Genomic DNA, 112,727 nt, shown 5'->3' with positions numbered 1-112,727 from the left:
GCAATCCGGCGCCGCTACATTCCGCTGATGGGAGAACACACGGTCCTCGCGGTCGACCACGTAGGCATCGCGGTGGCGGATCTCGACGCGGCGATCGAGTGGTACGCCTCCACCTTCGGGCTGGTGGCGACGCACACCGAGACCAACGAGGAGCAGGGCGTCCGCGAGGCGATGCTGTCCGCCCCGGGCGACGCGGGAGCCGCCGTCCAGCTGCTCGCCCCGTTGCGGAAGGACTCGGCGATCGCGAAGTTCCTCGACCGCAGCGGCCCGGGCATCCAGCAGCTCGCCTATCGCGTGGCCGATGTCGACGCCAGCTGCGCGGCCCTGCGGGAGAAGGGACTGCGGCTGCTCTACGACGAACCCCGCCGCGGCACCGCGGGCTCGCGCATCAACTTCGTGCACCCGAAGGACGCGGGCGGGGTGCTCGTGGAGCTGGTGGAGCCTGCTGACGGCCACTGACGTGGGCACCGTCACGGCGCGGATCTGCGCAGATCACGGTTACCCTACTGCCCAGTAACCGGGAGTCACGACTCGAGCCAATGGAGGCCAGCCGTGCAGGAGATCCGCGACGCCATCCTCGCCGAGCAGTACGACGCCATCGCCGGCCTGGACGTGCCCGACCACTACCGGGGCGTCACGGTCCACGCCGACGAGGCGGAGATGTTCGCAGGCATCCCGACGCGCGAGAAGGACCCGCGCAAGAGCCTGCACCTCGACGAGGTGGCCACGCCGGAGCTGGGCCCGGGCGAGGCGATCGTGGCCGTGATGGCGAGCGCCATCAACTACAACACGGTGTGGACCTCTATCTTCGAGCCGCTGTCGACCTTCGGTTTCCTGCGCCGCTACGGCCGGGTCTCGGAGCTGACCAAGCGCCACGACCTGCCCTACCACGTGGTCGGCTCCGACCTCGCGGGCGTCGTCCTGCGCACGGGCGCCGGTGTCACCCGCTGGAAGCCGGGTGACCGCGTGGTGGCGCACTGCCTGTCCGTCGAGCTGGAGAGCCCGGACGGGCACGACGACACCATGCTCGACCCCGAGCAGCGCATCTGGGGCTTCGAGACCAACTTCGGCGGGCTCGCCGAGCTGGCGCTGGTCAAGTCCAACCAGCTGATGCCCAAGCCGGCCCACCTCACCTGGGAGGAGGCGGCCTGCCCCGGGCTCGTCAACTCCACCGCATACCGGCAGCTCGTCTCCCGGCACGGTGCGGCCATGAAGCAGGGCGACACCGTCCTGATCTGGGGTGCGTCGGGCGGGCTCGGCTCCTACGCCACGCAGTACGCGCTGAACGGGGGTGCGATCCCGGTGTGCGTGGTGTCCTCGCCGCAGAAGGCCGAGATCTGCCGCCGGATGGGCGCCGAGCTGATCATCGACCGCACGGCGGAGGACTTCCGGTTCTGGAAGGACGAGCACACCCAGGACCAGTCGGAGTGGAAGCGCTTCGGCGCCCGGATCAGGGAGCTCACCGGAGGAGACGACCCGGACATCGTCTTCGAGCACCCGGGGCGCGAGACCTTTGGCGCGAGCGTCTACGTCACACGCAAGGGCGGCACGATCGTGACCTGCGCGTCCACGTCGGGTTACGAGCACAGCTACGACAACCGCTACCTCTGGATGAACCTCAAGCGGATCATCGGGTCGCACTTCGCCAACTACCGGGAGTCCTTCGAGGCCAACCGGTTGATCGACAAGGGTCTGATCCACCCGACGCTGTCGAAGGTCTACCCGCTCGACGAGACCGGGCAGGCGGCGCTCGACGTGCACACCAACAGCCACCAGGGCAAGGTCGGCGTGCTCGGGCTCGCCCCACGGGAAGGCCTGGGTGTCACCGATCCGGAGAAGCGTGCCCGCCATCTGGACGCGATAAACCGGTTCCGTGGGGTCTGATCCACTCGGGACCACCCACAGGGGTGAGGCTGTTCACCCTTGCCACGCGCAGCCGACCACCCTCTGACGCCTGCCCGGTACGGTGATTCCATGGCCGGGAACCCCTCACCTCCCCCGTCCGACGCCGGCTTCGAAGTCGTCCGAAGGGGCTACGACCAAGGGCAGGTCGACGCACACCTGCGTCGACTGGACGCCGAGGTGAGCATCCTCGTCACCGATCGCGACGCTGCGCTGGCGCAGGCCGTGCAGCTGGCGCGCGAGCTGGACGAGGCACGGGTGCGGGCGGAGAAGCTGCGCGCGCAGGTGCGCACGCTCGCCAGCCCGAGCCAGAGCCCGCAAGGCACCACCGAGCGGATCCGGGCGATGTTGCGCCTCGCCGAGGACGAGGTCGCCGAGATGCTCTCCCGCGCGGAGGCGGAGGCGAACCGGCGCACGAGGGAGGCCGAGGCGCAGGCGGCGCAGACCCTCGCCGCCGCGAAGGCCGATGCCGACACCATGCGCGAAGAGGGGCGCACGGACGCGGAGAAGTTGCGGCAGGAGATGGAGCAGGAACGCGCGGCGTTCGCGCTGGAGCTCCAGGAGCAGCGCGAGCGGCTCACCGCGGAGCGCATCTCCATCGAGGCCGACCTGGCCGCGCGGATCGAGGCGGCCGAGGAGGCGAGGGCCAGGGCGTGGGCGGAGTCGGAGGCCCGCCGCAAGCAGGTGGAGGAGGACTTCACGATCGCCATGGAGCAGCGACGGGCCGAGTCGCTCTCCGCGCTCGCGGCCAAGCAGGCCGCCGCGCTCCGCGAGGCCGAGAAGCTGCGTGAGTCGGCCGAGGCCAAGGCGCGCGAGGTGGCCGCGCGGGCCGAGGAGCAGGCCCGGGAGCGCCTCGCCGAGGCGGAGCGCCGGGTCGAGGAGCTGCTGGGCGTCCGCAACCGGATGGCCGAGCAGCTCACCCTCACCCGGGCGATGCTCGACGACACGCTCGGATCGCTGACCGTGCCGCCGGAGCAGCTCATCCCGGCGGCACGCACCGCCGACGAGGCCCCGGCGCTCCCCTCCCCCGACCCGGAACCCATCGCGCCGCCGGAGCCGGCTGACGAGGCCGAGCCCGCAGCCGCGGCGCCGCCCGGCCACGACGGCGCCGGCGACCTGACGGCCGAGGACTCCCCCGCGGCGACCGCGGCCGGCGCCCCGGCCCGCCACCCGTCCCGGCGGCAGCGCCGCCGCTCGAGGGCCGGGTCGACCCACCGCTGAGCCCTCGGCGGTCGCGCGAGTCGCGGCCTGGGTGTGCGCGAGTCGCGGGCTGGGTGTGCGCCGTCACGCCGCAGGTGCCGTGGTCTCCTGCGTCCGCCAGGTGGGGACCGTCTGCACGCTCGTGAGCCGCCAGCCCTCGTCGGTTCGGCGGGCCGAGAACCGGTACACCTCGCCCATCATGAGCTGCGGCCGCCCGTCGCGGTCGGCGAAGGTCACGAGGGCGTTCGCGCGGGCGGTGGCCGTGTGCTCCGCGAGCTCGACCAGGACGCCGGCGATGAGATGCTGGGTCGCCTTGTCCGGGGTGTGGTTGCGAGCGGCCTGCGCGACGAGGGCGTCGCGGCCCTCGGCGGTGCCGCCTGGCGTGCTGGCCGTCGCGTCGGCGGTGAAGAGGGACCTCATGTCGTCGAAGCGGCCGTCGTCCAGGCACGCGGCGAGGCGTTGCACCAGGTCCTCGACGTCCCGGCGGTCGTCCGTGGTTCCCATCTCGATCCTCCATATCGTTGGTGCAACCAACAATAACAGGAGACGTTGGCCGTCCCAACGGATTGCTAGGGTGCGCACGTGGACGTCCGCACCGCCCCGGCCCGGCTCCGCTCCATGCCCAGCTGGCTGCTGAACCAGGTCGCGCTGCCCGCGCAGCGGATCATCGCCGAGGCGCTGGCTTCGGTCGGAGCCCGGCGCCAGCACTACTCGGTCCTGTCGGCACTGGAGGAGTTCGGCCCGGCCAGCCAGGCGGCGCTCGGCAGGCGGTGCGGGATCGACCGGAGCGACATGGTGGCGCTCGTCAACGAGCTCGCAGCGGCCGGCCGGCTGGAGCGCACGCCCGACGTGGAGGACCGCCGCCGCAACGTCATCGCGATCACCGACGCTGGGCGGAAGTTCCTCTCGGAGCTCGACCGGCTGCTGCAGGACGCGCAGGACGACCTGCTCGCTCCGCTGTCGTCACAGGAGCGGGCCGAGCTGGTCCGGCTCCTCGGCGCCGTTCTCGCCCACCACTCCGGCTAGCCGGGCCGTCGCCGAGCTCGGGCCGACCAGCAGCTCGCGTGCCAGTGCCTGCGGTCGGCGACGGAGCCCAGGTCGTCGGCGGGCCAGGCCACGACGTGCCCGGTGCCGGCCCGGATCAGCTGCTGGCAGCCGGGGCAGCGGTAGTCCTTGCCCGCCGCAGAACCCGGCACGCTGCGCACGACCCAGTCGCCGTCGGACGCGGACTCGCGGCGCGTCACGGCAGCCGACCGCAGCGGCACGTGCTCGGACCGGCGGGGCCGGTTGGAACGGGGCACTAGCGCGGGTTGTAGTCCCGGAACCCGTGACCGGTCTTGCGGCCGAGCCGGCCGGCCGTCACGAGGTGCTCCAGCAGCGGTGCGGGCGCGAACCCGGAGAGCCGGAACTCCTGGTAGAGCGTGCGCTCGATGGCGAGCGACACGTCCAGCCCCACGACGTCGAGCAGCTCGAACGGGCCCATCGGCAGCGCGCAGCCGGTCTTCATCGCGGCGTCGATGTCGTCGGCAGTGGCGTAGTGCGCCTCCAGCATCTTCACCGCGTCGTTCAGGTACGGGAAGAGCAGCGCGTTGACGATGAACCCGGCCCGGTCCCCGCACGAGACGGCGACCTTGCCGAGCCGCTCGCACAGCGCGATGGCGGTGGCCGTGACGTCGGCGCTCGTGGTGATCGTGGAGACGACCTCCACCAGCTTCATCACCGGCGCCGGGTTGAAGAAGTGCAGGCCGAGCACGTCCTGCTGGCGGGTGGTTGCCGCAGCGCACTCGACGACGGGCAGCGACGACGTGGTGGTGGCGAGGATGGCGCCCGGCTTGCAGATCTCGTCCAGCGCTGCGAACACGGCCCGCTTGACGTCGAGCTCCTCTGCGACGGCCTCGATGACGAGGTCGGCGTCGGCGAGGTCCTCCAGCCGGGTGGTCGCGGTGATCCGGGCGAGTGTGGCATCCCGTTCGGACTCGTCGAGCTTGCCGCGCACCACGCCCTTGTCCAGGGACTTTCGGATGCCGGCGAGCGCGCCCTCGACCTTCGACTCGCTGCGCCCGCGCACCACCACGTCGAGACCGGCCTTCGCGAAGACCTCCACGATGCCCGAGGCCATCGTCCCCGTGCCGACCACGCCGACGCGCTGCACGTCGCGCACTCCCGCGTCGGCCGGGATCGACGAGGCGGGGGTGAGCGCGTCCGGCACCACCTCGGAGCTGTGCGGCTTGGCGTAGGTGTAGAAGCCGCGCCCGCTCTTGCGGCCGAGGAGGCCGGCGGTGGTCATCTGCTTCAGGATCGGGGCCGGCGCGTGCAGCGGGTTGCGCGACTGCCGGTACATCGTGTCGAGGATCTCGTAGGAGGTGTCGAGCCCGATGAGGTCGAGCAGCGCCAGCGGGCCCATCGGGTAGCCGCAGCCGTAGCGCATGGCGGCGTCGAGGTCCTCGCGGGTGGCGTAGCGCGCCTCGTACATCCGCGCGGCGTGGTTGAGGTAGCCGAAGAGCAGGGCGTTGGCGATGAACCCCGCACGGTCGCCGATGACGACCGGCACCTTGTCCAGGGACGCGGCGAACGCGCGGGCGTCCTCGATCACGTCCGGCTCGGTGACGACCGTGCGGACCAGCTCCACGAGCTTCTGCACCGGCGCCGGGTTGAAGAAGTGCATCCCCACGACCTTGCCCGGCCGCCCGGTGCGCACGGCCAGCTCGGTGACCGACAGGGAGGAGGTGTTGGACGCGAGGATCACGTCGGGCCGGCACACCCGGTCGAGCTCGCCGAGGACCTTCGCCTTCAGCTCCACCTGCTCGGGCACCGCCTCGACCACGAGGTCGGCCTCCGCGAGGTCGGCGAGCGACGTGGTGGTGGTGATGCGGCCGAGCAGCTCGTCGGCGGCCTCCTGGGTGAGCTTGCCGCGCCCGACGGCCCGCGCGGTGGACGTCTCCAGGTGCGCCCGCCCGCGCTCCACGGCCTCGGCGTCGACCTCGGCGGCGAGCACCCGCAGACCGTTGCGGGCGAACACCTCGACGATGCCCGCGCCCATCGTGCCCAGGCCGACGACACCGACCGTCCGGAACTCGCGCACGCTTGACCTCCCGCTACCCCGAGGGACGAACCGCCGCGATCCTCCCATCCGGGGAGCGACCGCGGAGTGTGACAGCTACCTCCCGTGGCGAGCACGCACGAGCCCGACCAGCGCCTTCATCGTGGCCGCCGTGCGGGAGAAGCTGGTGACGGGCACGGGCAGCGGGAAGCGCTGGCGCGCGACGGCCTGCGGGCGGGCGAACTCGCGCAGCCCGTCCTCGCCGTGGATGCGCCCGAAGCCCGAGTCGCCGACTCCCCCGAACGGGAGGCCGGGGATGCCGGCGAACGAGATCACCCCGTTCACGGCGACCATCCCGCAGCGCAGCCTGCCGGCGATCTCCTCCCCACGGGCGCGGGAGAACACCGAGGCGCCCAGGCCGTACGCGGTGGCGTTGGAGCGGCGCACGGCCTCGTCGACGTCCGGCACCCGGTTGACCACGAGCAGCGGCCCGAACGTCTCCTCGGTGACCGCGCTGCTGTCCTCGGGCACGTCAACGATCACGACGGGCTCCACGAACGGCGGCTGCACCGACTCGGCCCCGCCGACGACCGCGCGCCCGCCGCGGGCCAGCGCGTCCTCGACGTGGCGGCGGACGATGTCGACCTGCCCCGCCATCGTCATCGGGCCGTAGGCGCCCCCGGACCCGGCGCGCAGCCCGCGCGCCTTCGCCACCACCTTCGCGGTGAACTCCTCGGCCACCGCGTCGAGCACGTAGACCCGCTCCACGCCCGCGCACGTCTGGCCGGCGTTCGACATGCCGCCCCACACGGCCGCGTCCGCCGCGGCGTCGAGGTCCGCGTCGGCGTCGACGATCATCGGGTCCTTGCCCCCGCACTCGACGAGCACCGGTGTGAGGCTCTCCGCGCAGGCGGCCATCACGCGCTTGCCGGTGGCGGTCGAACCGGTGAACGCGATCTTCCCGATGCCGGGGGCCCGGCAGAGCGCAGCGCCCGTCTCGCCGAACCCGGTGACGACCTGCAGCACCGGCCGTCCGTCGACGATCTCGGCGAACGTGTCGGCGAGCGCCACCCCGACCCCGGGGGTGAGCTCGCTCGGCTTGAACACCACGGCGTTGCCGGCGGCCAGCGCGTAGGCGATCGAACCCATCGGCGTGAACACCGGGTAGTTCCACGGCCCGATCACACCGATCACCCCGTAGGGCCGGTAGGTCACGCTCGCCGCCTGGTTGCCCATCAGCAGGCCGGGTGCGACCTTGCGGCGACCGAGCACCTTCTCGGCGTGCTTGGCGGCCCAGTCGAGGTGGTCGATCGCGAGGACGAGCTCGAGGCGAGCATCGTCGATCGGCTTGCCGGTCTCCTCGACCACGACGCCGGCCAGGTCGTCGAGCTTGCGCACCAGAACCGCGCGCCAGGCCAGCAGCAACCCCCTGCGCTCGTCGGCGCCGAGCCCGTCCCACCACTGCGCGGCCGAGGCGGCCCTGGCGACCGCAGCGCGCACCGCGGCCTCGTCGTGCACCGGGTGCGTGCCCACGACGTCGCCGGTGCGGGGGTCGAGGGACTCGAAGGTCGCCGGAGCGGGCGCTTCCGTGGCGGTCATTACCCAAGAGTAGGGGGCAGCGGGCGGCCCGCACAGGCCGACGAGGGCCCGGCCGGGCCCATCCCTCCCGAGTGGCCCCCGAGGATCAGAACAAGAGCAGGTCGTCCCGCTTCATGCCGCGCAGGGCGTCGTAGTCGACGGTGACGCACCGGATGCCGCGGTCCTCCGCCAGCGTGCGGGCCTGCGGTTTGATCTGCTGCGCCGCGAACACGCCCGCGACGGGGGCGAGGAGCGGGTCGCGGTTCATGAGCTCCAGGTAGCGCGTGAGCTGCTCGACGCCGTCGATCTCGCCGCGGCGCTTCACCTCCACCGCGACGGAGCCGCCGCCGGCGTCGCGGCAGAGCAGGTCCACCGGCCCGATCGCGGTCATGTACTCCCGCCGCACCAGCGTGTAGCCCTCGCCCAGCACGCCCGGATGAGCGGCGAGCAGCTCCTGCAGGTGCGCCTCGACACCGTCCTTCACCAGACCGGGGTCGGTCCCGAGCTCGTGCTTCGAGTCGTGCAGCACCTCGTCGATGGTGATCACGAGCGACTCGTCGGCCTTGTTGCGCACGGTCCACACGCCGGGCTGCTCCTCGAGCCAGCAGGGCGGGCTCATCCAGTTCAGCGGCTTGTAGGCGCGGTCGTCCGCGTGGATGCTGACCGAGCCGTCGGCCTTGACGAGCAGGAGCCGCGGCGCCATGGGCAGGTGGGCGGTGAGCCGCCCCACGTAGTCGACCTGGCACCGGGCGATGACGAGACGCACGAGGGCGAGCGTAAGGGGTCAGCGCGGAGCGTTGCGGGCGGCCAACGCGAGGCCCGCGGCGGCCAGGCCGGCCCGCAGCTCCGGCGGGTCGAGCGCCTCGACCTCCCCGCCGAGCGCGGTGAGCTGTCCAGCGGCCACCTGCACGCTCTCGACGTCGAGCTCCAGCTCCCGCCAGCCCTCGTCGTCGGGCGGGCCCGCGTGCGCGATCGCGCGGAGGGCGGCGTCGTGGTCGACGGCACGCGGCAGGATCTTCAACCCGAAGCGGCTCACCCGCAGGCGGACGGTGGCGCGCAGCATCTGGCTCTCGAACCGCCCCGCCGCCCCGGCCCACCACTCGGCCAGGTCGAAGTCCGCCGGCCGCTCGAAGCGCTCGCCGGTGGCCTGGGCGTTGGCGATCCGGTCGACCCGGTAGGTGCGCACGGTGCCGTCGACCGCACCGGCGAGGTACCAGGTGCCTGCCTTGAGCACGAGCCCGAGCGGGTCGAGCGTCCGCTCGACGACCTGGTCGCGACCGCGCCGGTAGCCGATGCGGAGACGCTGCTGCTCCCACACGGCCTCGGCGACGGCCGCCAGCTGCGTCACCTGCTGCGGGGTGTGGAACCAGCCGGGAGCGTCGAGGTGGAACCGCTCCGCCACCGCCCTGGCGTGCTCCCGCAGGTCGCCGGGGAGCGTCGCGAGCAGCTTGGCCTGCGCCCCGGCCAGGGCGGCGCTCATCCCGAGCTCGGCGAGCACCTGCGGGGCACCCACCGCGAAGATCGCCGCCGCTTCCTGCGCCGTCAGCCCGTCGAGCCGCGTGCGCCAGCCCTCGAGCATCCGGATCCCGCCGCCTCGTCCGGGCTCGGTCCAGAGCGGCACGCCCGCCGCCGACAGCGCCGCGACGTCGCGGTAGATCGTGCGCTCCGACACCTCCAGCTCCCTGGCGAGCTCGGCCGCCGTGGCCCCGCGCAGGCGCTGGAGCGTGAACAGCAGGGTGACGAGCCGGGACGCGCGCACCCCGGAATCGTGCCCGATGCGGCCACGGGGCACGGTGTGCGGCGTGCAGAGGATCAGCAGCCGCCAGGTGTACGCCAACCCGTGGATGACGGTCCGGGAAGACTCCGTCCGGCGCGAGGACGGGTCCGAGGGCATCTACGGGGTCGTCGACAAGCCGACCGCCGCCATCGTCATCCCCCGCGACGGCGACCGGCTGCACCTGGTGGAGCAGTTCCGCTACCCGGTGGGGAAGCGGCGCTGGGAGTTCCCGATGGGGACCGCCCCGGACCGCGCGGAGGTCGACCCCGCGGAGCTGGCCGCCCGCGAGCTCGCCGAGGAGACCGGGCTGATCGCGGGCCGCATGGAGTTCCTCGGCGACCTCGACCTCGCGCCCGGCACGCTGAGCCAGCGCGAGCACGTGTTCCTCGCGACCGAGCTGCGCGAGGGCCCGGTCAGCCGCGAGCAGAGCGAGCAGGACATGCAGGCCCGCTGGTTCACCATCGCCGAGTTCGAGGAGATGGTGCGCGGCTCCGAGCTGGTCGACGCCCAGACGCTCGCGGCCTACCTGCTGATGCTGCTGCGGGAACGCGCGTGACTACTTCTCCGTGATCGTCACGCACAGCTCGCCGCCGCCTGGCCTGACCGTGATGGGCGTCTTCACCGTGTCGTCCGGCCCGAGCTCGTCCCGGTCCTGCAGGACGTAGTAGGTGCCGGGGCGCAGCCGGATCGAGCTGGACGGCTTGCCCGCTGCGCCGGGACAGGAGTCGGCGCCGAGGGCGTACGAGGCGGGACAGCCCGGGCACGCCGGCAGGGTGACCTCCTGCGCCGTCGGGCCGGCCACCAGCACGCGCACCTCGGTGCCCGCCGCGTTGTAGACCACCACCGGCTCGCTGGCGGGCGCATCGATAGGCGCGGGGAGCGGCAGCGGCATCTCGGCGGCCAACCCCACCTCGGCGGCGATGAGCGCGGACCGGGCCTGGGGGACACCGGGGTCGTTCGGGTAGTCGGTCGTCAACGACCGGAACCGGTCGGTGGCGCCGGTGTAGTCACCCGTGGAGAAGTTCGCCAGCCCGCACCCGGAGAGCGAGCGCGCGCGGTCGCCGTTGGCCACGGGAGCGACCCCCGCGGCCTCCGGCAACGTGATCGCGTAGTCGAGCACGGGGAGCGCGTCGCAGAACCGCCCCTCGGTGAACGCGGAGTTGGCCTGCGCGAACGTGTCGAGGACGGCCTGCGGCACGCCTGCCGCCGCCGGGGTGTCGCCGAGCTCCTGCCCGACCAGCAGCAGATCGTCCATCGCGGCGCGCATCGCGTCGACCCGCGCCGCGCCGGCGGCCGCCGCCATCGTCGCGCGGGCCGCCGCCGCCCGGTCGACGTGGGTGGCCGCGAGGTCCGCCCGCACCTGCGCCGCACCCGGCTCGCCGCCGAGCTCCCCGAGCAGGTCGCGGTAGCGGGCGATCGCGCCGTCGAGGTCACCGGCGCCCCGCAGCGCCACCGCCCACGCCAGCAGGACGCGCCGCGCGCCCTCGCGGGCGAACGGCTCGAGCAGGCTGCCGGCGTGGTCGCGCCGGAACGCCTGGTAGGCGCTCACCGCCCCCGCGAGGGCACCGGACCGCTCGGCCTCCTCGGCGCCGATGAAGTCGCTGCACTCGGCACGGCGCAGCGCCGCGGCCGGGACGTCGCGGCTCAAGGTGAGCTCGTACGGACCGGTGAGCGCGTCGAAGGAGCGGTTCGCCTGCGTGCAGTCGGCCCGCCCCTGGGCCTCCAGGCCTGCCGCGTACGTGGCCCGCGCGGCGCCGGCGTACCCGATGTGGGCACCGGCGACGACCAGCACGGCGACGAACCCGAGCGCGAGCGGCCGCAACCACTGCGCCCGCGTAACCGGCCGGGGGCGGCCACGCGCCACGCCCCACGCGTCGGCCGCCGTGGCGACGGCCCACGTCGCCGCGAGGACCCGCCAGAGCCACGGCGAGCCGGACGCGTCGTTGGCGAACGCGACCACGACCATCAGCGCCACGATGACGAGGCAGGCGGTGGCCCGCAGCCAGCACCGCAGGTAGAGGTATCCCAGCCCGAGCCCGGTGAGGTTCAGCAGTGCGGCGGCCGGCGCCGACCACGTCCGTTCCTCCGGAGCCCGCTCCGGTTCCGGGGCGGGCGACTCGCCCGGTTCGTCGGCCTGCGCCTCCCCCGGCTGCGTTCTCTCCGGCTCGTCCCGTGGCTGTGTGGCCACCCCCGAGACGTCCGCCGTCGCGTCGCCCGAGGCGTCGCCGGTGCCGTCGCCACCCATCGCCCTCACCCCTCTCCGACCCCCTCACCGGAGAGAGTTGACCACTGACGGCCGGTGAGCAATCCCCTACCGCAGGTTCGGGTGCGGGTGGCGACGGCACCAAGTCCACCAGGCGGCTACCGCAGCCGCACGGGAAGGCGGGCGAGGCGCCGCATTCCCGGCACCGCGACCCACTCCGGCTCGTCGGACGCGAGGGCCAGACCCGGGAAGCGCTCGACGAGCGCACGCAGCGCCACCTCGCCCTCCTGCCGGGCCAGTGCCGCTCCGAGGCAGTAGTGGAAGCCGTGGCCGAACCCGACGTGGCCCTCGCCGCGCCCGGCCGGCCGTCGCGTGACGTCCAGGCGCTCGACGTCGGCGTACTCGCGGGGGTCGTGGTTGGCCGAGACGAGCACGGGCTGCACGACCTCACCCCGGCGGATCGTGACGCCCCCGAGCTCCACGTCCTCCGCCGCGTACCGCATGCGGGCGATCTGCACGGGACCGCAGAAGCGCATCAGCTCGTGGACGGCGCCGGGCCACAGGCCCGGGTCGGACCGCAGCAGTTCGAGCTGGTCAGGATGGGTGAGCAGGGCGAACGTCGCATTGCCGAGGAGGTGTGCTGTGGTCTCGTGGCCCGCGATCACGAGCGTGATCACCATCGTGACGAGCTCGTCGAGGCCGAGCCGGTCGCCGTCCTCCTCCTGCACGTGGACCAGCGCCGTGAGCAGGTCGTCGGCCGGCTCGACGCGGCGCCGCTCGATCAGCTGGTGGACGTGGTCGATCATCTCGCGACCCGCGGACGGCATCGTCTCGCGCTGCATCCGCATGAACGCGCTGCTCCACCGGTGCCAGGCCGCCCGGTCCTCCTCTGCGACGCCGACCAGCTCGCAGATCACCGTGATCGGCAGCGGGTAGGCGTACTCGGCGACCAGGTCGACCGGCTCGGACAGTCCCGAGATGCGGTCCAGCAGGCCCGCCGTGATCTCCTCCACGCGCGGGCGCAGGGCGCTGACCCGGCGCACGGTGAACGCGCGGGACACGAGCTTGCGCAGGCGCGAGTGGTCGTCGCCGTCGTGGTCGAGGATCGAGTCGGTGAAGTAGTGGGCCAGGTCGGCCGGGATGCCGACCATCTCCACCAGCTTGTCGCGGACGCTGTCGACCTGCACCCCCGGTACGGAGCGCGCGCTGTTGACGAAACGCGGGTCCGACAGGACCGTCCGGACGTCGGCCTGCCTCGTGACGAACCAGGCGGGTGTGCCGTCCGGGGTGCGGCCGCGCACGACGGGCGCCTGCTCGCGCAGCCTGCCGTAGCCGCCGACGGGGTCGGCGATCAGCGCAGGGTCCATGATGTCCGGCATCGCGGCCATCGGTGGCTCCGTCTCCTGGCGCGGTACGGGTCCGGGTCAGCGGACGCGGCGGCGCCATTCCTCGTCGATGTGTACGAGCAGCGCCCGGTAGCGCTGCGAGATCACGGGTGCGATCCGCTCGAGCACGGCGGCGGGCGGATCGGTCGTCTCCAGCGCCGCCGCGAGCGTGCGTTCGAGCAGGTCTGCGCGCGCCTCGACCTCGAGCCGGGGGATCCCGCTCCCGAGGCCGTCGACGGCCACGAAGCCCGTGCCGACCGCCGAGAACGCGTACAGCGCCGACTCGGGGTCGAGCCCCGGACGCAGGCAGCCGCCGTCGGTGAGGAGGCGGAAGTGCTCGACCACGGCCTCCTGACGACGCTCGCTGATCTCGCCGAGGGTGCCGGCCGCCTCGTGTGCGAGCCTGCCGAGCACCTCCGCGTCGCCGAGGTAGAGGGAGCGCGCCACCGCGTCTGCCGCCATCTCGTCGTAGAGGTGGCGCATCATGCGGCTCGGCAGCACCTCGCGCGCGTCGGCGTCCATCCGGTCGACCATCCGCTCGACGAGGTCGCGGTGCACGCGCATCAGCACGGTGAGGAAGAGCGCGTCCTTGGACCGGAAGTGCAGGTAGACCGTGCCCTTCCCGATGCCGGCGTGCCGGGCGACGTCCTCGATCGTCACCCGCTGGTAGCCCCACCGCACCAGCAGCTCGGCCGCGCTGTCGAGCACCCGCTCGACCCGCGCTTCCGGTGCCGCCATGACATCCCCTCCAGAACCCGGTGACCAGATTTGCCTATCCGGTCAGGCGGTCACTGTACGACGGCTCGCCCGGCGGGGCAACGGCGGACTACCGTCGCGACATGGGCGACTACGAGCACCTGCTGGTGAAGCAGGACGGGCCGACCGTCCGCATCACGATGAACCGACCGGAGCGCCGCAACACGCTCACGGAGGCCCACCTGCGCGAGCTGCTGGACGCGTTCGAGACCGCGGGCCGATCCGATGCCACCGGCATCGTGCTGGCCGGCGAGGGCAAGGCCTTCTCGGCCGGGCACGACTTCGCCGACGTCGGTGCGCGCGACCTCGCGGGGGTGCGTGACCTGCTGCAGCTGTGCACGCAGGTGATGCGGACGATCGAGTCGGTGCCGCAGGTGGTGATCGCCCGCGTGCACGCGATCGCGACGGCGGCCGGCTGCCAGCTGGTGGCGTCCTGCGACCTCGCCGTCGCCGGGGAGTCCGCGGCCTTCGCCATCCCCGGCGGCAAGGGCGGCTGGTTCTGCCACACCCCGGCCGTGCCCGTCGCCCGCAACATCGGGCGGAAGCGGCTGATGGAGATGGCGCTCACCGGCGACCCGATCGACGCCGCGACGGCCGCCGAGTGGGGTCTGATCAACTACGCCGTCCCCGACGCGGAGCTCGACGCCCGCGTCGACGAGCTTCTCGCCCGCGCAACCAGGGGCAGCCGGTTCTCGAAGGGCGCCGGCAAGCAGACCCTGTACGCCCAGCTGGACCGGCCGGAGGCGGACGCCTACGCCATCGCGGTGGAGGTCATGGCGTCGATGTCGCAGTCTCCCGGCGCGAAGGAGGGCATGGCGTCGTTCCTGGAGAAGCGGCGGCCGGTCTGGCCGGACTGAGATCAGCTCCGGCCGGCCGGGCACCTACGCTGCTCGGGATGCTTTCCCGACGGCGGTTCCTCGCGCTCACGGTCCCGGCCGGCGCGCTCGTGGCGTGCGGGCGCCCGCCGGGCAGCACCCTGGAACGGGCCCGCGCCGACGGCGCGATCCGCATCGGGATCTCCGGCGAGCACCCCTACTCCTACGCCGACACCGACGGCCGCGTGACCGGCGCACAGCCGGAGGTGGCCCGCGTCGTGCTCGAACGCATCGGGGTGCCCGGGCTCGACGCGGTGCAGGTGCCGTTCAACGAGCTCGTCCCGCGACTGCGCGAGGGCCAGTTCGACCTGGTGGCCGCCGGGATGGCCGTCACCCCCGACCGCTGCCGCGAGGTCGCCTTCACCCGCCCGGACTTCGTGGCGTTCCCCGCGTTCCTGGTCCCCGAGGGCAACCCGCGCAGGATCCGGACCTTCCGGGACTTCGCCCGCTCCCGGGCGCGGCTGGCCGTGCTCGCCGGCGCCATCGAGATCGACTACGCCCGAGCAGCAGGCGTGCGGGACGACCAGCTGGAGATCGTCGCGAGCCAGTCGGAGCTGTTCCGCAGCGTGGCCGACGAGCGCGTGGCCGCGGGCGTCCTCACCCGGATCTCGCTGGTGGACGTGCTGCGCCGCAACCCGGGCTCGGGGCTCGCCGTCACCGACGCGGTCGACCCGGTGGCGGGCGGCCGCCGGGTCGTGCCGGGCGCGGCCTTCGCCGTCCGCACCGGCGAGGCCGACCTGCTCGCAGCCTTCGACCGGGAGCTCGCCGCGATGCAGGCCTCCGGCGAGTGGCTGCGGATCACGGAGCCGTTCGGCTTCACCGAGGAGAACCTGCCGCCGCCGGATCTGACGACCGAGGCCCTCTGCCGGCCCTAGCCGACCAGCAGGTTGGGCGTGCACATTATGCGGGGTCGGTGCACATGTCCGGCGGTGTGTGTCGTGCCGAGAAGGTGTGCACGGTGGCGCCGAGACCCCGCGCCCGGTCGACCGGCTGCGTCGCGGCACAGCAGTCGCGCCGGCCGACACGAGGTGCGCCGCCGCTCGAAAGAGCTGCTAACGCGCCAGTACCGCCTTGAGGAACTCCTGCGTCCGCACGTGGTCCGGTGCGGAGAACAGCTTCTCCGGCGGCGCGTCCTCGAGGACCCTCCCACCGTCGAACATCATCACGCGGTGGGAGAAGTCGCGGGCGAAGCCCATCTCGTGCGTGACGCACAGGATCGTGATGTCCGTGCTCTCGCCGATGTCGCGGAGCAGGGCGAGCACGCCGGCCACCAGCTCGGGGTCGAGCGCCGAGGTCACCTCGTCGAGCAGGAGTACGTCGGGCTGCATGGCGAGCGCCCGCGCGATCGCCACCCGTTGCTGCTGACCGCCGGAGAGCCGCGACGGGTGCTCGTCGATCTTCTCGCCCAGCCCGACCAGGTCGAGCAGCTCCTTCGCCCGCGCGTTCGCCTCGTCCTTGGAGAGCCCGAGCACGCGGGTGGGAGCCTCGACGAGGTTTCCGCGTACCGTCATGTTCGGGAACAGGTTGAACTGCTGGAACACCATCCCGATGCGCTTGCGCACCTCCCGGGAGTACTTCTCGTCGGCGGGAACGAGCTCGCCGCCCTTCTCCATGTGCGACAGGTACTTGCCCGCGACCTGGATCGTGCCGCCGGTGACGGACTCCAGGCACATCAGCAGCCGCAGGATCGTCGTCTTGCCCGATCCGGACGGCCCGATCAGCGTGACGTGCTCGCCGGGGGCGACGGTGAAGCTGAGGTCGGAGAGCACGACGTTGTCCCCGAACCGCTTCTCCACCCGGTCGAAGACGATCATCGGCTCAGATGGTTCCGACACGGCGTTCCAATCTCCGCACCAGCAGGGACGCGGGGTAGCTCAGCAGGAGGAAGAACAGTCCCGCCATGGTGTAGGGCTCGACGTAGCGGAAGTACGTGTCCCCCGCCTCCTGGGCGCGGCCGACGACGTCCAGGATGCCGACGCCGATCAGCAGCGGGACCTCCTTGAACATCGAGATCACGTAGTTGCCCAGCGCCGGGATCACCCGGGGGATCGCCTGGGGCAGCACCACGCCGGTCCAGACCCTCGACGGCGGCAGGCTCAGCGCCGTGGCGGCCTCCCACTGCCCGCGCGGCACCGCCTCGATGCCGGCGCGGTACACCTCCGACGTGTAGCAGGCGTAGTGCACGCCGAGGGCGATGACGCCGACGACCAGCGCGGGCAGCACGACGCCGAGCGTCGGGAGCCCGAAGTACAGGAAGAAGATCTGCACGAGCAGCGGCGTGCTGCGGACGAACTCGACGAACCAGCGCACGATGATCGCGACGACCCTCGGTCCACGCTGCAGCACCGCGAACACCAGGCCGAGCAGCATCGCGATGATCGACCCGAGCACCGTCGCGACGAGCGTGAGCCCGAGGCCCTGCACCAGTGCGGGCAGGATCGAGAACGCGTATTCCCAGTCCCAGACGGCCATCAGTGGGTCCCCGCCAACGCTCGTGCCGCCCCGCGGCTCAGGCGCCGCCCGAGGCGGACCGCGGCCATCCGCTCCAGCATCCGCATCACCGTGGTGATGGCCAGCGCCATGATCAGGTAGTAGAGCAGGAGCAGCAGGTAGATCTGGATCACCCACGGGTTGAAGTTCGGGACGAGGACGTCCTTGGCCTGCCGCGTGAGCTCGTGGATGAACACGAACGACAGGATCGCCGTGCTCTTGAGCAGCTGGATGAAGAGGTTGTTGAACGGCGGAATCATCTCCGCGACCGCCTGCGGGAGGATCACGCGCCGCATCCGCTGGGCGGGCGAGAGGCTGAGCGCGAGCGCACCCTCGTACTGGGCTCGCGGAACCGACTGCACCGCGCCCCGGACGATCTCCGCGCCGTACGCGCCGTGGTTGAGACCCAGCACGGCCACGCCACCCCAGATCGGGATGAACTCGAAGCCGACCAGCACCGGCAGCGCGAAGAAGATCCAGAACAGCTGCACGACCTCGGACGTGCCGCGCAGCCCCTCCACGTAGACCCGGCTGACCACGCGCACCCACCGCCGCGGCGACAGGAGCGCCAACCCGGCGACGAACGACAGCACGATCGTCAGCGCGATGCCGCCGACCGTCGCGATCAGCGTGTTGGCCAGGCCCGTGTTGAGGACCGACACCCAGATGCCGAAGTTCTCCACGGCCGGCTCAGGCGGCGCAGAGCTTCTCGGTGGTCAGCCCGGCGGCAGGCAGGTTGGCCTCGGAGAACCCGAAGGGGGTCGCGGCCGCGAGCCAGCGCCCGTCCTGGTGGGCCTTCTGCAGCTCCCCGTTGAACGCCTCCCGCAGGTCGGTGTCGGCCTGCCGGAACACGAAGCCGCCCGCGGACACGACCGGCTGCCCGTTCTCGGTGGGGGTGAAGCCCGCGGTGACCTCGACGCCGGCGTTCGGGTTCTTCCCGGCCAGCCACTTGAGCGAGATGTCGGTGAGCGCGGCGGCGTAGGCGCGCCCGGACGTGACGGCCTGCAGCAGCGCGTTCTGGTCGTCGTAGGCACTGATGTTGCCGCCCGGGACACCGGCCGCCTCGGCGTAGCCCTGCTCGACCGCGGCGCTGAGCACCGCGAGCGGGAGCCTCTTGGATGCGACGTCCTCGAACGTCTTGACCTGCTGCGGGTTGCCGGCCGGCACCAGGAACGCGGTGAGCGCCGAGTAGTCCGGGATCGAGAACGCCGCCTGGCCGCAGCGCTCCGGGGTGATGTTCATGCCCGCGCAGACCATGTCGTAGCGGTTGGCGTTGAGCGCCGGGATGAGGGAGCCGAAGTCGACCTGCTCGGCCTGGACGTCCCCGATGCCGATGGCCTGCAGCACGACGCGGGCGACGGAGGGCGCCTCTCCGGTGACGGCGCCGCCGACGTCGGTGAAGCCGTACGGCTCCTCGCCCGCGATCCCGATCTTGATCTGGCCTGCGCTCCGCGCGCGTTCCAGCGCGCCCGCGCCGCCTGCGCCGCCACCACCGCCACCGCCGGTGGCCTGGCACGCGCCCAGCACCGTCCCCCCGCCAAGGGCGACGGCCCCTGCGGTCGCGGTGCGGCGGAGGAAGTCCCGCCTGCTCCAGCCTCGCTGCGTCATGTGGTTCTCCTTCCCTCGACGTACGAACGTAGGTGAACGCCTGCGGGGAGCCTTCACCCGGACGCCCTGGACAAGGACTCGTAACCCGACCGCAATGACCAGCCCTTTTTGCCCTCTGAATCACCCGATCGGACGCCATGGACGGCGCTCGGTCGGGGTACTCCAACGGGCTTCGCGCACGGTGGCGGACCCGCGTCCCGCCGCGCCTGCGGTCGACGGATGCGACAGGATCTCCGACATGCTGCGCATCGCCGGGCTACCGGTCTGGGTGGGGCCGTCCGACGTCATCACGGGGGCCCGGGCCGTCGTCGGCTGGAGCGACGAGGCCGTGCAGGTGGTCTCCTCCCTGCCCGGGAGGGTGGCGGATCTGCTCGACGAGGCCGACGGGTTGGTCCGGCGCATCACCGCGGTCGCCGACCGCGCCGACGTCATCGTCGATCGCACCGACGGAATCATGCGGTCGGTCGACGAGCTGCTGGGCACGGTGCGCGCCGCGGTGGGACGGGTCGACGAGGTGCTCCGCGACGCCGACAACATGGTCCGCACGGTGGACGCGCTGCTGGCCGACGTCCGCACCGCCGCCGATGCCGCGACCACGCTGGTGGCACGCGCGGGCGGGGTCGCCGAGGACGCCGCGGGACTGGTCGGGCGGGCTGGCACCGTCGCCGACGACGCGGCCGGGCTCGTCGCGCGCGCGGGCGGGGTGGCCGACGACGCCGCCGGGCTCGTGGCCAGGGCGGACGGGGTCGCCGATGGCGCGGCCGTACTCGTCGAGAAGGCCGGCACGGTGGCGGAGGACGCGCGCACGATCGTGGCCACCGCGGGTGGGGTGGCCGATCGCGCGGAGCTGGTGATCGGCAAGGCGTCGGGCGCAGCCGACGGCGCGTCCGAGCTGCTCGCGGTCTACCAGCCGATCGCGCAGCGCGCCGCCCCGCTCGCAGAGCGGTTCGTGCAGGAGTTCTCCGAGGAGGAGGTGCGCGCCGCGATCCGGCTGGTCGACCAGCTGCCGCAGCTCACCGAGCACATGGAGACCGACATCATGCCGATCCTCGCCACGCTCGACCGCGTCGGCCCGGACGTCCACGAGCTCCTCGAGCAGCTCAAGGAGGTGCGTCAGGCGATCCAGGGCATCCCCGGCCTCGGGTTCTTCCGCCGACGCGGGGAGCGGGCCGACGCCGAGGAGAACGGTCCCGGCTGAGCGATCCGGCGACCGTCGGCGCGGTGGTGGCCCGGGGCCGCCGCGACAGCACCCGCCCCCTGATCGCCCAGGTTCGCCGCTGAGCCGTCGCCTCGCCCGGTTACCCTCCGCCCGGGGGGACACATGAACGTGGAGGAGGGCCCGGCCGCGGTCGCCGGGCGTTACCGGCTGCGCGAGGTCATCGGCTCGGGCGGCATGGGCACCGTCTGGCGCGCGGAGGACGAGGTGCTCGGCCGCGAGGTCGCCGTCAAACGCGTGCGCCTCGGCGCCCTGCCGCCCGCCGATGCGGCGCTCGCCCGCGAACGCACGATGCGGGAGGCCAGGATCGCCGCGGCACTGCACCACCCGCACGTCGTCTCGATCTTCGACGTCGTCCTCGAGGACGGCGAACCGTGGCTGATCCTGGAGTACGTTCCGTCCCGCAGCCTCGGCAGCATCCTCCAGCAGCGCGGCGCCCTTCATCCCCCGGACGTCGCCGCGATCGGCGCCCAGGTGGCCTCCGCCCTCGCCGCGGCGCACGAGGCCGGTGTGGTGCACCGGGACGTCAAGCCCGACAACATCCTGGTCGCCGACCGTCCTGCGCCCGGGGGCACCTGGCCCCTGGTCAAGCTCACCGACTTCGGCATCTCGCACGCCGCCACCGCACCCGTCCTCACCGCCACCGAGGTCCTCACGGGTACGCCCGCCTACTTCGCCCCCGAGACGGCGCGCGGCGAGGGCACGGACGCCCGGACCGACGTCTACTCCCTCGGTGCATCGCTGTACGCCGCCGTCGAGGGCCATCCCCCGTTCGGTACCGACCCCGGCAACGTCCTCGCTCTGCTCGCGCGGATCGCCAGGGGGCAGGCGCCGCCACCGCGCAAGGCCGGCCACCTCACCCACCTCCTGTGCGGGCTCATCGCCGGCGACCCGGGTCACCGGCCCACCGCGCTCCAGGCCCACCACGCCCTGCTGCACGCCGCGAGCCCACCTCGTCCTGGCACGCCGGCCTTCGTCGTCCCGGGGCCTGGCGGTGCGGTGCCCGTCGGGCGGCCGCGCCGCAGGCGCCGGCTCGTCGCCGCCGTCGCCGGCGTGCTGGCCGTGGTGGCGGCCGCGATCATCGCCGTCGAGGTCGCCGGCAACCGCACCGGCGACGGCACGCCGCTGCCCCGGTCCGAGCCGGTCGTGGCCGCGGACGCGGGGGCGCCTCCGGTCACGATCGACGACCCGCAGACGGCGGACCCGTGCTCAGTGGTGGACACCACCGCCCTGAGCGCCTACGGCTCGGCACAAGTCCACCGCAACAACACGCAGTTCGCCGGCTGCCGGGTCGACATCGTCCGACCGGACAGCTCCGTGTTCTTCGGTCTCGCGTTCCGGGGGCCTGCCGAGCTCGTGCGTCCGCCCGGGCTGCCGAGGGAGAAGCTGGACGGCCGGGACGTCTACCGCTCCCCCCTCACCGACAGCTGCTGGCGCCGGATCGTCCTGTCGCAGCTCAACGCCGTCGACATCTTCGTGAACGTCGATGACGGCGGGCCGGCGGACGACCTTTGCGAGATCGCCGAGGCCGGCTCGCGCGCCGCCGTCGCCGCGGTGGCGGACGGTGAGATCGGCACCCGCGCCCGCCTCGACGAGACCACCACGCTCGGCGGCACCAGCTCCTGCGGCCTGCTGCAACCCGCTGACCTGACGGCCGTCCCGGGCCTGAGGAGCCCCGTTCCCGGCGTCGGCGACTGGGAGTGCACCTGGGACGACGGCGCACCCACCCCGACGCTGGTCGACGTGACCTTCTTCCTCGGCCACCCGCTCGGCGAGCCCGACGGCACCCCGATCGAGGTCGCCGGTCACCCCGGTGCCGCACTGGCCACCGAGGACGGCTGTTCGGTGCGGTTCGTGCAACGCAACTACACCGATGGCTCGACCCCGTACGTCGAGTCGGTGGTGGTGAGGCTGGCGGGCCCGAACCGCGGCGCCAACCCGTGCGGCACCGTCACGGCGTTGGCCGCCGCCGCCGCGCGGAAGCTGCCGCCGCCGACCTGACGACCCGGCTCAGTCCGCGTCGTGCGCCGCGAGCACCAGCGAGACGATCTCGTCCATCATCGCCGTGAGCTGGTAGTCCTTCGGCGTGAAGACCGCGGCCACCCCGCGCTTGCCCAGCTCGGCGGCGTCCTCGGGCGGGATGATCCCCCCGACCACCACCGGCACGTCGTCGGCCCCCGCGGCGCGCAGCCCGTCCACGACGGCAGGGACGACCTCCAGGTGCGACCCGGACAGCACCGAGAGCCCGACCACGTGCACGCCCTCCTGCACGGCAGCGGCCACGATCTGGGCAGGTGTGAGCCGGATGCCCTGGTAGACCACCTCGAACCCGACGTCGCGGGCACGGACGGCCACCTGCTCCGCGCCGTTGGAGTGCCCGTCGAGGCCGGGCTTGCCCACCAGCATCCGCAGCCGCGAGCCGATCGCCTCGCTCGCGGCCCGCACGCGCTCGCGCACCTCGCCGATCTCGGCGGCCGCCGAACCGCCGACGACCGCGGCGGACACGCCGGTGGGGGCCCGGAACTCGCCGAAGACCTCGCGCAGCACCCCGGCCCACTCGCCGGTGGTGACGCCGACCTTCGCGCAGGCGATGGAGGCGTCCATCAGGTTCGTGTCCGTCTTCGCGGCGTCCCGCAGCGCGCCCAGCGCGGACTCGACGGCGGCGGCGTCCCGCCCTTCCCGCCACGCGCGGATCGCCTCGATCGCGGCCGCCTCCGTGGCCGGGTCGACCGTCTCGACGGCAGCGGCGCCCTCGGCCTGCAGCGGGCTCGGCTCCGTGGTCTGGAACCGGTTGACGCCGACGACAACGTCCTCGCCGGCCTCGATGCGCCTGCGCCGCTCGGCGAGCGCGCTGACCAGCTGCCCCTTCATGTAGCCGGACTCGACGGCGGCGACGGCCCCGCCCATCTCCTGCACCCGGTCGATCTCGGCGCGGGCCCCTTCGACCAGCTCGGCCACCTTCGCCTCGACCACCCGGCTGCCGTCGAAGAGGTCCTCGTACTCGAGGAGATCGGTCTCGTACGCGAGCACCTGCTGCATGCGCAGCGCCCACTGCTGGTCCCACGGCCGCGGCAGGCCGAGCGCCTCGTTCCACGCAGGCAGCTGGATCGCGCGGGCGCGGGCGTCGCGGGAGAGCGTGACGGCGAGCATCTCCAGCACGATGCGCTGCACGTTGTTCTCCGGCTGCGCCTCGGTGAGCCCGAGCGAGTTGACCTGCACGCCGTAGCGCAGCCGGCGCTGCTTCGGGTCCTGCACGCCGTAGCGCTCGCGCGTGATGTCGTCCCACAGCCGCGCGAGGGCGCGCAGCTTGCACATCTCCTCGACGAAACGCAGCCCCGCGTTCACGAAGAACGACATGCGCCCGACCACGTCGCCGAACCGCTCCTGCGGCACCTGCCCCGAGTCGCGCACCGCGTCCAGCACGGCGATGGCAGTGGACAGCGCGTACGCCAGCTCCTGCGGGGGCGTGGCCCCTGCCTCCTGCAGGTGGTAGCTGCAGATGTTGATCGGGTTCCACTTCGGGATGTTCTGCACCGACCAGGCGATCGTGTCCGAGATGAGGCGCATGCTCGGCGCGGGTGGGAACACGTAGGTGCCGCGGGACAGGTACTCCTTGACGATGTCGTTCTGCGTTGTGCCCGCGAGGCGCTCGCGCGGGACGCCGTGCTCGTCGGCCACCGCGACGTACAGCGTGAGCAGCCACATCGCCGGCGCGTTGATGGTCATCGACGTGTTCGCCTCGGCCATCGGGATGCCGTCGAACAGCGTGCGCATGTCACCGATGTGGCTCACCGGTACCCCGACCTTGCCGACCTCGCCCTTCGCGAGATCGTGGTCGGGGTCGTACCCGGTCTGCGTGGGCAGGTCGAAGGCGACCGAGAGGCCGGTCTGCCCCTTCGCGAGGTTGCGGCGGTAGAGCGCGTTCGACTTCTTCGCAGACGAGTGACCAGCGTAGGTCCTGATGACCCACGGCCGGTCGCGCTCGCGGTCGGTCGGGTACGGCACCGGGCACCTCCGCGTCGAGATGTACGAGGAAGCCGATGCTACTGGCGCGTAGCCTTTCCGACGTCGCTTCACGAGCGGGGTCACACCGACGGACAATCGACGGGTGCCCGACGCCCGGCTCACCATGATCTTCGGCGCTCTCCTGATGCTCGGGATCGTGCTGCTCGCACTGCGCTGGACGTTCGGCACCGGGCGGGACCAACCCGCGCCGCACCTGCCCGATCCGGACGACCCCACCGGCGACGGCCTGCTCGCCGAGGTATCGCGGGTGCCGACGGCGGCCGCGGCGCAGGTGCTGCGATCCCGCCTCGCCGATGCCGGGATCCGCTCGACCATCGGCCGTGCGGGACAGGCGTACCGGCTGCTGGTGTTCCCCGCCGATCTCGGGAACGCGCGGCTGGTCGTCCGTCAGACCCGGTGGTAGCGCGCGTCGAAGAAGCAGAAGACGCCGTAGGCCAGCAAGCCGAGCGCGACGGCTCCCAGCAGGTACTGCCCGAACGGCTGCGCGGCCAACGCGTGCAGCGCGGCGTCCAGCCCCGCCTCCTGGGGCTCGAACCGGATGGCCGCGATGACGACGAGCACCCCGACGATCCCGATCGCCACGCCCTTCCCGACGAAGCCGATCTGGCCGCTGCGCAGCGCCACCTGTCGCGCTCGCCGGTCCGAGGGGAGGCTCATGCCGCGGCGGAAGCTCGTCCGCACCCCGGATACGACGGTGCCGACGCCCGTGGCGACGATCCCGATCCCCACCGCGCCGACGACGAACTGCCCAGCGGGGAGCCCGAGCAGGCCGGCCGTGGCCTGCTGCTGGCCGCCGCCTCCGCCGCCGCCCGCTGCTGTCCGCGCGGCCAGCACGGCGAGCACCGCGAAGATCACGGCCTTGCCGGCGCTGGTGGCCCGCAGGCGCAGCTTCGTGGTGCGCCCCTCCTCGTAGGAGAAGCCCCAGATCGCCTCCTCCAACCGCCACAGCGCCACCGCGGCGAACGCCACCACCAGCGCCCAGAGGAGCAGGCGGCCGAACGGCTGCTGGATGATCGCCTGGAACGCCCCCGTCTGGTCCGCCCGCTCGCGGCTGCCGGTGAACGCGACCTGCAGAGCGAGCCATGCGACGAGGAGGTGCGTGAGGCCGTATGCGGCGATCCCGATGCGCGCTCCGACCCTCACGGGAGTGCTGCGGGCAGCCCGCCGCGCTGATCGTTCCGCTGCGCGTACTTCGCCGGTCATCGGGGCCTCCCACCGAGACCGACGTGGTCCCGTCGCCGCCGATTCTCCCCTTGCCGGCCAGGACCCGACGAGGTGGCCGTACTCCGCGTCGCCGGAGCACGACCACCTCTCCCCCCACTTCGGACCGGGCGCCGCCCCCACGGCGGCCCGTTCCGATCAGCGCCGCACCGGCGCTTCCCCCACTGCGACCGCCACGGTCGGCGCATCGTCGGCAACCGGCTCCCCAGTCGGCCGCCGACGCTTGCGCACCGCCCGCACGATCAGCGCGACCACCACCGCCGCGACCACCACGCTCGTGACCGTCGGTCCGAGCAGGTGCGCGAACTTCCGGATCGCGAGCGACGCGGCGCTGCCGAGCCCGACGTAGACCAGGCCCCACAGCACCGCGCCGACCGCGGTGTACCGCGCGAACCGCCCCCACGGCATGCGCAGCGTCCCGGCGATCACGGGCACCAGCGAGTGGGCGACGGCGAGGAACCGCGATGCGACGAGCGCACGGCCCGTCCCCCCGCGCAGCACGGCCTCGGCCCGCCCCCAGTTCGAGTCACCGATCTTGCGACCGGCCCAGCTCACCCGGATCCGGCCCCCGAACGTCCGGCCGAGCAGGTACCCCCCGTTCTGCCCGATGACGCTCGCCCCCGTCGCGATCGCGGCCAGCACCAGGTACTCCCCCGTGCTGCCGACGGTCGTCGCCGCGGCGAGCAGGACGACCTCCCCCGGTGTCACGAGCCCGACGAGCACGGTCGTCTCGAGCACCAGCAGCACGCCGACCACCGTGTAGAGCTGCCACGTCGGGATCGCGTCGATCATCGCGAAGAACGAGTCGAGCCATTCGGTGATCACTGGTACAGCCTGGCGTGGACCGGCGCCCGGGCCCATCGGGGCAGCCCCTGAACCGGGGTGGGGATCTCCCCCGTATCCGCTCGGGGGTGGCACCCCCCGGGGAGGCCGTGGACGAGGCGCCCAGCGGGTGACGGCCGACAACGCCGCACAGGTCCACGGGCAGCTGGGCGGCCAGGCCTGACCTCCGGCACCGATTCCTTTGCGCCCCGTTCCTGGTCTTCCTGTTCACGCGGCCGGACCGTCCGGCCCGAGAACGGAGACCTCCATGCGCAAGCTCACCGTGCAGACCTTCGTCACGCTCGACGGCGTGGCCCAGGACCCCGGCGGGTTCGGCGAGCTCGAGCGCGGCGGATGGGCACTGGGCTTCTTCGACGACACCTCCAGCCGGTCCGCCACCGAGAGCATCCTGGCGAACGACACCTTCCTGCTGGGGCGGCAGACCTTCGAGATGCTCGAGAAGTCCTGGTCGCAGAACACCGGGCCGTACGCCGACGCGCTGAACGGCATCGCCAAGGTCGTCGTGACGAACACGTTGCGCGGGTCGTTGCCGTGGAACGCCACCGCACTCCCCGGCGACCCCGCGCAGACCGTGGCGGAGCTCAAGGAGGCTCCCGGCGGCGGCATCCTGACCTACGGCAGCGTCACGCTCGTGCGCACCCTGCTGCAGCACGGTCTGGTCGACGAGCTCGTCCTCGGCGTCCACCCCCTCGTCCTCGGCACCGGGACGCGGCTCTTCGACGACGGCTTGGCGAACCCGCTGCGGCTCGTCGACGCGACACCCACGGCGACGGGGGTGGTCGCGCTCACCTACGCGCCCTAGTGCCCGGTGTCCGGCCGCAGGGCTAGCGCTGCGGCTCGGACCGAACCCGCGCGACGTCGGCGCCGAGGGCGCTGAGGTTCTCCACGAACCGCGGGTAGCCGCGGTCGATGTGCTCGACGTCCCACACCTCGGTCACGCCGTCTGCGCACAGCCCGGCCAGCACGAGGCCGGCTCCCGCGCGGATGTCGCTCGCCCACACCGGGGCGCTCGACAGGCGCTCAACCCCCCGGACCACCGCGTGGTGGCCGTCCGTGCGAGCGTCCGCGCCCAGGCGGACCATCTCGTCGACGAACCGGAACCGGGCCTCGAAGACGTTCTCGGTGATCATCGAGGTGCCGTCCGACACGGCGGACAGCGCGATCGCCATCGGCTGCAGGTCGGTGGCGAAGCCGGGGTACGGCAGCGTCACGAAGTCGACGGCCCGCGGCCTGCGCTCCATCCGCACCGTGAACTCCTGGATGCCGATCTCGGTCTCGGCTCCTGCACTGCGCAGCTTGTCGAGGACCAGGTCGATGTGGTGCGGGTCGACGCCGCGCACGGTGACCTCGCCGAGGGTCATCGCGGCGGCGAACGCCCAGGTGGCGCCGACGATCCGGTCGCCGATCACCCGGTGCCGCGTGGGCTGCAGCTGCGTGACGCCGTGCACGGTCAGCGTGGAGCTGCCCACGCCGTCGATCTTGGCGCCCATCTGCTGCAGCATCGTGCAGAGGTCGACGATCTCCGGCTCGCGCGCCGCGTTGTCGATCACGGTGGTGCCGTCGGCGAGCACCGCGGCCATCAGGATGTTCTCGGTGGCACCCACGCTGGGGAAGTCGAGCCAGATCTGCGCCCCGCGCAGCTCCTCGGCGTGCGCGACCACGCGTCCGTGCTCGATCTCGGTGGTCGCGCCGAGCTTGCGCAGGCCGGCCTGGTGCATGTCGAGCGGGCGCGAGCCGATCGCGTCGCCCCCTGGCAGCGGCACCACGGCGCGGCGGCAGCGCGCCACGAGCGGCCCGAGCACGCACACCGACGCGCGCAGCCGGGACACCGACGCGTAGTCGGCCTGCGCACCGGGGTGCGCGGGCACGTCGATCGTGACCGTGCCGTGCTCGACCTCGACGGTGCAGCCGAGGCTGCGCAGCACGTCGGCCATCAGCGGGACGTCCAGGATCTCCGGGCAGTTGGTGATCGTCGTCGTGCCCTCGGCCAGCAGCGCAGCCGCCATCAGCTTCAGCACGCTGTTCTTCGCCCCGACCACGTCGACGGCGCCGACGAGCCGCGCGCCACCGTTCACCGCGAAGTGCTCTGCCACGTGGCGACGCTATCCGGTGCCGGCCGCGGCCACGCGGGCGGCCACCGTGGCGTCCCATCCGGCGAGCACGCAGTCCACCACGGCGTCGAGCTGCTCGCGGGTGGCCCCGTCGCGCGCCTGCAGGGAGAGGCCGTACTGCACGGACATCACGTACGCGGCCAACGCACCGGTGTCGGCGCCGGGCGGCACGTCACCCTCGGCCTGCCCGCGCACGAGCCGCTCCTCCACAGCCGCGGTACCGGCCCTGCGCTGCTCGGCGAGGAAGTCGCGGATCCCCTCGGTGCTCGGCGTGTACGTGGTGGCGGCCAGCACGACCATGCAGCCGGTGGGCCGGCCGGGCAACGTGTACGAGCGCACGTTCGCCCGCAGCATCGCCTCGATGCCCGCGATGGCGGTGGGCGCGTCGTTGAGCGCCCGCAGCGGCGGCTCCCCCTCCATGCCCTCGTAGAGCATGACGGCCTCGCGGAACAGGGCCTCCTTGCTCCCGAAGGCCGCGTACAGGCTCGGCGGCCGGATGCCCATGCGCGCCGTCAGGTCGCCGATGGACGTGCCCTCGTAGCCGTGCTCCCAGAACGACTCCATCGCCAGTCGTAGCGCGGCGGCGCGGTCGAACCCGCGCGGGCGTCCTCGCACCACCATGAGCACTCCTTCTGTAGCGACCCCTCAAGATACTCCGTCGGAAGATGCTAGCCATGTACATAATGTCTATGTACTGTGAATCGCGTGCCATCAGGATCTCCAGGAGCAGCCACCGGGGCCATCGTGTGGCGACTCGCCACGAAGTGGCGAGTGGCGGTCGACCGCGCGCTGGCCCCGCTGGACCTGACCCACGCCCAGTACGTCCTGCTCGCCGCCCTGCACGGCGTGGAACAGGGCGGGCGGCAGCCGAGCCAGCGCGAGCTGGCCGACGACACGGGACTGGAGGCGCTGTACGTCTCCAAGCTGGCCCGCACGCTGGAGGCGAAGGGCCTGATCGCCCGCCGCCGCGATCCGCACGACACCCGCGCCGTCCGGCTCACCCTCACCGGCAAGGGACAGGAGAGCGTGCGCTCCGCCATGCGGACCGTCCAAGAGCTCCTCGAACGCCTCCTCGCACCGTTCGGCGGCCGCGACAGCGCCCGCACGGCCGCGCTCGTCCGCGAGCTCACCGAACTGCTCGACGCCCCGCTCGACCCACCGACCCCCTAGAGAGGAACCCCACGATGCCCGAGACCCGCGTCCTCGACTCGACGATCCACCACACGGAGACCGGATCCGGCCCGGCGTTCGTCTTCCTCCACGGCAACCCGGCCTCGTCCCACATGTGGCGGGACGTCCTGCCCCGCGTCGGCCGGGGCCGGCTGATCGCGCCCGACCTCATCGGGATGGGGCGGTCCGGCAAGCCGGACATCCCGTACCTGTTCGCCGACCACGCGCGCTACCTCGACGCCTGGTTCGACGCCCTCGACCTCGACGACGTCGTGCTGGTCGGCCACGACTGGGGCGGCGCCCTCGCCAGTGACTGGGCCTCCCGGCACCCGGAACGCGTGCGCGGCCTCGCGCTGTTCGAGGCGATCATCAAGCCGTTCGACAGCGCCACGCTCACCCCACCGGCCCGGGCCCGCGCCGAGATGATCCGCACCCGCGGCGAGGAGCTCCTGGAGACCGACGAGCTCATCCGCGCGGCCTACACCCGTGCCGTGGCGACCCCCGTCGCGGAGGCCGTGCTGGCCGAGTACCTCCGCCCGTTCCCGACCCCACAGGCCCGGCGACCGGTCCTCGCCTGGGCCCAGCAGATGCCCATCGACGGCGAGCCGGCCGATCTCATCGCCCGGATCGAGGCCTTCGACGCCTGGCTGGCGAAGAGCACGGACGTGCCGAAGCTGCAGCTGACGTTCGAGGGCTCGCCCACGGTGCAAGGCCCGGAGGTGGCCGCGTGGTGCGAGGAGAACATCGCATCGCTCGAGGTCGTGCCGTGCGGGGAAGCCGGGCACCACGCCGCGGAGGACCGGTCCACGGAGATCGGCGACGCCATCGCCGCATGGGTCGAGCGACACGTTTTATAGCGGTCGCTCAAAATAATCCTTGACGACCGCTGAGCCGGACCGCAGACTTCCTTAGCGCTCACTACAGAAAGGAAGTCGGAATGTACGACCTCAGTGGCCGGGTGGCCCTCGTGACCGGCGGCAGCCGGGGCATCGGCGCGGCGATCGCGGTCCGGCTGGCCGGCGAGGGCGCCGACGTGGCCCTCACCTACCGGGAGGGCCGCGACAGCGCCGAGAAGGTGGTCCGGGAGATCGAAGGGCTCGGCCGGCGGAGTCTCGCCCTGCAGGCCGACAGCGCCGACCCGGCCGCCGTGCGTACGGCCGTCGACCGGACCGCAGCCGAGCTCGGCCGGCTGGACGTGCTCGTCAACAACGCGGGTGTGTTCCCCTACGGCCCGTTCGAAGAGGTCGGCCTCGAGGAGCTGGACCGGACGGTCGCGATCCACGTGCGCGCCGCGTTCGTCGCCGCCCAGGCCGCGTCGCCGCACCTCGGCGAGGGCGGGCGGATCATCAGCATCGGCAGCAACCTCGCCGAGCGGGTCCCGCACGACGGGATCGCCCTCTACTCGATGACGAAGTCGGCGCTCACCGGCCTCACCCGGGCGCTGGCCCGCGAGCTCGGCCCCCGCGGCATCACCGTGAACGTCGTGCACCCGGGCTCGACCGACACGGACATGAACCCGGCCGACGGGCCGTCGGCCGACGACCAGCGCAGCCTCACGGCGCTGGGGCGCTTCCAGACCGCGGACGACGTGGCCGCGACCGTGGCGCACCTGGCCGGCCCGGGCGGCCGCACGATCACCGGTGCCGCGCTCCTCGTCGACTCGGGAGCGAACGCATGAGCACATAGGCTGATCCCATGGCCGTGCACCTGACCAGGATCTACACGCGGACCGGCGACGACGGCACCACGGCGCTGGGCGACTTCAGCCGCGTCAGCAAGACCGATCCGCGGCTCGCGGCGTACGCCGACACCGATGAGTGCAACGCCGCGCTGGGTGTCGCCGTCACCGTCGGCGGGCTGGCCGACCGCCTGCTCGGCCCGCTGAGGCAGGTGCAGAACGACCTCTTCGACGTCGGCGCCGACCTGTGCGCGCCGATCGTCGAGGATCCGCAGTACCCGCCGCTGCGGATCACCGAGGACTACGTCACCCGGCTCGAGGGCTGGTGCGACGAGTTCAACGAGGGCCTGCCCAAGCTCGACTCGTTCATCCTGCCGGGTGGCACGCCGGGGGCGGCCTACCTGCACGTGGCCCGCACCGTGGCGCGCCGGGCCGAGCGCTCGGTGTGGGCGCTGTTGGAGGTCGACGCGGAGCGCACCAACCCGCTTACGGCGAAGTACCTCAACCGCCTTTCGGACCTGCTGTTCATCGTCGGCCGGGTGGCGAACCCCGACGGCGACGTCCTCTGGCGGCCCGGCGGCGCCCAGACCCCCTGACGCGCGAGTCGCGGTCTCGGTGCACGCGAGTCGCGGTCTCGGTGCACGCGAGTCGCGGTCAGGAGGCCTGGCGGTAGCCGGTGCGGCCGGGCGGGGTGGCCTCCACCCAGGACAGGAAGCCGGTGAGGACTCCGGGCGCCATCGCGAGCTCCAGCTCCACACCGTTCAGGCGGCAGTGCAGCACGGATGCCCCCTGCGGGATGACGTAGGCCTCGGGGTTCACCGGCGTGCGCCGGTCGACGATCTCCAGCTCGGTGCGGTCGACGACGACCGTGGGCCCCGGCCGCAGCGAGGTGAGGCGGAACCAGGCCAGCTCGTCACCGCGGTAGCGGCCCACGCCGAAGTGCCACCCCGCGGTGCCGTCCCGGGAAAGACGAGCGGGGCGGCGGCGCAGACAGACGTCCACACCACCGCCCCGCATGAGTCGTACTCTGCGAAAGGCGAGGTACCCCAGACAGAGGCAGGCGAGCAGCAACAGGATGCTGACGAGCAGCGCTGTCGCTCCCACCTCCGGCCTCGGCTACTCGGCCGCGCCGGCGGCTTTGAGCCGCACGTTCGCCCTGGCCGCCGCGGCTACGCCCTCGGGCTCCGACGAGTCGGCGCGCTGGAGCGCGTTGCGGGCGCGCGCCACGTCGATCTCGTCGGCCAGCTCGGCGTACTCGGCCAGCACGGTCACGTTGTCCGGCGTGATCGAGAGGAACCCTCCATGCACGGCCAACGTGGTGGACGTACCGTCCGTTCCGTCGACGCGGACGACGGCCGTGTCCTCCAGCTGCGCGAGCGTGGGCTCGTGACCGGGCAACACCCCGATCTCGCCCACCGTGGTGCGGGCGAGGACGAAGTTGGCCGATCCCGACCAGATCCGCCGCTCGACCGCGACCAGCTCCACCGTCATCTCAGCCACGGTGATCAGCCCTCGAGCTTCTTGCGGTTCTTGTCCAGGTCGTCCAGGCCACCGCAGAGGAAGAACGCCTGCTCGGGCACCTCGTCGAACTCACCCTTGGCGATCTTGTCGAACGCCTCGATGGTCTCCTTGAGCGGAACCGTGGAGCCCGGCTGGCCGGTGAACTGCTCGGCCACCAGGAGGTTCTGCGACAGGAAGCGCTCGATGCGGCGGGCCCGCCCGACGAGCTGGCGGTCCTCCTCGGACAGCTCGTCGATGCCGAGGATCGCGATGATGTCCTGCAGGTCGTTGTAGCGCTGCAGGATCCGCTTCACCTCGTTGGCCACCCGGAAGTGGTCCTCGCCGATGTACTGCGGGTCGAGGATCCGGGAGGTCGACGTCAGCGGGTCCACCGCCGGGTAGATCCCCTTCTGGGAGATCGGGCGGGAGAGCTCCGTGGTGGCGTCGAGGTGCGCGAACGTGGTGGCGGGCGCCGGGTCGGTGTAGTCGTCCGCGGGCACGTAGATCGCCTGCATCGAGGTGATCGAGCGGCCACGGGTCGAGGTGATCCGCTCCTGCAGCTCGCCCATCTCGTCGGCCAGCGTGGGCTGGTAGCCCACCGCGGACGGCATGCGGCCGAGCAGCGTGGAGACCTCGGAACCGGCCTGGGTGAACCGGAAGATGTTGTCGATGAAGAGCAGCACGTCCTGGTTCTGCTCGTCGCGGAAGTACTCCGCCATCGTCAGCGCCGACAGGGCGACGCGCATACGCGTGCCGGGCGGCTCGTCCATCTGCCCGAAGACGAGCGCGGTGTCGTTGATGACGCCGGACTCGGTCATCTCCGTGATGAGGTCGTTGCCCTCGCGGGTGCGCTCGCCGACACCGGCGAACACCGACGTGCCACCGAAGTTCTTGGCGACACGGGTGATCATCTCCTGGATGAGCACCGTCTTGCCCACGCCGGCACCGCCGAACAGGCCGATCTTCCCACCCTGCACGTACGGGGTGAGCAGGTCGATGACCTTGATGCCGGTCTCCAGCATCTCGGTGCGGCCCTCGAGCTTGTCGAACGACGGAGCCTGGCGGTGGATGCCCCAGAGGTCGCCGGTCGGCTTGAACTCCGGGTCGTCCAGGCACTCGCCGAGGGCGTTGAACACGTGCCCCTTGACCTGGTCGCCCACCGGCACCGAGATCGGGCGCCCCAGCGAGGTGACCGTCTGGCCGCGGACCAGGCCGTCGGTGGGCTGCATCGAGATGGTGCGCACCAGGTTGTCGCCCAGGTGCTGCGCGATCTCGAGGGTGAGCTTCTTGGCGAGGTCGCCGAACTCGACGTCGACCGTGAGCGCCGTGTAGAGCTCCGGCACCGCGTTGCGGGGGAACTCGACGTCGACGACCGGGCCGGTGACGCGGACGACCCGGCCGGTCGTGGTCTGGGTATCTGCGGTGGCGGTCATCTCAGCTCTCACTCCCTGCGCTGACGAGAGCGTCGGCCCCACCGACGATCTCACTGATCTCCTGGGTGATCTGCGCCTGACGGGCCTGGTTGGCCTCCAGTGTCAGGGTACGGATCAGCTCGTTGGCGTTGTCGGTGGCGGCCTTCATCGCCCGCTGGCGGGCGGCCGACTCCGATGCAGCGGCCTCGAGCAGCGCGGCGAACAGCCGCGCCCCGATGTACTTGGGCAGCAGTGCGTCGAACAGCGTGTCGGGGCTCGGCTCGAACGTGTACAGCGGCTTGACCTCGCCCGCTGCCTGCTGCGCCGCCTCCCGCCGCTCCTCGATCTCGCCGCCGGGCGTGCCGACGGTGTCGGCCTCGTACTCGACCTCCAGCGGAGCCATCCGCCGGGCCTGCGGCACCTGGGTGACCATGTTCTTGAACTGCGTGTACACCAGGTGCAGCTCGTCGACACCCGTGGCGTCGTCCTCGGTGCCGGCGATGAACGCCTCGACGAGGGTGCGCGCCGCCTCCGCCGCGTGGGCATAGGTCGGCTGCTCCGAGAAGCCCGTCCAGGACTGCTCCACGTTGCGGCGCCGGAACTTGTAGTAGCTCACGCCCTTGCGGCCGATGACGTAGAGCACCGGGTCCTTGCCCTGCTCGCGCAGCAGCTGCTGCAGCTGCTCCGCCTCCTTCAGGACGTTCACGTTGTAGCCGCCGCACTGCCCGCGGTCACTGGTGACCACGAGCACCGCGGCGCGCTTGGCCTGCTCGCGCTCGACGAGCAGCGGGTGGTCCAGCGCCGAGTTGTTGGCCAGCTCGGTGAGCACGGCCGTGATCTGCTCGGCGTAGGGCCGCGCCGCGTCGACCCGGGCCCGCGCCTTCATGATCCGCGAAGTCGCGATGAGCTCCATCGCGCGCGTGATCTTCTTGATGGACTGCGTCGACCGGATCCGCCGCCGCAGCACGCGAATCTGTGCCGCCATCCGCTACTCCTCAGCTCCCGGTCGTTCAGCTCGACGCCGGAGCGGGCTTGTTGACCTTGACGGTGTCCTTGTCGACCTCGTCCTCGTCGAGCGCCTCCGCCGGGGCCTCCTTCGGCACCACCGACGAGCCGTCGGAGGCGGTGAACTCCTTCTTGAAGTCCTTCACGACCTCGGCGATCCGGTCGGCGAGCTCGTCGGAGAGCTTCCCGGTGTCCCGGATCTCCCCGAAGATCCCCTCGTGGTTGCGCCGGACGTGGTCGAGGAACTCCGTCTCGAAGCGCCGCACGTCGGCCACCGGCACCGAGTCGAGGTGCCCGCGGGTGCCGAGGAAGATCGAGACGACCTGCTCCTCGACGGGGAACGGCTGGTACTGGGCCTGCTTCAGCAGCTCCACCAGGCGCGCGCCGCGCCCGAGGGCCGCGGCCGACGCGGCGTCGAGGTCGGAGCCGAACGCGGCGAACGCCTCCAGCTCGCGGTACTGCGACAGGTCGAGCCGGAGCGAGCCGGAGACCGTGCGCATCGCGCGGACCTGCGCGGAACCACCCACGCGGGACACCGAGATACCGACGTTGATGGCCGGCCGGACGCCCTGGTTGAACAGGTCCGACTCGAGGAAGCACTGGCCGTCGGTGATGGAGATGACGTTGGTCGGGATGTACGCCGACACGTCGTTGGCCTTGGTCTCGATGAGCGGGAGACCGGTCATCGAGCCGCCGCCGAGGTCGTCGGACAGCTTCGCGCAGCGCTCCAGCAGGCGGGAGTGCAAGTAGAAGACGTCGCCGGGGTAGGCCTCGCGGCCCGGCGGGCGGCGCAGCAGCAGCGAGATCGCGCGGTACGCCTCGGCCTGCTTGGACAGGTCGTCGAAGACGATCAGGACGTGCTTGCCCTGGTACATCCAGTGCTGCCCGATCGCCGACCCGGTGTAGGGCGCGAGCCACTTGTAGCCGGCCGGGTCGGACGCGGGGGCGGCGACGATGGTGGTGTACTCCAGCGCACCCGCCTGCTCCAGCGACGACCGGATGCCGGCGATCGTGGAGCCCTTCTGCCCGATCGCGACGTAGATGCAGCGCACCTGCTGCTTCGGGTCGCCGGTGGCCCAGTTCTGCTTCTGGTTGATGATCGTGTCGACGCAGACCGCGGTCTTGCCGGTCTTGCGGTCACCGATGATCAGCTGGCGCTGGCCGCGGCCGATCGGGGTCATCGAGTCGATGGCCTTGATGCCGGTCTGCAGCGGCTCGCGGACCTCCTGCCGCTGCACCACGGACGCCGCCTGCAGCTCCAGCACGCGGTCCGCCTCGGCCTCGATGTCGCCCAGGCCGTCGATGGGCTTGCCCAGCGGGTCGACCACGCGACCGAGGAAGCCGTCGCCGACCGGCACCGAGAGGATCTTCCCGGTGCGCCGGACCTGCTGGCCCTCCTCGATGTGGGCGTAGTCGCCCAGGATGACCGCACCGATCTCGTGCACGTCCAGGTTCAGTGCGACACCCTGCACGCCACCGGGGAACTCGAGGAGCTCGTTGGTCATCGCCGAGGGCAGGCCCTCGACGTGGGCGATGCCGTCGCCGGTGTCGGTGACGAGACCCACCTCTTCACGGGAGGTGTCCGTCTCCAGCGACGAGACGTAGCTGGAGATCGCACTCCGGATCTCCTCGGAGGAGATCGTCAGCTCTGTCATGGCTGTCGTCTGTTCCTTCTGTTCGTCAACGTTCGATGGTCAGCTGGGGAGGGAGCGGCGGGCGGCCGCGAGCTTGCTCGCGACGCTGCCGTCGATGACCTCGCCGCCGACCTGCACGACCAGACCGCCCAGCAGGCTGGGGTCCAGCTCGATCTGCAGTGACATCCGGCGCCCGTAGAGGCGGGTCAGCGAGTCTGTGAGCTTCTGCTCCTGCTCCGGCGAGAGCGCCACCGGCGTGGTGACGCGGGCGACCGACCGGTCGCGGCGGGCCGCGGCCAGCTCGGCCAGCTCCTCGCTCACGACGTCCAGGTGGCGGTCGCGCGGGAGCTGGACGGTCTGGCGCAGCAGCGCTGCCGTGACCGGCGAGACCTTGCCGTCGGTCAGCCGGTCGAGGAGCGCGACGCGACCGTCGGCCGGACGGGCCGTCTCGGCGAGCAGGGAGCCGAGCTCCGGCTCGCGGTCGAGCACGCGGCCGAAGCGGAACAGCTCGTCCTCGACGTTGTCGAGCGAGCCGTCCTTCTCGGCGACGGCGAGCAGCGCCTGTCGCGCGAGCACCTCGAACGCGCTGACCAGGTCGCCCGGCCGCGACCAGCGCGCGGCCACGAGCCCGCGTGCAACGTCGAGCGTGGGCGCGGCGAGCTGCTTGCCGAGCAGCCGGTCCACGAGGCCGGTGCGGGCCTCCTCCGGCGACGACGGGTCGGCGAGCAGCCGGCGCAGCGACCGCTGCTCCACGAGCAGACGCGTGACCGCGAACAGCTCGTCGCCGAGCCGCTGCAGGTCGGCCGCCGACGCCGAGTCGGCGTAGGCGTCCAGCCGGTCCGTGGCCGATGCCAACGACTCCCGGCTGGCCGCCTGCAGGACCTCGGCCATCAGCTCGCTCCGCCGGCCGGAGCGGTCTCCCGACCCTCCGCCATGGCGTCCAGCTCGGCCAGGAACGCGTCGACGGTGGCCGAACGGCGCGCGTCGTCGGCGAGGGACTCACCGATGAGGCGCTCGGCCAGCTGCACGGACAGCCCGCCGACCTCGCCGCGGAGCTGGCGAACGGCCTGCTCACGGGCCGCAGCGAGCTGCTCCTCGCCGCGCTGCCGGATCCGCGCGGCCTCCTCCTCGGCCTGGGCCCGCAGCTCGGCTTTGATCTGCTGACCCTCGGCACGGGCGTCGTCGCGGATGCGCGCCGCCTCGGCCCGCAGGCCGGCGAGCTGCTCCTCGTACTGCCGCTTGAGCTCGGCCGCCTCCTGCTGGGCCTCCTCGGCCCGCTTCAGCCCACCTTCGATCTTGTCCGTGCGCTCGGCGTAGACCTTCTCGAACTGCGGGAACGCCGTCTTGCGGAGGACGAGGAACAGCAGGATGAACGCGATGGTGCCGACGATGATCTCGACGGGATGCGGTACGAGGGGGTTCAGCTCCTCGGCCGCGAGAAGGGTGGTCGTCATGGGGTTCTCCTCCGCCTACCCGGCGTTCGGCTGGGTCAGGCCTAGAGCGCGAAGGCGAGCACGAGGCCCAGGATCGCGAGCGCCTCGGAGAGCGCCATGCCGATGAACGCGATGCCCTGCAGCTGGCCGCGGGCCTCCGGCTGGCGGGCGACGCCGTTGATGAACGCGGCGAAGACGATGCCCACGCCGATGCCCGGGCCGATCGCGGCGAGACCGTAGCCGATGGCGTTCAGGTTGCCGGTGATCTCGATTGCGCCCTGAGCGAGGGGGGTCATTGCACTTTCCTTTCGTCCGGTCCGGGGCACGTCCCGCGGACCCGTCAGTTCTGGCGAGCCGCGACGATCTAGTGGTCGTCGGCGAGGACGGTGCCGATGTACGACGCCGTGAGGATCGTGAAGACGTAGGCCTGCACCACCTGGATGAAGGCCTCGAAGAACGTGAAGACGATGCCCATGCCGAACGCGAACGGCGACAGGACGCCGAGCAGGATCGACTCGGAGTGCAGCAGCATGTACTCGCCGCCGAGGATGAACACCAGCAGCAGCAGGTGGCCGGCGAACATGTTCCCGAAGAGCCGCAGCGACAGCGTGACCGGCCGCAGCAGGATGTTCGAGAGGAACTCGATCGGCGTGAGGATGATCCGCACCCACCACGGCACCCCGGGCGGCCAGGTGGACACCCTCATGTAGCCGACGAAGCCGTGCCTGCGGATCCCGACCACGTTGTAGATCAGCCAGGACATGATCGCGAGGGCGTACGCGACGCCCGGGTGCGAGAACGACGGGAACTGGATCAGCGGGATGATCCCGAACAGGTTGTTCACCAGGATGAAGGCGAACAGCGTGGTGAGGTACGGGACGTACTTGAGGTACTCCGGCCCGATGTTGTCGCGGGCGATCGAGTTCCGCACCATGCCGTGGAACGACTCGCCGAGGAACTGCGCCTTGCTCGGCACCAGCGCCGGCCGCCGCGCCGTGTACGCGAAGAACGCGTAAACGATGATCGCGGCCAGCACGAACTGCAGGACCGGCTTCGTGACCTCGCCGAAGAGCGGCGGCAGCTGGAAGTCCTCGACACCCGGGGCGTTGAAGCCCGGGGTGGGTGCGGTGGCCAGGATGGTCACCCAGTACTCCTTCCGGTTCCACCGTCCGGGTGATCCGGGACGGCAGAATCGTGACGATCAGGACTTAACGTACCTGATGTAGATCAAGTACAGCGAGGCAGCCCCACCGAACAGCAAGCCGACCGGCAGGAACACACCCGTGCCCAGCAGTGCGTCCAATCCCCAGCCGATCCCGCCGAACAGCAGGAACCCGGACAGGAGATAGGACAGAGCGGTCCACGCGTCACCCGGCGGTGGCGGCTTCGCACCGCCGCCATGCGACTGGTCCGGCTCCATCAGGACGGACCATATCAGGCGAGTAAGCCGCTCTTTACCAGGGATGACCTCGGCGGACGCCGAGGCGGCCCGCCAGCGGTGGCTCTTCGGGCCCCCGGCGGCGCCGACCTGGCTCTATCGGCCGTAGAACAACGCACGAACGTGACACGGATCCCAGGGAGAGCCCACTCACAGACGCAGGCTTCACCCGTTCGGACCACTCACAGGTCCACCGCCGGTATCCGGGTGCGCACGAATCCGACGACCTCGCCGACGATCCACGCCGCCGTGACGGCCAGCATGGTGAACGCGAACGAGCGACTGTCGAACAGCGTGGTGCCCTGGAAGAGCAGCAGGAACACCAGCATGAAGAGGATCTTCACGCCGAACGCGGTCATCGCGCCGATCATCACGCCGGCCGGGGTGGCCCGTGCCGTCCGCGCCATCACCCACGTGCCCAGCCAGCCGAGCCCGCCCGCGATCACGGCCCCGACCAGCGCCCCCACCAGCCCGGGCACCCCGCGCAGCAGGAACGCCACCACCAGCGCGATCACGGCGACGACCGCTGTGACGATCGCGGCGGAGCGCTGCATCCCCGAGGCCAACCGCAGCACGGAGGCGACGTGTGGCGCGTCCTTCATCGGTTCGGGTGCGGTCATCTGGGAGCCCTCACTCTCGGGATCGCGGAGGCGAGCACGGCCACGAGCAGGCCGATCCCCACCGCCCACAGCACGATGAACGGGTCGTCGATCAGCGCCAGCGCCACGGCGCCGAACGCCAGCACACCCGCCCACAGGTAGATGAGCAGCACCGCACGCCGCTGGCTGTGCCCGATCTCGAGCAGCCGGTGGTGCAGGTGCATCTTGTCGGGCGAGAACGGCGAAAGCCCCTTGCGGGTGCGCCGCACCACCGCCATGAGCAGGTCGAGCAGCGGCACGAACACCACGGCGGCCAGCACGATCAGCGGCGCGAACAGCGCCAGCACGTCCTTGCCGTCCGCACCGATGATCGAGATCTTGCCCGATGCGCTGGTGGTGGCCGCGGCCAGCAGCACGCCGATCAGCATCGAGCCGGAGTCGCCCATGAAGATGCGGGCCGGGTTGAAGTTGTGCGGCAGGAACCCCAGGCACGCGCCCGCCAGCACGGCCGCGATCAGAGCGGGCGAGTACACCGACGGGTCGTTGCCGACCCGCCCCACCAGCCCGATCGTGAAGAGGCCCACGGCGGCCGCCGCGATCATCCCGACGCCCGCGGCGAGCCCGTCCAGCCCGTCGACGAAGTTCATGGCGTTGACCAGCGCCACGGTGAGAAGCACCGTCAGCAGCACGCCCTGCTCCTGGCCGAGGACGAGTAGCGATCCCGACTCCGACGAGTCGGCGCCACCCCACGGCACGAAGAACACCGTCCACTGCACGCCGAAGATCACCAGGATGCCCGCGGCCGTGGTCTGGCCCGCGAACTTCGTGAGGGCGTCCAGGTCGTAGCGGTCGTCCAGGGCGCCGACGGCGGCGAGCAGCAGCGCGGCGAGCAGCACGCCGCCCACCTCGGAGGCGTTGTTGTCGAACGCCAGTCGCAGCGCGGGCAGCTGGTAGGCCATCCCGACGCCGGCGAGCACGCCGGCGAGCATCGCGAGCCCACCCCAGCGCGGGGTGGGCGTGACGTGCACGTCGCGCTTGCGCGGCCACGCCACCGCGCCGAGCCGCAGCGCGAGCACCCGGACCGGGCCGACCAGCAGGAACGTCACGACCGTCGCCGTCAGACCCGCGAGCAGGAACTCCCGGATCGGCAGGACGAGCGTGGGTACCACCACGGCGGTGCTGGCTCAGGGAGCCGGTTAGGCGCGCGGGTACGCGGGCGCACGCGCGACGAGCGTCGAGACGGCCTCCGCCACGTCGGCCAGCTCGGCGTCGCCGGCCGGCGTGCCGTGCTCGGCCCGCACCGCGCGGCCGAGCAGCGTGCCGATCTCGGCCATGTCCGTCTCGGTCATCCCCTGGGTCGTGACGCTCGGCGAGCCGACACGCAGGCCGGACGGCTTGAGCGGGGGCGCCGGGTCGTACGGGATCGAGTTCTTGTTGAGCGTGATCCGGGCGGCGTCGCAGCGGGTCTCCGCCTGGTCGCCGGTGACCCCGATCGGGCGCAGGTCGACGAGCGCGAGGTGGGTGTCGGTGCCGCCGGAGACGGCCCGCATGCCTTCGTTCTCGAGGGCCTTGGCCAGCGCCTGCGCGTTGGCGATCACCTGGTGGGCGTAGGCCTGGTACTCCGGCTGCGCCGCCTCGCGCATCGCCACCGCCTTCGCGGCGACGGAGTGCATGAGCGGACCGCCCTGCGAGAACGGGAACACGGCCTTGTCGACGGCCTTGGCGTGCTCGGCCTTGGCGAGGATCATGCCGCCGCGCGGACCGCGCAGCACCTTGTGCGTGGTGGCGGTGACGACGTCGGCGAACGGCACCGGCGACGGGATCGCCTTGCCGGCCACCAGGCCGATGAAGTGGGCCGCGTCGACCATGAGCTTGGCGCCCACCTCGTCGGCGATCTGCCGGAACGCGGCGAAGTCGATCAGCCGGGGGTACGCCGTGGCACCGGCGATGATGAGCTTCGGCCGGTGCTCGAGGGCCAGGTCGCGCACCTGGTCGTAGTCGATCAGCTCGCTGTCCTCGCGCACCGTGTAGGACACCGCGTTGAACCACTTGCCGGAGAAACTGACCTTGCTGCCGTGCGTCAGGTGCCCGCCCTGCTTGAGGTCCATCGCGAGCACCGTGTCGCCGGGCTGCGTGAACGCGGCGTAGACCGCGAAGTTGGCCGACGCGCCCGAGTGCGGCTGCAGGTTGACGTGGTCGGCCCCGAAGAGCTCCTTCGCCCGCTCGTTGCCGATCTCCTCGGCGCGGTCGACGACCTCGCAGCCGCCGTAGTAGCGCCGGCCGGGGTAGCCCTCCGCGTACTTGTTCGACAGCGTGGACCCGAGCGCGGCCAGCACGGCCGGGCTGGTGAGGTTCTCGCTGGCGATGAGCTGGAGTCCCCCGCGCAGCCGGGCCAGCTCGTCGAGCACCACTCCGGCGATCTCCGGGTCCTGGTGCTGCAGCGCGTCGAAGTCCGGGCCCCAGAACGGGGTGCTCTGCTCGCTCACGGTTGAACGGTACCCGCTGCCGCCCGGTACCCGTCCGGGCGTTCCCGGAGCAACGATCGCGTTTGTTGCCAGTGCTCTCGCTTCGTGCCACACTTCCCCGCGTGACCGCCGCCGGAGCCCGCGCCCGCGTACGCGCCGAACTCACCCGGGAGATCGTCGAGGCAGCCCGCAGGCACCTCGCCACCGACGGCGCCGCCGGCCTGTCGCTGCGGGCCGTCGCCCGCGAGCTGGGCATGGCGTCCTCGGCGGTGTACCGCTACTTCGCGAGCCGCGACGAGCTGCTCACTGCGCTCATCGTCGACGCGTACGACGCCATCGGCGGGGCCGCCGAGCAGGCCGAGTCCGCCGCGGCACGCGAGGACCTGCGCGGACGCTGGCGGGCGGCGTGCCGGGCCACGCGTGAGTGGGCGCTCGCGCACCCGCACGAGTACGCGCTGGTCTACGGCTCGCCGGTGCCCGGTTACGCCGCACCCGAGACGACGATCGAGCCGGCGTCGCGCGTCGGGGTGCTGCTGTGCCGGGTGGTGGCCGACGGGGTGGCCGCGGGCACCATCGCCCCCGAGCCGGACGGCCAGCGCGCAGCCGACCTGCTCACCCCCGGAGTCGCCGAGCGCCTCGGACTGCCCCCGGCGCTGGCCCCGCGCGTCGTGGCCGCGTGGAGCAGCCTCTACGGCGCGATCAGCTTCGAGGTGTTCGGCCAGACCCACGGCGTGGTGGCCGACCACACCGCGTACTTCGACGCGACCGTCGAGCGCCTGGCCGCGCTGATCCCGCTCCCCTGAGCCCTTCCGTTCCGACGAACGGCGCGTTCGTCGGATAGGTTCCGGCGAACGCGCCGTTCGTCGGTATCGGCTCAGGCCGGGAGCACCTCTCGGCCCAGCACCTCGGACACGTCGGCCGCCTTCACCGCGCCCTCGCGGAGCACGCGGGGGTCGTCGCCGGTCAGGTCGACGATCGTGGACGCCACCGGCTCGCCGGACGGCCCGCCGTCGAGGTAGACCGCCACCTTCTCCCCGAGCTGCTCCAGCGCCTCCGCGGCCGACGCAGCGGGCGGTTGCCCGGAGACGTTCGCGCTGGACACCGCCATCGGGCCGACGTCGCGCAGCAGCTCCAGCGCCACCGGGTGCAGCGGCATCCGCAGCATCACGGTGCCCTTCGTCGAGCCGAGGTCCCACTTGAGCGACGGCGCGTGCGGCAGCACCAGCGACAGCCCACCCGGCCAGAACGCCTCGATCAGGTCCCGCGCCGCCTTCGGCACGCCGAGCACCAGCCCGTCGATCGTCGACCACGAGCCGACGAGCACCGGGACGGGCATGTCCGGGCCGCGCTGCTTCGCGCCGAGCAGGTTGCGCACCGCGGGCGCGCTGAACGCGTCGCAGCCGATGCCGTAGACGGTGTCAGTGGGCAGCACCACGAGCCGCCCGGCCCGCACGGCCTTCGCGGCCTCGGCAAGCCCCTCGGTGCGCTGGTCGGGGACGGCGCAGTCGTACGTGGAAGCCACGGCGGGAGCCTATGACGCCCGCTCATGCACCTCTTCACGGCCCACGCAACCGGTCGACGGGGGGCGTCGGCAGGGTCGGGGTGCGCGGGCCGAAGACGGGTGCGCCACGCGCCCGGGGGCAGGCCCCTGCCTGCCCCCACCGCATGCCCAAGAGGCCGCAGAGGCTCTCGCGGGGCGGCCTCGCGCACTGCGCGGCGCCACCGGAGGCCCCAGGGGCCTGGCAACCTGGTCAGCCTTCTCGGCCGAGGCACCTCTCGTCGGCTCACGCGGCCCGCCGACGGCGCGCCGTCGGAGGAGGGGTGCGTCAGGCGGTGTGGAGGGGGCGGCGGCGGGCCGTCGCGAAGCGGGGGCGGCCGGCCAGGTCGTGGTGCTCCTCCACGTCGGTCAGGACGCGGCGGCGGCGCATCAGGGCGGGCACGGACTCACCGTGGGTGTCGTCGTGCTCGATCGCGAGCGCGCCGCCGTAGCGCAGCAGGGCGGCGGACGCCGAGATGACAGCGCGGATGATCTCCAGCCCGTCCGGGCCGCCGTAGAGGGCCGTCGGTGGGTCCCAACCGGTGACCTCCGGCGGGAGCGACGCGCCGTCGGGGACGTACGGCGGGTTGCAGAGCACCAGGTCCACGTGCGTCTCGAGCTCGACGAGCAGGTCGGGCCCGCGCACGTCGGCCGCGTGCAGCTTGACGGCGGTGCCACCAGCGGCGACGTGGTCGGCGATGTTGCGGTGCGCCCAGGTCAGCGCGGCGGGGTCCAGCTCGACGGCGTGCACCACGGCATCCGGGCGGCTCGCCGCGACCGCGATGGCGAGCGCCCCCGTGCCCGTGCAGAGGTCGACGACCACCGGCGCGGTGACGTCGGCGATCTCGCGCAGCCCCCACTCGAGCAGCAGCTCCGTCTCGGGGCGCGGGGTGAACACGCCCGGCCCGACAGCGACCTCGACCGGACCGAGCACGGCCGTGCCGAGCAGGTGCTGCAGCGGCTCGCGGGCAGCCCTGCGGTCGACGAGCTTGCGCAACGCGTCCAGGACGTTCGTGTCGACGAGCGGGTGCAGCATGAGCTTCCCCCGTGGCACGCCGACGACGTGCGCCGCGAGCAGCTCCGCGTCCACCCGGGGCGAGGCCACCCCGGCCCCGGCGAGCACCCGCTCGGCCTCGAGGATGGCCAGCCGCAGCGGCTTGCGGCTCACGGACAGACCTCCCCGAGAGTCAGCATGGCCACCTTCATGACACGAGACGTCATGAAGGTGGCCATGCTGACATCCCGGGGCCTCATGACCCCACGGCCTCCGCGCGGTCGGCCGCCTGGAGAGCCTCGATCACGCCGTCCAGGTCGCCGTCGAGGACGGACGAGAGGTTGTGGGACTTGTAGCCCACGCGGTGGTCGGAGATGCGGTTCTCCGGGAAGTTGTAGGTGCGGATGCGCTCCGAGCGGTCGACCGTGCGCACCTGGGAGCGGCGCTGGTCGGACGCCTTCGCGGCCGCCTCCTCCTCGGCGAGGGCCTGCAGCCGTGAGCGCAGCACCTCCATCGCACGGGCCCGGTTCTGCAGCTGGGAGCGCTCGTTCTGGCAGCTCACGACGATGCCGGTGGGTAGGTGCGTGATCCGGACCGCCGAGTCGGTGGTGTTGACGCTCTGCCCGCCGTGGCCGGAGGAGCGGAACACGTCGATGCGCAGGTCGTTCTCGTCGATCTCGACGTCGGCGTCCTCGCCGGTGTCGGGGTACACGAGCACGCCCGCGGCGGACGTGTGGATGCGCCCCTGCGACTCGGTGACCGGCACCCGCTGCACGCGGTGCACGCCGCCCTCGAACTTGAGCGCCGACCAGACACCGTCGGCGACCGGTTCGCGCGAGCGCACCAGGAGCGTGAGGTCCTTGTAGCCGCCCAGGTCGGACGGCACGGAGTCGATGATCTGGGTGGACCAGCCGCGACGTTCGGCGTAGCGGAGGTACATGCGGACGAGGTCGGCTGCGAACAGGGCGGACTCCTCGCCGCCCTCACCCGACTTGATCTCCATGATCACGTCGTAGCCGTCGTGCGGGTCGCGCGGCACGAGCAGGTCGGCGAGCCGACGCTCCAGCACCGGGATCTTCGCGGCGAGCTCGTCGGCCTCCGCGGCGAACGACGGGTCCTCGGCCGCGAGCTCCCTCGCGGTGGCGATGTCGTCGCGCGCGGCGCCCAGCTCACGCGCGACCGCGACGATCGGGCCGATCTGCGAGTAGCGCCTGCCCAGCTTGCGGGCGGTGGCGGGGTCGGCGTGCACGGACGGGTCGGCGAGCCGCAGCTCCAGCTCGGCGTGCTCGGCGAGCACGGCCTCCACTGCCGGTGCTGATGTCATGACTCCTCCTCCTTCCCTGGTCCGAACATGCCGACGGCGCCCACCGTGATCCGGTGGGCGCCGTCAGATGAGCTACTTCTTGCCGGCCCGCTTGCCGTAGCGCGCCTCGAAGCGGGCGACGCGGCCGCCGGAGTCGAGGATCCGCTGCTTACCGGTGTAGAACGGGTGGCACGCCGAGCAGGTCTCGACGGTCATCTTGCCGCTGGTCTTGGTGCTGCGGGTGGTGAACGAGTTGCCGCAACCGCAGACGACCTGCGTCTCGACGTACTCGGGGTGGATGCCTGAACGCACGTTGGTTCCTCTCGAAGTGGCGCCGGGTCCCCGCGACGAGCAGGGTGAACCGGAGCCGGAGCGTGACATCCCATTCAACCACCCGGGCCGCCTGCGGATTCCCGCGGGCGGCCCGGACGGTTGCTGGGATCAGTCGTTGTCGTTGCCGGGGGTGCTCTTCGCGACCTGCATCAGGAACTCGATGTTGGTGCGCGTCTTGCGGAGCTGGGTGAGCAGCAGGTCGATGGCCTGCTGGTCGTCCAGCGCGGCGAGCACCCGGCGGAGCTTCACCATGACGGCGTACTCGTCCGGCGACATGATCAGCTCTTCCTTGCGGGTGCCGGAGTCGCCCACGTCGATGGCCGGGAAGACCCGCTTGTCGGCGATCTTGCGGTCGAGCTTGAGCTCGGCGTTGCCGGTGCCCTTGAACTCCTCGAAGATCACCGTGTCCATCGTGGACCCGGTCTCGACCAGCGCCGTTGCGAAGATCGTGAGCGAGCCGCCGTCCTCGATGTTGCGCGCAGCGCCGAGGAACCGCTTCGGCGGGTACAGCGCCGTGGAGTCGACACCACCGGACAGGATGCGGCCCGACGCAGGCGCGGCCAGGTTGTAGGCCCGGCCGAGGCGGGTGATGTTGTCGAGCAGCACGACCACGTCGTGGCCCAGCTCGACCAGGCGCTTCGCCCGCTCGATCGACAGCTCCGCGACCGTGGTGTGGTCGGTCGGCGGCCGGTCGAACGTGGACGCGATGACCTCGCCCTTCACCGACCGCTGCATGTCGGTGACCTCCTCCGGCCGCTCGTCGACGAGGACGACCATGAGGTGGCATTCGGGGTTGTTCGTGGTGATCGCGTTGGCGATGTTCTGCATGATCGTGGTCTTGCCCGCCTTCGGCGGCGACACGATCAGCGCGCGCTGGCCCTTCCCGACCGGCATGACCAGGTCGATCACGCGGGTGGTGAGCTTGTGCGGCTCGGTCTCGAGGCGCAGCCGCTCGTTGGGGTACAGCGGGGTGAGCTTCGTGAACTCGGGGCGGTTCTTCGCCGTCTCCGGGTCCTGGCCGTTGATGGAGTCGACGCGGACCAGCGGGTTGAACTTCTGCCGCGACTGCTCGCCCTCGCGGGGCTCGCGCACGGCGCCCGTGATCGCGTCGCCGCGGCGCAGGCCGTACTTGCGGACCATCGAAAGCGACACGTAGACGTCCGTGGGCCCGGACAGGTAGCCGGTGGTGCGGACGAACGCGTAGTTGTCGAGGATGTCGACGATGCCGGCGACCGGCAGCAGCACGTCGCCGTCGCGCACCTCGGTGTCGACGTTGCCGCCGCCACTACCGCCAGTCGTGCGGTCGCGATCGCGGTCGCGGCCCCGGCGACGGTCGCGGAACCGGCGGCCGCGCCTGCCCCGGCCGTCGCCGTCGTCGTCACCGTCGTCGTCCGGCCGGTTGTCGCGCGGGCCGCGGGAGTCGGCGCGGTTGTCGGTGCGGTTGTCCGGGCGGTCGCCGCGGCCGTCCCGGTTGGTGTCCCGGCTGTCGGTGCGGTTGTCGGCGCGGTTGTCCGGACGGTCGCCGCGGCTGTCGCGGTTGCCGTCCCGGTTGCCGTCGCGGCCGCCGTCCCGGCTGTTGTCGCGCCCGCCGCGGTCGCCCCTGCCGCCCTCGCGGCGGCTGTCGGGGCGCGTGTCGCCGCTGTCGCGGCCACCCTCGCGCTGGTCGGACGGGGCCGCGCTCGTGGGCTCCGCCGGCTGCTGCACCTGCTCGGCCTGCTGCTCGGCCTGCTGCTCGGCGCGGTTGCGCCGGCTCTGGCGGGAGCGCCGGGTGGGTGCCGGGGTGTCGGCGGTGTCTGCCGCCACCTCGGTGGCGGTGCCCGTCTCGGCAACCTTGTCGGTCGCCTTCTCGGCCACGCTGTCGGCCACCGGAGCGGGGTCGACCACCGGAGCGGGGTCGGCGGCAGGCGCCGGGTCGGCCGGAGCGGCCTGCGGTGCGGCGTCGGCAACGGCGGCACCGTTCACGGTGGACGTGACGGTGGGCGCACCCGCCGGCCGGGACGCGGCACGGCGGCGCCGGGTGGGGGCCGCCGCAGGGGCGGCGTCGGCGGCGGGGGCGGCGTCGGCAGCGGGAGCAGGAGCGGCGTCGGCTGCCGGAGCGGCGCCGTTGACGGCGGGCGCCTCGGCGCGGGCCGGGGCGGCGGGCTCGTCACCCGTGCCGGGGAGAGTGGGCTGAGCGGCGGCGGAGCGCTTGCGGCTCGGCGGCGCACCCTGCTTCTCCTTGATGGCGGCGATGAGGTCGCCCTTCCGCATCCCCGCGATGTCCGGGATGTTCAGCTCGCCGGCCAGCTGGCGGAGCTCCGCCAGCACCATGCCGCTGAGGCCACTGCGCTTGCGAGGGGCGGGGGCCTCGGTGCTGACGAGATCGGTCTCGCTCACAGATGTCCTTCCTGACCGACCGGGCCTCCAGCCCTGGTCAGCGGGATTCACACGCTCGCCCGGACGGTGTGCCGGACGACATGTCGGTCAACGGGTCGCGGGAAGAGCGGCCGCCCCGACAGCAAGGGTGGCGATCGTCGCGACGCTCCGGGGAAGAGGCCGCTCGGAACCGGTCTGACGCGGTGGATCTTGCGGATTCCGGCTCGAGTGGCCACGCGGATGCCGCGTGGATCGCCGTTGCGGTGCCGAGCGTAGTCGGTCTGCCCTGATCGCGGCAACAACCCCCTGTCATGGCGCGCCGGGAGGACGATCTCAGCCGACCTCGACCCGCGCACCCATCCCGTCGACGGGCAGCGGGAGGGCCGTGAACCCGTGAAGGTCCAGGTCCGAGGGCAGAACGCCGTCGGCGGTGATGGCCAGCACCGTGGGACCGGCACCCGAGATCGCAGCGGGGATGCCGCGGTCACGGAGCGTGTCGACCAGGTCGGCCGACGCCGGATAGGCCGGACGCCGGTAGTTCTGGTGGAGCCGGTCCTCGGTGGCGGGCAGCAGCAGGTCGGGGCGCTGGGTGAAGGCCAGCACGGCGAGTGCGCTGCGGCTGCCGGTGAAGGCCGCGTCGACCAGCGGGACGCGCTCGGGCAACAGCCCGCGCGTCGTGCTGGTGAGGGATTCGGTTCCCGCGACGAGCGCAACCGGGTGGATGCCCAGATGCGTCTCGAGCCGTACAGCGTGGAAGCGCCGCGAACTATTCCCACCGTTGTCCCACGCGACGACGAACCCGCCGAGCAGGCTGGCCGCCGCGTTGTCGGCGTGCCCCTCCATCCCCGCCGCGACCTGCAGGATCGTGTCGCGCTCCAGCTCCGCGTCGCGCCCCGCGAGCACCACGGCCGCCGTCGCGCCCGCCACGGCAGCGGCCGCCGAGCTGCCCAGCCCGCGCGAGTGCGGGATCGCGTTCCGGCAGCGCATCCGGATGCCGGGCGGAGCGTCCCCGACGACGTCCCACGCCGAGCGCATCGCCCTCGCCACGAGGTGGGCCTCGTCGCAGGGCACGCGGCCGGCGCCCTCGCCGGACACCTCGATCGAGACGCCCTCGGCCGCCACGGACACCTCGACGTCGTCGTACAGGCCGAGCGCCAGCCCGAGGGCGTCGAAGCCGGGCCCGAGGTTCGCCGAGGAACCGGGCACGCGCACCCGTACTTCGGAAGGACGCCCCATCAGCGACGGCCCGCCTTCGGCAGCGTGGGGACGCCCTCGATCATGCGAGCTCCAGGGCCGCGGCGACGGCGCCGGGGTCGATCGGCACCACGGTGGGCTCGGGGGCGGTGAGCAGGGCGGAGTCAGGGTCCTTCAGGCCGTGGCCTGTGACGGTGCACACGACCAGCGAGCCGCGGGGCAGCGTCCCGTCCTCGGCGGACTGCAGCAGGCCGGCCACGCTCGCGGCCGACGCCGGCTCGACGAACACCCCTTCCCGCGCCGACAGCAGCCGGTACGCGGAGAGGATCTCGTCGTCGGTGACGGCGGCGAAGCGGCCGTCCGACTCGTCGCGCGCGGTCATGGCGCCCGCCCAGGAGGCGGGTGCACCGATGCGGATCGCTGTGGCGATCGTCTCCGGCGCCGCCACCGGCGCGCCGTGCACGAGCGGTGCCGCGCCGGCGGCCTGGAAGCCGAACATCCGCGGCGGCGTGTGGATCAGCCCGTCGGCGAGGTACGCCTTGTACCCCTGCCAGTACGCGGTGATGTTGCCCGCGTTGCCCACCGGCAGGCAGTGCACGTCGGGGGCGCGGCCGAGCTCGTCGCAGATCTCGTAGGCGGCGCTCGCCTGCCCCGCGATCCGGGTGGGGTTCACCGAGTTGACGAGCGCGGCCACCGGGTAGTCGGCCGTGGTCTTGCGGGCGAGCTCGAGGCAGTCGTCGAAGTTGCCGTCGATCTGCAGGATCCGGGCCCCGTGCGCCACGGCCTGCGCCAGCTTGCCGAGGGCGATCTTGCCGCGCGGCACGAGGACGGCGCAGGTCATCCCGGCGCGCGTGGCGTAGGCGGCCGCTGAGGCGGAGGTGTTGCCGGTGGACGCGCAGAGCACGCCCTGCTTGCCCTCGGCGAGCGCGTGGGTGACCGCCATGGTCATCCCGCGGTCCTTGAACGAGCCCGTGGGGTTCGCGCCGTCAACCTTGAGGAAGACCTCGCAACCGGTGGCAGTGGACAGGTGGGGCGCGGGCAGCAACGGGGTGCCACCCTCGCCGAGCGTGACGACGGTCCAGCCATCCTGGACCGGCATCCGGTCCCGGTAGGCCTCGATCACGCCCGGCCAGCGGGTGAGCTTCTGCGCCGCGGTCATCCCGCCACTCCCTTCCGGCCCAGGTCCTCGACCCGAAGCACGCTGTGGACGCCGTGCACGACGTCGAGGCCGGCCAGCACGTCCACCGTGGCGGCGAGCGCCGCCTCCGGCGCCTTGTGCGTGACGACGACGATCCGCGCGGAGCCGTTGCCGTTGCCCTCGCCGGTCTGCCGGGCCGCCGCGATGCTCACGCCGTGGCGGGCGAACTCACCGGTGATCGTCGAGAGCACGCCTGCGCGGTCGACCACCTCCAGGCTCACGTGGTAGCGCGTGCGCAGGGTGCCGATCGGGCGCACCGGCAGGCTCGCGTACGCCGACTCCCGCGGACCGCGGCCGCCGAGCACCCGGTTGCGCGCCACCGCGACGAGGTCGCCCAGCACGGCGCTCGCCGTGGGCGCGCCCCCCGCTCCCTGCCCGTAGAACATCAGCTGGCCGGCGGCCTCGGCCTCGACGAACACCGCGTTGAACGCCCCGTCGACGGACGCGAGCGGGTGCGTGGCGGGGATCATCGCCGGGTAGACGCGCGCCGACACCGACTCGGGCATCGACTCGTCGGCCGGCGTCCGCTCGCAGATCGCCAGCAGTTTGATCACGCAACCCATCGTCGCCGCCGCCGCGATGTCGCCCGCGGTGACCGCGCGGATGCCCTCGCAGTGGACGTCCGCCGAGTTGACGCGGGTGTGGAAGGCCAGCGAGGCGAGGATCGCGGCCTTGGACGCGGCGTCGTAGCCGTCGACGTCAGCGCTCGGGTCGGCCTCGGCGTAGCCGAGGCGCGTGGCCTCCTCGAGGGCGTCTGCGTAGCTCGCCCCGGAGGCGGCCATCGCGGAGAGGATGAAGTTCGTGGTGCCGTTGACGATCCCGGCGACGCGGGTGATCCGGTCCCCGGCGAGCGACTCGCGCAGCGGGCGCAGCAGCGGGATCGCCCCGGCGACGGAGGCCTCGAAGTACAGGTCGACGCCCGACGCGTCGGCGGCCTCGGCGAGCGCGGGGCCGTCCTCGGCGAGCAGGGCCTTGTTCGCCGTGACCACCGACTTGCCGGCCTTCAACGCCTCGAGCAGCAACGTGCGCGCCGGCTCGATGCCACCGATCACCTCGACGACGACGTCGACGTCCTCGCGCGTGACCAGGCCGGACGCGTCGGAGGTGAGCAGGTCGCCCAGGTCGGCGTGCTTGTGCGGGCGGCGTACGGCCACCCCGGCCAGCTCGACGGGCGCACCTGCGCGGGCGGCCAGCTCGTCGGCCTGCTCGTGCAGCAGCCGCACGACCTCACGGCCGACGGTGCCGCAGCCCAGCAGGGCCACGCGGATCGGTTTCACGCCCCGATCCTCGCTGGTGCGCTCCCGCGAGCGGCACCCCGGGTGCGCACTCTTCGCTCTCCCTCGCTGCGCTCGGTCGGCGCTTCGCGCGGGCGCTGTGACATTGATTCGCTCGCAAGCTCGCTCATTACGCCAGTACCTCCAGACGGAACTGGTCCTCGAGCGTCTCGCGGCGCAGCAGGGTCCGCGCCTCGCCGTCGCGCACGGCGACCACGGCGGGCCGGGGCAGGCGGTTGTAGGAGCTCGCCATCGAGTAGCAGTAAGCGCCGGTGGCGGCCACGGCCAGCAGGTCGCCGGGGGCGAGGTCGGCGGGCAGCCAGCAGTCGCGCACGACGATGTCGCCGCTCTCGCAGTGCTTGCCGACCACCCGCGAGAGCACGGCGTCGCCGCTGCCGTCGCGCTCGGACGAGCGGGAGACGAGCCGGCAGTCGTAGACCGCGTCGTAGAGCGCGGTGCGGATGTTGTCGCTCATCCCGCCGTCGACGCTCACGTAGCGCCGCATCGAGGACCCGCCGAGCGGCACGTCCTTGAGCGTGCCGACCGTGTAGAGCGTGATCCCGGCCGGCCCGGCGATCGCCCGGCCCGGCTCCACCGCGATCTTCGGCACGTCGAGGTCCTCGGCGTGGCACTCCCGCTTGACGATGCCGCGCAGCTCCTCGGCCAGCTCCGGCACGTCGACCGGGGTCTCGTCGGCGCGGTAGGCGATGCCGAAGCCGCCGCCCAGGTCGAGGGTGGTGAGCGCCGCCAACGCGTCGCCGCCGTGCTCCTTGTGCAGCCGCGCGAGGAACCGCACGACGCGGTGCGCCGCGACCTCGAAGCCCTCGGTGTCGAAGATCTGGCTGCCGATGTGGCTGTGCAGGCCCACGAGCGCGAGCCCGTCGGCGGCGAGCACCCGCCGCACGGCCTCGGCGGCCGCGCTCGCCTCGCCGCCCGAGATCGAGAAGCCGAACTTCTGGTCCTCGTGGGCGGTGGCGATGAACTCGTGCGTGTGCGCCTCGACGCCCACGGTCAGCCGGATCATGACCGGCACGACGACGCCGCGCTCGCGCGCCACCGCGTCGAGCCGGGCGATCTCGTGGAACGAGTCGAGCACGACCCGGCCGACGCCGGCCTCCACGGCCGCGACCAGCTCGTCGAGGGACTTGTTGTTGCCGTGCAGCGCGATCCGCTCCGGCGGGAAGCCCGCGCGCAGCGCGACGGCCAGCTCGCCGCCGCTCGCCACGTCGAGGGACAGGCCCTCCTCCGCGACCCAGCGGGCCACCTCGGTGCACAGGAACGCCTTGGCGGCGTAGTGCACCGCCTCCGCGCCGAACGCGGCGGCGAACTCGGCCGCGCGGGAGCGGAAGTCGGCCTCGTCGATCACGAAGAGCGGGGTGCCGTACCGCTCGGCGAGGTCGCGCACGTCGACGCCGCCGACCTCCAGCGCGCCGCCCTCCCCGCGGTCGGCGTGGCGCGGCCACACGGCGGGCGCGAGCTCGTCGAGGCCCGCGGCGTCGAGCGGGCGTGCTCCCGCGGTCTCCGGCGGGACGGTGATGCCGGCGTGCAGCGGGCCGGCGGGGTGGGCGTTCACATCCGCTCCGGAGCCGAGACGCCGAGCAACCCGAGCCCGTTGGCGAACACCTGGCGCGCGGCGACGCAGAGCGCCAGCCGGGCCCGGTGCAGGTCGCCGACCTCCTCGTCGCCCATCGGCAACACGCGGCACGTGTCGTAGAACTTGTGGTACGCGCTGGCCAGCTGCTCGAGGTAGCGGGCCACCCGGTGCGGCTCGCGCAGCTCCGCGGCAGTCGCCACCACGGCCGGGAACTCGCCGATCGTCCGGATCAGGTCGCCCTCGCGCGGGTGCTCCAGCAGGCCGTAGGCGTCGCCGGGCTCCAGGCCGAGGTCGGCGGCGTTGCGGGCGAGCGACGCCAGCCGGGCGTGCGCGTACTGCACGTAGAAGACCGGGTTGTCGTTCGAGCGCTTGACGAGCAGGTCGAGGTCGATGTCGAGCGGTGAGTCGACCGACGAGCGCACCAGCGAGTACCGCGCGGCGTCGACCCCGACGGCCTCGACCAGGTCGTCCATCGTGACCGTGTTGCCGGCGCGCTTGCTCATCCGCACCGGCTTGCCGTCCTTGACGAGGTTGACCAGCTGCCCGATCAGCACCTCGACCACGGCCGGGTCGTCGCCGAACGCGGCGGCGGCCGCCTTGAGCCGGCCGATGTAGCCGTGGTGGTCGGCGCCGAGCATGTAGATGCACAGGTCGAAGCCGCGCGAGCGCTTGTCGCGCAGGTAGGCGAGGTCACCCGCGATGTAGGCGGGGTTGCCGTCGCTCTTGATGACCGGACGATCCTTGTCGTCGCCGAAGTCCTTGGACCGCAGCCACCACGCACCATCGGCGAAGTAGAGGCTGCCGGAGTCCTTCAGCTGCTGCACCGCAGCGTCGACCGCGCCCGACTCGTACAGCGACTGCTCGTGGAAGAACACGTCGAAGTCGGTGCCGAACTCGTGCAGCGTGCGCTTGATGCTCTCGAACATCCGCCCGACGCCCACGCGCCGGAACACCTCGTCGCGCTCGCTCTCCGGCAGGTCGAGGACACCCGGCTCGGCCGCGACGACCTCCTGGGCGACCTCGCCGATGTAGGCGCCCGCATAGCCGTCCTCCGGCGTCGGCTGCCCGAGCGCCGCCGCGAGCAGCGACCTGACGAACCGGTCGATCTGGGCGCCCGCGTCGTTGAAGTAGTACTCGCGCGTGACCTTGGCCCCCCGCGCGGACAGCACCCGGCCCAGCGCGTCGCCGACCGCGGCCCAGCGGGTGGCGCCCATGTGCAGCGGGCCGGTCGGGTTGGCGGAGACGAACTCCAGGTTGACGTTGCACCCGGCGTGGTCGTCGCCGGTGCCGTAGCCCTCGCCCGCCGCGAGGACGTTCCCGACGACGGCGCCCTGGGCGTCGGCTGCCAACCTGATGTTGATGAAGCCGGGGCCCGCCACCTCGGCACTGACGACACCCTCGCGCCCGGCCAGGTCCTCGGCCAGCCAGCCGGCCAGGTCGCGCGGGGCGACACCGACCTTCTTCGCGGTGCGCATGGCCACGTTGGTGGCGTAGTCGCCGTGCTCGGGGTTGCGCGGCCGCTCCACTGTGACGTCGGCGGGCAGCGCCGTGAGGTCCAGGCCGCGTCGCGTCAGCACGTCGGACGCGGCGGCACGGACCAGTTCGGCAAGCACGTCGGGAGTCACCAGTCAAGTCTAGGCAGGTGCGCTCACGGCTTTTTCATGCGCCGCTCCTACACTGCGTTCTCGCAAGGGGCCGTCGGAGTGACGGTGCGACGCCCCCGGTTTCCGAGGTCTGGACGGTTCATGGTCAGCGGTAAGACGAGCAAGACGGTGCGCAAGTCCCGGCCGAAGGTGGTCGTCCAGAGGTCCACCCCGTGGGGGCTGATCGCCGCGATCGTGGTGGTGACCCTCTTCGCCGGCATCGTCTTCGGCTACGCGTTCATGCGCAACGAGGAGAACAAGGCGCAGGCCGACGCGATGGCGCCGTTCACGCCGACCGCGGAGAACCAGGACCCGTCCACCAAGATCGCGGGCGTGCAGGTCCAGCCGTACGAGGGCGGGCTGCACGTCGACCGGGCCACCCGCGTCGCCTACACCCACAACCCGCCGATGGGCGGCGCCCACGACTACAGCTGGGCCACCTGCAACGGCGTCGTCTACCCCTCGGCCATCCGCAGCGAGAACGCCGTGCACTCGATGGAGCACGGCGCCATCTGGATCGCCTACAACCCGGACCAGGTCACCGGCGACGCGCTGGAGACGCTGCGCGGCAAGGTCGACGGCCAGCCGTACACGCTGATGTCGCCCTTCCCCGGGCTCGACCAGCCGATCGCGGTGCAGTCCTGGGGCCATCAGCTCAAGCTGTCGGACGCGAACGACCCGCGCATCGACCAGTTCATCGCGGCGCTGCGGCTGAACCGGTACCAGTACCCCGAGCCCGGAGCGAGCTGCAACGAGGTCGGGCCGCAGGAGGGTGGCTTCCAGCAGGACAACCCGCCGCCGTTCGAGCCGGCGCCCGCCCCCGGCACGCCCGGGGCGTACCCGGAGACCACGGCAGGGGCTCCGGCCGGAGTGGTGCCGGGCGCGCCGGCGCCCGGCGCGACGGTGCCGGGCGGGGCCGCACCGGCAACTGGCGCACCGGCACCGGGTGGGGCGGCACCGGCCGCAGGCTCGTGACGGGTGTGACCACACCCACGGCCCCGGCCGACGCACAGCAGCCCGCTCCCCAGGAGGCGCGCTGGATCCGTCCGGTCCTCGCCGTCGTCGCGGTGATCGGACTGCTGCTGCTCGGTGCCGCGGGCGGGCTGCTCGTCGGCGGCGTGCCCGGCTCGTCCGCGCCGTCCGTCCCGGCGGCGGACTCGGTGGACGTGGGGTTCGCCCAGGACATGATCGTGCACCACCAGCAGGCCGTCACGATGGCCTCGTGGGAACGCGACCACACCACGGACCCCGTTCTCCACCAGCTCGCGGCCGACATCGAGGCCACCCAGACCGCGCAGGTCGGCACCATGCAGGGCTGGCTGGAGCTGTGGGACGCCGCCCCGCTCCCGACGGGCGGGCACATGAGGTGGATGACCGAGCCGTCGCACGACCACACCCCGGTCCCGGCCGCCGGTGCCACCCGCATGCCGGGGATGGCCGCGGACGCGGAGCTCGCCGCACTGCGCGCCGCCACCGGCCCCCAGATGGACGTCCTGTTCCTGCAGCTCATGCTCCGCCACCACCAGGGCGGCGCCGGCATGCTCGAGTACGCCGCCGAGCGCGCCGCCGTGCCCCAGGTCCGCAACCTCGCCGCGCAGATGCTCCGCTCCCAGACCAGCGAGAGCGACTACCTGCGCCAACTGCTCACCGAGCGCGGAGGGCAACCCCTGCCGCTCTAGATCCGGGCGTGCGCTAGGGTTGTCCCGTTGCACGGCCCCCGTAGCTCAGGGGATAGAGCACCGCCCTCCGGAGGCGGGAGCGCAGGTTCGAATCCTGCCGGGGGCACCACCACGGTGACCACGAGGATCAGCCCCTCAACCTGCGAAAACAGGTTGAGGGGCTGATCTCGTCGTGTCCGGTGGTCACCGGCGGTTCGCGGCTGTTGGCCTCCGGCGGGGATGGCACGGTGCGACCCTCTCCGCGCTCGCGGTTCCTGAGCTGCCGCCGATCACGCTGCCGCCCGTCATCGGTCCAGGCGGTGCCTTTGGTGTGGCCTCCTCCAGGTCGATCTCCCCCCAGCCCTTCGGCGGCAGCGCGAGGTTCCGCTTCGCCACGTTGGCCGCTTCCTCCGGCCGCATCGCCGCCAAATACATGAGGACGACGGGAGTCCTCCCCAACCGATCCGCCACGATGCTGATCACCAAGCTCGACAGTGATCGACTCACGGGGGGAACGCGTGACGTACGAAACGGTGACCGAGGCCATCACCCGCATCCGGGGGGCGCTCACGGGTCTGCACGACCCGGACATCGGGGGGTGCGTGACGCTGGTCGCCGACCGCACGACCGACCAGGTCCTGCGGGCGTTCGGCGCCGACCCGGCGGCACCGTCGGTGGTGCGTGACGACCTCGACCCGGAGGACCCTGCGGTCGCTGTGCAGACCGTGCCCGGCGGTGTCATGGCGGTGGAGGCGGAGTACGGGTGGCACGGAGCCTCCACCCCGGTGCTCGTCCGGGCATCCCGCGGCGGCCGGGCAGCGGCCGTGTCGTGGAGCGACATGGGCGACACCCGCATCGGGTTCGCGGTGGACGGGCAGCTCTCCCCGTCGACCACCGACCTGCTCGACGTCGAGGAGCTCTCCGCCGACCCCACGGTCGCGGCACTGCTGCACGATCTCGACCTGGACGACTACGACGACGACGTGCGCTACCGGGCGGTGCTGCTGCTGGAACGCTGGACCGGAGTCACTGCGGACGCGGCCCCGGCGCCGTCGCCGGCGGCGGTGCACCGGTTCGATCCGCCCGTCGAGGTGCCCGAGGCCGAGGTCGACGACTACTCGGAACTGTTCGCGTTCCGGCTGCGAAGCCTCACCTACGACATCGATCCCGACCAGGAGCTGGCCGCGGCGATCGAACGCGCGCGGCCCGGTGCCCAGCGGGCGCTCGCGGGGTGGGTGACGCGGCTCGTGCTGGAGCGCGGAGGACTGAGCGAGCACCCGAAGCTGGCAGCAGCGATCGACACCCTCGACGACCCGGCGGGTCCCGTCCTCGACGAGCCGGCGAAGCGCTGCCTTGCCCGCCTCCAGAAAGTCCCGGCCGACCAGCCCTACGGGCTGCCCGCCATGGCGGCCCGCGTGCTGGTGCGGGCCGCGCAACCGCATCCGGGCATCGCGGCCGTCGAGAGCGTCTGGTACGCCTACGTGGCGCTGGAGAGGAGCGGCGAGGCGCCGGCGATGCACGCCGAGGCACTGCGCCGGATCAGCGCCGGGTCCACGTCGGGCTGACGGGTTCACCACGCACCGGCCGTCTGTGCCCATTGCGTGCCCGAGTGGTGCCCGCCGCCTACTGCTGCTCGCGATGGCGGAGGGCCTCGAGCCGGAGCCCGTACTGCGTTGTCGCCGGCGGACCCGCCGCGACCTCATCTGTGAAGGCACGACAGCGCGCGACGCGCAACGTTTTGAGCAACGCTCTGCATCTCGTTGTGCAAATCTGCATTTTATGGCCTCTCCCAGTGGCCGATACGGTCGGATTCATGGAGTGGAACTTTCAGGCGGCCGAAGAGCTTGCAGCCGCTTTGCGTGCCGGTGAAGTGACCTCGGTCGAACTCACCGACGAGGCGATCACCCGTATCGAGCGGGACGACAAGGCGATCAACGCGATCTGCGTGCCCGACTTCGACCGCGCGCGGGCCGCCGCGCGCCGTGCCGACCAGGCGCGCGCCCGCGGCGAGGATCGGCCGCTGCTCGGTGTTCCGGTGACGGTCAAGGAGTGCTACAACATCGCCGGGCTGCCCACGACCTGGGGCATGCCGCAGTACCGGGACTACGTGCCGGCCGAGGACGCGGTGCAGGTGTCGCGGCTCAAGGCCGCAGGCGCGGTGGTGCTCGGTAAGACCAATGTGCCGTTGGGGCTGCAAGATATCCAGAGCTTCAACGAGATCTACGGCACCACCAACAACCCGTGGGACAACAGTCGCACGCCGGGGGGATCATCCGGCGGATCCGCGGCGGCCCTGGCGTCCGGATTCGGCGCGTTGTCCATCGGCTCCGATCTCGCTGGTTCGCTGCGCACTCCCGCGCATTTCTGCGGTGTATACGCGCACAAGCCGACACTCGGGCTGGTGGCGAACCGCGGGATGGTCCCGCCGGCCACGCCGGCATTGCCGGTCGACCTCGACCTCGCCGTCGTCGGTCCGATGGCGCGCACCGCCCGCGACCTCACACTGCTGCTCGACGTCATGGCCGGACCGGACCCGCTGACACTCGGCAAGGCGCACGACTTGACGCTGCCGCCCGCACGCCATGAGAGACTCGGCGACTTCCGGGTCCTGGTCCTCGACGAGCATCCGTTCATCCCGACCGGGTCCGCTGTGCGGGCCGGCGTGAACCGGGTGGCCGAGGCGCTCGCCGACGGCGGCGCCCGCGTCGAACGGCACAGCCCGCTGCTGCCCGACCTGGCCGAGGCCGCGACGCTCTACACGCAGTTGCAGTTCTCGGGCTCCGTCGCGCGTTTTCCCGTCGAAGCGGACGAGCAGCTGCAGACCCGCGCCGCCGGATTGAGCGCGGACGACCAGAGTCTCGACGCGGCGCGGCTGCGCGGCATGGTGTTGAGCCATCGCGACTGGATCGAGACGAACAACCGTCGCGAACTCCACCGCCACGGCTGGCGGCAGCTCTTCGCCGAGTTCGACGCCGTGCTGTGCCCGATCACGCCCACTCCCGCGTTCCCGCACGACCACGACCCCGATCCGTTGGAACGCCGGATCGACATCGACGGCGTCGAGTACCCGTACTTCGACCAGCTCGTCTGGGCCGGTCTGGCCACCATGCCCGGCCTGCCCGCCACCGCCGTGCCAGCAGGCCTGTCCCCCGACGGCCTGCCGGTGGGAGTGCAGCTCATCGGTCCGATGTTCGAGGACCGCACCCCGCTGCGGCTGGCCGAACTGCTCGAGCAGAGGATCGGCGGCTTCCAGGCACCGAAGTAGGCAGGCGAGCCGTCGCGATGACCCGGTGACCCCGCAGGCCTGGCGGCGGGGGTCACCGAGCGGGGGTCACCGGTGGCGACCCCGTGACCGGTGGCCGTTGATGGTCGGCATCGGTCCTGATGCATCCGGTGTGCGTGGGCGGGGGAGCTCGGGAGCGCTGGGCGGGATGGAGTGCAGAGCCGAGACGCGGCTGTCGGTCCTCCAGCGGGACACCATGAAGGAGCGGATGCCCTCGACCAGAGGGGTGACGTCCTGCGGCGGCCGTACGACGAGGCGCAGGAACTGGCTGCTCATGCCCAGCTTGTTGCCGCACTCACGGACCAGGACGCCGTGCTGCGAGACCAGGTGGTCGCGCAGCTCGCCGCCGTCGACGCCGTCGGCGAGCTTCACCAGCAGGAAGTTCGCCTGGGACGAGAACACGCTGAGCTCGGGCAGCCTCGCCAGTTCGACGCCCATGCGGAAGCGGTCGTGCGCCAGCATGCGCAGGCTCTCGTCGTACTCGTTGCGGTGTTCCTTCAGCATGAACACGATCGCCTCGGCGAGGGAGTTGAGATTCCACTTCGGGAGCGTCTTGCGCATCATGCCTGCGAGCGCGGGGTTCGCCACCATGTACCCGAACCGGATCCCGTGCAGGCCGAAGTTCTTGCCGAGGCTCTTGAGCACGACGACGTTCGGGCGGATCGTCGCCTCCGCGGCGACGGAGGGGTTCTGCTCCGCGTCGACGAAATCGATGAACGACTCGTCGATCACCACCAGGTCGAGGTCCGCCAGCTCGTCGAGGAACCGGATGATCTCCCGCTGGGGGAGGAAGCCGCCGTCCGGGTTGTTCGGGTTGCACAGCACGGCGACACGCGATCCGCGGGACCGGATGAACGTGATGTAGCGATCGATGTCCAGCTCGAAGGCGTCGCGCTCCTGCAGCGGGAACATGTCGACCCGCTTGCCGGTCTCCATCGGTTGGTCGGTCCACCTGCCGAAGGTCGGGATCGGGATCGCGAGGCTCTCGGTCACCCACAGGTGGTCCAGCCAGGTGATGAGCTCGGTCGACCCGTTGGACATGGCGATCGTGCTCGGGTTGAGCCCGATGACCCGCGCGAGCTGTGCGGTGATCGTGGCAGCGTCGCTCGGATAGAACTTGAGGATGTTCTCGAGGTTCCCGGCCAGCTCCTCGAACATCCCCTTGGTCGGGAAGTACGGGTTGCACGGGATGCAGAAGTCGATCAGTTGTCTGCCCTGCTCGCCCATGCTTCTCGACAGCTCGAAGTACGACGGACTGTGTGCGGTCTGCTGGAACAGCCGTTCATCCACACTGTGTCGCACACGATCACTTCCCCTCGGTCGCGCACGGTTTCAAGGTCACCGGCAGGCACGAGGGAGGGTGGGGAGCGGTTCACGAAATCGCGTGCAGGGGGCCGAGCGGGTGCTGTGGTGCGGTGAGAAACCACACGCGGTAACGAGTTGGCGACCCCATCCGGACGAACGGCGTCATCGAGGGGACGAGATGTCCTGCAGCTCGGCGGTCGCGACGGCGACGTCCTGGTTCCCTTCGGCGGTGACGGTCACCGTGGCCGCGGTGCCGGCAGGCAGTGCAACGGTCGCGATCGCGGCCGGGGCGGACACGGTGCTGCGTGTGGAGCCCTGACCGGCGTCCACCGTGACCGCCACGTCGTTCCCACCCAGATGCACGACGAGCTCGGCGGGCGAGCTGAGCGGGCGGATGACGAACGCGACCCAGCCGCCGGGACGAATGCCCAGCATGGAGGTCGCATCGCCGCTCTCGTGCGGCGGGGTACCGCCGCTCCACGACATCCGGAACGCGCCGGGTCGGCCGGGTTGCGTGTTGGCCGCCCGGAACTCGATCGACTCCTCGGCCAGAGCGGCCCGCACCAGTGCACCGTCGCTGCGGGCACCCGGTGCCACCCAGTCCCGCGAGTTCGGCCCGGGCAGGGTCACCGGTGTTCCGGGCGGCACGACGACCACGGTGGTGCCGGCTCCGGCGGTGCTCTGGGTGTCGTCGAGTGGTCGCTCCGGAGCGACCGACGGGGCACTCTGGGTCGTGGCTCCGCCGGGCTCGGGGACCGACGGTGCGCTCTGGGTCGTGGCTCCCTCGGGCTCGGGGACCGACGGTGCGTTCTGGGTCGTGGCTCCCTCGGGCTCGGGGAACGTCCCGATGGTCACCACACCGAGCAGCCCGGAGAGCAGCACCGCCGCGATCGCGATCGGTTGCTTCCGGGTGACCCGGATCCTCGTGTCGCCGGCCGTCGGGCCGGGTGGATCGGGCTCACGGTCGGGCTCGCCGTCGAGAGATTCCCGCTGAGTCGGGACGAAGAGCTCGGCAGGCGGCTGCACGGTGGGCACTATCCTCACGTCGAGTCACACGGTCCTGATCGACGTTCGGTTCGGTGTCCTCGACGCCCCGCCCGGACGGGGATCACGCACCTGATCTTGTTCTGATTCCGGTTTCCGGCTGCTCGCGGGTCGTTCAGAACTGGTCGATGACCTCGACGAGCAGCGGCTGGATCATGTCCTTGGTGGCGGCCTTGGACGCGGTCAGCGACGTGAGAACGGACATTCCTCCTGCGGTGAACGCCGAGCTGAGCTCCATGGTTTCGCCATCCCTGGTCAGGACCGCGGCCTCGCCGAGCCCCTCGACCGGCTCGCCGTCGCCCTCGCCCCCCGCCGACACCCGCGCGATGATCTCCGACGGGGACGCCTCACCGGGCAGCACCGTGAACTGGAGCAGCGCCACGGCAGAGCGCTCGCTCACCTGGTACATGCAATACATCGTCCGCGTGCCGTCGGCCTTCTCCTCCACGGGCTGCTCGACGGCACGCGCCGGCTCGCCGCCGAGCGTCGCGCCCACCTTCCCGCCGTCGAGCAACGGACAAGCCGCATCGACCTGCAGCACGCGATCGGCCGACCGCTCCCCGCCGGGAGCTGCCGACGCGGGGGGTGCCGACCGGTCAGCGGGCTCGGCCTCGCCCTGGACGGACACCGAGCAGGCCGATACGGCGAGCACGCAGAGCGCGGCCCACAGAAGGCGGGTCTGATGCATGACCAGGAATCTACGTCCGCGGGTCGGGCCGGCCAGCGGGACGTTGTCCGATCACAACGGCCTCATGGCCTGCCCTGCCCCGCCGCCCACTCGCGGAGCGTGGTGGTGCCGGTGACGACGACGGCCGGGTCGGCTGGCGGAGCCTGTACGGCCCCCGGGGGCCGCGGGGCGTATGCGGCGGCGACGCCCGCGGCCGCCTCGGGTCCCAGGTGCGGCGCGAGCATCCGCTCGTACTCGCCCGGCTCGACGGTGCGCCAGCGGACCGGCCGGTCCAGCGCGAGCGCGAGCTCCGCGGCGGCCTCCTCGCCGGTGAGCGCCTGGGGCCCCGCGACGACCTGGAAGGGCGGCGGGACCGGCGAGGACAGCAGTTCCACGACGGCCGCGCCGAGGTCGTCGAGGGCGAGCCACGGGTTGGGCAGGCTCGCCGGGAGCGGATACGCGAGCTGCCCGGCTCCGACGAGCGGCCACGACCACGGCGCGGCGATGTTCTCCATGTAGGTGCTCGCCGGGGCCACGACGCTCGCGTGCGGCACCGCATCCGCCAGCTCGGCCGCGAGCAGGACTCGCGCGTCCACGAACGGCACGCCGACGGGCTCCGGTGCGAGCGCGGCTCCGGCGTTGAACACCACGCGGGGCACGGCGGCCTTGCGCAGCGCGTCGAGCACGGCCCGGGCCTGCGGCACGGCCGTGTCGGCCGCGAACACCAGCGGGAGCTGCACGACGACCGCATCGGCCCCGAGGTAGGCGTCGACGAGCGCGGCGGGGTCGAGGAGGTCGGCGACGGCCGGTGTCACCTGCGGGTGCACCCCGGCCGCGGGCGTTCGGCGGACCACCGCGCGGACCCGATGCCCCGCGGCGACGAGACGGCGGACGATCGCGGCGCCCTGGGTGCCCGCTGCACCGTGGACGACGACTGTGGATGTGCTCATGCGGCGGACGTTAGGAGCACAGGTGAAGCAGTACCCAGGACTTTATATAGTTTCCCCGTGGAAACCATTGTCTCCGAGCTGCTCGAACGATCTGCGGGACGCCCTGCCGGCTGCGGGGTGGAGCGCACGCTCAAGGTGCTGGATGGCAAGTGGACCACGTTGATCGTCCGGGAGCTGCTGACCGGCCCCAAACGCTTCGGCGAGATCCGGTCCGCTCTCAGCAGCCCGAGCGCGAAGACGCTCACCGACCGCCTGCGCGCTCTGGAGCACCAGGGCATCCTGACGCGCACGGTGTACGCCGAGGTGCCCCCGCGGGTGGTCTACGAGCTGACCGAGCAGGGGCACAGCCTGAGCGGGATCTTGCACGCCATGCTCGTGTGGGGTGAGCAGCACCCCGACGCGGGCGGCTGAGCCCGGGACGCGGGGCCCACCCCGGTGTGATCAGCCGAGGACGAACGGCAGCCTCGCCGCCAGGTCCCCCAGCTCGGACTCCTCCGCGTCGGTCGGTGCGCGGCGTCCGGTGCCGACCAGCAGTGCGTCCGTGTCGGAGAACGACGACGGGAACGGGGTGCCGGCGATCTTCTCCACGATGGCGCGGGTCGCCGCGAGCGTCTCGGCAGGCGGCTCGGCCGCCGACGGCAGGTGGGCGATCAGGTCGAGGTGGTGCAGGGTCCACTCGAGCACGTATGCGGACAGGTAGTCCCCGACGGTCAGCACCTCGTTCTGCGTGCTGACGCGGAGGGTGGGATCGGCGAGCGCGGCGGCGCGTCCGGCGGCGGAGCCGAGGTCGTCGAGGTGGTGTCTGAGCAGCGCGGGGGCGCCGTAGGCCGCGGCCAGCCGGGGGATCAGGGCGGCGAGCGGGTCGTCGCCCGTCGGGGGGTCGACGAGCTTCCAGTAGGTGACCGCGTCCACCGTCGGTTCGGCCTCGGCCGGCGTGACCAGGGTGATCAGGACGTCCTGGGCGTCGATGACGAGGTGGCACACCAGGTCCCGCACGAGCCAGCCGGTGCAGCCGGACGGCCGCTCGAAGTCCTCGTCCGGCGTTTCGGCCACCGCCGTGCGCAACGCCGTCCAGGAGCGTGCGAAGAGATCCACTACGGCACGCTATTACCGGTCCGACCGGGGGGACAAGGCCATCGCCCGAGGCCCGGGGCGAGGTCCAGGACCCCCGAAGCGGTGGTCCCGTCGAGAGGTGCGACGGCGGTGTCGATCCGGCGCCTCCCCGTTCGACCTGGGAGGTGAGAGGGTCCGGACCGGACCCCCGTACCCGGAGGAATGACCGTGAAATACATGCTGATCATGCGCGCGACCGACGAGTCCTTCGCGGCGTTCGCGGACGTCGACTTCGACCAGATCGTCGAGACGATGGGCCGGTTCAACAACGAGATGATCCAGGCCGGGGTCCTCGTCGCCGCCGAAGGGCTCGCCGACGCCTCGGAGGGTGTGGTGGTCGACTACTCGTCGGAGACCCCCGTCGTGACGGACGGACCGTACGGCGAGACGAAGGAGCTGTTCGGCGGGTTCTGGATCCTCGACGTCGCGTCGAGGGAGGAGGCAGTCGAGTGGGCGAAGCGGGCTCCGATGACCGGGCCCGGGGTGAAGGCCGAGATCCGGCGGGTGACGAGCATCGACGAGCTGCCGCAGGACAACGAGTGGATCCAGAAGGAGCGGGCGTGGCGGGAGGCCACGGGCCAGCTGTGAGCCGGGCGGACGCGGCGAGCGGGCGGCGGGCGGTCGAGGCGGTCTGGCGGATCGAGTCCGCCCGGATCGTCGGCGCCCTCGCCCGCTACACCGGGGACTTCGCGCTCGCCGAGGACCTCGCACAGGAGGCGCTCGCGGAGGCGCTGGTCACGTGGCCGATCGACGGTGTGCCCGGCAACCCGGCCGGCTGGCTGCTCACCGTGGGCCGCCGCCGCGCGATCGACGGGTTCCGCCGCCGGTCGGCGCTCGACGACCGGTACGCCACCCTCGCCCGTGTGCTGGACGAGGGTGGCGGATCGCCCGACGCCGATGTGCTCTTCGACCCCGACCAGCTCGACGACGACGTGCTCGCCCTCGCGTTCATCGCGTGCCACCCGGTGCTGTCGCGGGAGGCGAGGGTGGCGCTGACGCTGCGCGTGATCGGCGGCCTGTCCAGCGACGAGATCGCCCGCGCGTTCCTGGTGCCGACGGCCACCGTGCAGGCGCGGATCACCCGCGCCAAGAAGACGCTCGCCGCGGCGCGGGTGCCGTTCGAGGTGCCGCCGCCGGACGAGCGCCGCGAACGGCTGGGCTCCGTGCTGAGCGTCGTGTACGTGATCTTCACCGAAGGGTCGACCGCGACGTCGGGGCCGGAGCTGATCCGCACCGATCTCGCCCACGACGCGATCCGGACGGCGCGGATCCTCGCGCGCCTGATGCCGGACGAGCCAGAGGTCCTCGGCCTGCTCGCGCTGCTGGAGCTGACCGCCGCACGGTTCCCGGCCCGCACCGGCCCCGACGGCGAGCCGGTGCTCCTCGAGCAGCAGGACCGCGGGCGGTGGGACCGGGCCGCGATCGGGCGCGGGCGCGCGCTGCTCGCCCGCGCCGGAAGCGTCGGGCGCGGGTTGGGCGCATACGGGCTGCAGGCCGCCATCGCCGAGTGCCATGCGGCCGCGCCGTCGGTCGCGGAGACGGACTGGGAGCGGATCGTCCTGCTCTACGACGCCCTCGGCCGGCTCGCCCCCTCCCCCGTCGTCGAGCTCAACCGCGCGGTCGCGATCTCGATGGCCGAGGGCCCCGCGGCTGCCCTGCGCGTCGTCGACGACCTCGCCGCCACCGACGCGCTCTCCGGGTCCCACCTGCTGCCGAGCGTCCGCGAGGAGCTGCTCGCCCGGCTGGGCCGCACCGAGGAGGCGCGCATCGAGCTGGCACGTGCTGCAGGCCTGTGCGGCAACGCGCGCGAGCGGGAACTGCTGGAGCGGAAGCGGGCGACGTTGCGACCCTCGTCGAACCACATCCTCCGAAGGTCGTAGGCCCGACTGGGGGCCTGAGCAGGATGTGTGCGCGGGCCTGCCCCGACAGGCTCGAAGCATGAAATCGATCCGCGCCCGGCTGGCGGCGCTGGCCGCCGCCTGCGCCGTCGTGGCGCTGCTGAGCGGCTGCAGCGCCCCGGCGGCAACGACCCCCGCTCCGCCGATCCCCGCCCCGCGCGCTGCGGACCTGACCGGGCCGGACGTCGACGCGTGGCTGGACGGGCTGCTCCCGGCCGCCCTCCAACGGTCCGGCGTCGCGGGGGCGGCGGTCACCGTGGTGCACGACGGGCAGGTGCTCACCGCCCGCGGTTACGGGTACGCCGACACCGGCTCCGACGGCGGCGAACCACGCCCGGTCGATGCCGATCGGACGCTCTTCCGGGTCGGGTCGATCTCGAAGGTCTTCGTCGCGACCGCCGTGCTGCAGCAGGTCGAGCAGGGGCGGATCGACCTCGACGCCGACGTGCAGCGCTATCTCGACTTCCCCCTCCCCCGGACGTTCGACGGGCCCATCACGATGCGCCACCTCCTGACGCACACGGCCGGGTTCGAGGAGCGGATCAAGGGCGTTCTGACCTTCGGCGCTTCCCCGCCGGACCTGCGCGACACCGTCGCCGTGGAACCGCCGGAGCAGGTGTTCGAGCCGGGGACGGTCCCCTCGTACTCCAACTACGGCTACGCGCTCGCGGGCTACGTCGTGGAGCGCGTGAGCGGGATGCCGTTCACCTCCTACGTCGACCGCGACGTGGTCGCCCCGGCCGGCATGACCTCGTCGAGCTTCGCGCAGCCGTTGCCGCTGCACCTCGCCGACCGGCTATCCCGCGGCTACCCCACCAGCTCCGACCCGGCCGGCCCCTTCGAGATGGTCGGTCCCGCTCCCGCCGGTGCCCTGTCGGCGACCGCGACCGACATGGGCCGGTTCATGCTCGCCCAGCTCGGCGAGCCCGGGCGGGCGCCGGCCCTGCTCCGCCCCGACACCCTGGCGCTGATGAAGCAGCCCGCCCCCGACCCGGCCGGCCTCGGCACGCTGGCCGCCGGCCCCCGCATGACCCTCGGCCTGTTCGACGAGAGCCGGGGCGGGCACCGGATCGTCGGGCACGGCGGCGACACCGGCTTCTTCCACTCGCACATGCAGCTCTACCCGGACGACCGGACCGGCGTCTTCGTCACGCTCAACAGCGCGGGCCGCGGCCCGATGGACACCCTCGAGCTGCGGGAGTCCGTGCTGAACGGGTTCGCCGACCGGTACTTCCCCGCCGCGGACGCCATGCAGCGGCCCGCGACGTCGACGGCTACGCTCCACGCCGCCATGGCCGAGGGCGCGTACGAGAGCGCGCGCCTGCCGTTCAGCAACTTCCTCACCGCGTTGGGTCTCGTGGGCCAGACGCACATCGCTGCGCGACCGGACGGGACGGTGCTCATCACGCCCGGCCCGCTGAGCCTGTACCCGGCCGCCTACCGGGAGGTCGAACCCTGGGTGTGGCAGGAGGTCGGCGGCCGGCGGATCGTCACGATGCGCGCGGAGGGCGACCGCGTCGAGGCGGTCGGCTTCGAGTCCGCCTTCACGCTCCTGCGCGCGGAGCCCGCTCGCGACGCTGGCGTCGTCCTGCCGCTGCTCATGGCGTCGGCGGCCGTCCTGCTCGTCGGCCTGCTGGTGTGGCCGGTCGGCGCGATCGTCCGCCGCCGCTACCGCGTTCCGGCGGCTCCAACGCCGGCCCGCGCGGCGCGCGTCCTGACCCGCATCGCCGCGGCAGCCGCCGTGCTCGCCCTCGCGGGCTGGACGTCGCTCGTGCTCACGATCGCCGGACTGCAGGACGTGCCCGAGGCGTTCATCCGCGTCGTGCAGGGCGCCCAGTTGGTGGCGCTCATCGGGGTGCTCCCCTCGGCCCTGCTCGTGGTCGCCTCCCTCCGGTACCGCCCGGGCCTGATCAGGACTCTCGGTAACGTGTCGGTGCTGCTGGCCCTGGTGGGGACCGCGTGGTTCGCGCAGGCCTTCGGCCTGCTCTCGCTCGACGTGTCCTACTGACGGCGGATCCCGGTGACCCGATGACCTCGCAGACCTGCAGCCCCACCGAGGCCGACGCGGCGTACGGCTGGCCGGACCGGTTGGCGGCGTGGACCGACGCCCGGCTCACGCGGATGGGCCTGATCGGCCGGTTCCGGCGCGACTGCGCGCTGGCGGTGGTGCTGTGCCTCGTCACGACCGGCCTCTTGCTGCTGCTGTTCGCCGAAGCGACGCAGACCCCCGGCCTGGCGCTCGAGCCGTTCCAGGTGTCCGCGGCGATCGTCCTGTCGGCGGTGCAGTCGCTCCTGCTGTGCGTCCGGCGCGTGCACCCCGTGCTGTGCCTGTGGCTCGTGGCGCTGCCGCAGGTGGCGCTGTTCGCCGTGCTCCCGGCGGCCGCCGCCGTCCGCGGGTTCGCGCCGGCGATCGCCGCCTACGGGTGTGGTGCGCTGTTGCCGGCCCGCCGGGCGGTCCGCGTCGTCGCCGCCGTCACGCTGTTCGAGAGCGCCGGACTCGTGCTCGTGAGCTTCCTCCCCGGCCAGAGCGCGGCGCCGTCGGTTGCCGGCCAGCTCGTGTCGGGCGTGCTGACGTACGCCGCGTCCGCGCTCTTCGGCGCGTACATCGCCACGCGCCGGCAGAACGCCAGCCTCGAGCGGTTGCGCGCGGCGGAGGCGGTCGAGACGCAGCGTGCCAGGGCGGATGCGGCGATCGGGCTGGAACGGTCCCGGATGGCGCGCGAGCTGCACGACATCGCCGCGCACCACCTGTCCGGCATGGTCGTGCAGGCGGCGGTGGTCGAGCGGCTCATCGACCGGGACCCGCAGGCGGCGAAGGAGGCGGCCGCGTGGATCCGCGCTCAGGGCCGGGAGACGCTGCACAACCTGCGCCTCGTCGTCGGCGCGCTCCGGGGGCCCGAGGGCGGGGACCTGGACGACGAGGGGGCGCCGGTGCCCGGGCTGGGCGTCCTCGACCGCCTCGTGCGGACGGCGCGCGAGCTCGGCACACCCGTCGAGCTCGTGCGGGACGGTGAGCCGGTGGAGCTGCCGCCGATCGCGGACGTCACGTTCTACCGGGTCGTGCAGGAGGCGCTCGCGAACGTCCGGGAGCACGCGCCCGGCGCCCCGGCGCGCATCGTCCTCCGCTACGGAGCGGCCGACGTCTCGCTGGAGATCGAGAACAAGGCCCGGCCCGCACCGGATCGACCTCGCGTCAACCGCGGGTTCGGGCTGGCCGGGATGCAGGAGCGGGCGCAGCTGATCGGGGCGACGCTGGACGCCGGGCCGACCCCGTCGGGCGGGTGGCGGGTGTCGCTCCGCCTCCCGCTCGACGGGGAGACCACGTCGCCGCACGCGGGGGCCCACCGATCCGTTCCGCAGCCGGGCACGAGACTGGCCCCGTGATCAGAGTTGTGCTCGCCGACGACCAGTCCGTGGTCCGAGCGGGGTTCCGGGTGATCCTCGAGCTCGCGGGTGACATCGAGGTCGTCGGCGAGTGCGCCGACGGCCCGACGGCCGTGCGGCTGGCCCGCCGCCTCGCCCCCGATGTCGTCTGCATGGACGTGCGCATGCCCGGGGGCGACGGGCTCTCCGCCACCCGCGAGATCACCTCCGGCAACCCCGGCGGGTCTGCGCCCGCCGTGCTCGTGGTGACCACGTTCGACCTCGACGAGTACGTCTTCGGCGCCCTGGAAGCCGGTGCGAGCGGCTTCGTCCTGAAGGACACCGAGCCCGACGACCTGATCGACGCGGTCCGGCGGCTCGCGCGCGGGCAGGGCCTCGTCGACCAGTCCGTCACCCGCCGTGTGATCGCCGAGTTCGCCCGGCGCAGGCCCGCGCAACCGTCCGCCGACGCTGCCCACGAGCTGACGGCCCGGGAGACCGACATCGTGCGGTTGCTCGCCCAGGGCATGTCGAACGCCGAGATCGCGCGGGAGCTCGTCATCGAGACGAGCACGGTGAAGTCCCACCTGGGGCGGGCGATGGCCAAGATCGGTGTGCGGGACCGCCTGCAGACGGTGGTGTGGGCCTACCAGAACGGGATGGTTCCGCAGCGTCCTGCGTGAGGAGTAGCCTCGTGACCAGATGAGAAATCTGGTCACGAGTCAACGAGAACGCGGTGAGCGGATCATGGACGCCGCCGCCGACCTGGTGCTGCGGTGGGGCTACAAGCGGGTCACCATCGAGGAGGTCGCCAAGCGCGCCGGCATCGGCAAGGGCACGGTGTACCTGCATTTCAGGTCGCGCACCTGGCTGTTCGCGTGCGTGCTCATGCGCGAGTCGCTCGGCATCGTCGACGAGCTCACCGCTGCGGTTCGCCGGGATCCGGCGGCGGTGCTCGTCGCCGAGCAGGTCCGCCTGACCTACCTCGAGGTGCAACGCCGCCCGCTGCTGCTGGCGCTGTTCGCCCGCGACGACGAGGTGCTCGGCGAGCTGGCGCGCGAGCCGGACGCCGATCCGGTGCGCCGCTGGAGGGCCGAGCTCGCGGCCGATCTCTTCCGGCTGCTCCGCGAGCACGGGCTGATGCGCACCGACCTCGATCTCGCCACCCAGATGTACGTGGTGGGCGCGGTGCAGACCGGCTTCTACCTCCAGCCGTCCGCCCCCGGCTCACCGGAGGAGACCGCGTCCGCGCTGCACCACACCGTCCACGCCGCAGTGGAGCCGTCGACGCCGATCGATCCGGACACGCTCGTGGCCGTCGCCCCGGCGGTCCTGGCGAGGTACGAGCAGTTCCGCGCCACCGTCAAAGCCGCGATCAGCGCAGAGAAGGGACCTGCATGAGCCGCATCGTCATGACCGGCATGCCCGCCGCCGGTCACGTCAACCCCAGCCTGCCGCTCGTGCACGAGCTCGTGCGCCAGGGGATCCAGGTCACCTACTACTCGACCGAGCAGTTCCGTCGCGCCGTAGAACGCACCGGCGCGCAGTTCCGCGCCTATCCGCCGGGGACGATCACGGCGAACGACATCGCCGAGGCCACCCGCACCGGCAGCCCGGTGCGCGTGGTGGTCCGCGGCCTCGCCTCCACGGAGATCCTGGTGCCGTTCCTGCAGGCCGAGCTACGCGCCGACCCGCCCGACGCCGTGGCCCACGACTCCAACGCGATCTGGGGCCACATGGTGGCGAAGAGCCTCGGCCTGCCCACGATCTCGTTCATGACCACCATGCTGGTGGGCAGCGACGCGTTCCGGGCTCAGACCGCCAGGGAATGGTTCCAGTTCCTGAAAGCCACCGTCCGCGACATGCCGGCTGCGTTCGCGGCGAGGCGGCGGGTGGTGCGCCGGTTCGGTCCGGACCTCTTTCCGCCGCGGCCCGCCTTCCCGACCCTCGGCGACGTCACGCTCTTCCCGATCCCGCGCTGGCTGCAACGGCCCGACCCGCGGATCGACGAGACGTGCCACTACATCGGCGCCACGATCGACCGGGAAACCCGCGAGAGCGATCTCGACCCCGAGCTGGCCGCCCACATCGAGGGCCCCGAACCGCTCGTCCTGGTGTCACTCGGCACCCTCCACTCGGGTACCGACGCCTTCTTCCGCGCCTGCTTCGACGTGCTCGCCGACCTGCCCGCGCGCGTCCTGCTCGCGGTCGGCAGTCACACCGATCCCGGCCGGCTCGGACCGCCACCGGCGAACACGCTGGTCCGCGCGTTCGTCCCGCAGCTCGAGGTGCTCCGGCACACCACCGTGTTCGTCACCCACGGCGGCATGAACAGCGCACTCGAAGGGCTCGCCAACGGGGTGCCGCTCGTCGTCGTGCCCCAGCAGTTCGAGCAGCTGCTCATCGGCCGGGCCGTCGCCGAACGGGGCGCGGGCGTCGTGTTGCGGCACAACCTGTCCAACCGCCCCGTCCCGCCCGACGAGCTGCGCGCGGCCGTCGTGAGCACGCTGGCCGACCCGTCCCGGCGGACCGCCGCCAAGGCGCTCGCCGACACGGTCGGCGAGGGTGGCGGGGCGCCCGCGGGCGTTCAGGCGATCAAGGAGCTGCTGGCCGCAGCCGGTTGAGCAGCTCGACCACCGGCGGGGCCGGCCGGGGCGGGTGCACGACGTGGACCTCGCGGGCCGGGCTCTGCCCGTGCAGGTCCCGCACGACGACCGCGCGCTGCCCGGCCAGCAGGCTCGCCGGCACGAGTGAGACGCCGAGCCCCGCCGCGACCAGCGCGAGCGTGACCTCGTAGTCCCTCGTCTCGTAGGCCACGTGCAACGAGCCGATGGAGTCCAGGCAGACCCGGTTCGGGACGCCTGGTGCGCCGGAGACCCAGTCCTCTCCGGCGAGGTCGGCCAGCGTGATCTCCCGGGCGGTGGCGAGCCGGTGGTCGCGCGGGAGCACCAGGCGCAGCGGGTCCCGCAGGAGGAGCCTGCGACGCAGCCCGCGGACCGGCGGCAGCGTGACCCCCGGGTACCGGTGCGTGACGAGCAGGTCGAGCTCGCGCGCGGCGACCAGGCCGTACCCGTCGGGTGGCTCGATGTCCACGAGCGAGGTGCGGATCCCGGGCCGCTCCTCCTTCAGCGCCGCGAGCGCGCGCGGCAGCAGCGTCCGGGCCGCGGTCGAGAACGCGCCCACCGCGATGCGCTGCGGCTCTGCGCCCGCAGCTGCACGCACGGCCTCCTCCGCGGCGCGCAGCTCACCGAGAACGCGCTCCCCGTGCTCCAGCAGCACCTGCCCCGGCCCGGTGAGCCGCGTGCCGGCACGTCCCCGTTCGAGCAGCGGGGCGCCGACCTCGCGCTCCAGCTTCGCGAGCTGCTGGGAGAGCGCGGAGGGCGTGAAACCCATCCGCCCGGCCGCGGCGGCGATCGAACCGGCGTGAGCGACCTCGACGAGCACCCGCACCCGGCCCGGGTCCAATGCCATCAGCGTTCCTAATGCTCGTTGAGCAAATCGAACTTCAGCTTAACGATGAGGTGGCGCATCCTCGGGACATGACGCACCTCCCGACGGCCGCCGACGTCGAAACGGCCGCCGCCCGCCTGGCCCCGCACGTCCGGCGCACCCCGATCCTGCGCGCCGACGTCGACGGCCGCCCCCTGGTGCTGAAGCTCGAACACCTGCAGCGCAGCGGGTCGTTCAAGCTCCGCGGTGCACTGAACGCGCTGCTCGCCGGCGAGCTGCCGGACCGGGTCGTCACGGCCTCCGGTGGCAACCACGGGCTGGGCGTCGCCACCGCGGCAGGCGTCCTCGGCGTGCCCGCCGTCGTCTACGTGCCGAACGGCGTTCCCGAGAGCAAGGCCCGCAGGATCGATGCGACGGGGGCCAAGCTGGTCCGCCACGGCGACACCTACGCCGAGGCCGCAGCCGCCGCCCGCGCCGAGGCCGGCCGCTACGTGCACGCCTACGACGACCCGGGCGTCGTCGCCGGGCAGGGCACGGTCACGGCCGAGATCGTCGACGAGTGCCCGGACGTCGACGCCGTCGTGCTCGCGGCGGGCGGTGGCGGGCTGGCAGCGGGCGCCGCCCTCGCGGCGGGGGACCGCACGGTGGTCACCGTCGAGCCGACCGGCTGCCGGGCCGTGCACGCGGCTCTCGAGGCGGGCACCCCGGTGGACGTCGAGATCGACTCGGTGGCCGCCTCCGCCCTCGGCGCCACGCGGATCGGCGACGTGCCCTTCGCCGTGCTCCGGGCCGCCGGTGCGGTGCCGCTGCTCGTGACGGACGCCGAGATCGTCTCCGCCCAGGAGCGGCTGTGGGAGGAGTTCCGGCTGCGGGTCGAACCGGCCGCGGCCGCCCCCTTCGCGGCGTGGCTCGCGGGGCGCGTCCCCGGCGAGCTCCCCTGCCTCGTGGTGTGCGGGGCGAACTCGTGACAGCACGGCTGCGGGCTGGAATGGGATTGAACGGGTCACGATCATGGAGGTGTGAGCCGACCCGCCCTCGCCAGTAGCCCCACCGGTCCGGTGGCCGTCCCCGCCGTCGTCACCGAGCTCGCCGGCGGGGACCGGCTCGTCCCGGTGTGGGAGAACGAGCTGGGTGGGCTCACGTTCCGCCTCGACGACGGGAACGGCCGCGTGCGGTACGTGAAGTGGGTCGCCGCCGGCACGCCGGAGATCGACCTCCCCGGCGAGGCGGAGCGGATCGCATGGGCGCAGGGCCGGGTGCCGGTCCCCCGCGTGCTCGCGCAGGGCAGCGACGCCGACGGCAGCTGGCTGGTCACGGAGGGGTTGCCCGGCCGCTCGGCGGTCGATCCGCGGTGGATCGCCCAGCCCGCGGTCGCGGCGGCGGCCATCGGGCGCGGCCTGCGCCTGCTCCACGACGCGCTGGCCGTGGACGGGTGCCCCTTCGACTGGAGCGTCGAGCGCAGGCTCGCCCAGGCCGACGAGCGGATCGCAGGCGGGATGCGCCCCTCCGAGTGGGCGCCGGAGCACCGCCACCTCGGCCTCGCGGAGGCGCGGGCGCAGATCGGGGAGCAGCCCCCGATCGACCGCCTCGTGGTCTGCCACGGGGACGCCTGCGCCCCGAACACGCTCCTGCACGACGACGGCACGTTCGCCGCCCACGTCGACCTCGGCTCGCTCGGCGTGGCCGACCGGTGGGCGGACCTCGCCGTCGCGGCCTGGAGCACGGAGTGGAACTACGGGCCGGGCTACGACGCGTTCGTCTACGAGGGGTACGGGATCGCGCCCGACCCGCGGCGGATCGCCTACTACCGACTGCTCTGGGACATGTCGTGAGGCCGGGAACACCGCGAGGGCGCTCGTAGTTCGTCCCGGACATGACCAAGCTCGGGCCGCTCGGCGGCGCGTACGCCGAACTCAACTCCGCCGACGCCGCCACCGCCGCAGCGACCGCCGCAGAGCTCCAGGATCTGGGGTACTCGACGCTCTGGCTGGCCGGTAGCCAGGACAACAACCTCCCCCAGATCAGCAACGTGATCCGCGCGACGTCACGGATCGGTGTGGCGAGCGGGATCCTCTCGGTGGACCGGGTGCCGGCCACCGAGGTGACAGCGACCTACACGGCTCTCGAGCAGACTCATCCCGGCCGCTTCGTCGTCGGCCTCGGCGGCGCGCACGGGGCGAAGCCGCTCGCCACCTTGAACGCCTACCTCGACCAGGTCGAACCGGTGGTGCCCCGATCCGAGCTGATCCTCTCGGCCCTCGGGCCGCGGATGCTCGAGCTGGCCCGGGACCGCGCGGCCGGCGCCTACCCGTACCTCGTCACGCCCGACTACGTCGCCTCCGCGCGGGAGATCCTCGGCGGGGAGCCGCAGCTCGCGGTGCTGCTCGACGTGATCCCCGAGGCCGACCCGGCGCGGGCCCGCGAGATCGCCCGGGAGGGCGGGATGCGGTTCCTCACCGGCCTCCCCCAGTACGCGGCCAGCCTCCGGCGGATGGGCTTCGGTGACGACGACATCGCCGACCTGTCGAACCGGCTTGTCGACGGCGTGACCGTCCGGGGCGACCTCGACGCGATCGTCGGCCGCTTCGAGGAGTACCGCGCGGCTGGTGCCGACCAGATCGTCGTGCAGCTCGGCCGGCTGCCGAGGGAATGGTGGAGCCGCCTCGCCGAAGCGGTGAGCTGAGGCCTTCCGGATCAGCTCGGGTACGTCGCCGTCCGGAGGAAGCGCACCTCGTCCAGCGGGACCTCCCGGCCCTCGTCGTCGACGAACCCCACGTGCACCGGGCGGCCGTCGGGGGTGCGGCGGAGCACCGTCGGGCCGGGCTCGTACGGGCGGTGCTCGTCGCCCCACTGCTGCAGCGCCCCCAGCACGACCTGCAGCTCGCGGCCCGCTTCCGTGAGGTGGTAGCTGTCCCGCGCCCGCGCGCCGGGCTCCCGGTAGGGCCGCTTCTCCAGCACGCCTGAGGCCACGAGGGTGGCGAGCCGGTCGGACAGGACGTCCGGGGCCACGCCGAGCGCGGCGCGGAAGTCGGCGAACCGGGTGGTACCCGAGAGCGCCTCGCGCAGGATCAGGAACGTCCAGCGTTCGCCGAGCACCTCCAGCGAGCGCGCGATCGAGCACGTCTGCTGCGTCACAACCACGGGTCCATCCTACCCAGCTGGGTTGGCATTTCCTACTTACGAGGCTAGCTTGGAAGTACCAACACAGCTGGAGGACGTCATGGAGATCCGCAACTCGGTCGCGCTCGTCACCGGGGCCAACCGCGGGCTGGGGCGACACCTCGCCGCCGGCCTGCTGGAGCGCGGGGCGCGGAAGGTCTACGCCGCGGCACGCAACCCGGAAGCGGTGGACCTGCCCGGCGCCACCCCGCTGCGGCTGGACATCACCGACCCCGACTCGGTGGCCGCGGCAGCGGCCGCAGCAGGCGACGTGACGGTGCTGGTCAACAACGCCGGTTCGGGCACGGGCGCCACGCTGCTCGACGGCGACCCCACCGACATCCGGCTGGAGATGGAGACCCACTTCTTCGGCACGCTCGCCGTCACCAGGGCGTTCGCCCCGCTCATCGCGGCGAACGGCGGCGGGGCGGTGCTCAACGTGCTGTCGGTGCTGTCCTGGATCCACCTGCCTTCATCGGGCGCCTACAACGCCGCCAAGGCGGCCGAGTGGGCGTTGACCAACGCCCTGCGCCTCGAGCTGGCGCCGCGGGGCATCACCACCACGGCGCTGCACGTCGGCTACATGGACACCGACATGGTCGCCCACCTCGACGTGCCCAAGAGCGACCCGGCGGCGATCGCAGCACTCGCCCTCGACGGCGTCCGGGACGGCGCGCTGGAGGTCGTCGCCGACGAGATCAGCCGCAACGTTCGCAGCGGGCTGTCCGCCGAGCTGCCGGTGCTCTACCCGCAGCTGACGGCGGCACATGCCGGCTGATCCCGGCGTAGGCGCGGGCCACGACTGGGCGCGCAGCGTCAGGGCGCCGACTGCTCCTCGCGCACCCGATGCCGGTAGTGCAGCGGGGACGTGCCCACCTCCCGTTTGAACGCGGTGCTGAACGCGCTCTCGGACGCGTAGCCCAGTTCGGAGGCCAGCGACCCGACGCGGACATCACCGCTCCGGAGAGCCTGCTGCGCCAGCAGCATCCGCCAGCGGTTGAGGTAGGTGAGCGGCGGTACGCCCGCCATCGTCCGGAAGCGTTCGGCGAAGGACGTCCGCGACATCGCCGCGGCCCGCGCGAGCTCGTCCAGCCGCCACGGCCTTCCCGGTTCGGCGTGCATCAGCGTGAGCGCGGGACGCAGCCGTTCGTCGGTCAGCGCCTGTAACCATCCCGGTGGGAGCGGGGCCTGCTCGACGTAGGCGCGCAGCACCTCGAGCAGCAGGAGCTGGCCGTACTGCCGGATGGCGAACGCCGAGCCGATCCGGTGGCCGGCCACCTCGTCGAACAGCCGCTCGAGGCTGCCGCGCAGGTTGGTCGCAGTGGCGGCCGATGCCCGTACGTGCGCCACCGGCGGAAGCGCCTGCAGCAACAGCGCGTGACCGGCAGGGTTGAGGTCGACCCGGCCACCGAGCACGACGTCGTCCGTGCCGCAGTCGGCACCGGTGAGGCGGGTGGAGGGATCGTCCTCCTCGGGCACTACCTCGCGGGGCGGGCCGTCGCCCCGGCCGCCCTCGAGCGCCAGCCACGACCGGCCGTTCAGGACGGCGACGTCGCCCGGCTCGAGCTCGATCGGACCGTCGATGCCGTCGGTGCTCAGCCGGGCCCGCCCGCACACCAGCGCGATGAGCTTCAGCGAGTCGGTGATGGCGGCGCGCGACACCCACGGGCCCCGCACCGCGAACCCACCGGTCAGGATCCCGCGGACCTCGACGCGGTCGAACACCTCCGACAGCTGATCGGCCGGCACCCTCGTACGATCGCGCAAGAAAATCGAACTGTCAATTATTCAGCGTACGGGCCATCGGGCGCACGGTGGTGACATGACGCAGAACCAACACCCCATCGGATCCGGCTTCACCGCGGCCTCGACCGCCGCCGACGTGCTCGCGGGCATCGACCTGACCGGCACGGACGTCGTCATCACCGGCGGTCACCACGGGCTCGGTCTGGAGACCACCCGGGCCCTGGCCGAGGCAGGCGCCTCCGTCACCGTGGCCGCGCGCAACCCCGACCGCGCCGCCACCGCGCTGGCCGGGATCGAGCGCGTCGCGACCGACCGGCTGGACCTCCTCGACCCGGCCTCGATCGACACCTTCGCGGCCCGGTACCTCGACTCGGGCCGCCCGCTCCACATCCTGGTCAACAACGCCGGCATCATGGGCGGACCGCTGGTCCGCGACGCCCGCGGCTACGAGTCGCAGTTCGCGACCAACCACCTCGGCCACTTCCAGCTGACCCTCGCCGTGTTGCCCGCACTGCGCGCCGCGCGCGGCGCCCGCGTCGTCAACCTGACCTCCGGTGGCCACCGCCTGTCCGACATCCGCTGGGACGACCCGCACTTCGCCACCGGGTACGACGACATGGGCATGCTGGCCTACGGCCAGTCCAAGACCGCGAACGTCCTGCACGCAGTCGAGCTGGACCGGCGGTGGGCCGGGGACGGGATCCGCGGCTACGCCGTGCACCCGGGCATCGTCCTCGGCACCAACCTGGGGCCGTGGCTCGCCGAGGGCGAAGCGCGGACGCCGTGGCAGACCGACGACGAACTGCGGGCCATGGGGCTGATCGACGAGCACGGTCAGCCGGTCCACGACCCAGACCGTGAGATGAAGACGCCGCAACAGGGCGCCAGCACCACGGTGTTCGCCGCGACCAGCCCGCTGCTCGCCGGGATCGGCGGTGTCTACCTGAAGGACAACGACGTCTCACCGCTGGACGTCGACCCGAAGCCCATCAACTTCGGCGCCGAGCCCGTCTCGTCCGAGGTCGTACCGCACGCCGTCGACCCGGAGTCGGCACGGCGGCTCTGGGAGCTGAGCGAGCGGCTGATCAGGCGATGACGCGCCGACCCGGGCGCGGCGTTCCACCCGCGGGTCCCGGAAGCCGCGTCCGCCGGAAGTGCCAGATGATCTCGACGGGGATGCCGGCGTCGGCCGCTCGGGCCGCCTCCGGCACCACCGCGGCAAGCGACCACGGCCAGACGTCCCACGGTCCCAGCTCGGTCGCAGGAGGGGCGGCCGGCGCGGGTTCCAGGACGGGTTCCTCGCAGCGCCGCAGCTCCAGGCCCACCGCGAGGGCGGCGCGCAGGTAGTCGCCCACGAGGTGGCGGTGACCCGGCAGCCGCCCGGGGCGCCCGTCGGCGTCGCGCAGGGTGGGGATCGCGCCGCGTGCGATGCGCTCCGGGTGCATGTCCGAGATCACCAGGTGCCCGCCGGGGCGCAGCACCCGCGCGAACTCCGCGAAGGCCGGGCGGAGATCGGGCACGTGGGCCAACGCCAAGCCGCAGGTGACGAGGTCGGCGGAGGCGTCCTCGACCGGCAGCGCGCCGAGGTCGCCAGACCGGAACTCGCCGGCCGGGACGTTCTCACGGGCCCTCGCGAGCATGTCCGGCGAGCTGTCCACGCCGATCACCCGGTGCCCCCGCGCGGCCAGCAGCGCCGAGAACCGGCCGGTGCCGCAGGCCGCGTCCACCGCGACGCCGGCGGGCAGCGCGTCGACGATCTCCTCGACGACGGGCTCGTCGAAGTCGAACGCCGAGTTGCGGCCGTCGTCGTAGGTGGCCGACCAGACCCGGTAGCCGTCGACCGTGCCCACCCGCTCCACGGCCACGGCCGCGTCGGCGAGCGACTCGTCGGCGAGCAGCTCCCGGACCTCCGCGATCCGGGCCTCCACGAAGTCCCGGTCGTACTCGCCGATGAAGCCGCGCAGCAGGGCGACGCCTTCGAGCCCGATCAGGTAGGCCAGCGGGTGCTCGTAGATCACGGCCCGGGACGGTAGCCACGGGCTCCTCGTCGCGGCCACCGACTTCCGAAACGGCGGTCGCGCACCACGGACGTGCGGTAACCGGTAGGTTGCAGGCAGTTCCGAGGGGGGATCACGGCCGTGGACGCGGAGCCGGGCATCGACCCGCACCGGGTGGCCGAGGTCATCGCCAGGGGGTCCGACGGGGGTCGTCGCGGTTCCGGCTATCGGGTCGCGCCGGGCGTGGTGCTCACCGCCGCCCACGTGGTGGCCGACGCCCGGGACGTTCGCGTGCGCTTCGACGCCGACACGGACGGCGAGTGGAGCGCACCGGCCGACGAGGTGGTGGCCGACCCGGCGTCGGACCTCGCCGCAGTGCTGATCGACCCTCCGGACGGCGCGCCCACCTGCGCCTTCGGCCGCATCGGCGAGCATCCCGACGAGCTCGTCGTGCAGGCCGTCGGGTTCCCGCGGTTCAAGCTGAAGAACTACGAGCGGGCAGGCAGCTACCGCGACTCGCACCAGGCCGTCGGCACGGTGGCGCCGCTGTCGAACCGGCGCTCCGGACGCCTCGAGGTGACGGTCCGCCCGCCCGAGCAGGACCCGGACCCGGCCACCTCTCCGTGGGAGGGCATGTCCGGGGCCGCGGTGTGGGCCGGCCGCCGCATCGTCGGGGTCGTCACCGACCACCACCGCTCCGACGGCCTCAACCGGCTCGCGGCCACGCGGATCACCGAGCTCCTGGACGCCCCGGCAGGCGACGCGGTACGTCCGCTGCGGGACCTGCTCGCGCTGCCGACCGACCTACCGGACGTGACCGGATCGGTCCGGCGACCGGCGTCGTACCTGCTGCAGGTCCGCGACATCGCACCGGAGCGCCTGCTCGGCCGGGAGCAGGAGCTGCGGGAGCTCGCCGGGTTCGCCGAGCAGTACGGCTGGTGGGAGGGGCCGCCGTGGGCGGGCAAGACGGCGCTCATGGCGTGGTTCGCCCTCCACCCGCCGCCGGCCGTCGAGGTCGTCACGTTCTTCGTCGGTACCGGACGCGCCGGGACCTCGGACGGCGACGCCTTCCTGGGCGCGGTCACCGAGCAGCTCGCTGCGCTGGCCGCGCTGGCGCGTGACACGCCCGCGACGACGGTCGACCGCCGCCGCGGCCTGCTCGCCCTCCTGGACGCGGCCGCGCGCCGGTGCCGGGACGCGCGGCGCAGGCTCCTCATCGTCGTCGACGGGATCGACGAGGACACCGGCCCGGCGGCGCGGGAGCCGAGCATCGCGTCGCTCCTGCCCCGCCACCCACCGGCCGGCGTCGCTGTGCTGGTGACGAGCAGGCCGGGTCGGTCGCTGCCGGTGGACGTCCCGGCCGACCACCCGCTGCACCACTGCGACCGCCGCCGGTTGGCCGTATCGCCGCATGCGCGCGAGGTCGAGCACTTCGCGCGCAGGGAGCTGAGGGAGCGGCTGCGGGAGGGTCCGCTGCACGAGGACCTGATCGGCCTGATCACCGCGTCCGGCGGCGGGCTCACGCGCGACGACCTGGCCGAGCTCACCGACACCTCACCGTTCGCGGTGGCCGACCTGCTGTCCGGGGCGTTCGGGCGCAGCGTCGCCACCCGGACCCGACGGGCGGGCGGCGCCGAACGGGGATACGTCCTCGCGCACCGGACGCTCCGCGAGGCGGCCGAGCACGAGCTCGGGCCCCGGCTCGACCGGTACCGCACCCGGCTGCACGTGTGGTGCGAGGACCACCAGCGGCGCCGCTGGCCGCCCGACACGCCCGCATACCTGCTGCACGACCACCCGCGCATGCTTGCCGTGACGGGGGACGCCCAGCGCCTCACCGACCTCGCGACGGACCCGCTGCGCCACGAGCGGCTGCTCGAGGTCACCGGCGGCGACGCGGCGGCACTCGACGAGATCACGCTCGCCCAGCTGGTCGGCGCCCGGGGCGGCGAGCCCGACCTGGTGGCCGCCGTCCTGCTTGCGGTGCGCCGCGAGGAGCTCACCAGCCGCAACCGGCACGTCCCGGTGCGGCTGCCCGCGGTGTGGGCCGCGCTGGGCCGCGGCGAGCGGGCCGCTGCGCTGGCGCGCGGGCTCACGAAGCGCAGCAAGCGGCAGGCCGCGCTCGCCGCCGCTGCCCTCACCGCGGCCGAGGCCGGCCACCTCGACGACGCCCAGGCGCTCGCAGAGCGCGTGCCGGATCGCGACCGGCGGGACTCCGTGTTCGCCGGCATGGCCGCGTCGGCGGTCCTCCACGACTCGGAGCGGGCCGAGCGCTGGGCGCGCGGGTGCACGCCGCAGCGCCGGGTGGTCGCGCTCGCGCAGGTCGCCACCGGACTCGCTGCGAAGGACCTGCAGCGAGCCCGGGCGATCGTCGCGGAGCTGGTGCCGTTGGCGCAGGACACCCGCAGCCGGTGCGCTGTCGTCGCGGCCGCCGTGGCGGTCGGTGAGCTCGGATGGGCCGAGGCGCTGGTCGGCGGGGCCGTTCGCGGTGCTGCGCGCACCCGCGTGAGCGCCGAGCTGGCCAACGCGCTGTCGGCGGCAGGCGAGGTCGCCCGCGCCGAGGAGGTCGCCGCCGGCATCCGGCGGCCGGCCGCGCGGCTCCCGGTGCTCGCCGCCTTCGTGCGCGACGACGTGGCGCGCGGCGACGACGTGGCCGCCCTGCGACATCTCGCACAACTGCAGGACGCCGCCCGCTCGGTTGCGAACCCCGGCGACGCCCTGAGCGAGCTGGTCACGCTCGTTCGCGCGGTGTCCCGCGATCATGCGGTGGCGGGCGGGTTGCTCGCCGAGGCCGAGCACCTCGCCGTGCACGGCCTGCGCGAGGACCGGCGGGAATGGGCGCTCGCGCGGCTCGCCGTCGCACACGCGGCGGTCGGCGCCACCGCACGTTCCGAGGAGCTCCTCGACCAGGTCGGCGACGCCCACCGCCTGGCCGACGCGCTCACCGAGATCGCCCAGCTGGCCGTGCGCCGCGGCGATGCGCGCCGCGCCGACGCGGTCGTGCGCCGCGTGCCGGGGACGAGCCGGCGGATGCTCGCGATCGCGGACCTCGCGGCGGCCTTCGCCGCCGCCGGTGACCGTGCACGTGCCGCCGCGCGGGCCGCGGAGGCGGAGGGGATGGCGCGGCGGAGCACCGACCCGAACCGACTGCTGATCATGTGCGACCGGGTGGTCGACGGCCTGGTGGCGATCGACGCGCTCCCGGCGGCCGTCGAGGTCGCCGAGCAGGTCTCGGACCCGTCGGCGCGGGCCGCGGCGCTGAGGCGGGTGGCCGGAGCGCTCGCCGCCTACGGAGCGATCGACGACGCCGTCGCCCTCGCCCTGGCGCTGGACGAACCGGAGCGCCGGTCGTGGGCGCTCGTCGCCGTCTGCGAGGCGCAGGCTGCCGCCGGGCGCCGGGACGACGCGGTCTCCACCGCGCAGGCGGTGCTCGCCGAACCGTCCGACGACGGCTACACCCGGGTCGTCGCGCTCCTGCGCCTGTCGACCGCCCTGCACGCGGTGGGGGCGACGGGCGACGCGGAACGGCTGCGGGCCGCCGCGACGGAACAGGTCGTCGGGGACGTCACCGATCCGGGCCGGCGGGCGCGGGCGATCGCGCACCTCTCGATCGCGCTGGCCGCGGCGGGCGACGTCGAGGACGCCGCGGTCCTCTTCCGGCGCACCCAGGCGGAGCTGGCGGGGATCGCAGGCGAGCACGGTCGGGATCGTGCGCGGACGCGCGTGGTCGAGGCCTTCGCCGCCGCGGGACGCACGGAATGGGCGGAGGAGATCGGCCGGGCGATCGCAGGCCCGGCCGCCCGGGTCCGGGCACTGTCGGCGCTCGCCACGGCTACCGGGGGCGACCGCGGGTGGACGCTGCTCGGCCGCGCCGAGGAGCTGATCGACGCCATCACCAGCCCCGAGGATCGCTGGGCCGCGTCCGGTCAGCTCGCGAACGCCGCCGCGGTGCTCGTCGCGGGCGACGGGCCGGACCGCTCCCGCCGGAGCCGGATCGGCCGGCTGGTGGTCGAGCTGCTCGGGACCGACGGCTGGGCCGAGGCCATCCCGGCCGTTGCCCGCCTGCACTGGGAGGCGTTCGACGCCCTCGTGGACTGGCTCGCGACGCGAAACGCCGCCGGCACCGACGAAACCCTTGGACATTCTTAAGGTCCCGGTGCGTGTGCGCTGTCACACCACTCCACTAGGGTGGGGATTGTTCGGCCGAACGAGAGGAGGTGCACCGTGTACGACGTGATTCTGATTCCACCGACGGCGCTGGTGCGCCGAGCCGGTGGCGACATGAACTGGCCCTGCTCGTCCGATCACTACTGCTCCCGCGGGCGGCTGCACCGACCACGCGTGGGGATGGGTTACCAGCTGTGAAAGGCGGATCGCCATCCCGGCACCGGGTCGTGCGACCCGGCTGCGGAGTGCGATTCAGCGGAATGCGATTCAACCGAGGAGCCTCGTAATGCCATTGGCACTGTCCGAGGTCATCGCACAACTGCGCGCCGAGCTGGCCGAGGCCATGCGCGCAGGCGAGAACGAGCAGCTGCGCTTCGAACTCGGCCCCGTCGAGGTCGAGCTCACCGTGGGTGTCGAAAAGGAGGCCAAGCCCGGCGCCAAGGCCAAGTTCTGGGTGCTCGAGCTCGGCACGGAGACGCGGTTCGAGGCCGCGTCCACACAGCGGATCAAGCTGACGCTCGACCCGCGGCACACCGCCCAGCCGGGACGACGGCCGATGATCTCGGGCGACGAGGCACCGGGCGAGCGGTAGACCTTCGCGGCCCCGAGCCGGGAGCGTGGTCAGCTCCGGCCGTTGACGGGCTGAACCCGGGCGCGGAAGGCCAGCACCACGGGCGCCTGCCCGCCGCTCTCGACGAACCGCTCGGGCACCATGCCCGCGTCCAGGACGGCGTTCAGCAGCTCGGCGAGCGGGAAGTGGTTGGCGCCGACCTTGTCGCGGATGCCCTGGTCGGTCCAGGACTCCTTCGTCCAGTGACCGTCGGCGTACCCGTGGCGGATGACCACCGCGTCCGGGTCGGAGCGGTCGGCGAACCCACCGCAGAAGCACGGGTGCACTCCGACGTGGACGAACACACCGCCCGGCCGCACCACCCGGGCGACCTCGCGGAGCACGGCCGGGTAGGCGGGCATGTCGGTGTGGACCATCATCGCGATCGCCGCATCCACCGAGCCGTCGCCCAGCGGGAGCCGTCCGGCATCGCCGCGGGCACACGCCAGCCGGCCCTGTGCGTGCCGCAACATCCCGGCCGAGATGTCGACGCCGAACGGGGTCCAGCCGAGCGCGCGCACGCTCGCGGCGTGCACGCCGGTGCCGCAGCCGATCTCGACGCAGCGGCCGTCGCCCGGCCCGAGCAGGTCCCGCAGCGAGCGGTCGATCCCGAGCGGGTCGTCGGCCGAGGTGCGGGGCAGGAACTCCCCCTCGTACCAGTCCGCGATCTCGTCGTACGCCGCCGTCGCCGCCATGGCCAGTCCTCCCCCGCAGTCGGGACCGAGGCTAGCCGTGATCATTCCGCTCCCGCGCCTTCGCGAGCTCGCACCGCGATTCGGGGGCAGGGATTCGGGGCAGGCCGAGCAGGACCGGGCGTCAACCCGGTAGGCGCAGTCCTGCGACGAGGAACCCGACCGCCCGACGAGCGTCGTAGCGGGGGTCGCTGTCGGCGCCGATGCAGAGGTTCCCGACAGCGCGCATGAGCTCGTACGCCTCCAGGTCGGCGCGGATCTCGCCGGAAGCGGCCGCCGCCTCGATCAACCGGGTGCCCACGGGTAGGAGCCGGTCGAGGAAGTACGAGTGCAGCGCTTCGAACTGGCCGCTGTCCGGCCGGAGCGCGGCGGCCAGCCCGTGCTTGGTCACGAGGAGATCGACGAACACGTCGATCCACCCGGTCAGTGCGGCGTACGGCGTGGGCGCGTCGGCGAGGAAGGTTTCGCCCGCCTCGGCGCACGCCTCGACCTGGTGCCGGTAGACGGCGACGACCAGGTCCGCGCGCGTCGGGAAGTGGCGGTAGACCGTGCCCACGCCGACGCCCGCCCTTGCGGCGATGTCGCGCACGGGTGCCTCGACGCCCGACGCGACGAAGACCGCCGCGGCGGCGTCGAGCAGCGCCTCCTCGTTTCGCCGGGCGTCGGCGCGCCTACGGGGGCTGTGCCCTGCCATTTCCTCACTCCCTCGACCGCCTTGCGAAACGGAACCTTGTTCCGTATCGTTCAACCGGAACAACGTTCCGTCTCACCATGATGACAGGGAAGGCGCCTCATGCAGTACCGCACCCTCGGCCGCACCGGAGTGCAGGTCAGCACTCTCGTACTCGGCGCGATGAACTTCGGCACGATCGGGCGCACCACCCAGGACGACGCCACCGCCATCGTCGATGCCGCCCTCGACGCGGGGATCAACCTCATCGACACCGCGGACATGTACTCCGACGGCCGGTCAGAGGAGATGGTCGGCAAGGCCATCGCCGGCCGCCGGGACGACGTCGTGCTGGCGACCAAGGCGACCATGCCCATGGGCGAGGACCGCAACCGGCGGGGCAGCTCGCGCCGCTGGCTGGTCACCGCACTGGAGGACAGCCTGCGCCGCCTCGACGTCGACCACGTGGATCTCTACCAGATCCACCGGTGGGACCCGACCACCAGCGACGAGGAGACGCTGTCGGCGCTGACCGACCTGCAGCGGGCCGGCAAGATCCGCTACTTCGGCTCGTCGACCTTCCCGGCCCACCGCATCGTCCAGGCGCAGTGGGCCGCGCGCGAGAACCACCTGAGCCGCTACGTCACCGAGCAGCCGAGCTACTCCATCCTGCAGCGCGGCATCGAGGCCCACGTCCTCCCCGTGACCGAGCAGTACGGCCTCGGCGTACTGGTCTGGAGCCCACTGGCGTCTGGCTGGCTCTCGGGTGCGGTCCGCGAGGGCCGGGCGGTCACGACGAACCGGTCCGCGTTCATGCCGGAGCGCTTCGACACCACCATCCCGTCCAACCGGGCCCGGCTGGACGCCGTCGAGCAGCTGGCGAAGATCGCCGAGCAGGCCGGTCTGACCCTGATCCAGCTCGCGCTCGGTTTCGTCACCACACATCCCGCGGTGACCAGCGCGATCATCGGTCCCCGCACGCTCGAACACCTGCACTCGCAGCTCGCCGCGGCCGACACCGCGCTGTCCGCCGACGTGCTCGACGCGATCGACACCGTCGTCGCTCCCGGCGTCGACCTGGCCCCGCAGGAGAAGTACGACACCCCTCCCTCCTTGCTCGACCCCACGCTGCGGAGGCGCTGACCCGTGCCCGACGTCCCGAGCTTCGGAGTCATGACAGCGCCGATGCAGGTCGGCTACCAGGACATCCTGCGCGTCTGGAGCGAGGCGGACACGATCCCCGAGATCGAGCACGCCTGGCTGTTCGACCACCTCATGCCGATCGCGGGCGACCCGGACGGTCCGGTCCTCGAGGGCTGGACGCTGCTCTCGGCCCTCGCCGCACGGACCCGGCGGCTGCGCATCGGCCTGCTCGTCACCAGCAACCGCTTCCGGCCACCCGCGATGCTGGCCAAGATCGCAACGACCGTCGACATCGTCTCAGGGGGCCGGCTCGACTTCGGCATCGGCGCCGGCTCGCGGCCCGGCCACCCGCTGGCCAAGCGCGAGTACGACGCCCACGGCCTGCCGTTCCACGACGCCGCCCACGCCGTCGCGAGCCTCGCCGAGGCGTGCACGGTGATCCGGCGGCTGTGGACATCGGCCGAGCCGTTCGACTTCCACGGCACCCACGTCCACGTCACTGGGGCGTTCGGCAACCCGGGGCCCGTCCAGCGCCCCCATCCACCGATCGTCATCGGCGGGCGGTCGGCCACGACGCTGCGCGTGGTCGCCGAGCACGCCGACGTGTGGAACATCCCCGGCGGTGACATCGACGATGCCGTCCGCCGCAGCGCGATGCTCGACCGCTACTGCGCCGAGATCGGTCGCGACCCCGCGTCCATCACGCGCTCGATCTACCTGCCCGTCTCCTACGAGGAACCCGGCACCACCCGGAAGGCGATCCGCGAAGCCCTCGACGCCGGATTCCGGCACATCGTCCTCGGCCTGCCGGCGCCCTACCCGGCAGGCGTCGTACGGTGGGTTGCCGACGAGCTCGTCATCCCGACCTGAGTCCGCGTCCCACCGGCGTTTCACGCGCGTCCCACGGCCCGCGCGTAGCGCTGCGCGAGGAGTGCGATGTGGTCCGCCAGCTCCGGCGGGTCCACGACCTCGAAGTCGGCGCCGAGCAGGCCGAGGTGCACGGCGAGGCTCTCGATGCTGTCCGACCCGGTGTGGAGGACGCACGTCCCGGCGTCACGCGCCTCGACGTGCCCGACCGCGGCCGTGATGCGCGACGCGATCTCGTCGGCGGGCGCATGCACCACCACCCGTGCCCGGTACCGCCACGCCGCGGCGGAGACGCGGCCGGACAGGTAGGCGGTGACGTCGTCGGCGGGCAGGGGACGCGGGGAGAAGCGCGGGCCGGTCGGGATGCGCGGGGTGATGCGGTCGGCGCGGAAGGTGCGCCAGTCGCCCCGCTCGACGTCCCACGCGAGCAGGTACCAGCGTCTGCCCCATGCGATCAGCCGGTAGGGCTCGACGTCGCGACGCGACTCGCCGCCGCCGTGGGTGCGGTAGTCGAAGCGCAGCCGCTCGGCGTCGCGGCACGCGGCGGCGAGCGCGGTGAGCACCTCGGCATCGACCTGCGGCGGGGGCGTGTCGTCGGGTACGCGCATCGCGAACTCGCCCAGCGCCGCGATCCGCCTGCGCAGCCTCCGCGGTAGCACCTGCTCGAGCTTGGCCAGCGCGCGCAGCGAGACCTCCTCGACGCCGGCGAGCCCGGTGGCGGCCCGCAGGCCGAGCACGGTTGCGACGGCCTCGTCGTCGTCGAGCAGCAGCGGCGGCAGCTGGGCGCCCGCGCCGAGCCGGTAGCCGCCCACCGCGCCGCGGTTGGCGTCCACGGGGTAGCCGAGCGACCGCAACCGGTCGATGTCGTTCCGGATGGTCCGCTCGCTCACCTCCAGCCGCTGCGCCAGCTCCGGTCCGGTCCACTCGCGACGGGACTGCAGGAGCGACAGCAGGCGCAGCAACCGGGCCGAGGTCTCCAACACGTGCTGAAGTCTGCCGCACAATCAGGAACGAATCGTGCCTGATTGATCCGTACCGTTCAGCTCATGGAGATCACGCCCTTCCGCATCGACATCCCGCAGGCCGACCTGGACGACCTCGCCGACCGCCTCGCCCGCACCCGCTACACCGAGGAGCTCACGACGGGCGGCGACTACGGCGTGCGCGTCGACCCGGTGCGCGAGCTGGTGCGCCGCTGGCGCGACGAGTTCGACTGGCGGGCCGTCGAGAAGCGCATCAACGAGATCCCGCAGTTCACGACCACGATCGACGGGCAGAACATCCACTTCCTGCACGTCCGCTCCCCCGAGCCGGACGCGTTCCCGCTGATCCTCACGCACGGCTGGCCCGGCTCGTTCGTCGAGTTCCTCGACGTGATCGGCCCGCTCACCGACCCGCGGGCGCACGGCGGCGACCCGGCGCAGGCCTTCCACCTCGTCATCCCGTCACTGCCGGGCTTCGCGTTCTCGGGCCCGACCACCGAGCCCGGCTGGAACCGCTACCGCACGGCTCGCGCGTGGAAGGAGCTGATGGCGCGCCTCGGCTACGAGCGCTACGGCGCGCACGGCAACGACGCGGGCGCGTTCGTCGCGCCCGAGCTGGGGCGCGTCGCCCCCGAGCGCGTGGTGGGCGTGCACGTCGACCAGATCTACTCGTTCCCGTCCGGTGACCCGGCCGAGTTCGCCGGCATGCCGGAGTCCGAGATGGCCGAGCTCGCGCGGTTGCAGGAGTTCAGCGCCGACAAGCTCGCCTACAACGAGCTGCAGTCGACGCGGCCGCAGAACCTCGCCCACGCGCTCGCCGACTCCCCGGCCGGCCAGCTGGCGTGGAGCTACCAGCTGTTCGGCGACGCCGTCGATCCCGACTTCGTGCTGACCAACGTGGCGATCTACTGGTTCACGCGCACCACGGCGTCGTCGATGCGGTTCTACTGGGAGGACCGGCACACGCCCGATGAGGAGAAGCCGACGGGGCCGACGACCGTGCCGCTGGGGCTGGCCGCGTTCGCGTACGACTTCTCGGGCATCCGCCGCTTCGCGGAGCGCGACCACGCGAACATCGTGTCGTGGTCGGAGTTCGACCGTGGCGGGCACTACCCCGCCCGCGAGGTGCCGGACCTGCTGGTCGGCGACCTGCGGCAGTTCTTCGCCGGTCTGCGAGGCTGATCCTCGTGACCCAGGTGCTCGGCCCGCGCGCGCTGAACCGGGCCACCCTCGCCCGCCAGTTCCTGCTGGAACGCACCACCCGGCCGGTTCCCGACGTGGTCGAGCACCTGGTCGGCCTGCAGGCGCAGACCCCGCACTCGTGGTACCTCGGGCTGTGGAGCCGCATCGCCGGCTTCCGGCCCGAGGACGCTGCCGACCGGCTCCTCGACCGTTCGCTGGTGCGGATCGCGCTGATGCGCTCGACCATCCACCTCGTCACGCCCCGGGACGCCCACGGCCTGCGGGGCGCGGTACAGCCCGTGCTCGACCGCGACCTGTTCCAGAACCAGCTCCACGGGCACGGGGTGCGCGGGCTCGACGTCGAGGAGGTCGTGGAGGCGGCCCGCCCGCTGCTGGCCGAACGGGCCCGCACCTCCCGGGAGCTGGGCGCCCTCCTGCAGACCCACTGGCCCGACCGGCCGGCCGCGAGCCTCGCGTACGCCGTTCGCAACCGGCTGCCCCTCGTCCAGGTGCCGCCGCGCGGGCTGTGGGGACGCAGCGGAGCCATCGCGCACACCAGCGCCGAGGCCTGGCTGGGTGGAGGGGCGGGGTTCTCCCTCGAGACGCTGGTGCGCCGGTACCTCGCCGCCTTCGGGCCGGCCACCGTCCAGGACGTGCAGACGTGGTCGGGGCTCACGCACCTGCGCGAGGTGGTCGAGCCGCTGCGCCCGCAGCTGCGCGTGTTCCACGACGAGCACGGCCGCGAGCTCTTCGACCTGCCCGACGCACCGCACCCCGATCCCGACGCGCCGGCTCCGGTCCGGTTCCTCTACGACTTCGACAACCTGCTGCTCTCGCACGCCGACCGCAGCCGCGTCTGCACCGACGAGTTCCGCCGCGCCTTCGTGCGGCGGGGCGGGCCGGTGCCGTGTGCGGTGCTGGTCGACGGGTTCACCGCGGCCCACTGGACGCTCGCCCGCGACCGCGAGACCGCGACGTTGTCGGTGCACGCGCACCGCCTGCTCACCGACGACGAGTCCGCGGAGGTCCGGGCCGAGGCCGAGCGCGTGCTGGAGTTCACGACGGCCGCCCGGCGCTCGGACGTCAGCAAAGTGGCTTTGCTGACGTGACGCGTCAGCAAGGCCACCTTGCTGACACGTGGTCAGGCGAGGGCAGCCACCGTCGACCACCAGCCTTCCCGCGCACTCCGGTACCGCGGGGCCCAGGGCGTGGCCGCGCGGAAGCGCCCGTTCGACACCCTGAGGGAGCCGACGACCGAGGCGACCCGGGGCCCGAGGAACCGCGCAGCCCGGCCCGGCACCCCCAGCCAGGTCCGCCTGCCGACCGCTGCCGCGAGTGCCTCGGCGTACTCGCGCTTGGGCAGCGGTTCGTCGTCGACGACGTTGAACGTGCCCGCGGGCGCGCCGAGCGCGGCGACGACGGCGGAGGCGGCGTCGGACAGGTGGATCGGGCTGGTGTAGCCGTCGGGTGCGCCGAGCACGAGCGGGAACCCGAGGCGCGCCTGTCGGAGCATCTCCTCGGTCTGGGACGAGCCGGGTCCGTAGAACCAGCCGAAGCGCAGCACGGTGCCCGCCCCACCGGCGGCGGAGAACCGCCGCGCGTTCGCCTCCGCGGCGAGGTTGCCCTCGTTGCGGGGGACGTCCTGTGGCGGCACGTCCTCGTCGATCCACTCGGCGCCCCGGTCCGGGTAGATCATCACGACCGACTCCTGCACGAGCCGGCCGACCCCCGCGGCGAGCGCCGCGTCGACGACGGCAGCGGAGCCGTCCGTCCGGATCCGGTCGTTCTCCCGCCATCCGCTGTCCCGCAGCGCGCGCAGGGTCGACGGGATCGCCGTCGCCAGGTTGACCACGGCGTCGTGGCCTGCGAGGGCCGCCGTCAGCGCGGCGCGGTCGAACAGGGAGACCCGGACCGGCCTCGCCCCCAGTTCCTCCAGCAGCGCGGCGCGCTCGGCGTTCCTGGCGAGCGCGGAGACGTCGTGGCCTGCTGCCACGAGCTCGGCGACGGCGAGGCGGCCGACGGCCCCGGTGCCGCCGGTGAGGAACACGCGCATGATGCGAGCGTGGCAGATCACCAGGATCTCGGCCCGTACGGCGACTGGGTGCGGCACGCCGTCGCCGAGAACGGCCTGTTCCCGCCGGTCGACCGCCCGGGGCTCACGAGCGACGAGGTGCGCAGGCTGATCGGTTCCGCGTCGGACGGCGAGCCGCTCGCACCCGAGGCGGGCAGGCGCTGGACGCGGGACGGGGTGTCCGGCGAGGAGGTGTCCTGGTCGGTGGGCTACGGCCCGCGCACGCAGGCGTGGCTGCTGCGCCCGGCGGACGCGTCCGGCCCGCTCCCGGGTGTGCTCGCCCTGCACGGGCACGACGGGTTCAAGTACTTCGGCAAGGAGAAGATCGCCGACGGGCCCGATGCCACCCCGGAACCGGTACGGGAGCTGCGCGCGGATCTCTACGAGGGCGTGGCCTTCGCCGGCGAGCTCGCCCGGCGCGGGTACTCGGTTCTCGTCCACGACGTGTTCCTCTGGGGCAGCAGGCGCTTCCCACCCGAGTTGGTCACGGGCACCTCGGAACCCGATCCCGCGGCCTACAACACCGCGGCGCGCCGGCACGAGCACGTGGTCGCGAAGTACTGCACCGTCCTCGGGACCTCGCCGGCCGGGGTCGTCGCCTTCGAGGACCGGGTGGCCGCGCGCTACCTGCGGTCCCGGACCGACCTCGTGGCGGGTCCGATCGGCTGTGTCGGCCTGTCCGGCGGCGGGTTCCGGGCCGCGCTGCTGCACGCCACGTGCGCGGACATCAGCGCGGCATGCGTCGTCGGGGCGATGAGCACCTACCCGGCGGTCCTCGACCGCCACGTCGCACCGCACACCTGGATGTTCTTCCCGCCCGGCCTCGCCGCTCGTGGGGACTGGCCCGACGTCGCCGCGGCCCGCGCACCGGTGCCGCTGCTGGTCCAGTACACCCGCGACGACCACCTGTTCACCCTCGACGGGATGGCGGCCGCGCACGAGCGGCTGACCGCCCGGTACCGGCAGGCCGGGTCACCGGACTCCTACGTCGGCGAGTTCCACGACGGCCCGCACCACTTCGACCGAACGATGCAGGCCTCGGCGTTCGCGCACCTCGACCGGTGGCTACGCGTGCCGAGCACGTGACGACCGGGTGGTCGCCACGCGTGTCAGGAGGCACCCCGCCGGCGCAGGCTGTTGCCCTCACGAGCTCCGGGAGGGGACAACCATGGGGAAGGTCGTCGTACAGGCGTCGATGTCGCTGGACGGGTTCATCGCGTACCCATCCGGTGGGGTCGGGCCGCTGTTCGACTGGTACCGCAACGGCGATGTCGCGTTCCAGGACAACGAGCCGACCCGGCAGTACCGGATCTCGGCCGCGAGCGCGGAGTACCTGCGGTCGGCGTGGAGCAACGTCGGGCCCGGCGTGGTCGGGCGGCGGCTGTTCGACCTGACCGACGGCTGGGGCGGCACTCCCCCGGTTGGCGACGCGGTACTCGTCGTGACGCACCGCGTGCCGACGGAGTGGGTCGAGTCCCACCCGGACGCCCCGTTCACGTTCGTCACCGACGGCGTGGAGAGCGCGGTCGCGAAGGCGCAGGCGGTGGCCGGTGACAAGATCGTGTCGCTCGCCGCGGGCGACATGGCGGGGCAGGGCCTCGCGGCCGGGCTCGTCGACGAGCTGCGCGTGGACCTCGTGCCCGTGCTGCTGGGCACCGGCGTGCGCTACTTCGGCGACTTCACCGGTGCCGAGCGGCTGCTTGAGAACCCCACGGTCGTCCAGGGTGACCGGGTGACCCACCTGCACTACCGCGTCCGCAAGGGAGCCCGACCGTGAAGATGCTGTTCGAGCTCGTCCCCGTGCCGGTCGCCGACATCGACCGCGCCAAGGAGTTCTACGTGAAGGCGGGGTTCAGCGTCGACGTCGACGTGGAGCCGGCCGAGGGGGTGCGGGTGTGCCAGCTGACCCCACCCGGCTCGGCGTGCTCGATCACGCTGACCAGCGGCCTGCCCCAGGTCGCCGACGCCGTACCCGGGTCGCTCCGGGGTCTGCACCTCGTCGTCGCCGACGCCGCGTCGGCGCGGGAGGAGCTCGCCCGCCGCGGCGTGCCGGTCGGGGAGATCGAGGAGCACCCCCAGGGCGTCAAGTACGTCCCGTTCAGCGACCCGGACGGCAACACGTGGGTGCTGCAGGAGATGCCGTGGCGCGCGGGTGACTTCGCGTCAGCCGAGTGATCCCAGGTGCGGGAGGTCGTGGCCGAGGCGGTCGCGCTTGGCGGTGAGGTAGCGGACGTTGTGCTCGTCCACGGGCTCCAGCAGCGGGACGCGCCCGGTGACCTTGATCCCGTGGGCGGTGAGCGCGAGCACCTTGTCCTCGTTGTTGGACAGCAGCCGGACCGACTCGACACCGAGGTGGTGCAGCACCCGCGCCGCCGCGCCGAAGTCGCGCACGTCCACCGGCAGGCCGAGCGCGGTGGCCGAGTCGACGGTGTCGAGCCCCTGCTCGTCCTGCAGCACGTGGGTGCGGACCTTCGCGACGAGACCGATCCCGCGGCCCTCGTGGCCGCGCATGTAGACGAGAACCCCGCACCCCTCGTCGGCGATCGCGTCGACCGCCGACCTCAGCTGCGCTCCGCACTCGCACCGCAGCGCGCCGAAGACGTCACCCGTGAGGCACTCCGAGTGCACCCGGACCAGCACGTCCTTCTGCCCGCGCGGCTCACCCCGCACCAGGGCGAGGTGTTCGTTACCGTCGTAGAGATCCCGGAACGCGACCGCGCGGAACGGGCCGCGCCGCGTCATGAGGTCCGACTCCGCGACCTCGGCCAGTTCACCGTTGCGCTCGTCCTGCATGAGCTGCCCCTCTCGTCCCCTCTCGCGAACCGTGAGAAGGTCCATGGCGATGGATCTCCTCCCGGCCGACACCACCCTCGACGCGCGCGACCGCGGCGCGACGGTCGCACTGCTGCCGATCGGCAGCTTCGAGCAGCACGGCCCCTACCTGCCGCTCACCACGGACACCCTCGTCGCCAGCACCATCGCAGTCGAGCTCGCGAACGTGTACCCCGTTTCCAGGCTGCCACCGATCACGATCTCCTGCTCGCACGAGCACGCGGCCTGGCCGGGCACGGTCAGCATCTCGGCCACCACGCTCGCCGCGGTCGTGCGTGACGTGGCGGCGTCGGTCCAGCACGCGGGGGCGACCACGCTGGTGCTCGTGAACGGGCACGGCGGCAACTACGTGCTCGGCAACGTCGTGCAGGAGGCGAGCCTCGGCCCCCTGCGGATGACCCTCTTCCCCACCGAGCCGGACTGGGAGGACGCCCGCGCCGAGGCCGGCCTCACCACCACCGGGCTCTCGGACATGCACGCCGGCGAGCTGGAGACGTCGATCCTCCTGCATGCGCTGCCGGACCTCGTCAGGCCGGGGTACGAACGAGCCGACCACGTCGCGGACGACCGCCGGTACCTGCTGGCGCGGGGGATGCAGGCGTACACGGAGTCGGGAGTGGTGGGCAGACCGTCATGTGCGTCCGCGGAGAAGGGACGTGCGGTGCTGGCGAGCCTGGTGCGGTCGTTCGCCGGGCACCTGTGAGCCGGTTGGTGCACAGGCGCAGCAGCAGCACCGCGCCGCCCGGCAGACAGGCCACCATGCAGAGCACGCCGTAGGCGACGGCGGCGGCGAAGCCCTGTGCCGCCCCGAGCCCAACGGCCCCGAACCCGACGGCGGCCACGGCCTCCCGCGGGCCCCAGCCACCGACGTTCAACGGCAGCGCCATGACCAGGAGCGCGAGCACCAGAAGCGGGAGCAGCTCGGTGACGGGCGCCGTGGCGCCGACCGCGCGGGCGGCCACCACGAAGGTGGCGAGGTAGCCCCCGAGCGCAGCCACGGAGAGGACCAGGATCCCCGGGGCGGTGCCGGAACGCAGGACCGCTCGCACGTCGGCGGCCATCGGACGCAGCCGCCCGCGCAGGAGCCAGCCGAGCACCGGCAGTGCCACCAGGACGCCGACGCCGACCCAGCCGGCACCGGGCACCAGCTCGGCGAGCACGCCGAGCAGCGCGGGTTCGGCCGCCAGTACCACCGCGGCCACACCCACCAGCACGACCAGGCCCACCAGCCGTTCGAGCACCACCGCCCGCACGCCGCGCCCGACGTCACCGGTCCGCCTGCCGTGCCCGACGGCGCGGTGCAGGTCGCCGAGCATGCCGGCGGGCAGCACGGCGTTGAGGAAGAGCGCCTGGTAGCAGTCGGCGACGGCGGCGGGCAGCGACAAGCGCATGCCGAGGCTGCGCGCCACCAGGCACCAGCGCCAGGCGGCGCACACCGTGGTGACGACCCCGAGCCCGAGTGCGGCGAGCACCGGCCCGGCCTCCAACGCGGCGAGCGCGTCGAGGACGGTCTGCGGTCCCGACCACCACACGAGTGCTCCGACGATCACGACGACGGCGAGCGGCCGCGCCACCTGTGCCGGCCTCATGACGGGACCTCCGGCAGGGCGAGCAGGTCGGCGTGCCCGATCACGACCCGCAGCTCACCTCTCGCGATCGCCGCGAGCCGGCGGTCCAGGTAGGCCTCCACCTCCGCGACGAGGGCCGGGCGCTGCTCGCACGCCGCGGCGAGCCAGCCGCGCAGCCACTGCTCGATCAGCGGGCCGTCGGCGGACCCGAGCCGCCACGGGCTCGGCGCCCGTACCACCGAGACGCCGTGCCGGCCGAATGCCGCGGCGGCCGCCGGCGGGGCGTCCGGGCCGAGCAACCTGCGCCCGTCCACCGTGCGGCGCTGGTGCGCGTCGAAGGCGGCGGCGAAGGCGGCGTCGAGCGGGTCGGCAGGCGTGAGCATCACCCTGCCGGTGACCGAGAGGGCCAGCAGGGCCGCGCAACCCGCGGCCGCGCACGCCGCCGCCAGTCGCTCCACCTCGTCGGCGGTGAGCAGGTCCAGCAGCGCAGAGGCCGTGACCACCGCCGTGCCGGCGAGCTGCGTGGCGTCGAGCGCGGTGACGTCGCCGACCCGCGGCTCGGCGGCGACGTCAGCCGGCAGGCCGGCCACGGCGATGTCGACGAGGGCCGGGTCGCGGTCGTGCAGCAGCCAGAGCTGCGGTGCGGGCAGCCGGCCCGCGAGCCAGCGGCCCATCGAACCGGTTCCGCAACCGAGGTCGCGGATGACGTGGGGGCCGGGACGGCCCTGCAGCCACCGGGACAGGCGGTCGGCGAGCTCGGAACCACGCGCGGCGGCGTCGGCCGGCTCGCGCAGGGCGAGCCAGTCCGAGGTCACCGGGGCCCCTGGAACGGTCACGTCAACAGGTCCGCCAAGCATCGCGCCGTCACCTCCCAGCCGGTGAGGGCGCCGCGGCGCGCGCGGGCAGCTCCGCGCGCCGTGCGTCGCAGCTCGGGCTCGTCCAGCCAGCGGCCGAGGGCGACGGCCAGCGCGGCGACGTCGGCCGGGGGCACGAGGAGGCCGGGCAGCGCGCCGTCCGGCGCGCGGCCGAGGGTCTCCGGCACGCCGTCGACGGCGGCGGCGAGCACGGGAATCCCCCTGGCCAGCGCCTCCGCCACGACCATCCCGTACGACTCCGCACGCGAGGGCAGCACCAGCAGGTCGGTCGCCGCGTACACCGCGTCGAGGTCCGCCCCGGTGCGCGGGCCGGCGATCTCCACCCGGTCACCGAGCCGGTGTCGCTCGACGCGCTCGCGCACGGCCGCGACGTGCGCGGTGTCGCGGACGAGCGGGCCGACCAGCCGGCACGTCCACTGCCGGTCGGCGATCTGCGCGAGCGCCTCGACCAGCAGGTCCTGCCCCTTGGTCGGCGTGATCGAGCCGACGCACAGCAGCCGGCCGCCCGCCTCGTCCCCGGGCACGAGCGGGGCGGGTTCCACGCCGGGCGGGGCCACGTGGACCCGGTCGGCGGCGAGCCCGTGCACCGCCACGAGCCGGCGGGCCGCCCACGGGCTGGTCGCCACGACAGTGGTCGCGAGGTGCAGGGTGGCGCGCTCGCGGGCCGCGCGGTCGGCGGCGACGGCGGGCGGGAGCCCCACCTCGTCGCCGAGCGGGAGGTGGACGAGCACGACCAGCCTCAGCCGACCCGCGTGCGGGGCGAGCACGTCCGGCACCGCGCAGGCGACGAGCCCGTCGAGCAGCACGACGGCGCCGTCCGGGACGGTGGCGAGCCGCCGGCGCAGCTCCGCGCGGTCCGCTGCGTCCGGCTCGGGCCACGCCCCGGCGACGGCGATCTCCTCCACCGAGCGGCCGGTGGCCGGCAGGGCCCGGCAGACCCGGCGGTCGTAGGCGTTGCCCCCGCTGGGCCGCGCGGGGTCGTCGATGTCGGCGGGGACGACCACGTGCACCGTCCTCGCAGTCGCGGAGGCCGTCACAGGGACAGCTCGTAGCTGGCCCACGCCACGTGCGACTCGTGCAGCGTCACCACGATCGACGAGATCCCGCGCGCGTTCTCACCGAGCGCACCCCCGTGCAGCCGGTCCGCGAGGCGGTCGGCCACCACCTTCGCCAGGAACTCGGTGGAGGTGTTGACGCCCTCGAAGGCCGGCTCGTCGTCGAGGTTGCGGAAGTTGAGCTCGCCCAGGACCTCGCCGAGCTGCTGGGTGGCCAGCCCGATGTCGACCACGATGCCGTCCTCGTCGAGCTCGGGGCGGCGGAACGTCGCGTCCACCAGGAACGTGGCGCCGTGCAGGCGCTGGGCCGGACCGAACACGGCGCCCCGGAAGCTGTGGGCGACCATCATGTGATCCCGGACGGTGATGCTGAACACTTTCGCTCCCTCGCCGCGCGCCTTGATCTCGTTCCTACCCCCACACGGCCGGCCGACGCCGGAAGTTCACCGCGATCCGCGAAACGCCCCTGGAGGTCAGGCGCGAGCTCGACGCGGAAAGGTGACGCCATGGTGTTCAAGAAGCTGATGCAGGCGTTGGGGGTCGGCGGCCCCGAGGTCGAGACCGTGCTGCACGATCCCAACACGGTGCCGGGCGGCGTCGTCACCGGGGAGGTCACCCTCCAGGGCGGCACCCACGACTCCCAGCTCAGGGGCGTGTTCCTCGCCCTTCGGACGCGCGTCGAGGTCGAGTCGGGCGACAACGAGCACAGCACCGACCTCGAGTACGCGAAGCTCCCGATCACCGGCGCCTTCTCGCTGGACAGCGGAACGCGACGCACGATCCCGTTCCGGTTCCACCTCCCGTGGGAGGCGCCGCTGACCCACTTCTACGGACAACCGCTGCACGGCACCACCGTGGGGCTCGCCACCGAGGTGGAGATCGCGGGCGCGGTGGACGCCACCGACCTGGACCCCGTCGCCGTGCACCCGCTGCCCGCGCAGGAGCGCATCCTGTCCGCCCTCGCCGGCCTGGGTTTCCGGTTCCGCAAGGCCGACTGCGAGAAGGGCCGCATCCACGGCGTGAACCAGGAGCTGCCCTTCTACCAGGAGATCGAGTTCTCGCCGCCGTCGCGGTACGCAGGCGGCATCACCCAGCTCGAGGTGACGTTCGTGTCCCACCCGCAGTCCATGGAGGTCGTGCTGGAGCTCGACAAGCGGGGCGGCTTCTTCACCGAGGGCCACGACTCGTTCAGCCGGTTCACCGTGGACTACGCCACCGTCGACCGCACGGACTGGCAGCAGGAGCTCGACGGCTACCTCCAGCACGCCTCCCGCCGCCGCGGCTTCTTCTGAACTGCCCCGTGAGTGGATACGAGTGCTGGAGCACTCGTACCCACTCACGGCTCGGCTGGGGCCTCGTCGTAGCGCAGGCGCAGGCAGAGGGCCGAGAGTGTGCCGTCGGCCAGGCGGGGCATCAGCGCGGGCAGCTCCTCGAACGGGTGCTCGGCCGTGACCAGCGCGTCGAACCGCGGATCGGCGAGCAGGCGCAGCGCGACCTCCATGCGCCCGGCGTAGCCGCGGCGCGTCCGGCGCGGGGAGACGGTGCCGACCTGGCTGCTGCGGATCGTCAGCCGCTTGGCGTGGAACGCCTCGCCGAGCGGCGCGAGCACCGGCCGGTCGCCGTACCAGGACAGCTCGACGACCTCCCCCTCCGCGGCCAGCAGCTCCAGTGACCGCCGCAGCCCCGCCTCGGTGGCGCTGGCGTGCACGACGAGGTCGCAGTCGTCGGCGGCCGCGTCCGGGGTCGCGAACCCGACGCCGAGCGCGGCGGCCACGTCGGCCCGGGCCGGGTCGGCGTCCACCAGCTCCACGCGGGCGCCGGGGACGCCGGCGAGCAGCGCAGCGACACAGCATCCGACCATCCCACCGCCGACCACGGCGATCCGGTCGCCGACGAGCGGCGCGGCGTCCCACAGCGCGTTCACCGCCGTCTCCACGGTGCCCGCCAGCACGGCGCGGGCCGCCGGCACGCCGTCCGGCACCGGCGTCACGGCGGTGGCCGGCACGACGAACCGGGTCTGGTGGGGGTACAGGCAGAAGACCGTCTTCCCGACGAGATCGGGTGGTCCGTGTTCCACCAGGCCGACGGCGAGGTACCCGTACTTCACCGGAGCTGGGAACTCCCCCTCCTGGAACGGGGCCCGCATCGCGGCGTGCTGGCTCCGTGGCACGCCGCCGCGGAATACGAGGGTCTCGGTGCCGCGACTCACCCCGGAGTACAGCGTGCGGACGACCACGTCCGCCGGGCCGGGTTCGGGCAGCTCTGCTGCCCGGATCTCGCCCTCCCCCGGGCCACGGAGCCAGAACGCGCGGGCTGTGTGACCCATCTTTTTCCTTCCCGAGGTGAACCGCCGCGCTCGCGCGGACGTGATGCGGAGGTGGAACGCGGAGTGGTCACCAGCACCTGCACAGTAGTGAAGGGGGGCCCGGAGCAGGCGGCAGCCGCCAGCGCGCAGCTGCTGATCCTGGCCGGGCTGACCGCCGCGTTCGGGCTCGGACCGCTCGGTGTGCTGGTCGGAGTGGTGTACGCGGTGGGCCTGCTGGGGCTGTTGTCCGCCGCGATGCACCGCGCCGGGCGGTCCGTGCTCGGCCCCGCCGACCTCGTGACGCTCGCGAGGGCGCTGCTCGTCGGCGGGGTCACCGCAATCGTCGCCGAGGGCCTGCTCACCGGGTGGACGGCGCACGGAGCGCTGGTCGCCATCGCCTCGGTGGCGCTGGCGCTCGACGCCGTCGACGGGAAGGTGGCGCGCCGCACGGGCACGGCGTCACCGGTGGGTGCCCGGTTCGACATGGAGGTCGACGCGTTCCTCGTCCTCGTCCTGAGCGTGCACGTCGCCGGGATCGTCGGGCCGTGGGTGCTCGCGATCGGCGGGATGCGGTACGCGTTCGTCGCGGCCGGCCGGCTGCTGCCGTGGCTGCGCGGGCCGGTGCCGCCGAGCTACGTCGCGAAGGCAGTGGCGGCCGTGCAGGGCGTGGTGCTCGTGGTCGCGGCGTCGCAGCTGCTGCCACCCCATCTCACCGTCGCGCTGGTGGCCGTCGCGCTCGCGATGCTGGTGTGGTCGTTCGCCCGCACGGTGTGGCAGCTGTGGCCGGCCGCGCGGGTGCCCTCCGCCGGCTGAGGCGGCGTCAGGGGAGCGCCTCGATCCGTTCCATGTGCTCCTCCCCCCACTCGCCGAGCGGCGCCATCGCTGTGTTGAGCGAGTGGCCGAACCCGGTGAGCGAGTACTCCACCTTCGGCGGAACCTGGTGGTAGACCTCGCAGTGTACGAGGCCGCTCGCCTCCATCTCCCGTAGCTGCAGGATCAGCATGCGTTCGCTGATCCCCGGCACGGCGCGGCGCAGCTCCCCGAACCGCACCGGCCCGTCCTGCAGCGCGAAGAGGATCAGGCCCTTCCACTTGCCGCCCATGACGGCGATGGCGGCGTCGAGCCCGCACGTGTACTTCCCCACCGGCCACCTCGTCCGAACAAAATGTCAGTACCCAACAGAATTGTAGGTACTTGATCATTCGTAAGTGAAGGCCGAGCATCTGCCTCGTGACCGAAGACGTGACGATCATCGGGCTGGGCTCGATGGGCCGGGCGCTCGCCGGAGCGTTCCTGCAGGCCGGACACCGCACGACGGTGTGGAACCGCACCCCGGAGAAGGCCGCCCCGCTCGCGGCGCGGGGCGCGGTGCTCGCGCCCACCGTCCACGCCGCCGTGGCCGCGAGCCCGCTCGTGATCACCTGCCTCACCGGGTTCGGCGAGACCCGCAACGCACTGGAGCCGGCCACCGGCGCACTGGCGGGGCGCACGCTCGTGACGCTCAACAGCGGTGCGCCCGCGGAGGCCCGCGAGACGGCGGCGTGGGCAACCGGCCACGGCGCCCGGTTCCTGGGCGGCGCGATCAAGAACGTGCCGTCCGCCGTGGGAGCGCCGGACACCCTCCTGTACTACGGCGGCGACCGTGCCGCGTTCGACGAGCACGAGGCCACGCTGCGGGTGCTCGGCGGTGACACGGTCCACCTCGGCGACGATGCCGACCTGGCCGCGCTCTACGAGATGGCCGTCGGCTCCACGCTGCTGCCCGCGCTCGTGGGGTTCTTCCAGGGCGCTGCCGCCGTGCAGTCCCGCGGGCTCGCGGCGAGCACGCTCGTGCCGTTCACGGTCAAGTGGCTGGAGATGATCGGCTCGATCCTCCCGGCGTTCGCGCGCGAGATCGACGCCGGCGACTACGCCGACGGTCAGTCCTCGGTCGGCCTGTTCCTCGCCTCGGAGTCCTGGGACCTGGAGTTCGGCCGGGAGACCGGCGTCGACGTCTCCTGGGCGGCCCCGCTGTACGAGCTGGTGCGGCGCGCGGCCGACGCCGGGCACGCCGACCACAGCATCTCGGCCCTCACCGAGGTGCTCCGGCGGTAGTCCGCGTCCCCCGATCGCGAACTGCGTGGGACCCACCGGTCCGTGATCGGTACCGTCGAGAGGCCCGAACGACAGGAGCCTCGATGACCGGCGCATCCACCGGCCGCCCGGATGCCGAACCGACCGAACCGACCGAACCGACCGCAGAGCGGACCGCCGCGGCGGCCGGCGCCTCCCTCGTGATCTGGCTGCTGGTCGGCTCCGCGTTCGTCATGATCCTCAACGAGACGATCATGAGCGTCGCCCTTCCCGCTCTGATCGCCGACCTGCACATCACGGTCAGCACCGCGCAGTGGCTCACCAGCGGCTTCCTGCTGACGATGGCCGTGGTCATCCCGATCACCGGGTTCCTGCTGCAGCGGTTCCCGCCCCGGCGGGTCTACCTCGCGTCGATGCTGCTGTTCAGCGCGGGCACGCTGGTCAGCGCGCTCGCACCCGGCTTCCCGATGCTGCTCGCCGGCCGGATCGTGCAGGCCACCGGCACCGCCGTGATGGTCCCGCTGCTCATGACCACCGTGCTGCGCCTGGTGCCCGCCGAGCGCAGGGGCGCCACGATGGGCACGATCACGATCGTGATCGCCGTCGCGCCCGCGGTGGGCCCGACGCTCTCCGGCCTGATCCTCAGCACGCTGGGCTGGCGGTTCATGTTCTGGATCGTGCTGCCGATCGCCCTGATCGCCCTCGCAGCCGGCGCCAGGTGGCTGCAGGTGGCGGCCGAGGTGCGCCCGGTCCCCCTCGACCTCGGGTCGGTCGCGCTGTCGGCCCTCGGGTTCGGTGGCCTCGTGTTCGGGCTGACCGGGGTGGGCGAGTCGGCCCGCGGGCACGCGCTGGTCACGCCCTGGATCCCGACCGTGGTCGGCCTCGTGGCACTTGCGTTGTTCGTGGCCCGCCAGCTGCGCCTGCAGCGCGACGGCAACGCGCTGCTGGACCTGCGGCCACTCGGGCACCGGCCGTTCGTCATCTCGATGGTGCTCGTCGTGCTCAGCATGATGTCGCTCTTCGGCGTCCTGATCCTGCTGCCGCTCTACCTGCAGGACGTGCTGCACGTCAGCGCGTTCGTCACGGGGCTGGCGGTGCTGCCCGGCGGGCTCGCGATGGGGCTGCTGGGTCCCGTGGTCGGACGCCTCTACGACCGGCTGGGCGCACGGACGCTCGTCATCCCGGGGGCGGCGGTGCTGACGGTCGCCCTCTGGGCGTTCACCACGCTCCGCGCGGGCTCGCCGCTGTGGACGATCATCGCGTTCCACGTCGTGCTCGTGCTCGGGATCTCGCTGATGCTCACCCCGCTCATGACCGACGCGCTCGGCCGGCTGCCCGGGCACCTCGACTCCCACGGCAGCGCGATCATGGCGACCCTCCAGCAGGTGGCGGGTGCGGCCGGCACCGCTCTGTTCATCACCGTCATGGCGGTGGCGTCGACGGAGGGCACGATGGGCACGGACGTGGCGGGCGCGCGGGCCGCGTTCATGGTGGCGGCGGTCATCGCGACGGTGGCCCTCCCACTGACCTTCCTCGTCGGGGGGCGCAAGGAGACAGCGGCGGCCTAGCGCCCCGGCTCGAACGTCCCGGCCGGTGGGAGGGGTGAGGCGGCCGCGGCGGCGTCGTGCACGGGACGGGCGCCGCCTCGGAACCTGTCGAGCTCCGGCCCGTGCAGCAGCCGGCCGGAGGACCGGTCGCCCGCGGCGCGGGCCGTGAGGAGGTCGACCGGCAGTGGGTTGCGGCTCCCGACGAGGAGCAGGTTCCCGAACCTGCGCCCGCGCAGCACCGCCGGGTCGGCGACGAGGCAGGTGTGCGGGAACACCGCCTGCAGCGTGGCCACCTGGCCGCGGGCGAATGCGAGCGCGCCGCCGTCGGTGAGGTTGGCCGCGTACGTCGCCGTCGGTGCCAGCACCTCCGCGACGGCCTCCAGGAACTCGGTGGAGACGAGGTGCGCCGGCGTGCGGGCACCGGCGAACACGTCCAGGACGACGAGGTCGAACGCGTCGCGCAGCCGGCCGACGACCTCCCGCGCGTCGCCGGTGCGCACCCGCACCCGCCACGAGCGGTCGAGGGGCAGCTCCCGGCGCACGAGCTCCACCAGCGCCCCGTCCAGCTCGACGACCTGCTGACCCGACCGCGGCCGGGTGGCCGCCACGTAGCGGGCGAGCGTGAACGCGCCGCCGCCCATGTGCAGCACGCGCATCGGCCGCCTCGGCGGTGCCGCGAGGTCGACGACGTGCCCGAGCCTGCGGACGTAGTCGAACTCCAGGTGCGTCGGGTCGTCCAGGTCCACGTGCGACTGCGGCGTGCCGTCGAGCAGCAGCGTCCAGCCGCGCCTGCGCTCCGGGTCGGGGCGCAGCTCGGCAGCGCCGCTGTCCACCTGCGCCCGCACGCCCCGATCGTTCCCCCGCCGGCCCGCCACGGGGTCAGTATCGGCGGCGCACCCGGCGACCGTCGGGGTGGAACCGCCTGCGCAGGGAGAAGGCCCGCGGGGTGGGGCCGTACGTGCGCAGGTGCCGCAGCCTCCGGAGCGCCTCGTCCACGGTGGGAGTGGTCCCCGCCGGCACCCACCACAGCGCCGTCGACGGTTGCGGCGTGGCCGCGAACCAGCGGGTCTTCCGCTTGAGGAAGCCGGCGTGGGGGCTCCGGTAGGTGAACTCGTGCAGTGCGTCGTAGTCGCGCCAGACCGTCAGGTTGACGAAGACCGGGCCGCCCTCGGCGGGCTGCACGCACACGCCGTGGCCGCCGTCGACGTGCAGCTGCCAGACGAAGCCCGGGCTCGTGTGGGCGAGCCGGTGGATCGGGCCGACCCCCGCCACGAACTCGCGCATCGCCGGGTCGTCCATCGGAGCACGCAGCCGCGCCACGTTGACCTGGGCGAGCTGGTGCACCGCCACCAGGGTAGGCGCTACCCCGACGCGAGGACGGCCACGACCGGGTGGGCACCGAACAGGCTGACCGGGAGCACTCGCTCCACCACCAGCCCGGCCGGCGCGCACGGCTCCGGCAGCAGCGCCACGACCCTCCCTGCGGGCGCGAGCACCCGGCGGACCTCCCGCCACAGCCGGTCCGGACCGCCCGCGAGGCACCCGCGCGGCCGCACCTGGCGCGCCCACGGCGGGTTCACCACCACCCGGTCGACGGCTCCGTCGGCCAGCGGCAGCGCGCCCGCGTCGGCCAGCGCCCAGATGACGCCGGCGCCGCGCCCGTTCGCGACGGAAGCGGCAAGGGCGGCCGGGTCCGCGTCCGACCCGAGCACCCGGGCGGCGGTCCCGGCCAGCGCGGCCTCGACCGCGATCGTGCCGGCGCCGCAGCACGGGTCGAGCAGCACCTTCCCGGGGCCCGCGAGCCGCAGCATCGCGGCCGCGAGCGGCGGGTGCAGCGTGCCCGGCACCGACGCGGCCTTGTAGGACCTGCGGTGCAGCGGCCGCGCCGGGATGCGCAGCGCCACCGTCGCGCGGTCGTCGACAACGGTGACCCGCCAGCTCGACCCGCCTTCCGGCGGCCGGACCCCACCGCGCCGCGAGCGGTACGGCAGCCCGAGCCTGCGGGAGAGCACCGCGCCCGCGGCGTCCTCCAGGTCGTAGCGGTTGAAGGCGCGGCGACCGAGCACGGACGCCGACACGTCGATCGTCCCCGCCCCGGGCGGACCGCCGCAGCCTTCCCTGTCCCGCAGGACACGGTCCAGGTCGGCGGCGGCCACCGCGTACCGCAGCCGGTCCAGGCCGGCCCGCGCCCGGCCGATCCCGTCCGCCTCGGTGGCCACCACGAAGACGTCGTCGGCCGTGGTGAGACCCAGCACGGCCGGGTCGGCCCGCGCTGTGAAACGCACCTCGCGGTGCCCCACCGCCCGTACCGTGCCCAACCCGCCGACCTCATCGGCCAGCACTTCCTCGACACCCCGCACGCACCGCGCCACCAGGCGCGCCGCCGTCATCGAACGGCGGCACGACCGGGACGCGCAGCGGCGGGGCCGACGCGCAGAGCAGCGCGCGGCATCGATCCACCATCCCCACGTCGCGACCCGGGACGGCATGGCGCCGTCCCGCATCACCGGCGGCGGGGAGCCCCGGACGCCGCCGGTGGGTCAGCGACGTCGGAAGAACGTGAACACGGGGCGAAGCTAGATCATGCGCAGCGGCCGCGCACCCGGTTTGCGGGCCGATGGGGGAGGCGGTCCGACGTTGTCGGCGGCGTTCAGCCGGACGGTGGACAGGCCGCCCGGCGCCGTCACGCGCGGTTGGTGATCCCGCTGGAAGCCGTCTCGATCACCCATACTAATGTCACTCGCCCGAGTGATGCATACAGTATGGAAACGGGCAAATGGATCTTTCACGGCGAACCGTCCTCCTCGGCGTACCGGCGCTCGCCGCCACGGCGCTGATCACCCCGGCGGCAGCCGCCGCAGAGCCCCACCAGAGTCCGATCCACATCCGCTCCCGCGACGCCGTCACCGCGCGCGACCTGCCCGCACTCGAGGTCGACTACCCGCGGCAGGTCGACCTGCGGGTGCACTACGTGCGCAAGGACGAGAAGGACCCGGCCGGGTGCTCCGTGCGCGGCCACGAGGAGGTGGTGCAGGCCGACGTACCGGCGGGCGCGGCCGGCATCCGGCTCGGCGGCACCCGCTACGAGCTGGTGCAGTTCCACTTCCACACCCCCGCCGAGCACCAGCTCGACTGGAACCGCTTCCCCCTGGAACAGCACTGGGTGCACCGCGGCCCGAACGGGGAGACGCTCGTGATCGGCCTGTTCCTCGCCCCCGGCGGGACCGGCGGCACGGTGCAGGACGCGGTGCTCGGCGGCCTCCCCGAGGAGTGCGGCCCCGATCGCCAGGTCACCGGCGACCTCGTGGCCGCGCTCCCGCGAGACCTCTCGACGTTCCGCTACGAGGGTTCGCTGACCACCGACCCGTACAGCGAGCCCGTGTCGTGGCTCGTACTGGCGAGGCACGGGAAGGCGGCGGCCACGAACGCCAAGGCCTACCGGCGCCTGTTCCCGGAGGGCGACGCGCGCGAGCCGCAGCCCCTCAACGGCCGAGTGGTGCAGTACCGGCCCCAGTAGCCCGGGCGCAACCCCTGCAGCAGCGCCCAGCCGGTGTGAGGGCGATGCCGACACGTAGCCGTCACCCTCCCGGCTCACCCGCACACCGAGATCTGCGCTGACACACCGACTGGAGTCGGTGTGCGGCGGCAGAAGTCGGTGTGCGAGCCAACCCTGCGCAGGGCCGACCGACCACCGGTGCCCGCTCCCCCGAACGGGGCAGGAGGAGCGCCGCTCATCGCTCCGGGGCGCGCTCTCGTCCGATCCAACAGGCGGCTGACGTGCAACGATCTCGGAGGTTGCTTACGTTCCCTCTCGGATCAATGACGGCAAGGTCACGAAAAGGACACGGGACTCCCCACCCGCCGGCACCCCCCGAAGCCGGACGTCCTTACCGGGCCGTCGATCCGGAAGGCAGGTCGTGGCTCGGCATCGCTCCCCCCGGGGCCGAGGCGCGCACCAGCACCCGCTCGCGGTGGTCCCCCGCCGCCGACGAGCGAGTGCGAGCGCGCTCCGGTCCGTACCGACCCCGCTGAGGCGGGGTGCCGCCGCCGTCGCCGTAACCGGCAGCGCTTTCTCGCTGGTCGGCGGCGCAGCACCCGAACGTCCGGAAATCCGCCCCGACGCGGCCGTCGTGCCCGTCGTCCAGGCGAGCCCGGAGGACGACCCGGTCACCGAGGTCTTCGAGACGGCGGTCCAGCCGATCGACCCGGAGCCGGAGATCGCCGACGCCGCCGGGCTCGTGAAGGCCGCGCAGCTGGCGGAGCAGGAGATCGCGCGGGCGGCCGAGCAGGCCGCAGCCGAGGCCAAGGCCGCTGCGGAGCGCGCCGCGGCCGAGGCGGTGCGCGGACCGGTGGACTGCGGCATCAGCCTGGGCGGCCTCGGCGCCGTCAAGTCCAACGTGCGCACGGCGGCCCAGCAGCTCGGCTGCACCTTCGGCGAGCCGGCCATGCACGGCGTCGCAGGCCGCGCTGGTACGTCCGACCACCCCGGCGGCCTCGCCGTCGACTTCATGGTCGACCGGGCGACCGGCGACCGGCTCGCGGCCTGCGCGCTGGAGAACATGGGTCCCCTCGGCGTCAAGTACGTGATCTGGCGGCAGCGCATCAACTTCGGCGATGGCTGGAAGCCGATGGAGGACCGGGGCGGCGCCACCGCCAACCACTTCGACCACGTCCACATCTCGTTCCAGCGCGGCGCCGGCGGTGGCACGTTGCGCGGCTGCTGAGACACGCAGGGTGATGGGTGGTTTCGGTCCGTGACCGATCCGCTATCGTCTGCGCCGGACCGACACGCGGCTCGACTCCCCTGCGGGCAGATCTCCCAGTAGCCCGCACGGGTCGCGCGGTCCGGAAGGCAGGTCGTGTCTCGGCACCGCTCCCCCGGCGGCCGGAACGCGCACCAGCGGCCCGTCGTGAACGCGGCCGCGCTCCCCGGTGCGCAGGCCCCTCAGCCGGCGCGCCACCGCGCCCAGCGCGAGTCGGCCGTGCGCAACGGGATGGCCGCGGCCGCAGCAGCCGGCGGCGCCCTCGTCGTCACCGTCCCCGCGATGAGCGGCCCGGCGGTCGTCCCCGACGACACGTACGTGCGGTCCGTGGCCGCCGAGACCGACGACGTGCGGATGATCGCGAGCATCGTCCCGGTGAGCGCCACCCAGGAGCCGGAACCGCTCGAGGTCGACGTCGCCGGCCTGGTGAAGGGCGCAGGCCTGTACGAGGAGGCGCGCGCTCTCGAGGAACGGCGCGCGGCCGCGAACTGCGACGCCGACCTGAGCGACCTCGGCCCCGTCAAGCCGTGGGTCCGGGCCGCGGCCCGCTTCCTGTCCTGCATCTACGACGAGCGCGACCTGATCGGCGTGGCTGGGCGCAGCCGCCACTCCGACCACCCCACAGGGCTCGCGCTCGACCTCATGGTCCGGGGCGACAAGGGCGACCGGATCGCCAGGTGCGCCCTCGCCAACCAGGAGGAGCTCGGCGTCGAGTACGTGATCTGGAAGCAGCGGATCAACTACGGCGACGGCTGGGAGCGCATGCAGGACCGCGGTGGGATCACCGAGAACCACTACGACCACGTGCACATCTCGTTCAAGCGAGGAGCCGGGGGCGACGGCGCCCCGCTGGTCGAGCGCTGCAGCTGAGCCCCGGGAAGGTCAGGAAAGCCACTTTGCTGTCCTCCAGGGTCAGCAAAGTGGCTTTCCTGACCTTCGCCTACGCCCCGATCCTCCCCGGCTGCCCCGCCCGGCCAGTGCGCCAGATGTTCACCACGGACGGGCGCGGCTGGCTGCCGGGGCCGTCGGGCCAGACGCTCTTCGGTGCGTCGGGGCTGGCGTCGTCGAGGTCGCCGGGGTGTTGCGGCGAGATCAGCACGAAGTTCTCCGTGACGACCGGGCCGCAGCACTCGGCACCCACCGGCACGCTCGCGAAGAGGGTGGTCCGCCCGCGCGTCTCCCCCTCGAGCGAGACGCCGTAGAGGCCGTCGTTGATCTTCAGGGCCTCGCCGGAGTCGGTGGAGATCCAGAGGTTGCCGTATGGGTCGAAGGCGAGGTTGTCCGGTGACGTGATCGGGCTGACCTGGCTCTTGTCGAACCCGCCGAAGTAGGTGTTCGGGTCGTTCGGGTCGCCGCACACCAGCAGGATCGACCAGCCGAACGCCGTGGCGGTCGGGTCGTTCCCCTCCTCGATCAGCTCGATGACGTGCCCGTGCTTGTTGTCCACGCGCGGGTTCGCCTCGTCGGGGCCTGCCGTGCGCTTGGCGTCGGCCTTGCCGCGGTCGGAGTTGTTGGTGAGCGCCAGGTAGACGTTGCCGGTGCGCGGGTTGGCCTCGACGTCCTCGGGCCGGTCCATCTTGGTGGCACCGGCCTTGTCGGCGGCCTCCCGGGTGAAGACGTAGACCTCGGCTGCGGTCATGCCGTCGACGAAGGACCGGTCACCGGCTGCGAGGCGGATCCACTCGCCGCTCCCGTCGAACG

At 72.9% G+C, this 112,727-nt stretch carries 114 protein-coding genes, 1 tRNA gene and 1 pseudogene (1 of these 116 only partly in view); 51 read left to right on the top strand and 65 right to left on the bottom strand.

Annotation, left to right across the window (positions count from 1 at the left end; genetic code table 11):
* The first annotated feature begins 27 nt into the window (after positions 1-27).
* From mce to FB388_RS01420, 3 genes are all read left to right on the top strand, one after another.
* A complete protein-coding gene (gene mce, locus FB388_RS01430; RefSeq protein ID WP_142095818.1) occupies positions 28-459 on the top strand; it encodes a methylmalonyl-CoA epimerase in 432 nt (143 codons plus the stop codon).
* Between the two features lie 93 nt (positions 460-552).
* Positions 553-1,884 (top strand): crotonyl-CoA carboxylase/reductase, encoded by a 1,332-nt coding sequence (gene ccrA / locus FB388_RS01425; protein WP_142095816.1) that lies wholly within the window; start codon positions 553-555, stop codon positions 1,882-1,884.
* 90 nt (positions 1,885-1,974) lie between these two features.
* Positions 1,975-3,123: a coiled-coil domain-containing protein gene (locus FB388_RS01420; protein ID WP_142095814.1), complete on the top strand. Its 1,149-nt coding sequence runs from the start codon at positions 1,975-1,977 to the stop codon at positions 3,121-3,123.
* A gap of 63 nt (positions 3,124-3,186) precedes the next feature.
* Here FB388_RS01420 and FB388_RS01415 read toward each other — a convergent pair whose 3' ends face one another.
* On the bottom strand, positions 3,187-3,606 hold the full coding sequence (locus tag FB388_RS01415) for a nuclear transport factor 2 family protein (protein WP_142095812.1): 420 nt from the start codon (positions 3,604-3,606) through the stop codon (positions 3,187-3,189).
* A gap of 78 nt (positions 3,607-3,684) precedes the next feature.
* Here FB388_RS01415 and FB388_RS01410 point away from each other — a divergent pair, with 78 nt between their 5' ends.
* Positions 3,685-4,128, top strand: a complete 444-nt coding sequence (locus tag FB388_RS01410; protein ID WP_246121467.1) for a MarR family winged helix-turn-helix transcriptional regulator — start codon at positions 3,685-3,687, stop codon at positions 4,126-4,128.
* Here FB388_RS01410 and FB388_RS01405 read toward each other — a convergent pair.
* The 5 genes from FB388_RS01405 to FB388_RS01385 all read right to left on the bottom strand — a co-directional run bounded on the left by FB388_RS01405 (position 4,125) and on the right by FB388_RS01385 (position 9,479).
* Positions 4,125-4,346: a hypothetical protein gene (locus FB388_RS01405; RefSeq protein WP_425468516.1), complete on the bottom strand. Its 222-nt coding sequence runs from the start codon at positions 4,344-4,346 to the stop codon at positions 4,125-4,127. The genes FB388_RS01410 and FB388_RS01405 overlap by 4 nt on opposite strands.
* A gap of 56 nt (positions 4,347-4,402) precedes the next feature.
* Positions 4,403-6,232 (bottom strand): 3-hydroxyacyl-CoA dehydrogenase family protein, encoded by a 1,830-nt coding sequence (locus FB388_RS01400; protein ID WP_142095808.1) that lies wholly within the window; start codon positions 6,230-6,232, stop codon positions 4,403-4,405.
* A 27-nt stretch (positions 6,233-6,259) separates the two neighbouring features.
* Positions 6,260-7,741, bottom strand: a complete 1,482-nt coding sequence (locus FB388_RS01395) for an aldehyde dehydrogenase family protein (protein WP_142095806.1) — start codon at positions 7,739-7,741, stop codon at positions 6,260-6,262.
* Between the two features lie 85 nt (positions 7,742-7,826).
* Positions 7,827-8,486: an endonuclease NucS gene (nucS, locus tag FB388_RS01390; RefSeq protein ID WP_142095804.1), complete on the bottom strand. Its 660-nt coding sequence runs from the start codon at positions 8,484-8,486 to the stop codon at positions 7,827-7,829.
* 18 nt (positions 8,487-8,504) lie between these two features.
* Positions 8,505-9,479 (bottom strand): helix-turn-helix transcriptional regulator, encoded by a 975-nt coding sequence (locus FB388_RS01385; protein ID WP_142095802.1) that lies wholly within the window; start codon positions 9,477-9,479, stop codon positions 8,505-8,507.
* A gap of 43 nt (positions 9,480-9,522) precedes the next feature.
* On the opposite strand from FB388_RS01385, the gene FB388_RS01380 reads away from it, so the two are divergent.
* Positions 9,523-10,053 carry an NUDIX domain-containing protein gene (locus FB388_RS01380; protein ID WP_142095800.1) on the top strand — a complete coding sequence of 177 codons (531 nt, stop codon included), beginning with the start codon at positions 9,523-9,525 and terminating at the stop codon, positions 10,051-10,053.
* Here the strand turns inward: FB388_RS01380 and FB388_RS01375 are convergent, their stop codons facing one another.
* The 3 genes from FB388_RS01375 to FB388_RS01365 all read right to left on the bottom strand — a co-directional run bounded on the left by FB388_RS01375 (position 10,054) and on the right by FB388_RS01365 (position 13,823).
* Positions 10,054-11,742, bottom strand: a complete 1,689-nt coding sequence (locus FB388_RS01375) for a hypothetical protein (protein ID WP_142095798.1) — start codon at positions 11,740-11,742, stop codon at positions 10,054-10,056. It abuts the gene before it with no gap.
* A gap of 116 nt (positions 11,743-11,858) precedes the next feature.
* Positions 11,859-13,088: a cytochrome P450 family protein gene (locus FB388_RS01370; RefSeq protein ID WP_246121465.1), complete on the bottom strand. Its 1,230-nt coding sequence runs from the start codon at positions 13,086-13,088 to the stop codon at positions 11,859-11,861.
* Positions 13,089-13,124: 36 nt separating this feature from the next.
* Positions 13,125-13,823, bottom strand: coding sequence for a TetR/AcrR family transcriptional regulator (locus FB388_RS01365; protein ID WP_142095796.1), 699 nt, complete (start codon positions 13,821-13,823; stop codon positions 13,125-13,127).
* Between the two features lie 101 nt (positions 13,824-13,924).
* Here FB388_RS01365 and FB388_RS01360 point away from each other — a divergent pair, with 101 nt between their 5' ends.
* Both FB388_RS01360 and FB388_RS01355 read left to right on the top strand, forming a co-directional pair.
* Positions 13,925-14,698 carry an enoyl-CoA hydratase-related protein gene (locus FB388_RS01360; RefSeq protein WP_142095794.1) on the top strand — a complete coding sequence of 258 codons (774 nt, stop codon included), beginning with the start codon at positions 13,925-13,927 and terminating at the stop codon, positions 14,696-14,698.
* A 38-nt stretch (positions 14,699-14,736) separates the two neighbouring features.
* Positions 14,737-15,591, top strand: a complete 855-nt coding sequence (locus FB388_RS01355) for a transporter substrate-binding domain-containing protein (protein ID WP_142095792.1) — start codon at positions 14,737-14,739, stop codon at positions 15,589-15,591.
* Between the two features lie 177 nt (positions 15,592-15,768).
* Here the strand turns inward: FB388_RS01355 and ehuA are convergent, their stop codons facing one another.
* From ehuA to ehuB, 4 genes are read right to left on the bottom strand one after another with little or no spacing between them, the layout of a single operon-like run.
* Complete coding sequence (ehuA, locus tag FB388_RS01350; RefSeq protein ID WP_142095790.1) at positions 15,769-16,530, bottom strand: ectoine/hydroxyectoine ABC transporter ATP-binding protein EhuA; 762 nt, start codon at positions 16,528-16,530, stop codon at positions 15,769-15,771.
* 4 nt (positions 16,531-16,534) lie between these two features.
* Positions 16,535-17,188: an ectoine/hydroxyectoine ABC transporter permease subunit EhuD gene (gene ehuD / locus FB388_RS01345; protein WP_425468515.1), complete on the bottom strand. Its 654-nt coding sequence runs from the start codon at positions 17,186-17,188 to the stop codon at positions 16,535-16,537.
* Positions 17,188-17,889: an amino acid ABC transporter permease gene (locus tag FB388_RS01340; RefSeq protein WP_142095788.1), complete on the bottom strand. Its 702-nt coding sequence runs from the start codon at positions 17,887-17,889 to the stop codon at positions 17,188-17,190. The genes ehuD and FB388_RS01340 overlap by 1 nt, the downstream gene beginning before the upstream one ends.
* 7 nt (positions 17,890-17,896) lie before the next feature.
* Positions 17,897-18,814, bottom strand: coding sequence for an ectoine/hydroxyectoine ABC transporter substrate-binding protein EhuB (gene ehuB, locus FB388_RS01335; RefSeq protein ID WP_142095786.1), 918 nt, complete (start codon positions 18,812-18,814; stop codon positions 17,897-17,899).
* A gap of 238 nt (positions 18,815-19,052) precedes the next feature.
* Between ehuB and FB388_RS01330 the strand changes: the two genes are divergently transcribed.
* Both FB388_RS01330 and FB388_RS01325 read left to right on the top strand, forming a co-directional pair.
* The gene (locus FB388_RS01330; protein WP_142095784.1) at positions 19,053-20,012 is read left to right on the top strand and encodes a hypothetical protein; all 960 of its coding nucleotides are present in this window, start codon (positions 19,053-19,055) and stop codon (positions 20,010-20,012) included.
* A gap of 123 nt (positions 20,013-20,135) precedes the next feature.
* Positions 20,136-22,031, top strand: coding sequence for a serine/threonine-protein kinase (locus tag FB388_RS01325; RefSeq protein ID WP_142095783.1), 1,896 nt, complete (start codon positions 20,136-20,138; stop codon positions 22,029-22,031).
* A gap of 9 nt (positions 22,032-22,040) precedes the next feature.
* On the opposite strand, the gene FB388_RS01320 is transcribed toward FB388_RS01325, so the two are convergent.
* Positions 22,041-24,035, bottom strand: coding sequence for a protein meaA (locus FB388_RS01320; protein WP_142095780.1), 1,995 nt, complete (start codon positions 24,033-24,035; stop codon positions 22,041-22,043).
* Positions 24,036-24,138: 103 nt separating this feature from the next.
* On the opposite strand from FB388_RS01320, the gene FB388_RS01315 reads away from it, so the two are divergent.
* On the top strand, positions 24,139-24,459 hold the full coding sequence (locus FB388_RS01315) for a hypothetical protein (RefSeq protein WP_246121463.1): 321 nt from the start codon (positions 24,139-24,141) through the stop codon (positions 24,457-24,459).
* Here the strand turns inward: FB388_RS01315 and FB388_RS01310 are convergent.
* Together FB388_RS01310 and FB388_RS01305 are read right to left on the bottom strand one after the other, a co-directional pair.
* On the bottom strand, positions 24,444-25,199 hold the full coding sequence (locus tag FB388_RS01310) for a DUF1206 domain-containing protein (protein ID WP_170225423.1): 756 nt from the start codon (positions 25,197-25,199) through the stop codon (positions 24,444-24,446). The genes FB388_RS01315 and FB388_RS01310 overlap by 16 nt on opposite strands.
* 216 nt (positions 25,200-25,415) lie before the next feature.
* A complete protein-coding gene (locus FB388_RS01305; protein WP_170225422.1) occupies positions 25,416-26,102 on the bottom strand; it encodes a DedA family protein in 687 nt (228 codons plus the stop codon).
* A gap of 265 nt (positions 26,103-26,367) precedes the next feature.
* Here FB388_RS01305 and FB388_RS01300 point away from each other — a divergent pair, with 265 nt between their 5' ends.
* Positions 26,368-26,922, top strand: a complete 555-nt coding sequence (locus tag FB388_RS01300) for a dihydrofolate reductase family protein (RefSeq protein WP_142095774.1) — start codon at positions 26,368-26,370, stop codon at positions 26,920-26,922.
* Between the two features lie 22 nt (positions 26,923-26,944).
* On the opposite strand, the gene murA is transcribed toward FB388_RS01300, so the two are convergent.
* Together murA and FB388_RS01290 are read right to left on the bottom strand one after the other, a co-directional pair.
* Positions 26,945-28,213: a UDP-N-acetylglucosamine 1-carboxyvinyltransferase gene (gene murA / locus FB388_RS01295; RefSeq protein ID WP_142095772.1), complete on the bottom strand. Its 1,269-nt coding sequence runs from the start codon at positions 28,211-28,213 to the stop codon at positions 26,945-26,947.
* Between the two features lie 9 nt (positions 28,214-28,222).
* Positions 28,223-28,852: a TetR/AcrR family transcriptional regulator gene (locus FB388_RS01290; RefSeq protein WP_142095770.1), complete on the bottom strand. Its 630-nt coding sequence runs from the start codon at positions 28,850-28,852 to the stop codon at positions 28,223-28,225.
* Positions 28,853-28,936: 84 nt separating this feature from the next.
* Between FB388_RS01290 and FB388_RS01285 the strand changes: the two genes are divergently transcribed.
* From FB388_RS01285 to FB388_RS01270, 4 genes are all read left to right on the top strand, one after another.
* Complete coding sequence (locus FB388_RS01285; RefSeq protein ID WP_142095768.1) at positions 28,937-29,401, top strand: MarR family winged helix-turn-helix transcriptional regulator; 465 nt, start codon at positions 28,937-28,939, stop codon at positions 29,399-29,401.
* Between the two features lie 14 nt (positions 29,402-29,415).
* Positions 29,416-30,258 (top strand): haloalkane dehalogenase, encoded by an 843-nt coding sequence (locus FB388_RS01280; protein ID WP_142095766.1) that lies wholly within the window; start codon positions 29,416-29,418, stop codon positions 30,256-30,258.
* 80 nt (positions 30,259-30,338) lie between these two features.
* A complete protein-coding gene (locus tag FB388_RS01275; protein WP_142095764.1) occupies positions 30,339-31,079 on the top strand; it encodes an SDR family NAD(P)-dependent oxidoreductase in 741 nt (246 codons plus the stop codon).
* A gap of 17 nt (positions 31,080-31,096) precedes the next feature.
* Complete coding sequence (locus tag FB388_RS01270) at positions 31,097-31,675, top strand: cob(I)yrinic acid a,c-diamide adenosyltransferase (protein WP_142095762.1); 579 nt, start codon at positions 31,097-31,099, stop codon at positions 31,673-31,675.
* 58 nt (positions 31,676-31,733) lie between these two features.
* Here FB388_RS01270 and FB388_RS01265 read toward each other — a convergent pair whose 3' ends face one another.
* From FB388_RS01265 to FB388_RS01205, 13 genes are all read right to left on the bottom strand, one after another.
* Positions 31,734-32,183: a DUF2550 domain-containing protein gene (locus tag FB388_RS01265; protein WP_142095760.1), complete on the bottom strand. Its 450-nt coding sequence runs from the start codon at positions 32,181-32,183 to the stop codon at positions 31,734-31,736.
* Between the two features lie 12 nt (positions 32,184-32,195).
* Positions 32,196-32,570 carry a F0F1 ATP synthase subunit epsilon gene (locus FB388_RS01260; RefSeq protein WP_211361711.1) on the bottom strand — a complete coding sequence of 125 codons (375 nt, stop codon included), beginning with the start codon at positions 32,568-32,570 and terminating at the stop codon, positions 32,196-32,198.
* 14 nt (positions 32,571-32,584) lie between these two features.
* Positions 32,585-34,012 (bottom strand): F0F1 ATP synthase subunit beta, encoded by a 1,428-nt coding sequence (atpD, locus tag FB388_RS01255; protein WP_142095756.1) that lies wholly within the window; start codon positions 34,010-34,012, stop codon positions 32,585-32,587.
* A gap of 1 nt (position 34,013) precedes the next feature.
* Positions 34,014-34,976: a F0F1 ATP synthase subunit gamma gene (locus FB388_RS01250; RefSeq protein ID WP_142095754.1), complete on the bottom strand. Its 963-nt coding sequence runs from the start codon at positions 34,974-34,976 to the stop codon at positions 34,014-34,016.
* A 25-nt stretch (positions 34,977-35,001) separates the two neighbouring features.
* Entirely contained in the window at positions 35,002-36,651 is a 1,650-nt protein-coding gene (atpA, locus tag FB388_RS01245) for a F0F1 ATP synthase subunit alpha (RefSeq protein ID WP_142095752.1), read from the bottom strand.
* A gap of 39 nt (positions 36,652-36,690) precedes the next feature.
* Positions 36,691-37,521 (bottom strand): F0F1 ATP synthase subunit delta, encoded by an 831-nt coding sequence (locus FB388_RS01240; protein ID WP_211361710.1) that lies wholly within the window; start codon positions 37,519-37,521, stop codon positions 36,691-36,693.
* Positions 37,521-38,084 (bottom strand): F0F1 ATP synthase subunit B, encoded by a 564-nt coding sequence (locus FB388_RS01235; RefSeq protein WP_142095750.1) that lies wholly within the window; start codon positions 38,082-38,084, stop codon positions 37,521-37,523. Before FB388_RS01235 ends, FB388_RS01240 begins: the two co-directional genes overlap by 1 nt.
* A gap of 41 nt (positions 38,085-38,125) precedes the next feature.
* Entirely contained in the window at positions 38,126-38,359 is a 234-nt protein-coding gene (gene atpE / locus FB388_RS01230; RefSeq protein ID WP_142095748.1) for an ATP synthase F0 subunit C, read from the bottom strand.
* A 68-nt stretch (positions 38,360-38,427) separates the two neighbouring features.
* Entirely contained in the window at positions 38,428-39,207 is a 780-nt protein-coding gene (gene atpB / locus FB388_RS01225; RefSeq protein ID WP_211361709.1) for a F0F1 ATP synthase subunit A, read from the bottom strand.
* Between the two features lie 57 nt (positions 39,208-39,264).
* A complete protein-coding gene (locus FB388_RS01220; protein WP_142095746.1) occupies positions 39,265-39,483 on the bottom strand; it encodes an AtpZ/AtpI family protein in 219 nt (72 codons plus the stop codon).
* Positions 39,484-39,683: 200 nt separating this feature from the next.
* Positions 39,684-40,121 (bottom strand): Cg1360 family ATP-synthase-associated protein, encoded by a 438-nt coding sequence (locus FB388_RS01215; protein ID WP_142095744.1) that lies wholly within the window; start codon positions 40,119-40,121, stop codon positions 39,684-39,686.
* A complete protein-coding gene (locus FB388_RS01210; protein WP_142102440.1) occupies positions 40,118-41,269 on the bottom strand; it encodes a glycosyltransferase family 4 protein in 1,152 nt (383 codons plus the stop codon). Before FB388_RS01210 ends, FB388_RS01215 begins: the two co-directional genes overlap by 4 nt.
* A gap of 27 nt (positions 41,270-41,296) precedes the next feature.
* On the bottom strand, positions 41,297-42,586 hold the full coding sequence (locus FB388_RS01205; protein ID WP_142095743.1) for a serine hydroxymethyltransferase: 1,290 nt from the start codon (positions 42,584-42,586) through the stop codon (positions 41,297-41,299).
* Between the two features lie 101 nt (positions 42,587-42,687).
* On the opposite strand from FB388_RS01205, the gene FB388_RS01200 reads away from it, so the two are divergent.
* A complete protein-coding gene (locus FB388_RS01200) occupies positions 42,688-43,368 on the top strand; it encodes a TetR/AcrR family transcriptional regulator (protein ID WP_142095741.1) in 681 nt (226 codons plus the stop codon).
* 71 nt (positions 43,369-43,439) lie between these two features.
* Here the strand turns inward: FB388_RS01200 and FB388_RS01195 are convergent, their stop codons facing one another.
* The 10 genes from FB388_RS01195 to argS all read right to left on the bottom strand — a co-directional run bounded on the left by FB388_RS01195 (position 43,440) and on the right by argS (position 55,972).
* Positions 43,440-44,087 (bottom strand): L-threonylcarbamoyladenylate synthase, encoded by a 648-nt coding sequence (locus FB388_RS01195; RefSeq protein WP_142095739.1) that lies wholly within the window; start codon positions 44,085-44,087, stop codon positions 43,440-43,442.
* Positions 44,088-44,391: 304 nt separating this feature from the next.
* Positions 44,392-45,270 (bottom strand): peptide chain release factor N(5)-glutamine methyltransferase, encoded by an 879-nt coding sequence (gene prmC, locus FB388_RS01190; RefSeq protein WP_142095737.1) that lies wholly within the window; start codon positions 45,268-45,270, stop codon positions 44,392-44,394.
* 82 nt (positions 45,271-45,352) lie between these two features.
* On the bottom strand, positions 45,353-46,420 hold the full coding sequence (gene prfA, locus FB388_RS01185) for a peptide chain release factor 1 (protein WP_142095735.1): 1,068 nt from the start codon (positions 46,418-46,420) through the stop codon (positions 45,353-45,355).
* A 72-nt stretch (positions 46,421-46,492) separates the two neighbouring features.
* Positions 46,493-46,711: a 50S ribosomal protein L31 gene (gene rpmE / locus FB388_RS01180; protein ID WP_094923524.1), complete on the bottom strand. Its 219-nt coding sequence runs from the start codon at positions 46,709-46,711 to the stop codon at positions 46,493-46,495.
* Positions 46,712-46,840: 129 nt separating this feature from the next.
* On the bottom strand, positions 46,841-49,108 hold the full coding sequence (rho, locus tag FB388_RS01175) for a transcription termination factor Rho (RefSeq protein WP_142095733.1): 2,268 nt from the start codon (positions 49,106-49,108) through the stop codon (positions 46,841-46,843).
* Between the two features lie 312 nt (positions 49,109-49,420).
* A complete protein-coding gene (gene thrB / locus FB388_RS01170; protein WP_142095731.1) occupies positions 49,421-50,323 on the bottom strand; it encodes a homoserine kinase in 903 nt (300 codons plus the stop codon).
* Positions 50,324-50,363: 40 nt separating this feature from the next.
* Positions 50,364-51,440 carry a threonine synthase gene (gene thrC, locus FB388_RS01165; protein ID WP_142095729.1) on the bottom strand — a complete coding sequence of 359 codons (1,077 nt, stop codon included), beginning with the start codon at positions 51,438-51,440 and terminating at the stop codon, positions 50,364-50,366.
* Complete coding sequence (locus FB388_RS01160; RefSeq protein ID WP_170225421.1) at positions 51,437-52,756, bottom strand: homoserine dehydrogenase; 1,320 nt, start codon at positions 52,754-52,756, stop codon at positions 51,437-51,439. Before FB388_RS01160 ends, thrC begins: the two co-directional genes overlap by 4 nt.
* Positions 52,757-52,883: 127 nt before the next feature.
* Positions 52,884-54,326 (bottom strand): diaminopimelate decarboxylase, encoded by a 1,443-nt coding sequence (gene lysA / locus FB388_RS01155; RefSeq protein ID WP_142095727.1) that lies wholly within the window; start codon positions 54,324-54,326, stop codon positions 52,884-52,886.
* Entirely contained in the window at positions 54,323-55,972 is a 1,650-nt protein-coding gene (gene argS, locus FB388_RS01150) for an arginine--tRNA ligase (RefSeq protein ID WP_142095725.1), read from the bottom strand. The genes lysA and argS overlap by 4 nt, the downstream gene beginning before the upstream one ends.
* A gap of 120 nt (positions 55,973-56,092) precedes the next feature.
* Between argS and FB388_RS01145 the strand changes: the two genes are divergently transcribed.
* From FB388_RS01145 to FB388_RS01125, 5 genes are all read left to right on the top strand, one after another.
* Positions 56,093-56,965, top strand: a complete 873-nt coding sequence (locus tag FB388_RS01145; protein WP_142095723.1) for a thioredoxin-like domain-containing protein — start codon at positions 56,093-56,095, stop codon at positions 56,963-56,965.
* Between the two features lie 5 nt (positions 56,966-56,970).
* Positions 56,971-57,669, top strand: a complete 699-nt coding sequence (locus FB388_RS01140) for a DUF305 domain-containing protein (RefSeq protein ID WP_246121460.1) — start codon at positions 56,971-56,973, stop codon at positions 57,667-57,669.
* A gap of 34 nt (positions 57,670-57,703) precedes the next feature.
* A tRNA-Arg gene (locus FB388_RS01135) sits at positions 57,704-57,778 on the top strand.
* A gap of 388 nt (positions 57,779-58,166) precedes the next feature.
* Entirely contained in the window at positions 58,167-59,213 is a 1,047-nt protein-coding gene (locus FB388_RS01130; protein ID WP_142095719.1) for a hypothetical protein, read from the top strand.
* Positions 59,214-59,461: 248 nt separating this feature from the next.
* Positions 59,462-60,913, top strand: a complete 1,452-nt coding sequence (locus tag FB388_RS01125; protein ID WP_142095717.1) for an amidase — start codon at positions 59,462-59,464, stop codon at positions 60,911-60,913.
* A gap of 66 nt (positions 60,914-60,979) precedes the next feature.
* On the opposite strand, the gene FB388_RS01120 is transcribed toward FB388_RS01125, so the two are convergent.
* From FB388_RS01120 to FB388_RS01105, 4 genes are all read right to left on the bottom strand, one after another.
* Complete coding sequence (locus FB388_RS01120; RefSeq protein ID WP_246121458.1) at positions 60,980-62,221, bottom strand: pyridoxal phosphate-dependent aminotransferase; 1,242 nt, start codon at positions 62,219-62,221, stop codon at positions 60,980-60,982.
* Positions 62,222-62,398: 177 nt separating this feature from the next.
* Positions 62,399-63,271 (bottom strand): hypothetical protein, encoded by an 873-nt coding sequence (locus tag FB388_RS01115; RefSeq protein ID WP_142095715.1) that lies wholly within the window; start codon positions 63,269-63,271, stop codon positions 62,399-62,401.
* Positions 63,272-63,395: 124 nt separating this feature from the next.
* Complete coding sequence (locus FB388_RS01110; RefSeq protein WP_142095713.1) at positions 63,396-63,968, bottom strand: hypothetical protein; 573 nt, start codon at positions 63,966-63,968, stop codon at positions 63,396-63,398.
* Positions 63,969-64,030: 62 nt separating this feature from the next.
* Complete coding sequence (locus tag FB388_RS01105) at positions 64,031-64,897, bottom strand: SDR family oxidoreductase (protein ID WP_142095711.1); 867 nt, start codon at positions 64,895-64,897, stop codon at positions 64,031-64,033.
* Positions 64,898-64,954: 57 nt separating this feature from the next.
* Here FB388_RS01105 and FB388_RS01100 point away from each other — a divergent pair, with 57 nt between their 5' ends.
* Positions 64,955-65,308, top strand: a complete 354-nt coding sequence (locus FB388_RS01100) for a winged helix-turn-helix transcriptional regulator (RefSeq protein ID WP_246121456.1) — start codon at positions 64,955-64,957, stop codon at positions 65,306-65,308.
* A gap of 30 nt (positions 65,309-65,338) precedes the next feature.
* Here the strand turns inward: FB388_RS01100 and FB388_RS01095 are convergent, their stop codons facing one another.
* Positions 65,339-65,992, bottom strand: coding sequence for a maleylpyruvate isomerase N-terminal domain-containing protein (locus tag FB388_RS01095; RefSeq protein ID WP_142095709.1), 654 nt, complete (start codon positions 65,990-65,992; stop codon positions 65,339-65,341).
* A gap of 186 nt (positions 65,993-66,178) precedes the next feature.
* Here FB388_RS01095 and FB388_RS01090 point away from each other — a divergent pair, with 186 nt between their 5' ends.
* Genes FB388_RS01090 through FB388_RS01060 form a run of 7 tightly spaced genes read left to right on the top strand, consistent with a single transcriptional unit; the run spans position 66,179 to position 73,895 of the window.
* A complete protein-coding gene (locus FB388_RS01090; protein ID WP_142095707.1) occupies positions 66,179-66,598 on the top strand; it encodes a YciI family protein in 420 nt (139 codons plus the stop codon).
* The gene (locus FB388_RS01085) at positions 66,571-67,890 is read left to right on the top strand and encodes an RNA polymerase sigma factor (RefSeq protein WP_246121454.1); all 1,320 of its coding nucleotides are present in this window, start codon (positions 66,571-66,573) and stop codon (positions 67,888-67,890) included. The genes FB388_RS01090 and FB388_RS01085 overlap by 28 nt, the downstream gene beginning before the upstream one ends.
* Positions 67,891-67,948: 58 nt before the next feature.
* Positions 67,949-69,916 carry a serine hydrolase domain-containing protein gene (locus FB388_RS01080; protein ID WP_142095705.1) on the top strand — a complete coding sequence of 656 codons (1,968 nt, stop codon included), beginning with the start codon at positions 67,949-67,951 and terminating at the stop codon, positions 69,914-69,916.
* Positions 69,917-69,936: 20 nt separating this feature from the next.
* Positions 69,937-71,292, top strand: a complete 1,356-nt coding sequence (locus FB388_RS01075; RefSeq protein ID WP_142095703.1) for a sensor histidine kinase — start codon at positions 69,937-69,939, stop codon at positions 71,290-71,292.
* On the top strand, positions 71,289-71,954 hold the full coding sequence (locus tag FB388_RS01070) for a response regulator (RefSeq protein ID WP_142095701.1): 666 nt from the start codon (positions 71,289-71,291) through the stop codon (positions 71,952-71,954). Before FB388_RS01075 ends, FB388_RS01070 begins: the two co-directional genes overlap by 4 nt.
* Before the next feature lie 19 nt (positions 71,955-71,973).
* The gene (locus FB388_RS01065; protein ID WP_142095699.1) at positions 71,974-72,672 is read left to right on the top strand and encodes a TetR/AcrR family transcriptional regulator; all 699 of its coding nucleotides are present in this window, start codon (positions 71,974-71,976) and stop codon (positions 72,670-72,672) included.
* Positions 72,669-73,895: a macrolide family glycosyltransferase gene (locus FB388_RS01060; protein ID WP_246121452.1), complete on the top strand. Its 1,227-nt coding sequence runs from the start codon at positions 72,669-72,671 to the stop codon at positions 73,893-73,895. Before FB388_RS01065 ends, FB388_RS01060 begins: the two co-directional genes overlap by 4 nt.
* On the opposite strand, the gene FB388_RS01055 is transcribed toward FB388_RS01060, so the two are convergent.
* Positions 73,867-74,742: a LysR family transcriptional regulator gene (locus FB388_RS01055; RefSeq protein WP_142095697.1), complete on the bottom strand. Its 876-nt coding sequence runs from the start codon at positions 74,740-74,742 to the stop codon at positions 73,867-73,869. The genes FB388_RS01060 and FB388_RS01055 overlap by 29 nt on opposite strands.
* Positions 74,743-74,810: 68 nt before the next feature.
* Here FB388_RS01055 and FB388_RS01050 point away from each other — a divergent pair, with 68 nt between their 5' ends.
* From FB388_RS01050 to FB388_RS01040, 3 genes are read left to right on the top strand one after another with little or no spacing between them, the layout of a single operon-like run.
* Positions 74,811-75,689 carry a serine/threonine dehydratase gene (locus FB388_RS01050; RefSeq protein WP_142095695.1) on the top strand — a complete coding sequence of 293 codons (879 nt, stop codon included), beginning with the start codon at positions 74,811-74,813 and terminating at the stop codon, positions 75,687-75,689.
* Positions 75,690-75,740: 51 nt separating this feature from the next.
* Positions 75,741-76,553: an aminoglycoside 3'-phosphotransferase gene (locus FB388_RS01045; protein ID WP_142095693.1), complete on the top strand. Its 813-nt coding sequence runs from the start codon at positions 75,741-75,743 to the stop codon at positions 76,551-76,553.
* Positions 76,554-76,594: 41 nt separating this feature from the next.
* On the top strand, positions 76,595-77,404 hold the full coding sequence (locus tag FB388_RS01040; protein ID WP_142095691.1) for a TIGR03620 family F420-dependent LLM class oxidoreductase: 810 nt from the start codon (positions 76,595-76,597) through the stop codon (positions 77,402-77,404).
* 11 nt (positions 77,405-77,415) lie between these two features.
* Here FB388_RS01040 and FB388_RS01035 read toward each other — a convergent pair whose 3' ends face one another.
* Positions 77,416-77,862, bottom strand: coding sequence for a winged helix-turn-helix transcriptional regulator (locus FB388_RS01035; RefSeq protein WP_142095689.1), 447 nt, complete (start codon positions 77,860-77,862; stop codon positions 77,416-77,418).
* 79 nt (positions 77,863-77,941) lie between these two features.
* Here FB388_RS01035 and FB388_RS01030 point away from each other — a divergent pair, with 79 nt between their 5' ends.
* Entirely contained in the window at positions 77,942-78,658 is a 717-nt protein-coding gene (locus FB388_RS01030) for an SDR family oxidoreductase (protein WP_142102427.1), read from the top strand.
* 38 nt (positions 78,659-78,696) lie between these two features.
* On the opposite strand, the gene FB388_RS01025 is transcribed toward FB388_RS01030, so the two are convergent.
* Positions 78,697-79,629 (bottom strand): AraC family transcriptional regulator, encoded by a 933-nt coding sequence (locus FB388_RS01025; protein ID WP_142095687.1) that lies wholly within the window; start codon positions 79,627-79,629, stop codon positions 78,697-78,699.
* Positions 79,630-79,702: 73 nt separating this feature from the next.
* Between FB388_RS01025 and FB388_RS01020 the strand changes: the two genes are divergently transcribed.
* On the top strand, positions 79,703-80,722 hold the full coding sequence (locus FB388_RS01020) for an SDR family NAD(P)-dependent oxidoreductase (RefSeq protein ID WP_142095685.1): 1,020 nt from the start codon (positions 79,703-79,705) through the stop codon (positions 80,720-80,722).
* Here the strand turns inward: FB388_RS01020 and FB388_RS01015 are convergent.
* Positions 80,712-81,644: a class I SAM-dependent methyltransferase gene (locus FB388_RS01015; protein ID WP_142095683.1), complete on the bottom strand. Its 933-nt coding sequence runs from the start codon at positions 81,642-81,644 to the stop codon at positions 80,712-80,714. The genes FB388_RS01020 and FB388_RS01015 overlap by 11 nt on opposite strands.
* 120 nt (positions 81,645-81,764) lie before the next feature.
* Here FB388_RS01015 and FB388_RS40795 point away from each other — a divergent pair, with 120 nt between their 5' ends.
* On the top strand, positions 81,765-85,772 hold the full coding sequence (locus FB388_RS40795; RefSeq protein ID WP_142095681.1) for a S1 family peptidase: 4,008 nt from the start codon (positions 81,765-81,767) through the stop codon (positions 85,770-85,772).
* A gap of 304 nt (positions 85,773-86,076) precedes the next feature.
* On the top strand, positions 86,077-86,382 hold the full coding sequence (locus tag FB388_RS01005) for a trypco2 family protein (RefSeq protein ID WP_142095679.1): 306 nt from the start codon (positions 86,077-86,079) through the stop codon (positions 86,380-86,382).
* A gap of 29 nt (positions 86,383-86,411) precedes the next feature.
* Here FB388_RS01005 and FB388_RS01000 read toward each other — a convergent pair whose 3' ends face one another.
* Positions 86,412-87,095: a class I SAM-dependent methyltransferase gene (locus FB388_RS01000; RefSeq protein ID WP_142095677.1), complete on the bottom strand. Its 684-nt coding sequence runs from the start codon at positions 87,093-87,095 to the stop codon at positions 86,412-86,414.
* A gap of 121 nt (positions 87,096-87,216) precedes the next feature.
* Positions 87,217-87,786, bottom strand: a complete 570-nt coding sequence (locus FB388_RS00995) for a TetR/AcrR family transcriptional regulator (RefSeq protein WP_142095676.1) — start codon at positions 87,784-87,786, stop codon at positions 87,217-87,219.
* Positions 87,787-87,885: 99 nt separating this feature from the next.
* Here FB388_RS00995 and FB388_RS00990 point away from each other — a divergent pair, with 99 nt between their 5' ends.
* Complete coding sequence (locus FB388_RS00990) at positions 87,886-88,905, top strand: aldo/keto reductase (RefSeq protein WP_142095674.1); 1,020 nt, start codon at positions 87,886-87,888, stop codon at positions 88,903-88,905.
* Between the two features lie 30 nt (positions 88,906-88,935).
* On the top strand, positions 88,936-89,775 hold the full coding sequence (locus FB388_RS00985) for an LLM class flavin-dependent oxidoreductase (protein WP_142095672.1): 840 nt from the start codon (positions 88,936-88,938) through the stop codon (positions 89,773-89,775).
* A gap of 20 nt (positions 89,776-89,795) precedes the next feature.
* Here FB388_RS00985 and FB388_RS00980 read toward each other — a convergent pair whose 3' ends face one another.
* Positions 89,796-90,755 (bottom strand): helix-turn-helix transcriptional regulator, encoded by a 960-nt coding sequence (locus tag FB388_RS00980; protein WP_142095670.1) that lies wholly within the window; start codon positions 90,753-90,755, stop codon positions 89,796-89,798.
* 63 nt (positions 90,756-90,818) lie between these two features.
* Here FB388_RS00980 and FB388_RS00975 point away from each other — a divergent pair, with 63 nt between their 5' ends.
* Positions 90,819-91,937: an epoxide hydrolase family protein gene (locus FB388_RS00975; protein WP_142095668.1), complete on the top strand. Its 1,119-nt coding sequence runs from the start codon at positions 90,819-90,821 to the stop codon at positions 91,935-91,937.
* Positions 91,938-91,942: 5 nt separating this feature from the next.
* A complete protein-coding gene (locus FB388_RS00970; protein ID WP_246121450.1) occupies positions 91,943-93,046 on the top strand; it encodes a winged helix DNA-binding domain-containing protein in 1,104 nt (367 codons plus the stop codon).
* Positions 93,047-93,078: 32 nt separating this feature from the next.
* Here FB388_RS00970 and FB388_RS00965 read toward each other — a convergent pair whose 3' ends face one another.
* Entirely contained in the window at positions 93,079-93,990 is a 912-nt protein-coding gene (locus FB388_RS00965) for an NAD-dependent epimerase/dehydratase family protein (RefSeq protein WP_142095665.1), read from the bottom strand.
* Between the two features lie 9 nt (positions 93,991-93,999).
* On the opposite strand from FB388_RS00965, the gene FB388_RS00960 reads away from it, so the two are divergent.
* The 3 genes from FB388_RS00960 (at position 94,000) to FB388_RS00950 (ending at position 96,183) form a co-directional block, all read left to right on the top strand.
* Positions 94,000-95,094 carry a dienelactone hydrolase family protein gene (locus FB388_RS00960; RefSeq protein ID WP_142095663.1) on the top strand — a complete coding sequence of 365 codons (1,095 nt, stop codon included), beginning with the start codon at positions 94,000-94,002 and terminating at the stop codon, positions 95,092-95,094.
* A gap of 82 nt (positions 95,095-95,176) precedes the next feature.
* Positions 95,177-95,785, top strand: a complete 609-nt coding sequence (locus FB388_RS00955; RefSeq protein ID WP_142095661.1) for a dihydrofolate reductase family protein — start codon at positions 95,177-95,179, stop codon at positions 95,783-95,785.
* Positions 95,786-95,787: 2 nt separating this feature from the next.
* Positions 95,788-96,183: a VOC family protein gene (locus FB388_RS00950; RefSeq protein ID WP_142102423.1), complete on the top strand. Its 396-nt coding sequence runs from the start codon at positions 95,788-95,790 to the stop codon at positions 96,181-96,183.
* Here FB388_RS00950 and FB388_RS00945 read toward each other — a convergent pair.
* Complete coding sequence (locus FB388_RS00945) at positions 96,172-96,846, bottom strand: GTP cyclohydrolase II (protein WP_246121449.1); 675 nt, start codon at positions 96,844-96,846, stop codon at positions 96,172-96,174. The genes FB388_RS00950 and FB388_RS00945 overlap by 12 nt on opposite strands.
* A 4-nt stretch (positions 96,847-96,850) precedes the next feature.
* Here FB388_RS00945 and FB388_RS00940 point away from each other — a divergent pair, with 4 nt between their 5' ends.
* A complete protein-coding gene (locus tag FB388_RS00940) occupies positions 96,851-97,543 on the top strand; it encodes a creatininase family protein (protein ID WP_211361707.1) in 693 nt (230 codons plus the stop codon).
* A 73-nt stretch (positions 97,544-97,616) separates the two neighbouring features.
* Here the strand turns inward: FB388_RS00940 and FB388_RS40155 are convergent.
* The 4 genes and pseudogenes from FB388_RS40155 to FB388_RS00920 form a co-directional block, all read right to left on the bottom strand.
* Positions 97,617-98,429: pseudogene (locus FB388_RS40155) on the bottom strand (lysylphosphatidylglycerol synthase domain-containing protein); the annotation flags it as partial.
* Positions 98,426-99,244 carry a class I SAM-dependent methyltransferase gene (locus FB388_RS00930; protein ID WP_246121448.1) on the bottom strand — a complete coding sequence of 273 codons (819 nt, stop codon included), beginning with the start codon at positions 99,242-99,244 and terminating at the stop codon, positions 98,426-98,428. The pseudogene FB388_RS40155 and the gene FB388_RS00930, both read right to left, overlap by 4 nt.
* Positions 99,241-100,293 carry a glycosyltransferase family 4 protein gene (locus tag FB388_RS00925; RefSeq protein WP_425468547.1) on the bottom strand — a complete coding sequence of 351 codons (1,053 nt, stop codon included), beginning with the start codon at positions 100,291-100,293 and terminating at the stop codon, positions 99,241-99,243. The genes FB388_RS00930 and FB388_RS00925 overlap by 4 nt, the downstream gene beginning before the upstream one ends.
* A 23-nt stretch (positions 100,294-100,316) precedes the next feature.
* Positions 100,317-100,715 carry a 6-pyruvoyl trahydropterin synthase family protein gene (locus FB388_RS00920; protein WP_142095653.1) on the bottom strand — a complete coding sequence of 133 codons (399 nt, stop codon included), beginning with the start codon at positions 100,713-100,715 and terminating at the stop codon, positions 100,317-100,319.
* A 129-nt stretch (positions 100,716-100,844) separates the two neighbouring features.
* Between FB388_RS00920 and FB388_RS00915 the strand changes: the two genes are divergently transcribed.
* Positions 100,845-101,630, top strand: a complete 786-nt coding sequence (locus tag FB388_RS00915) for a sporulation protein (RefSeq protein WP_142095651.1) — start codon at positions 100,845-100,847, stop codon at positions 101,628-101,630.
* Between the two features lie 44 nt (positions 101,631-101,674).
* On the opposite strand, the gene FB388_RS00910 is transcribed toward FB388_RS00915, so the two are convergent.
* Positions 101,675-102,664 (bottom strand): zinc-dependent alcohol dehydrogenase, encoded by a 990-nt coding sequence (locus FB388_RS00910; protein ID WP_142095649.1) that lies wholly within the window; start codon positions 102,662-102,664, stop codon positions 101,675-101,677.
* A gap of 87 nt (positions 102,665-102,751) precedes the next feature.
* On the opposite strand from FB388_RS00910, the gene FB388_RS00905 reads away from it, so the two are divergent.
* A complete protein-coding gene (locus FB388_RS00905) occupies positions 102,752-103,456 on the top strand; it encodes a CDP-alcohol phosphatidyltransferase family protein (protein ID WP_211361705.1) in 705 nt (234 codons plus the stop codon).
* A 7-nt stretch (positions 103,457-103,463) separates the two neighbouring features.
* On the opposite strand, the gene FB388_RS00900 is transcribed toward FB388_RS00905, so the two are convergent.
* Positions 103,464-103,745, bottom strand: a complete 282-nt coding sequence (locus FB388_RS00900) for a winged helix-turn-helix transcriptional regulator (protein WP_142102419.1) — start codon at positions 103,743-103,745, stop codon at positions 103,464-103,466.
* Positions 103,746-103,873: 128 nt separating this feature from the next.
* On the opposite strand from FB388_RS00900, the gene FB388_RS00895 reads away from it, so the two are divergent.
* Entirely contained in the window at positions 103,874-104,737 is an 864-nt protein-coding gene (locus tag FB388_RS00895) for an NAD(P)-dependent oxidoreductase (RefSeq protein WP_281290370.1), read from the top strand.
* An 83-nt stretch (positions 104,738-104,820) separates the two neighbouring features.
* Complete coding sequence (locus FB388_RS00890; RefSeq protein WP_142095645.1) at positions 104,821-106,284, top strand: MDR family MFS transporter; 1,464 nt, start codon at positions 104,821-104,823, stop codon at positions 106,282-106,284.
* Here the strand turns inward: FB388_RS00890 and FB388_RS00885 are convergent.
* The 3 genes from FB388_RS00885 to FB388_RS00875 are packed head-to-tail and all read right to left on the bottom strand — an operon-like array spanning position 106,281 to position 108,653.
* Positions 106,281-107,108, bottom strand: a complete 828-nt coding sequence (locus FB388_RS00885) for a spermidine synthase (protein ID WP_211361704.1) — start codon at positions 107,106-107,108, stop codon at positions 106,281-106,283. The genes FB388_RS00890 and FB388_RS00885 overlap by 4 nt on opposite strands.
* 34 nt (positions 107,109-107,142) lie before the next feature.
* Positions 107,143-107,607, bottom strand: a complete 465-nt coding sequence (locus tag FB388_RS00880; protein WP_211361703.1) for a DUF3291 domain-containing protein — start codon at positions 107,605-107,607, stop codon at positions 107,143-107,145.
* A 17-nt stretch (positions 107,608-107,624) separates the two neighbouring features.
* Positions 107,625-108,653, bottom strand: a complete 1,029-nt coding sequence (locus tag FB388_RS00875; protein ID WP_142095641.1) for a methyltransferase domain-containing protein — start codon at positions 108,651-108,653, stop codon at positions 107,625-107,627.
* A gap of 386 nt (positions 108,654-109,039) precedes the next feature.
* Here FB388_RS00875 and FB388_RS00870 point away from each other — a divergent pair, with 386 nt between their 5' ends.
* The 3 genes from FB388_RS00870 (at position 109,040) to FB388_RS00860 (ending at position 111,896) form a co-directional block, all read left to right on the top strand.
* Positions 109,040-109,780, top strand: coding sequence for a carbonic anhydrase family protein (locus tag FB388_RS00870; RefSeq protein WP_142095639.1), 741 nt, complete (start codon positions 109,040-109,042; stop codon positions 109,778-109,780).
* Between the two features lie 613 nt (positions 109,781-110,393).
* The gene (locus tag FB388_RS00865) at positions 110,394-110,987 is read left to right on the top strand and encodes a VldE C-terminal domain-containing protein (RefSeq protein WP_142095637.1); all 594 of its coding nucleotides are present in this window, start codon (positions 110,394-110,396) and stop codon (positions 110,985-110,987) included.
* A gap of 135 nt (positions 110,988-111,122) precedes the next feature.
* Complete coding sequence (locus FB388_RS00860; RefSeq protein ID WP_142095635.1) at positions 111,123-111,896, top strand: VldE C-terminal domain-containing protein; 774 nt, start codon at positions 111,123-111,125, stop codon at positions 111,894-111,896.
* Positions 111,897-111,966: 70 nt separating this feature from the next.
* Here FB388_RS00860 and FB388_RS00855 read toward each other — a convergent pair whose 3' ends face one another.
* On the bottom strand, positions 111,967-112,727 hold the end of the coding sequence (locus FB388_RS00855; RefSeq protein WP_142095633.1) for a PhoX family protein. It continues 1,351 nt past the right edge of the window; only the last 761 of its 2,112 coding nucleotides appear in the window; its start codon lies beyond the right edge, outside the window; it ends in the stop codon at positions 111,967-111,969.

The sequence above is a fragment of the Pseudonocardia cypriaca genome, from assembly GCF_006717045.1.
GTDB classification, from domain to species: Bacteria; Actinomycetota; Actinomycetes; order Mycobacteriales; family Pseudonocardiaceae; genus Pseudonocardia; species Pseudonocardia cypriaca.
This window is presented reverse-complemented; position numbering and strand designations above follow the sequence as displayed.

Excerpts from the sequence above, each read along its gene's own strand:
- mce (WP_142095818.1), top strand. The coding sequence starts at position 28 with ATGGGAGAACACACGGTCCTCGCGGTCGACCACGTAGGCATCGCGGTG.
- FB388_RS01420 (WP_142095814.1), top strand. The coding sequence starts at position 1,975 with ATGGCCGGGAACCCCTCACCTCCCCCGTCCGACGCCGGCTTCGAAGTC.
- FB388_RS01415 (WP_142095812.1), bottom strand. The coding sequence starts at position 3,606 with ATGGGAACCACGGACGACCGCCGGGACGTCGAGGACCTGGTGCAACGC.
- FB388_RS01400 (WP_142095808.1), bottom strand. The coding sequence starts at position 6,232 with ATGGGAGGATCGCGGCGGTTCGTCCCTCGGGGTAGCGGGAGGTCAAGC.
- FB388_RS01395 (WP_142095806.1), bottom strand. The coding sequence starts at position 7,741 with ATGACCGCCACGGAAGCGCCCGCTCCGGCGACCTTCGAGTCCCTCGAC.
- FB388_RS01375 (WP_142095798.1), bottom strand. The coding sequence starts at position 11,742 with ATGGGTGGCGACGGCACCGGCGACGCCTCGGGCGACGCGACGGCGGAC.
- FB388_RS01370 (WP_246121465.1), bottom strand. The coding sequence starts at position 13,088 with ATGGCCGCGATGCCGGACATCATGGACCCTGCGCTGATCGCCGACCCC.
- FB388_RS01365 (WP_142095796.1), bottom strand. The coding sequence starts at position 13,823 with ATGGCGGCACCGGAAGCGCGGGTCGAGCGGGTGCTCGACAGCGCGGCC.
- FB388_RS01360 (WP_142095794.1), top strand. The coding sequence starts at position 13,925 with ATGGGCGACTACGAGCACCTGCTGGTGAAGCAGGACGGGCCGACCGTC.
- FB388_RS01355 (WP_142095792.1), top strand. The coding sequence starts at position 14,737 with ATGCTTTCCCGACGGCGGTTCCTCGCGCTCACGGTCCCGGCCGGCGCG.
- ehuA (WP_142095790.1), bottom strand. The coding sequence starts at position 16,530 with ATGATCGTCTTCGACCGGGTGGAGAAGCGGTTCGGGGACAACGTCGTG.
- ehuD (WP_425468515.1), bottom strand. The coding sequence starts at position 17,188 with ATGGCCGTCTGGGACTGGGAATACGCGTTCTCGATCCTGCCCGCACTG.
- ehuB (WP_142095786.1), bottom strand. The coding sequence starts at position 18,814 with ATGACGCAGCGAGGCTGGAGCAGGCGGGACTTCCTCCGCCGCACCGCG.
- FB388_RS01330 (WP_142095784.1), top strand. The coding sequence starts at position 19,053 with ATGCTGCGCATCGCCGGGCTACCGGTCTGGGTGGGGCCGTCCGACGTC.
- FB388_RS01325 (WP_142095783.1), top strand. The coding sequence starts at position 20,136 with ATGAACGTGGAGGAGGGCCCGGCCGCGGTCGCCGGGCGTTACCGGCTG.
- FB388_RS01300 (WP_142095774.1), top strand. The coding sequence starts at position 26,368 with ATGCGCAAGCTCACCGTGCAGACCTTCGTCACGCTCGACGGCGTGGCC.
- FB388_RS01290 (WP_142095770.1), bottom strand. The coding sequence starts at position 28,852 with ATGGTGGTGCGAGGACGCCCGCGCGGGTTCGACCGCGCCGCCGCGCTA.
- FB388_RS01280 (WP_142095766.1), top strand. The coding sequence starts at position 29,416 with ATGCCCGAGACCCGCGTCCTCGACTCGACGATCCACCACACGGAGACC.
- FB388_RS01275 (WP_142095764.1), top strand. The coding sequence starts at position 30,339 with ATGTACGACCTCAGTGGCCGGGTGGCCCTCGTGACCGGCGGCAGCCGG.
- FB388_RS01270 (WP_142095762.1), top strand. The coding sequence starts at position 31,097 with ATGGCCGTGCACCTGACCAGGATCTACACGCGGACCGGCGACGACGGC.
- FB388_RS01260 (WP_211361711.1), bottom strand. The coding sequence starts at position 32,570 with ATGACGGTGGAGCTGGTCGCGGTCGAGCGGCGGATCTGGTCGGGATCG.
- atpD (WP_142095756.1), bottom strand. The coding sequence starts at position 34,012 with ATGACCGCCACCGCAGATACCCAGACCACGACCGGCCGGGTCGTCCGC.
- FB388_RS01250 (WP_142095754.1), bottom strand. The coding sequence starts at position 34,976 with ATGGCGGCACAGATTCGCGTGCTGCGGCGGCGGATCCGGTCGACGCAG.
- atpA (WP_142095752.1), bottom strand. The coding sequence starts at position 36,651 with ATGACAGAGCTGACGATCTCCTCCGAGGAGATCCGGAGTGCGATCTCC.
- FB388_RS01240 (WP_211361710.1), bottom strand. The coding sequence starts at position 37,521 with ATGGCCGAGGTCCTGCAGGCGGCCAGCCGGGAGTCGTTGGCATCGGCC.
- FB388_RS01235 (WP_142095750.1), bottom strand. The coding sequence starts at position 38,084 with ATGACGACCACCCTTCTCGCGGCCGAGGAGCTGAACCCCCTCGTACCG.
- atpE (WP_142095748.1), bottom strand. The coding sequence starts at position 38,359 with ATGACCCCCCTCGCTCAGGGCGCAATCGAGATCACCGGCAACCTGAAC.
- FB388_RS01220 (WP_142095746.1), bottom strand. The coding sequence starts at position 39,483 with ATGGAGCCGGACCAGTCGCATGGCGGCGGTGCGAAGCCGCCACCGCCG.
- FB388_RS01215 (WP_142095744.1), bottom strand. The coding sequence starts at position 40,121 with ATGACCGCACCCGAACCGATGAAGGACGCGCCACACGTCGCCTCCGTG.
- prfA (WP_142095735.1), bottom strand. The coding sequence starts at position 46,420 with ATGACATCAGCACCGGCAGTGGAGGCCGTGCTCGCCGAGCACGCCGAG.
- thrB (WP_142095731.1), bottom strand. The coding sequence starts at position 50,323 with ATGGGGCGTCCTTCCGAAGTACGGGTGCGCGTGCCCGGTTCCTCGGCG.
- thrC (WP_142095729.1), bottom strand. The coding sequence starts at position 51,440 with ATGACCGCGGCGCAGAAGCTCACCCGCTGGCCGGGCGTGATCGAGGCC.
- FB388_RS01145 (WP_142095723.1), top strand. The coding sequence starts at position 56,093 with ATGGTCAGCGGTAAGACGAGCAAGACGGTGCGCAAGTCCCGGCCGAAG.
- FB388_RS01125 (WP_142095717.1), top strand. The coding sequence starts at position 59,462 with ATGGAGTGGAACTTTCAGGCGGCCGAAGAGCTTGCAGCCGCTTTGCGT.
- FB388_RS01110 (WP_142095713.1), bottom strand. The coding sequence starts at position 63,968 with ATGCATCAGACCCGCCTTCTGTGGGCCGCGCTCTGCGTGCTCGCCGTA.
- FB388_RS01105 (WP_142095711.1), bottom strand. The coding sequence starts at position 64,897 with ATGAGCACATCCACAGTCGTCGTCCACGGTGCAGCGGGCACCCAGGGC.
- FB388_RS01080 (WP_142095705.1), top strand. The coding sequence starts at position 67,949 with ATGAAATCGATCCGCGCCCGGCTGGCGGCGCTGGCCGCCGCCTGCGCC.
- FB388_RS01075 (WP_142095703.1), top strand. The coding sequence starts at position 69,937 with ATGACCTCGCAGACCTGCAGCCCCACCGAGGCCGACGCGGCGTACGGC.
- FB388_RS01065 (WP_142095699.1), top strand. The coding sequence starts at position 71,974 with ATGAGAAATCTGGTCACGAGTCAACGAGAACGCGGTGAGCGGATCATG.
- FB388_RS01060 (WP_246121452.1), top strand. The coding sequence starts at position 72,669 with ATGAGCCGCATCGTCATGACCGGCATGCCCGCCGCCGGTCACGTCAAC.
- FB388_RS01055 (WP_142095697.1), bottom strand. The coding sequence starts at position 74,742 with ATGGCATTGGACCCGGGCCGGGTGCGGGTGCTCGTCGAGGTCGCTCAC.
- FB388_RS01050 (WP_142095695.1), top strand. The coding sequence starts at position 74,811 with ATGACGCACCTCCCGACGGCCGCCGACGTCGAAACGGCCGCCGCCCGC.
- FB388_RS01040 (WP_142095691.1), top strand. The coding sequence starts at position 76,595 with ATGACCAAGCTCGGGCCGCTCGGCGGCGCGTACGCCGAACTCAACTCC.
- FB388_RS01030 (WP_142102427.1), top strand. The coding sequence starts at position 77,942 with ATGGAGATCCGCAACTCGGTCGCGCTCGTCACCGGGGCCAACCGCGGG.
- FB388_RS01020 (WP_142095685.1), top strand. The coding sequence starts at position 79,703 with ATGACGCAGAACCAACACCCCATCGGATCCGGCTTCACCGCGGCCTCG.
- FB388_RS01005 (WP_142095679.1), top strand. The coding sequence starts at position 86,077 with ATGCCATTGGCACTGTCCGAGGTCATCGCACAACTGCGCGCCGAGCTG.
- FB388_RS01000 (WP_142095677.1), bottom strand. The coding sequence starts at position 87,095 with ATGGCGGCGACGGCGGCGTACGACGAGATCGCGGACTGGTACGAGGGG.
- FB388_RS00995 (WP_142095676.1), bottom strand. The coding sequence starts at position 87,786 with ATGGCAGGGCACAGCCCCCGTAGGCGCGCCGACGCCCGGCGAAACGAG.
- FB388_RS00990 (WP_142095674.1), top strand. The coding sequence starts at position 87,886 with ATGCAGTACCGCACCCTCGGCCGCACCGGAGTGCAGGTCAGCACTCTC.
- FB388_RS00985 (WP_142095672.1), top strand. The coding sequence starts at position 88,936 with ATGACAGCGCCGATGCAGGTCGGCTACCAGGACATCCTGCGCGTCTGG.
- FB388_RS00975 (WP_142095668.1), top strand. The coding sequence starts at position 90,819 with ATGGAGATCACGCCCTTCCGCATCGACATCCCGCAGGCCGACCTGGAC.
- FB388_RS00965 (WP_142095665.1), bottom strand. The coding sequence starts at position 93,990 with ATGCGCGTGTTCCTCACCGGCGGCACCGGGGCCGTCGGCCGCCTCGCC.
- FB388_RS00955 (WP_142095661.1), top strand. The coding sequence starts at position 95,177 with ATGGGGAAGGTCGTCGTACAGGCGTCGATGTCGCTGGACGGGTTCATC.
- FB388_RS00950 (WP_142102423.1), top strand. The coding sequence starts at position 95,788 with ATGCTGTTCGAGCTCGTCCCCGTGCCGGTCGCCGACATCGACCGCGCC.
- FB388_RS00945 (WP_246121449.1), bottom strand. The coding sequence starts at position 96,846 with ATGGACCTTCTCACGGTTCGCGAGAGGGGACGAGAGGGGCAGCTCATG.
- FB388_RS00940 (WP_211361707.1), top strand. The coding sequence starts at position 96,851 with ATGGATCTCCTCCCGGCCGACACCACCCTCGACGCGCGCGACCGCGGC.
- FB388_RS00915 (WP_142095651.1), top strand. The coding sequence starts at position 100,845 with ATGGTGTTCAAGAAGCTGATGCAGGCGTTGGGGGTCGGCGGCCCCGAG.
- FB388_RS00910 (WP_142095649.1), bottom strand. The coding sequence starts at position 102,664 with ATGGGTCACACAGCCCGCGCGTTCTGGCTCCGTGGCCCGGGGGAGGGC.
- FB388_RS00900 (WP_142102419.1), bottom strand. The coding sequence starts at position 103,745 with ATGGGCGGCAAGTGGAAGGGCCTGATCCTCTTCGCGCTGCAGGACGGG.
- FB388_RS00890 (WP_142095645.1), top strand. The coding sequence starts at position 104,821 with ATGACCGGCGCATCCACCGGCCGCCCGGATGCCGAACCGACCGAACCG.
- FB388_RS00875 (WP_142095641.1), bottom strand. The coding sequence starts at position 108,653 with ATGACGGCGGCGCGCCTGGTGGCGCGGTGCGTGCGGGGTGTCGAGGAA.
- FB388_RS00870 (WP_142095639.1), top strand. The coding sequence starts at position 109,040 with ATGGATCTTTCACGGCGAACCGTCCTCCTCGGCGTACCGGCGCTCGCC.